A 114,514-nucleotide genomic window follows, 5' to 3' on the forward strand; every position below is an offset into this window, starting at 1 on the left:
GTTTATCCACACTTCATCAAAGGTCGCTTCATAAAGAGAAATGTAAGCCTCAATGGTAAATGCATAGTCGTCCAAAAAACCGTAAATTGTTCGATTATGGTCTGAGGGTTGATGTAAAAGTCTGCCATTTTGGCAACATTTATCTTCGATAAAGTTTGCGATACCTATGGCTAGATCTAGGAATTCTTGATTATTGAAAGTTCTGTAGGCATCAACCAATCCTTTGAGGAATAATGCATTCCATGTGGTCAACTGCTTATGGTCTAATCCTGGACGAATCCTCTTCGACCTGTACAACAATAATTTTGATTTTATGTCTTTTAAATGCTCCTGCCATTCATCTTCCGAATAGCCAGCTTCAGAAATCATGCTTAAGTCGTCTGAATTGACAAAGGGGATATTGATCTGCTCTTCAGTCCAGTTACCGCTCTTTTTGATGTTGAAGAAATTCCTTGCTAATTCTGCATCATCTTCCAAAACATCAAACTCATCATACTCAAAGGTATAGAATTTACCCTCCACTCCTTCAGAGTCAGCATCCAATGCAGAATAAAATCCTCCATTGGGATTCAACATCTCTCTTTTTGCCCATTCGAAAGTTTCTTCAACAACATTCTTATAAAGGATATTTGGACGTTGCTGGTATGCCTCACTGTAAAGGCTCAAGAGTTGACCATTGTCGTAAAGCATTTTTTCGAAGTGCGGTACATGCCATTTGCCATCCACGGAATATCTCGCGAAACCACCACCAATCTGATCGTAAATACCACCATTTGCCATTTTCTCCAAGGTAAAATGGACATGATTCAATACCTCTTGATCATGATTCAGAAAACCGTATTTCAGGAAAAAAATCCAATTATTGGGCAGTGGAAATTTTGGTGCGCGAGTATATCCACCATCTTTAGGGTCAAATTGCTCTTTCCAAGGCTCTACAACTTGTAGAATATCTTCTAGTTTAAATTGTTCTGGAATATCTTGAATGGGAAGTTTCTCGGCCTGTTGGATTCCTTGAGTAAGGCGCTCGGCATAATCTATCGCTACCTCGGGTTTTTCTTCCCACATTTGCGCAATCTGAAGCAGTACCTGCTGCCAATCATGTGGTTTGAAATAAGTGCCTCCATAGATAGGGCGACCATCAGGTAAACAGATGCAATTTAATGGCCATCCACCAGAATTGGTCATCAACTGAACCGCTATCATATAAATCTGATCGATATCAGGACGTTCTTCCCGGTCAACCTTAATAGAAACAAAGAATTTGTTCATTGTCTCTGCGATCGCATCATTCTCAAAACTCTCTCGTTCCATCACATGGCACCAATGACAGGCGGAATAACCTATGCTGACAATGATCAGTTTATTTTCTTCCTTTGCCTTCCTTAACGCCACATCACCCCACGGAAACCAATGAACAGGATTATGTTCATGTTGCTTTAAATAGGGTGAACCCTCTCCTTGTAATTTGTTTGCCATACATTACGAAGGTAAAAAAATATTATTTTAATAAGCCAATTAGGTTCGCAGTACCACCACCCAACATTTCAAAAGTAAGGTCTCCTTCCAATTGTAAGATCGAAACATTGGAAGTCGCTAAATCAATTTCAGAATGACTTAAATAGTTTGTCAAGTTAGAAAGACCGGGATTATGACCAAATACCAAGAGCTTATCAAATTGGTTAGAAACTGTATTGATAACTTTGAGGATATCCGTGAAATGAGCCTCATAAATATCTTTAGTCTGTTGAATGGAATCAATTGGATAACCTAAAATTGAACAAAAAATTTCTGCCGTTTGAATCGCACGGTTAGCTGAAGAAGAAATAACTAAAGTCTTCTCATCAATATGAAGAGATTTCTTGAGCTCATTCGCTATTTTATTAGCTCTATCGATCCCTTTTTGTTGTAAATCCCTGTCAAAATCATCCTTTGTAAAAGTATGCTCCTCTGCTTTAGCGTGCCTGATAAGGTATAGTGTATTCATGATATTATTAGCTTGTGAGGCATACAAGATAAAAATTTAATAATTAATAAATCGTTCTGAAATTGTTAAGAAATAGTATTGTGACAGATGTTTATTAACTTCGTTGAAAATAGTGGTACTGTTTAATAAATAAAATGGATTTTGAAAAAAAAATATCGCTAATAGTAGGATTAAAAAATAATTTAGACTACACTCAGTCATTCTACAAAAGATTACGCGAATTATATAAAGAGGTCGAAGTGGTATTTGTCAGTTATGGTAGTAGTGATGGAACCCATGAGTGGTTGGATAGTTTAAATGATAGGAATTTAAAATATTATTATTCCGAAGAGTCCAAGTCACTTTCTCACACTTATAATAAAGGAGTTGAAATATCTACTTCAAAACTAATTAGTTATCTCCATAATGATATCATTATTGGTAAGGGATTTTTGGAGGAATTGGTGAAATCATGGCAAAAGGATGCTGTGCTCTTCTATTCGCTTGTGGAGCCACCAATTTTTGCAGATGATAAAAGAGATTGGAAAACAAATATTGATTTTGGAAATGATTTGATGAGCTTTGATGAGAAAGGCTTTGATAAGTATGTTGAAGAGGAGGCTCATAAGCAGCAAAATCCTTTTGAAACCAATGATGAAAGTTTCTTTATATGCGTAGAGAGAAAATGGCTAATTGAGATGGGGGGCCTAGATACCTTGTTTTATCCAATGTTTTATGAAGACTCGGACCTTATGGTGCGGTTTTATCTTCAAAATTCAAGGTTTATAGTTGTACCAAAAGCTATTGGTTATCATTTTGTCAGCAAAACTTCTAGGCATTCCAAGGAATTTGAAAAAAGGACAAAAGCTATTGAGGAATTGAGTTTTAAGAACTTTTTCAGAAAATGGAGATGCCATCCCAATGGCTCTTTTAAAAAGGCATATGACCTAGTTGCCGTTGTCGAAAATGCAACTGTCGATGGAATGTTTGAAATTGAACCTTTTTTCGCGAAAGTATATTCTGATCTTGATAAAAAAAGTTATGTGGATAAATATCAAACAACCACAAAAATTGATTTAAGTGAAAGATTGGAATCAAAAAATAAACTCCAGAAACATGATATTATAATCTATTTGGATGAGAGAAAAATGAAAGAGAAGGATTACTTGCGGATAAAAAACTTATCTGATATAATTGCAAGAAATGAAATAAAATCAAAAAAATTCATCAAAAGCCTATTTAAAGATTATACGAAAATTAAGACAGGAAATATTTCTGGAAAAATAAATAATTTTCGATCTTTAGAAAAGAATTTTCCAACAGTTGTTAATCAAAAATAAATTTATTCTAGTGTCTATATTTTCATATTTATTTGGCAAACGTCCTTCAATCACATATGCAATTACGGTTTGTAATGAACGATTGGAAATTAAAAAATTATTAGATTTTTTAATACCAAGAATTAGACAGAAGGATGAAATTGTAGTGTTACAAGATGTAACGAATAGAGATGAGGGTGTTTCCGAAATTCTAAGTGATTATGGAAACAAGATTATTAAGGCAGAGTCAAAATTAAATGGAGATTTTGCCACGTTTAAAAATCAATTAATAACATTGGCAAAGTGTGAATATCTATTTCAGGTAGATGCTGATGAACTGCTTACGGATGAACTGATCAAATCTTTGCCAGGATATTTATCACTAAAGTCAAAATACGATGCCTTTATGGTATCTAGGATTAATACAGTAGCGGGAATTACTAATGATCATCTTCAACAATGGAATTGGGAAATGAATGAAGACGGTTACATCAATTTCCCAGATTGGCAAACGCGAATATTTAAACTCAATACAAAATGTTCTATATCATGGAAAAATAAGGTTCATGAAGTGCTTACAGGTTATAAAAAATTAGGACGTGTAAAAGGTAAAAAATATGAGATGTCTCTGATTCATGATAAAGAAATCAAGAAGCAGGAATCTCAAAATGCTTTTTATGACAATAATTTTTAAAAATTTATTTTATAGAAGAATAGAATTAAAAAGTATTATTTTTATTAATTCCATATTCAGTCCAGATTCTTTTTTCTTCAATTGTATTTTTTAAGATAATGTCATTATTTGCCAGGTTGTCCTTATTATTCTCTTTGTGATATAGATGATAAGCAACAGCAGCAAATTTGAGGAATCTTTTTTTAACACCTTTATTCATCAATCGGAAGGCCATTTCCGAATCTTCCGAACCCCAACCTTGTATACTCTCATTATATCCATTTATGTCGAGAATATCTTGTTTCCAGAATGACATATTGCAACCTCTTAAAATGGCCGGTTGGTTTTTCTTATATCGGTCTGCCAAAAATTTTGAGAGAAACTTTGACCTAACACTATTTAAAATTGACGACAAAGGGAATCTACTTCGATCAACTTTAATGACACCTTTTTGATTTAATAATTCCTTGCTATGCTCTTGGTTAATCCACACACGACTCCCGCATAAAAAACTGTTTTTTTCAACTAAATAAAGGTGGTCGGAAATAAAATGGGAGTCCATTAATATATCTCCATCAATTTGAATTATATACTCTGATGTTGCTACAGCTATTGCTTTGTTTCTAATAACACTTAATCTGAATCCTTTGTCAGGATGCCATACATGGATTAAAGGTACTGGAGATTGTATTTTTAATCTATCGATAAGATTTCTCGTTTCTTCTTCTGAACCATCATCTGCAATAATGATTTCATCAGGCAAACGGTCTTGTTCCCAAACAGTTTGTAAACAACGCTCAAGTGCTTCTGGCCAATTGTAAGTTGATACTAAAACTGTTACAGTTTTAGGCTTTTTGATTTGAATGGCCATACTATTCGCAAAAATGTTTGTCTATTCCTATTTCTGTCCAAGTGATATTATTATTAAGCGTATGTTCCATGATTTCTTTATTTCTTTCTTCTTGAAATGTGTTTTTCTTTTCCGTGTGATAAAGATGGTAAACAATCGCAGCAAATTTAACGATTGACTTTTTAACACCATTATTCATCATCCTTAAAGTAAGGTCTGAATCTTCATGTCCCCATCCTTCATAAGATTCATTATATCCATTTACTGCAAATATATCTTTTTTCCAAAAAGACATATTAGCCCCACGTGCATAATAAATGGGGTAAGAATTTTTATATCTATTCAATAAATAATGAGAAATAATGGGAATTCGAAACCCATTTTCAATTCTTTTATTGCCCCAACCAAAAAGGTTTGGATTTGTATCAAGTTCCTCAATTAATTTTTTTGAATAATCATTACTTAACATGACCCTGCTTCCTTGTAATAAAAAATTTGGACGGGCAGCATTTAAATGATCTTTAATAAAATTTTTATGCAGAAAAACATCTCCATCAATTTGAATTATGTAATCATATTTAGATGTAGCAAATGATTTATTTAAGATGATGGTTTTTCTAAAACCTAAATCTTCCTGCCAAAGATGAACAATTGGAATAGGAAAAGATTTTTGAAGGGTTTCAATTAGATTTTTAGTTTCCAGTGTAGAACCATCATCAGCGATAATAACTTCCGTAGGCAAAACAGTTTGTTCTTCAACACTTTTTAAACATAAGTGGAGAGCGCCTGGCCAGTTATAAGTTGCGATAATTAAGGTGCAATCCATTTTCATCCTATTAATTTAACCAAAAGTTCATCAATTATATATTATATTATTGAATTGCGAAATTATGGTTTTTTAAATTTATTTCAACTATGCAAATTACATGGATTTGAGAAGATTTTTCAATCTTTCCATAATTAAAGGCCATGAATAATGGTTTTGAACATATTCCTTAGCTTTGGATTTGTTTTTCTCAAGAAGGTCAGGATTGGAAAAATATTTATGGACTTTTTGATGGAAATCGTTTTCATTGAAATAGGCTTCTGTTGCGTGTCCACTTTTCTTAGCATGTCCAACTAAAACATCAGATTTACCATTTACTAAAACAGTTTTCCCCAAATTCATTGCTTCTAATAACAGTAAAGACAAACTTTCATTTTTAGATGGGTTTACAATTAGTGTTGCATTTTTTATCAAAGAAATCTTTTCCTCATCAGTGACAAAACCTGTAAACACGATATCAGGATGTTCAATTCTTTCTTGAAATAATCTCCCAGTTAATACCAGTTTTAGGTTACTTGGATGTTTCTTTTTATAACTTATAAACCATGGTATTAGTTTATCCATTTTAGACCCACATACTCTCCCAAAATAATGGATATATTTATCTGGGATTTGAAATTTTTCTTCTAAAAAATCTTTAGATATTTCAGTTTCAAATTCCGTTTCAACGCCCACAGCCAGTATGCTGTTTGGGGATATGTTTTTACCAAAAATACGCTGAGTCAGGTGTTTTTCTTCCTCCGTATTAAAACCAATATGTTTCACTGATGTAAATACATGAGTATGGACAGAACGGAATACATCACCTTCATTATGTACAGTAGGTATAAGTAGGGTTTTGTGTGGTGCTATTCTAGCACCAAATACAGTATGCGGATATACATAAGAAAATAAAATAATAGCTTTATAATCATCTTTATGCTCTTCCAGATATTTTAATAGTTTTACAGAATAAAAACCATGAGTTTGAAGTAATTTTTCTTCATTTTCAATTCCTAAGTCCCACTTTGGAATAATATTGGACAGGGTCTCCAATATGCCCAATCGATATAAATTTCTTCTTATCTTTCTGGAAAATTTTGTTTTTTTGCGCCAATTTTGATGGACATCAGCATTATAAGGCTCACAATCAAATCTTAATATGTTAACTCCATTTAAAGATTCTTTTTCATTTGTGTAATACGGTTCAAATGTGCTATAATTTATAGTTTTACTTGTCAATACATCAACTTCATAATCATCTACTAAACGTTCTGCTAGCATCCTGCAATGGTATTCCGCCCCACCATTTACTTCCTTCCCATACTGACAAACTAAAAAACAAATCTTTTCCATATTTAAAATAGAATTATTAAAATAATACGTATTTTCAACAATAAATCGCTACTCAAAATCTAATTTAGCTTTCACTTTCTCAATCACCATCTCACTAGTTACGAGGTCTATGGCCTCTACTCCATCACACAAGCATGATTTATTTCCATAAACCGAATTTGGTCTATTGGGGTGTTCCACTTGGACACAGTCTTCCATTTTTTGGCCATAGCCAAGGAATCCCGCAAACGGATGTGTTGCGCCCCAGATGGATATGCAAGGAACTCCCATTAAGGATGCCATATGCATTCCTGAGCTGTCCATACTGATCATTAAATCCAGATGTGCAATAATATCAAGCTCTTCACCCAGTTTATATTTCCCAACCACAGAATGAACGTTTGGAAATTTCCTTGCCCATTCTTCAGTGATATCTTTTTCAGCTTGACCACCTCCAAATAAAACCACCTGAGTACCAAGGTCGGACAAATATTTGATTATCTCGGTCATTTTCTCCATAGATAAAACCTTAAATGGATGTTGAGCGAAAGCTGAAATACCTATTTTTTTAGAGTTTGAAGCTAATATAGGCATCATACCTGAAGGAATGAGGCGATGTTGTTTTTCTAAATGATGTTTAAGTTTAACTGGATATCCCAAAGCTCTGAATACATCGGCGTATCGCTCTGTAGTAAGTTTGAGTTGTTTGAATACTTTGTTCTGTTGCCTTGTTAAGGCTTTTTTCTCAGGTCTACCCTTGTCTAGGATTTTCACTTGGTAACCCGCTGTTCTGAAAAGTATATCCAAAAACCTTGACCTTAGGTTATTATGGAGGTCAGCCACTTGTATTGCTCCATACGGTTTCAATTCTTTGAATAATTTCACCAGCCCAGACATGCCTCTATGTTTGTATTTAGGGTCAAATTGGTGAAATTTCAAACGCGGAATCCCATCAAAAAACGCAGAAAATAAAGGGCGCGAAACCATGATAATTTCCGTGTCTGTATGTTGATCTTGAAACTCTCTCAATACCGATGCAACCATGGCTACATCACCCATGGCAGAAAATCTAGTGACCAAGATCCGCTTCATGTAGAGAATTTACTTTTGAGCTCCGTAAAGTACGGGGTTTAAATTAGGGTCGTTGTACATTTTCATCTGTTTGTAGACCTTCATATATTTTTTACCTGTTTCAATATCTGCCAACAACTCGTCAATACTTTGAGATAGATCCTTTCTTTGTTCCAGCAGGATTTGAAGTTTCTCTTGGCAACTTTCAAGATGAGCATTCGAAACATCTGTACGCAAGGTTTCCAAGTTCATGTGGTAGATCTTAAGAGCTAAGATTGATAGCCTGTCAATTGCCCATGCAGGACTTTCAGAATTGATCTTGGCATCAGGTAATGCCACAACATCAGCAAATTTCTGAAGATAATAGCTGTCAATAAACTCAACAGTATCCGTGCGTTCTTGATTTTGGCGGTCGATCCTTCGCTTCCAATAAAGTCCTTCCCGAGGGTCAATATTTGGGTTTCGGATAACATCCTCCATATGCCACTGTGCTGTGTCTATCCAGCATTTAAGGTAAAGTAAATGCTCCAAACTCTCCCGACCATATGGATTGGCAATCGGCTGGTCAATCTTATCATGAACGTGGTAATCTTCAATTACCTTCTGAAAAATATTGTTTGCTATAGCACTGATCATGTACAAATATAGTGAATAGAGGAGATATGAGATAGGTGATAAACGTTTTGTGATAATAAATTTATAAACAAAAGGAATCTATTTTTCTAAAATAGATGATTTATTATCAATGTAGGAAAAATTCCAAACAGCACGACCAAAACAGTTAGCACAACGCCTATTACCAGCATAATGCTGATTTTACTGTCTTCAGAAATAACCGCTTCATCTTCTTTATTTGTCTTCAGAAAAGAATAAAGGGGGATTTTGAAGTAATAGAACAGTGAAATCACTGAAGTCAATGCTCCTACGATCAGTAACCACAGGAAGATCTGATCACCGGCAGATTGGTAGATTTCAAAGATACTGCTGAATACTAATAGTTTCCCTACGAAACCTGCCGTAGGAGGTAAGCCGATCAAGGAAATGCCGACAAGGGAAAAACACGTGAATACGAGCGGTAATTTTTTGCCGAGCCCGGTATATGAACTTATTTGTGTACTTCCCAATTTCTGTTCCAGCACATCAATAAACGCAAAACTAGCAAGATTCATCAGTGTATACACTAGAATATAAAAGAAAAGGATGTCTTGTTGTCCATTGCTGTATCCTATAATCGCCATCATCAGAAATCCAGTGTGCCCAATGGAAGAATAGGCCATCATACGTTTGATATCCGTTTGCCTCAATGCAATTAGGTTTCCTGCAAGCATCGTGACAATGGAAACTATACTGATGAAAAGGAACGTAAGTTCGCTGAAATAAAAGGGGGTACTGATCCAAGCTGTAGCCAACCTTGCCATCAGAATAATGGCAGCAATTTTAGGGACAGTGGAAAGAAATGCTGTAACAGGGGTAGGAGCACCCTCATATACATCTGGCGCCCATAAATGGAAAGGAACAAAACTCAATTTAAATCCAATTCCAGTAAATACAAACAAAATCGCTATGCTGACCATCACCTCAGGTGCTGCGATCAAACCTTGAATATGCCTTGCACTCGCAAAATTAAGGTCGCCGGTAAAACCATAGATCAAAGACAACCCATATAACATAACCGCTGAACATGCAGAACCAAAATAAGGCATATTTCATCGCCGCCTCTGCCTGTTTCTTGTTCTCAGAAAAATAACCAACTAATATATAAGAACAGATGGAAACCATTTCAATCGCAATAAACGCCATCAACCAATGGGTGGTCATTGAAAATAAATTCAGACCAATCCCTGCTGCAAGTAAAATACTATAAAGATCACCTTTTCTTTTCTTGAAATCTCTGTTTGCAAAATGTTGCTGTAAGAATATCGTTGAAACAAATAATCCAAGAGAGATAAAAACCCTAGCGAAAAATGAGGTTTTGTCAACCGTTAACATGCCATAGAACCCATGATTGGTATAATCATGTTGGGTCAATAAAATGATAAATGCAGAAATTATAGTCAGGATTGTAATGAAGAAAGAAGATTGCTTCCAATATTTATCAAAAATAAGAGTACAAGCTATACTCAACAGAAAGCCAATACACAAGGCAAATTCAACCTTGAACAAAGGAATTGACCGAATGATATGGTCTATACTATCTGTTACCTGGAATACAAAATCATTCATCTATCAATCCTCTACAAGTACGTTGTAACCAAATTTAATAAGTTCAGAACAGAGTCATTCAGCACAGCAAAAACCAATGAAGGCATGATGCCCAATAATAGTGCTAAAGCCAAAGTTGGAAATAAAATGATTTGTTCTCGGGTATTCAGATCTGATAATTTATGGGCCCATTCTTCGCCTCCTTTCAATCTTGTCTGACCAAAGAACATACGCTGTAAGGTCCAAAGGAAATATGCTGCACTCATCAATATCCCTAATGATCCAAAAATGGCCATCCAGCGAGGAATTCCAGTATTCATGCTCTCAGCATTGAATGTTCCGATGATAACAAATGCTTCACCAATAAATGCGGAGAATCCTGGCAATCCTAAGGATGCAAAAAAAGCAATGGCAATATAAGCGGTGTATTTGGGCATAATACCAGCCAATCCGCGGAAATTATAAATATACCTATCATGAACGCGGTCATAGATTACACCAACCAAGAAAAATAGGGCAGCTGATAAAAAACCGTGACTCAGCATCTGGAACATAGCGCCTGAAATACCTTCAGCGGTAAGTGAAGCAATTCCCAACAATACAAAACCCATATGCGAAACTGATGAATATGCAATCAGACGCTTTAAATCGGTTTGTGCCAAGGCATTTAATGCTCCATAAATAATAGAAACAACACCAATTAGGCCCAACCACCAATTGGCGTCGGCGGCTGCATCAGGAAAGATTCCCAAACAGATACGGATTACACCATAACCACCAATTTTCAACAGTATCCCTGCAAGAATAATTGATACAGGGGTCGGAGCTTCTACGTGTGCATCAGGTAACCAGGTATGTAAGGGAACAATAGGAATCTTGATGGCGAATGCAATGAAAAGTACTATAAAACCAATCATTCTCGCCGGTATACCCAATATTTCATTGCTATTTCCCAAGAAATCAAAGAATGAACCTTGAACGTAGTTTTCAGGGTTCATCATGTAAAGCATATTGAAGGTATGTGCTCCAGTATTTGGATTTTGAACCGAAAAATAAAGTCCAACAATCACCAATAACATAAATACTGACCCGAATAAAGTATAAATAAAGAACTTGATCGCGGCATATTCTCTTCTGGCACCTCCCCAGATACCTATCAAAAAGTATAGAGGAAGCAACATCACTTCATAGAAAACATAGAACAAGAAGAAATCAAGAGCACAAAATATACCCATGACAGCAGTGTTCAACAGCATCAAAAGCGCAAAATATCCTTTTTTACTTTTCTCCATATTCCATGATGCACCTACAGCCATTAGCATCACAAAAGCACTTAACAATAATAAAGGCAATGAAAACCCATCGACACCAAGGAAATAGTCAATTTCAAGCTTACCAAGGGATCCTAAATCCAACCTTATCCAAGGTAATTGCTCGACATATTGATAGCTTGAAACTTCGTTAAAGTTGCCAGCTATTCCATTGTAATTAGCATACAGATAACCTGCCAACCCAAATTGAACTAAGGTGACAACCAATGCGATATACTTGAAGCTTTGCCCAAACCGGTTGGGAAGAATCAAGATCCCTGCTAAAGCAATCAAAGGAAGAAATATAAGTAAGGATAATGCACCCATCTTATTTTAATATCAAATAAATTATTCCAATTAATAATACCGTGAAGGCAAAACCCAAATAATTCTGGAGCCTTCCATTTTGTACCCATCTCAATAAGTGGCCGATATAATAGGTCGTGCCACCAATTGTATTTACCAATCCATCCACTATGTTGCGGTCAATCCAACTGCTCAATTGAGCGGTTCCTCGAACGACCGAGGCCAACATGTTGACAAACCCATCAATAATATTTCTGTCAAACCAATATAAGCCATTGCTCAAGCTCAAGGTGCTATTGACAAAAGCCTTTTGATAAATCTCGTTTAAATAACCCTGATTCAGGGAAAGTGCGATCCATCCATTCTGAGCATTTAATGGATACTTATTTTTTACATACCACTTCCAGCCTATTGCCCAAGAAATTGCAGATCCAAGAGTCAAGAAAATCGGCAGAATAATATGCAATGAATGAATTTCAGAGAATGAATATTTTACATCAAAACCACTTAAAATAAAAGAATGATGATATGCAAATGGATTCCAAGAAAACACAAAAAATAATAAACAAATTGCTAAAAAAATCATGGGACCAATCATGGTTAGGTTGGCTTCATGAATATTCATTTTCTCAACTTGTAGTCTAAATTCTCCAAAAAAACACTTTGAAAATCAGCCTTCCAATATAGAACGCCGTCAAAATACTCACAATGGTTAAAACGATTGGGATAATAACAAAACCTTGTCCATGATGCAAAGCCCATTCAAACGTGGAAATCAAAATAGCATCTTTTGAAAGGAAACCAGAGGTCAATGGGAAACCAGCTAATGCTAGAGAAGCAATCGACATGAGCATGAATGTCTTTGGCATCCACTTCCTCAATCCTCCCATGTTGTTGATGTCCTGGGGGTCTATGTCTAAATGATTAGCTTCTTTTAGGTGTGCCATTTCATGGATGATTGCACCTGCAGAAAGGAATAGGAGGCATTTAAAGAAAGCATGGGTGGCTAGGTGAAACATCGCAGCATCCCAAGCTCCAACCCCCAACCGCTACAACCATATAACCTAATTGAGAAATAGTGGAAAAAGCCAAAATTCGTTTGATATCTTTTTGGCTGAGAGCAAAATATGCCGATAACAATGCTGTAAGGGTACCTATGATGGTTATAAATAGCAGCACAGTCTCATTGAAAAGAGGAAATACGGTGCTTATTAAGAACACTCCGGCAGCAACCATGGTAGCAGCATGGATTAAAGAGGAAACTGCAGTGGGACCTTCCATAGCATCTGGTAGCCAAACATGCAAGGGAAATTGAGCCGACTTTGCCATTGCACCAACAAAAAAGCAGATGCCAGTAAATGTCATCCAACCTGCAGTTGCCTGAGGTAATGTTGATACCAATCCTTCCTTGCCAAAAAGTTCTACCAAGTTTAAGCTTCCATAAATAGAATAAACTGATGCGATACCCAATAAAAATCCTAAATCACCAATTCTATTGATTATAAAAGCTTTTTTGTTTGCTTGTACAGCTGATTCTTTCGTGAACCAAAATCCAATCAGGAGGTAAGATGCAAAACCAACCAATTCCCAGAAGATATACATCATTAATAGATTGTTGGAAATAGTCAGCCCCAACATCGAAAAACAAAATAAACTCAGGTACATCCAATACCGATGGATACCAGGGTCACCCTTCATATAAGTCCTAGAATAAATATGAACAGGCAATGCGATAACGCAAACAATTAACTGCATTAATACAGTTAGATTGTTTAATAAAACTCCTATCGTAAACGTATGGGTGCCTATGGTAAACCAATTGTAGTCAGCTGAAATAGGAGTAGATTTCCATACCTCAGCAAAGACAAATATTAGACTCAAAATAGTGCTTAAAAGAATCGCAATCAATGAAACATTACCTGATTTGCCTCTTTTTCCAAGGATTGCTTGAATGAGGAAAGCAAGGAAAGGCAGAAGCACAACAAGTATGCTTCCCATTACTGGCGATATGTTAAGCAGCTCACTCATTAGTCTCTTAAATCGGTTATATTATCCGGATTGATTGTTTTGTATTTTCTATAGACATTTAAAATAATGGCGAGACCGACTGCAACTGCTGCTGCTGCCAAAACAATGGCGAAAAGCGCAAATATTTGTCCGCCATAGTTTATTTTATCATATCGGCTGAAAGCTACAAGATTCAAGATTGAAGCATTGATAACAAATTCAATCCCTACCAAAATCATAATGGCGTTTCTCTTCGCTATAATGGCGTAAAGACCAATACAAAATAAACACGCAGATACAATCAGAAAATGGGTAAGCGTGATCATTTACTATCCTCCTTTCGAGATAAATGTGCTGCACCGATCAAAGCTGCCAATAAGAAGATAGATATAACCTCAAATGGCAAGAGATATTGAGTCATAAATTTGATTCCCAATTGATTGATGTTGTTATCAGTAGATTTGATAATTTGACCACTGCGAATATTTTCGTTTATCCAATTTGGACTATTTTCCTGCCATTCAATAATTCCGTAAACCATCACAGCAAGAAATCCTATGCACAGTAATAAAGATTGCCAATTGGGTAAGGAAAGAAACCTTGCTGAGGTATTCTGAAGATCTGCCAATAGTTCTTTGTTGGAAAGCATAAATGCAAAAATCATAAGGATTAATACACCGCCTACATAGACCATGATTTGTGTAATTGCCACGAAATCAGCTAAAGCAAATATAAACAGCCCAGCCATGCCGAATAAAACAACAAAGAATAGAAATAATGCCCGAGCTGTATTTTTGAGACTAACTACCAATAGGGCAGACCCTAAGGTCAAAGCGGCAAAAGCATAAAATATGGCTAACTCCATTATTTTTTCTTTGCTGCCTCCTTTTCAGCTTGAAACTTCGTCCATTCTTCCTTTCGAAGTTTGATTTCTTCAGCGGTCATATCTGCGAAGGAATAGGTTAAGTCGGCAAGATTAGTAGTTACACGATCATATTTATCAGTCATGGTAATACACTCAGTAGGACATACTACAGTACATAGACCACAATACATGCATTTTGCCATGTCAATATCGAACTCTGCAGCATACAGTCTTTTTACTGAGCCATCAGAAGTTTTGCCAATAGCCTCTGGAGATTTAATGGCCTCAATGGTTATACAGTCAACTGGACATGCCTTCGCACATAGATCACAAACAATACAATCATCTATTTCTACGTCCAATTGGTACCTGGCGACTTCAGGGATTGGCATTTTTTCCCTAGGATATTGTACCGTCGTTACCCCAGTTTGTTGGTCAAAATAATTCTCTTTCTTAATATCCAGTGATTGACGCTTTTTGCGGGCACTAAAAAGGTGTCTCACCGTTAATGTAAGTCCTTTAAGGGCAGTCGCCACTCCTTGTATCGTCGTTTTAAGTATCAATTATATCATTATTAGTATTCTCCATAATCCTGAAATGGCCATACAAACAAAAGCCAAAGGAATAAGGATCTTCCAACATAAAGTCATCAGCTGATCAGCACGGAATCGAGGTAATGTCCATCGAATCCAGATTTGAACAGCAACAATAAATAGGGATTTCAACAATGTCCAGAAAATCCCCCAAATAGGACCCGTAGTCCAATCCGCCAATCTTGCCGGACCAATATTAGGCAATGGCGTATTCCATCCTCCCAAGAAGATCACAACACCCAACATCGACACCAAGAACATCATGGCATACTCCGCCAAAAAAATAAAAGCAAACCGAATTCCACCGTATTCAGTGTGGAATCCTCCAATCAATTCACTTTCGGCCTCTGGAATATCAAATGGTGCCCTATTACACTCGGCCAAAGTCGCTATAAAAAATATAGCATAGCTAATCAGTAGATGGGGTGCCTGAAATACATTCCATGTCAATAAGCCACCAATATCATTCACTTTCCAGAATCCCAAGAAGTATATATCTTGGGTTGCCCAAACACCTTGGTTTAAAGCGATATCATTTAAATTGAGGGTTTGGGTAATCATGACAGCTGCTATCAAGGACAAACCTACTGGTAGCTCATAAGATATCATTTGTGCAATGGCGCGGATGGATCCCAATAATGAAAACTTATTGTTTGACCCCCAGCCAGCCATAAGGATACCAATCGCATCTATCGACACGACTGCCATAATGAAAAATAGACCTGTATGTGTATTGGATGGTAATAAATCTGGTCCCCAGGGTACAACGCTATAACCAATGAAAACGGCAACGAATATTATAACCGGTGCGGCAGCAAATAGGATTTTGTCCGCAGCGGATGGAGAAATCAATTCCTTTTGAAGGAGTTTGAGGATATCAGCAAAGGTCTGCAATAAACCATATTTTCCCGTCTCCATGGGACCTAACCTATCCTGAACAAAACCCGCTATCTTACGCTCTGCATACACAGCAAATAGCGTAAAAAGTGCAATAAACAGAAATATTGCTACAGGTGTTAGGATATTAATGATTAAGCTGTCCAATCTGCTTTTTAGATTAATTCTTAATTAGCTACAAACATAAGGAAAATCGTATTAAATAAGCCATATATAATGTCATTTACAAAGGTTTTTTGACTGTTTAATCAAAATTTTTGAAAGTTTATCCCAGTTTTAAATCTTTGCATGGTATTTGTCATATCCATCCAAAATTGACTGATTGGAAAATTATTTTTTAAACCTTTTGGAAAATTTTAGGTATTAATAATAAGAGTTTAAACAATGATATATATGAAAAAATCTATTTTTAGTGCATTGGCAGTTTTAACTATTTTATTTGCTAGCTGCGCTGGAGGGAAAAAAGTTGTAGCAAATCAATCATCTGAGCAATCTGAAATAACAGGTAACAGATGGGTACTAATCGAATTGAATGGGAAAGAAATTACCGGTAAGTTAAATAATAAGGAACCATTTTTAGACTTCATGAACGACGGAACTCGATATGCAGCATCCGGCGGTTGTAATACAATGGGAGGTGAATACCTTTTTGGTGGAAATGGAAAAATCACATTTAAGCCAGGAATGTCTACCATGATGGCTTGTGATGATATGGAAACTGATAAATTGTTGTCAGAAGTGTTCAAAAACACGAATAATTACACCTTGAATGCCGACATCTTATCCTTGAATCAAGGAAAAAAAGCTCCGTTGGCGAAATTCCGTAAAGTAGATGCTCAAAATAATTTGGCAGGAACATGGACCTTGGATTATATCGATGGTGCAGGTACCACATTCGAAGAATTGTACCCAAATAATAAACCAACCATTACCTTCGACCCTAACTCGAATAAAGTAACAGGTAATGGAGGTTGTAATAACTTTAATTCAAGTGCAGAAGTTAATGGTCGTAACATTAAGTTTTCACCTATTGCATCGACAAGAATGGCTTGTCAAGGAAATGGCGAACCTTTATTCTTCCAAACATTGCAAAAAGTAAATGTTCAAAGTGTAAATGGTGACCAGTTAACTCTTATCGTTGGTGATATTGCCGTAATGAGATTTAAAAAGAATAAATAAGAATTCTATTTCGAATATCTAGATAAATGAAAAGCGCCTGAGAATTTTTCTCAGGCGCTTTCTATTTTTTATAGTGTTGGCTTTAGTTAAGGGTTTCTTCAACCCATAAACCATCTGATTTGATGATCTCAATCAGTTCATCCAATGCTTTTGCCGAGGATACATTTCTTTTCACCACTTCTTTCCCTCTATATAAAGTGATTTTATCGGGGCCGGCACCCACATAGCCATAATCTGCATCGGCCATCTCACCGGGACCATTTACGATACAACCCATAATACCAATCTTTAACCCTTTCAGGTGATTGGTCCTGCTACGGATCATCTGTGTAGTTTCTTGAAGGTCAAATAGTGTCCTACCACAACTCGGACAGGAGATGTATTCTGTTTTTGAAATTCTAGATCTTGTCGCTTGTAAAATCCCAAAGGAAACCGACGCAATTTTATCTGTTGGTGTTGCTGGAGAGTCCAACCAGATCCCTGATCCCAAGCCATCAATAAGCAATGCCCCAAAATCCGTGGCTGCATACAATTGGATCTTGGAAATAGGCTCCTCCGGATTCATAATGTCACCAATAGGACCTGAAAACTCAGACGCTGGATAGCTGCGTTTAATGATCACTGGAGCATGAATACCGATCTCTTGAAAATTCGTAAAGAATTGCCTTTGATCTGCCATACCATGCAAATGGTCGGTTTCAAGAATAAAAACAGTAGTCTTATTAATTTGCAAGGCCGCAAAATCTTCCGATTCCAATTGATCGTTGCTCACATAAATCAGGTTCATCGCAGCGTCTTTAGTTTCTGCTGCATTGTATTCCTGCAAAGTGTAGATCGGATGGATATTAGTCTTGTTTTCTAACCCCAACCAAGTTTTATAATTATATAGCTGTTTTAAGTTTCCAGGCATAGAAAAGGAGGGAAGGGAATCACCTAAGAACACAAAATCAACAGATTGGTCCCCCATATGATATTTGTCTAACAGCGCATCATACTTATACCCTACATCAGAAAGAATAAAAGGATCTTTCAGATTTTGATTTGAAATATCAACGATAATTCTTGGAACCAATGATCCTCCAATAAAAGCATTCACCTCATCCGATTCATAAGGACTGGTTGCTCTTTCTGGTGCCAATTGGATAACTTCTCTTTTTGGAGTTTCCAATAAATCCTGGACACGTTTACTGTATCTATTTACTAAGGCTATTGCTACTGGAGCTTCCTTTTCGGGTTCTTCTGTCAAAGAAACACGAACGGTATCTCCAAGCCCGTCTTCCAGTAAAGTTCCTATTCCAACTGCAGATTTTATTCGGCCATCTTCTCCGTCACCTGCTTCAGTAACACCGAGGTGCAATGGGTAATTCATATTTTCTGCAACCATTTTCTCAACCAATAGGCGGTAGGCTTGTACCATCACCTGTGGGTTTGAGGATTTCATGGATACACATAAATTGTAATAATTCAAGTCCTCACAGATACGGATAAATTCCAATGCCGATTCAACCATACCTTCAGGAGTATCTCCATAACGGCTCATGATCCGGTCAGACAAAGAACCATGATTGGTGCCGATCCTCATGGCAGTACCATATTCCTTACAGATATTTACTAATGGGGCGAATTTTTTATAGATACGGTCCAACTCTGCCTGATAGGCAGCGTCAGTATAATCGATTTGGTCAAATTTCTTTTTATCGGCATAATTGCCAGGGTTCACTCTTACTTTTTCAACGATTCGGGCTGCAACCTCAGCAGCATTTGGAGTGAAGTGGATATCTGCTACTAAAGAAACAGTATAGCCTCGAGCTCTAAGTTCCTTCCTAATATTGGCTAGGTTTTCAGCTTCTTTGATACTAGGTGCAGTGATGCGAACATATTCACAACCGGCATCAACCATTTTTATGGTCTGCTCTACTGAACCCATCGTATCCATCGTGTCAACCGTAGTCATACTTTGGATTCGAATAGGGTTGTTGCCTCCCATCGGGATATCCCCAATTTGAACTTCCCGGGTGAAAAACCTAGAATATTCAGTCTTGCTGTTGCAATAGCCCCCCGACAATGTTATCAAATGCTTACTTTCCATATCGATGCAAAGTTAGCTAATTTCACGTTTAATAGCGTAAGATCGATAATGAATTTGCCGCACCCGAAACCTTGATGTCATATTTATTGGCTTCTTGGTCGTAATTTTTGCTCTTGCGGTAGTCATCTTGCACAATATCAACATCCTCGTATTTATTGTTAGAGAATAAAGCGTCTGTTTCTACTTGGCATGCGGCACCCTTCGGTAAGTATAGAAGAACTTTCGAAGCAGCTGTATTCACCTCAATTTCTGAAACGCCAGCATTTGGTTTGGGAAGGTGGATGTCTAAAGAACTTGCACCAGAATTTACTTCAAGTTTCTTGACACGAATATCTTTGAAATCTCCAATAATAGCTGCCGCTCCAACATTAAACTCAAACTCCCAGATCGGTTTTCTGTTTAACTCAACATTGATCAAGCTATTGTTGTACTTGTTGTTTTTCATCTTGCTGTTCAACTCCAGCTTGACATCGCGATCACCTTTACTCTTCAGATTTAAAGAAGCAGTTGATTGGGATGTTTTCGCTGTCATAACATGGCTGGAATCATTGCCTGTCGTAAAATTATATTTTGCCGCTCCACCATTCACTGTGAGTTTTGCCGATTCAATGACCGCTGGCATGGGTTGAGAAACCAATTGAGCAAAAGAACCCGACACTTCATTGTCAGATGATGAAAAATCTATGTTCTCAAGTTTATCGTAAACACTTGCTTTACTGGTAACACCATTATAGAATATTATGCCACATAAAATGATGTTGGTTCCTATAACGATATATTTTCCATAGGTCCGACCCTGCAGTAACATACTTACCCCGATGGAAACCAAAATTAATGGCCATAAATTAATAATGCCGAAAAAATTGAAGTCTATAACTTTCAGATTGTGTAGCAAGAATACAACTCCTGCAAATACCAACCATATCCCTGTTGCAATTTTATTGTTCATTGTTTGTTAGCTTTGTTAACCAAAACTAATACGATAATACAAATTAAATAATGGAAAATAGGCTTGACTTGTCATTTTTTCGGTAAATCAATTAGTTTTGTCGGTGAAAAGATTCATTCAGAATTTGTATCTTGAACGCATCTAAAACAATTTTGTTAAGGATACGTTAGAATTATTGATTAAAAACAAAAATATATAAGAAAACCAACGTATGATATTTTATTATTTTGGTGAATATATCCTGTTGTTGAAGAAGGTTTTTCGAAAACCTGAAAAAATGAAGATCTATCTCAAAGAGATCTTCCACGAAATGACAGAGATTGGAGTTGGGTCGTTGGGCTTAATTGTTATTATTTCTACTTTTATCGGTGCGGTAATGACCATGCAGATTGCCTTTCAGTTGGTTTCGGATTTGATCCCAACTTCTGTAATCGGTCAGATCAATCGTGACTCCAATATCTTGGAGCTCGGGCCAACCATTTCAGGATTGGTATTGATGGGGAAAGTGGGATCCGCTATTTCATCGCAAATCGGTTCCATGCGTGTAACCGAACAAATCGATGCCCTAGAAAATCATGGGTATAAATGCCGCTGGATATTTGATCCTCCCTAAAATCATTGCAGGAGTAATTATGGTACCTGTATTGGTTATTATAGCTATCGGTTGTGCATTGGTGGGTGGTCTTCTCGGTGGAGCATTGTCAGGAGCCGTAACACCAGATGATTATATTGAAGGGATTAGAGGTGGGTTTAATGGGTTCACAATGGTGGTAGCGATGGTAAAAGCAACAGTATTTGGGTTTATTATCACATCAGTTCCAGCATATAAAGGATTTCACGTCCGCGGGGGAGCATTGGAGGTTGGACAGGCAGGCACGAGAGCTGTAGTAATAGGATGTATATCCATATTAGCATGTGATTATCTGATCACAGCATTAATGTTGTAATTAATTTATGATTGAAGTAACAAATATACATAAGTCATTTGGTGACAACCTTGTTCTTGATGGAATTGATGCCATTTTTGAACCGGGCAAAGTAAGTCTTATTATTGGTGGATCCGGTTCTGGGAAAAGTACTTTGCTGAAGTGTATCGTCGGATTGCATCAGCCTGACCAAGGTAAAGTCTTCTTTGACAAACAAGAATTTACAAAAATGGATTTCGAAGAGAAAGTTCCAATTCGTAAAGAAATTGGAATGCTCTTTCAGAACTCCGCACTCTTTGACTCCATGACCGTTGAACAGAACATCGTCTTTACCCTAGATATGTTCACCGAAATGAGCAAAGCGGAAAAGATTGATCGTGCAAATTTCTGTTTTGGAACGTGTAAACTTGGCTGGGAAAAATGATTTATATCCATCTGAGCTTTCAGGGGGTATGAAAAAAAGGGTAGGTATCGCCAGGGCAATCAGTATGAGCCCAAAATATCTATTCTGTGACGAGCCCAATTCAGGCCTTGATCCAGCGACTTCAATTTTGATCGATGAACTCGTGCTCGATTTGACCGAAGAATATAAATGTACAACCGTCGTGGTGACCCATGATATGAACTCCGTAATGGGGATCGGAAATTATATCCTGTTCTTATATAAAGGAAAAAAATACTGGGAAGGGTCAAATCAGGACATGTTGAAGTCTGACAACAAAGAATTAAATGACTTTGTCTTTGCTAGTCCGTTGATGAAAGCCGCTAGGGAAAGCTTAAAGGAAGAAGACAGGTAGAATATTAGTTCCGTTGAATTTTCTATCTTTGCAGAAAAACAAGCATCTTGAACAACAATTCCCAAATACAACTACTAACGCCTCAGCATTGGAAAGATTATGAATTAATCGACTGCGGGGACTTCGAAAAACTTGAACGCTTTGGAGAATTAATCCTAATTCGTCCCGAACCACAAGCTGTATGGCCAAAAGCACTTGGAGATGCGGAGTGGAACAAACGCTATCATATTAAATTCAAAGGCCGTTCGGCAACATCTGGTGATTGGTTGAAAAAAAATCCTAAAACACCAGATAGATGGCATATTCAGTATAAAAACAAAGACGCTGAAATCAAGTTCAGACTGGGACTTACCTCCTTCAAGCACGTAGGTATTTTTCCTGAACAAGCCGTAAACTGGGATTATATTTCTGATTCGGTTAAGTCTTTTAAGAACCCAAAACCGAAGGTCTTAAATCTCTTCGCTTATACTGGTGGTGCATCGCTGATTGCTAAGGCTGCTGGAGCAGATACTACACATGTCGACTCCATCAAACAAGTAGTAACTTGGGCAAATGAAAATCAAGAGCTTTCCGGATTGACAGATATACGTTGGGTAGTAGAAGATGCACTCAAATTCGTAAAGAGAGAATTGAAAAGAGGAAACACCTATAACGGTATTATCCTAGATCCTCCAGCTTATGGGCATGGTCCAAAAGGAGAAAAATGGAAACTGGAAGACCATATCATGGAAATGATGCGCGATGTCGTGCAGTTATTGGATCCTAAAGAACATTTCTTGATTCTTAACACTTATTCTTTGGGTTTCTCATCTGTGATCGTAGAAAACTTAATCAAGACTTCTTTTCCTAAAGTCGAAAACTTAGAGATCGGAGAACTATACCTTCAAGCTACCGCAGGGCCAAAATTACCATTGGGAGTATTCGGGAAATTCAGAAAAATAGCAAAATAATTGCATTAAGATATAAAAGAAAATAGCCATCGAAAGATGGCTATTTTTGTTTTTCATAGGTAGGTCAATATATAAGTATTACACATCTAAGGGCACATCCAAGGATTTAAATCATCATATTTAAAGAATGCTCCTGCTAATTTCCCACACCTCCCTGTACGGGAAACTCATTCTGCAGGAGCCATTCACTATTTAGACCTAAATCTTTCTGTTCACTATCCAAACCGATAGCTACTGTTTTCCATTTATCATTCTCAGAATCGGACTTAATATGATTTCGCTTTTGGCAAACGCACGACACTGCTTAAGCCCGACTATTTTCCTCATCCTCAACACATGCAAATAACAAAACAATCACGATGTAAAAAGTAATATCAATCGGCAGGAAAAATGATGTTGGTCACAATGGTGGTTTCATCCAAACGGGGTTGGTTAGCCGTGGCAGGTGTCCCCACCTGCCACATATCACGCCATACCGCCCCAGCGGGGCGGCACTATTATAGAAAATATCATGTTTAGACGGCCACTAACCCTGTAGGGGTGTCACTATAAATTGCAGAAAAACTAACCACGCTGTGAAAAACAAAACACTAGCACGGCGCCTAAATAGTTTCCCGAGCTAAAGCTCGAGAATGACACGTTCTTTTATTTAAATGGGCGATTTTTGGGAAAATGGAGTTGCGGCGAGCCGCAACTCCATTTTCCCAAAAATCGCCCCCTTTCTAGCGACATGCCTGTCATCCTAATCGCAAGATTAGGAAACTGTTTTTTTTATGATTTAAAAACAATAGTGGTCGGTGCATTCACCAACTACGGCGAACCACATCCAACACAACGCCATCAGCTTGTCATGTTTGTTTAACACGCTTAACTTAATGATATTGCCCGATGTGGTTGGTCAGCCGTGGCAGGTGTCCTCGCTATAATAGTTACACCCCTTCTGGGGTTGAACTGCCGTGGCTGGTGTCCCCACCTGCCACATATCTTTACGCCAAACCGCCTCGGAGGGAAGGAACTATTATAAAAAATGAAATATCAACACATTCCTCCCCTCATCGCAAGATAAGTCCCCGTTTTCTATCTCACATCTCATATCTCACATCCCACATCTCACTTAAACACAATCGTCCTATTTCCGTGTAGCATTACCCTATCTTCTGACAATAGCTGAATAGCTTTGCTGAGGACAGCTTTTTCGATTTCGGTACCTGCGTTTCGCATTTTGGTAACGTCATAGCTATGGTCAATGGATTTTGTGTTTTGGACGATGATAGGACCTTCATCGAGGTCGTCGGTTACAAAATGTGCTGTTGCACCGATGATCTTTACGCCGCGGTCGTGCGCTTGTTTGTATGGGTTTGCACCGATAAATGCTGGCAGAAAGGAATGATGGATATTTATTAATTTACCCTTGAATTTAGATACAAAATCAGGGGATAGAATGCGCATGAATTTTGCCAGGATGATATAATCGCTGGGGTAGGAGGAAACAGTATCCGCCAATTCCTGTTCAAATTCTTGCTTGCTCTTGTTTTCATGGCTGATATAATGGAACGGAAGTCCAAATTTTTCTGTGAACTCCTGCAGGTTGTCATAGTTACCAATTACGGCAACGACCTCTGCCTGCATTGTTTTGAAGAAATGACGAACCAATATATCTGCCAAGCAGTGGTGTTCTTTGGTTACTAGAACGACGAGGCGCTTGTTTTGGTCAGGATTGACCATCACCTGGCTATTTGCTGGCAGCCTGGCGGTCAATGCCTGATGTAAAACCTCTTTATTGTACAATTCACCCGCACAAACCACCCGCACAAAGAATTTATTGTTGGTTTCATCAACAAATTCACGCATGGTGACAATATTTAACTCTTGTTCAGCCAAGACATTGGAAATAATTGCGACGAGTCCTACTGCATCCTGACATTGGATGAGTATTAAGGTTTGAGTGTTCATTATAGGTTAGGTTATGTAAAATATGGGGAGAAAAATAATTCCTCCCCAATAGTATTGTTAAACGGCTTCTTGGACCGCTTCCATAGTTTCTTCTTCTGTCGAAGATTCTTCTTTTGTTTTGACCATGTCGTCTTCGGTGTCCAATTCAACACGTAAATTGTTGACGATATGGACCTGACGATCAGGGGTGTTTTTACCCATATAATATTCTAAGAGCTGCGGTAATTTATTGTCTTTCGAAAGAATTACCGGCTCCAATCTGATGTTCTCGCCAATAAACATCCCGAACTCAGAAGGTGAAATCTCACCCAATCCTTTAAATCGGGTAATCTCGGGCTTGCCCCCTAATTTGTTAATCGCGTTGACACGTTCCTCATCCGAATAGCAGTAGATGGTTTCTTTTTTGTTACGGACCCTAAACAAAGGTGTCTGTAGAATAGATACGTGGCCTGCTTTAACTAGGTCAGGGAAAAATTGCAAGAAGAAAGTCATCATCAACAAACGGATGTGCATACCGTCCACATCGGCATCCGTTGCGATTACAATATTATTGTATCTTAATCCTTCGATTCCGTCCTCAATATTCAGGGCATGCTGCAATAGGTTAAACTCCTCATTTTCATATACGATTTTCTTCGTTAATCCGTATGAATTCAAGGGCTTTCCTTTTAAACTAAAAACAGCCTGTGTATAAACATCACGTGATTTGGTGATCGATCCTGATGCAGAGTCACCCTCTGTGATAAATAAGGTAGTTTCTAGGTTACGCTCATGTTTATCGCTGAAATGAACTTTACAGTCCCTTAACTTTCTGTTATGTAGAGATGCTTTTTTAGCTCTTTCATTGGCTAATTTTTTGATACCTGCGATATCTTTGCGCTCACGCTCAGATTGAAGGATACGTTTTTGCAGAGCATCTGCAGTTGCAGGATTCTTGTGCAGGTAATCATCCAATGCTTTCTTCACAAAATCATTGATAAACGTACGTACCGTTGGACCATCTGGACCAATTGTAGGTGAACCAAGTTTTGTTTTGGTTTGGGATTCGAATACAGGTTCCTGCACCTTTATGGCAATTGCTCCAATAATAGAAGCACGAACATCTGAGGCATCAAATTCCTTTTTATAAAATTCACGGATGGTTTTAACGACCGCTTCTCGGAATGCTGCTTGGTGAGTACCTCCTTGAGTGGTGTGCTGACCGTTGACAAATGAATAGTATTCCTCTCCGTATTGCTGACCGTGGGTCATAGCGATTTCAATATCATCACCTTTCAGATGAATGATAGGGTAGCGCATGCCTTCAGTGTCCACATTGCGCTCCAATAAATCCTTAAGCCCATTTTCAGAAATAAATTTCTGACCGTTAAAGTTTATGGTCAACCCAGAATTCAGGAATACATAATTCCAGATCATGTTCTCCACAAACTCTAGTCTGTATTTATAGTTTTTGAAAATGCTGTCATCAGGGTAGAACGTTACGGAAGTTCCATTACGCTGTGTAGTTTCTTTTTGCTCATCAGAAATCAGTTCACCCTTGCTGAACTGAGCAATCCTAGTGACGCTCTGTCTATAAGATTGAACGGAAAATTGGTTAGACAAGGCATTTACCGCCTTTGTACCAACCCCGTTTAGCCCTACTGATTTTTGGAAAGCTTTGCTGTCGTATTTACCACCTGTATTGATTTTGGAAACAACATCAACTACAGAGCCGATTGGAATACCGCGGCCGTAGTCCCTTACGGTAACCTTGTTTTCATTTACGGTAATGTCGATAATCTTTCCGGCTCCCATGACAAACTCATCGATAGAGTTGTCGACCACCTCTTTCAATAATACATATATCCCATCATCATAGGCCGATCCATCCCCTAACTTACCAATATACATCCCTGGTCTCAATCGGATATGTTCTTTCCAATCGAGGGAACGTATGCTATCTTCGTTATATGCTGTCATAAAATTTTCGATATTCTTTGAACCAACGCAAAAATATAAAAAAGATAATCGACTTTTGCACAACACTTTTGAACATTTATATCACAATCCTCACTTAGAAGGTAGCAATACTTTAAACAATCCTTAAAATTTACCAAAAGGAACCCTAATTCCATCATCCTGTTAATTAAACACTTATCCACATTCCCTGTTAATAAAAACCTGAAAAATCAACAATCTAGGGCTTAGCATGCGATAAAAACGTTCATCGGCTTTCAAACCGCCTAATGTCTTATGTCTAATGTCTTATGTCTTATGTCTAAATTGAAGCCATGGTTGGTGTCCCCACCAACCATTTTTAGCACAGCTAGCGCACCATTCGGCTCTGCTCATCCACAGGAGGTTTTCAATTTCTAATGTCTTATGTCTTATGTCTTATGTCTTGTTGTCTCTTCTTCCTACCTTCTTCCTAATTCGTTCCACTCTCCTTCGTCTCTTGTTCGGACTTTGTTCGGACCTCGTTCGGAGCTGCTTCGGAAAACACCCGAACAAGGTCCGAACGAGGTCCGAATGAAAGAGGACTCAGAGTGGAAGGAGAGTGGAAGGAGAGTGGAACAAGAGTCGAGGCAGAACTGAAAAATGGCCAAAAAAAAGAGGCTTAATTATTTTTTAAGCCTCTAATTTTCTATGTTGCTATATTTTTAGATTCCTCTACCGAAATCATCTTGCACTCTTACGATATCTTCTTCATCGGAAGGGTTTGCGGAGTCTGTATGTTGCCAGATTTCGGCTACGACACCGTACGACCCTAAGCCCACTAAACGATGTCTTTCACCCTGAGATAGGCGGATGGAATCTCCTTCTTTCAGGATCTTTAATTCATGTTCTTCGTCTGTAGGACTGGTAACTACGCCAACTTCACCACGGATCACCCTCCAGATTTCTGCGCGGCGGTGATGATATTGCCATGATAAGCGCTTGTTAGGTCCAACGATCAATACTTTTGGACTCAACTTGCCTGATATTTTAAGGTCTTGAACGTCCATTCCTTCGAAGTATGCATTGGCAAATTCTTGTGCCTGATCTTCATTGATAACAAAGAAACCTCCCCAAGGACGGTTTTGGTCTTCACTCTCGATCTTGAAACCCTTCTCGGTTAATTTTGTTGCTATCTCTTGAAATAATTCGCTTTTATCTATATATGTCATGGTTACTATATTTACTTATGTGAAGATAATATAACTTTTGTATTAATACAAGCGTATAAAAAACACAAACGGATGTTTTACCCTATATTTGCAAAATAACTTTATACTCCATGTCACCATCATTCGATACTCAAAACGATATTTTTGCTAAAGCCGTTGCATTTGTGAATCAAACCCAACAACCGATTTTCCTTACCGGAAAGGCGGGAACAGGGAAGACTACTTTCTTGAAGTTTATCCGTGAGAACAGCTACAAGAAAATGGCGATTACTGCCCCTACAGGTGTGGCAGCAATGAATGCCGGCGGAACAACTCTGCATGCCCTGTTTTGGTTGCCTTTTGGTGTATTTATCGAAGATTACCCGCTGACTTGGGAGGATAAAGACCAGTTCATTTACAATAAACACCGTCTCTTCAGTACCATTAAACTCACAAAAAAACAGAAGGGCGATCCTACAGGAATTAGAACTCCTCGTAATCGATGAGGTATCCATGGTAAGAGCCGATACCCTAGATGCTATCGATGTTATCCTCAAGAGCGTAAGGCGTGATATGAGACCATTTGGTGGCGTCCAGGTGTTGTTTATAGGAGATTTGTACCAATTACCACCTGTTGTACAGGATAGAGAGTGGCAAGTCCTTCGGGATTATTATTCAAGCGCGTTCTTTTTTGATGCCAAAGTATTCAAGCAGCAACCACCCGTACTGATAGAATTACAGAAAATATACAGACAGCAGGACAGTACTTTCATCGATATCCTCAACAAAATCAGAAATAATGAAACAGCGAATGAGGACCTCGAAGCCTTGAACGCGCATTACAAGCCTGATTTCGTTGCTCCGGCAGGCGAACAATACATCACATTGACATCCCATAATCGCTTGGCGGATCAAATCAACCAGGAGAAATTGGAAAGCTTGGATACCAAGCTTCACAGAATAAAATCCATCATCAAGGATGATTTCCAAAATGGCTTATTCCCTGCGGAGGATACTTTAAGCCTTCGTGTAGGAGCGCAAGTCATGTTCATCAAGAATGACGTGGGTGAGGAGCGACGATATTTTAATGGAAAAATAGGGACTGTAAAAGATATACAGATTGATAAGCATAAAATAATTGTTTCCTTTCCGAATGGTGAAGAAGATGTGGAGGTAAAGCGGGAGACATGGGAGAATATACGCTACTCTTACAATAAGGGTGACGACAAGATCGAAGAGGAAGTGCTCGGTACCTTTTCTCAATTTCCGCTGCGGTTGGCATGGGCTATTACCATCCATAAGAGCCAGGGATTGACTTTTGACAAGGCCATTATCGATGCAGGGACTTCTTTTGCTGCTGGGCAAGTGTATGTTGCATTGAGTAGGTTGACTGGGTTAGAGGGGTTGGTTTTAAGGTCAAGAGTGCCATCATATGCAATTAGGACTGATTTCCAAGTGGTTAATTTCATGAAGAATATGTCTGCGATCAGTGAACTTGACCCCATTTTGCAGGAGGCTCAGAAGAGATATCTCGGCCAGATCTTGTTGCAGAGTTTCCGATGGAACAATATGTGCGACGAGCTGGAATCTTTGATCGAAGAACAAGAAGGGAAAAAGATTGAAGGTAAGGAAGAGGCAGTTGAATTCTTGAAAGACCTATTGGCAAAATTAAGGGCGCAAGAAGTTGTGGCCAACAAATTTATCACACAACTCTACAAAATGCTGGCGCAAGCTGAGATCGATTACGAAAAGATCTGTGAAAGATCCAATGCTGCCGTAAGCTGGTTTCTACCGACGTTCAGTAAAGAATGCCTTGAGCCGATGGAGAGGCATATTGAGGAATGGAGGGTAAAGAAGAGAACTAAGAAATATATTTCGACACTAAAGAGCATCTTATTGGATTTCAAGAGAAAGCATGAGCAACTCAAGCATAGCCAAACGATTGCTGAGGCTCTCAATAAATCCTCTGATGAACTGACCGAGGAGTTGTTGCAATGGAACAAGCCAAAGGATGACCTTGTGAAGGAGGTCGAAGAAAAGGAAAAAGACACAAAACAGATATCGCTGGATATGTTTATGGACGGATCTGATATTGAAGAGATTGCGAAAAAGAGAGACATGGTTGTAGGAACGATTTATGGCCATCTGATCAATTTTATTGGAACCGATATTGAGGCTACCGATTTGATGGCTGAAGATGAGCTTCATAAGATTGTGGAGATTATCAATAAAAATCCTGAAGCATCAGCTACCGAGATCAGGACTTTGATGGATATGAAAGTTGATTATCCGCAGATCCGGATTGCTCAAAAATACCTGGAGGTTAAGTAATTGTTACGTTCGTTTATTTTAAAAAGTCATTTGTTTATTCAATGTGTTGGATATTTGAATAATTTTTCAAAAAATGACAGTAAAATTATCAGCCTATCCATATTTAATTATCTTTGTTTTTTAACACTTCTGCCACAGATTGAAAGATAACAAACCAAATAAGAAGGTCAACAAGTGGTTGGTTTTTACCTCCATGCCCATTCAGATGGGGGTTACCATCTATGTTTTTTATTGGCTTGGTACCTGGCTTGACGAAAAATATGCAGTAGGAGGGCAGTGGTGGATGAAGGGTTTGACCATGTTAGGCGTAGTGGTTTCGTTATACCATTTTATTAAACAAGTAAATTATATCAATAAAAATGAATAGATACCTGCTTTTGCTTTTGGTTTTAGTTGCAGTTACTGGAGTATGTTTTGGAAGTCATTATGCGGTTTTGAAATACAATGATCAGGATCATTGGTGGATTGGGTCGGGGTTTAGCTTGGAAGGTATGTATACCTTTGGGGCGATCTCTTCCATGGTCATGGTGATCATATTGTTATTGGTAGACTATGCCATGCCACCGCAGGTAGGATTTGCCTTTTTGGTCGGTATGACACTCAAAGCTGTAGCGAGTTATGTCTTTATCCACGATGGTATAAATTTATTGGAAAATGATTTTATCGAACTGAATTTCTTGGTTGTGTTTTTTGTTTATTTAGTGTATGATGCTTTTGCGGCATATTACATTGTAAATCAACAAGAACTGGAGAAGAAAAACTAAATTTTTAAAAAGTTTAAACAATTCTGAATTTATGCCAAATAAAATTGTATTTTTGCGCAAAATTTGTCATAATTCAACATTATTTTAAAATGGTGAGTCTTAAGAAAGTACTTTTATTATTCGCAGTAATTTTGTTTACTGTAAATCCTTTCCGTTCAGTTGCTGAAGAAGCACAATCTCATGGTGAAACTTCTAGTGCTGAGGAAATTAACGCTCATATTCAGCACCACTTAAAGGATGATTATTACTTTAATTTCTTCACAAACTCGAAAACTGGTAAAAGCTTTGGCTTTCCATTACCGGTGATTTTGATTGACGGTGGGTTGAAGGTATTCTCTTCTGCAGAATTCGACCATGGCAATAAAGTAGTTGAAAAAGATGGTAATTATTACAAATTGTACCACAGCAAAATCTACAAGACAGATGCTGCAGGTACGATTACCTATGATGATAAACACCACCCAACCAATGCAAAACCTTGGGATTTCTCAATCACCAAGAATGTTTTGGGATTAATCCTAGCAGCATTGTTGTTGTTTATTGCATTCACTAGTTTGGCAAAAACTTATAAAAACGGTCCTAACGTTGTTCCTAAAGGGTTGGGTCGTGCATTGGAGCCATTGGTTCTTTATGTACGTGATGAAATGGCTGTTCCTAACATCGGACACCGTTACAAAGAATTTATGCCGTACTTGCTTTCGGTATTCTTCTTAATCTTTCTTTTGAACTTATTGGGATTAACTCCACTAGGGTTAAACGTGACAGGTAATATTTCTGTAACACTATGTTTAGCGCTGTTCACATTTGTTATTACAAATTTCAAAGCAAATAAGGATTACTGGAAACACATTTTTTGGATGCCAGGAGTTCCTGTTCCATTCAAATTTGTTCTTGCACCGATTGAAGTGTTAGGTATGTTTACTAAGCCTTTCTCTTTAATGGTTCGTTTATTTGCGAATATTACGGCAGGTCACACTGTTGTTATGGGTCTAATTGCTGTTGTTTATTTATTGCAACATCAGTTGACAGTGGCGGGATCAGTGAGTGTATCTTTACTTCTAACGTTGTTATTGTTCTTCTTGGAGTTATTGGTAGCATTCTTACAAGCGTTTATCTTTACGATGTTGTCTTCGTTGTTTATCGGGATGGCAGTTGAGGAGCACGCACATCATTAATCGAATTTTTTGTTAAATTTTTATAAATAAATTTCATTATGTACAATTTAATTGGAGCAGGTTTGATCGTTATCGGAGCTGGTTTAGGTTTAGGTAAAATCGGTGGTTCTGCAATGGAAGCTATCGCTCGTCAACCAGAGGCAGCATCTAAAATTCAAACAGCGATGATCATCATCGGCGCTTTATTGGAAGGTTTAGCATTCGGTGCTCTTCTATTAGGTAAATAAGCTAAGCTTATACAAAGAAAATTAGGTATAACTTGCAACGGTTGGTTGCAAGTTATATTTAACAGAAAGCAAAAAATTAAACATTTTAAAATATAAATAACGTAAATAAATGGACGCTTTAATTCATGATTTTTCATTCGGGTTATTTTTCTGGCAGTTGATCATCCTTGTGATCGTAATCTTTTTGTTGGGAAAATTTGCTTGGAAACCGATTGTAAATGCTTTAGAAGAACGCGAAAAAGGTATCACAGATGCTTTGGCTTCTGCTGAGAAAGCTAAATTGGAAATGGCGCGTTTGACGAATGAGAACGAAAACTTGTTGAAACAAGCTCGTGAAGAACGTGACGTAATCTTGAAAGAAGCTAAGCAATTGAAGGATAAGATCGTTGCTGAAGCTAAAGAAGTAGCTCAAGCTGAAGGTGGTAAGATTATCGAACAAGCTAAACGTGAAATCGAAGACCAAAAATTAAAAGCTTTAGCCGAAGTGAAGAACCAAGTTTCTACCTTATCTTTAGACATTGCACGTAAAGTATTAACGAAAGAATTCGAAGACCAAGGTAAACAAGAAGCTCTAGTAGCTGACTTGATGAAAGATGTTAAATTAAACTAATCGGTTAAAGAATTAAAAATTAACGTATGTCAGTTTTCAAAGTAGCTTCAAGATATGCAAAGTCATTAATTGACCTTGCGCAAGAGCACCAAAACCTGGATGCTGTAAAGGCAGACATGAGTGATGTGGTAGCTGTAATCAAATCGAATACAGAACTGCAGGCCGTGCTAAATAATCCGATTATCAAAACGGACAAGAAACTTGCAATTTTGAAGGCTTTATTTCAAGATAAAGTTAAGCCAGAGATATTGGAATTCTTCAATATCATGGTGAGAAAGGGCCGTGCTGAATTAGTTTATGCTACAGCCTTAGAGTTTATCCGTGAGTACAACGAAGTTAAAGGTATTGTCAATGCTGAAGTGATTTCAGCAACCCCATTGTCGGAGGCTAACCTTCAAGCTTTAAAACAAGAAATCGCTTCACAAATCAATGCTGAGGTTATCTTGGCCAACAAAGTTGACAAATCCTTAATCGGAGGCTTTGTAGTGAAAGTTGGAGACAAGCAGATCGATGCAAGTATTCAAGGAAAACTTAACAAATTAGAGAGACATTTCGAAAGCCAAGGAGTTTAGTCCTAAGCTTGAGAACAAGATAAAATAGAATCAAAAACCCCTTATACGAATTACAACAATGATAGAGGTAAGACCAGATGAAGTTTCGGCAATTCTAAGAGAGCAATTGTCAGGCTTTAAGTCAGCAGCCGAGTTAGAAGAAGTGGGTACCGTATTGCAAGTAGGTGACGGTATTGCACGTATTTACGGCTTAACAAAAGTTCAATCAGGAGAGTTGGTTGAGTTTGCGAACGGACTACAAGGTATTGTGATGAACTTAGAAGAAGACAACGTAGGTGTTGTACTTTTAGGTGCATCGGATGAAATTAAAGAAGGTGATACTATCAAACGTACTAACCGTATCGCATCTATTAAAGTAGGTGAAGGTATGTTAGGCCGTGTAGTAAATACTTTAGGACAGCCAATCGATGGTAAAGGACCAATCGCTGGTGAAACTTTCGAAATGCCAATCGAGCGCAAAGCTCCTGGAGTAATCTATCGTCAGCCAGTAACTGAGCCTTTACAGACTGGTATCAAAGCAATCGATGCCATGATTCCTATCGGACGTGGTCAGCGTGAGCTTGTAATTGGTGACCGTCAAACTGGTAAAACTGCCGTTTGTATCGACACCATTATCAACCAAAAAGAATTCTATGATGCTGGACAACCAGTATTCTGTATATATGTAGCTATTGGTCAGAAAAACTCTACTGTTGCGAACATCGTTCGTACTCTTGAAGAGAAAGGTGCTATGCCTTACACAGTGATTGTTTCTGCATCAGCTGCAGACCCTGCACCAATGCAGTTCTATGCGCCAATGGCGGGTGCTGCAATCGGTGAGTACTTCCGTGATACAGGCCGTCCTGCATTGATCGTGTATGATGACTTGTCAAAACAAGCGGTTGCTTACCGTGAGGTGTCATTATTGTTGAAACGTCCTCCAGGCCGTGAAGCATATCCAGGAGACGTATTCTATCTTCACTCTCGTTTATTGGAGCGTGCAGCGAAAATCAACAGTTCTGACGAAATCGCTAAAAACATGAATGACCTTCCTGAATCTTTAAAAGATAAAGTTAAAGGTGGCGGTTCATTAACAGCTCTTCCGATCATTGAAACTCAAGCAGGTGACGTATCGGCATATATCCCTACCAACGTAATCTCGATTACTGATGGTCAGATCTTCTTAGAGTCTAACTTGTTCAACGCAGGTATTCGTCCAGCGATCAACGTAGGTATCTCGGTGTCTCGTGTAGGTGGTAATGCTCAGATTAAATCAATGAAGAAAGTTGCTGGTACCTTGAAATTAGATCAAGCACAGTACCGTGAGCTTGAAGCTTTCGCAAAATTCGGTTCTGACCTAGATGCTGCTACAAAAGCAGTATTGGACAAAGGTATCCGTAACGTACAGATCTTGAAACAAGGTCAATATTCTCCAGTTTCTGTTGAAAAACAAGTTGCTATTATCTACGCAGGTACAAAAGGTTTATTACGTAACGTACCAGTTTGATAAAGTAAAAGACTTCGAAGAAGAATACTTAACTCAACTTGAACAACGTCATCCAGAAGTATTGTCAGCATTAAAAGCTGGTAAATTCTCAGATGAATTAACTGATGTATTAGAAAAAGTAGCTAAAGAATTAGCTTCTAAATATTAATTAGATTTGAGATTTGAGATCTGAGATGTGAGACCGGAGGAAGGCTTAATTACTCCATGCTCATATCTCATATCTCACTTCTAAACCAGACATATGGCAAACTTAAAAGAAGTTAGAAATCGTATTACCTCCGTTACCTCTACGCAACAGATTACCAAAGCAATGAAGATGGTTTCTGCAGCGAAGTTGAAACGTGCAACCAATGCTATTATCCAATTGCGTCCTTACGCGACGAAATTGAGAGAGATATTGGCTCAGGTTTCAGCCTCAGTAGAAGGTAATAACTCGCCTTTCACACAAGATCGTATCCCTACAAAGGTGTTGATCATCGTGGTGACCTCCAACAGAGGATTGGCGGGAGCTTTCAATGCTAATGCCATTAAAACTGCAAACAACTTGATTGCAAATAAATACGCTGATCAATTCGCAAGAGGAGATGTAAGTATTATTGCTATCGGAAAAAGAGGTCAGGATTTCTTCAGTAAACGTGAATTCAACGTTATCGGTAATAACAATGAACTTTTCAATAACCTAGATTTTGAAAAATGTTTCCAAGATTACTGAATATGTAATGGATCAATACAAAGAAGGCAACATCGACCGTGTTGAAGTGGTATACAACCAATTCCGTAATGCAGCAGTTCAAATCTTGACGTCAGAGCAAATCTTACCTCTTTTGCCTGACAACAAAGAAGATGACAACGTTGCAGAATTGGACTATATCATCGAACCTTCGAAAGAGAAGATCATCGAAGAGCTTATCCCGAAAGCAATCAAGATTCAGTTATATAAAGCTGTATTGGACTCACATGCTTCAGAGCATGGAGCTCGTATGACAGCGATGGACAAAGCTACAGAAAACGCAGGTGACTTGTTGCGCCAATTGAAATTGTCGTACAACCAAGCACGTCAAGCAGCTATTACAACAGAATTGACAGAGATCGTTTCTGGTGCTGCAGCGCTTTCAAACGGATAATAAAGAATTATAATTTGTATAGGGAAAGCCGTCACATTGTGACGGCTTTTTTTGTGGGTTTTAGATTGTAGGAGGTGATACACCTCTCTAAATTTTAATATTTAACAAAAGTCCTTATAAGACAATTTATCAACAAGTTTAAGTTGAAAATTCCCATTTTGGGAATTTTTATTATCTTTGGATAAAAAAAAATAGTTGAGAGTTATAGCAAAAAAAATATTGCGAGAGTTTTGGGAAAACCACTCAGATTGCGAACAGCAGTTGAAATCGTGGTATCATGAAGCTAACAAAGGAACTTGGAAAAACTTAAATGAATTAAAAGTTGAATATCCAAGTGCAAGTATTTTAGATGACAACAGAGTTTGTTTTAACATAAAAGGTAATAATTATCGATTAATTGTGAAGATTAATTTTAATTATCAAATGATGTGGATTCGGTTTATTGGAACTCATGCCGAATATGACAAAATAGACGGAGACAAAATTTAGTAGGATGAAATTAAAACCAATAAAAACAGAAAAAGATTATTTTCAAGCTTTAGATAGACTTGAATTAATTTTTGATGCAAAACCCGGAACAAAAGAAGGTGATGAATTGGAAATTTTAGGAATTTTATTAGAAAAGTATGAAGATGAACACTTCCTTATCGAACTTCCAGATCCAATCGAAGCTATAAAATTTAGAATGGAACAACTCAACTATTCCCAAAATGATTTAGCGGAAGTAATTGGCTTGAAAAGTAGAGCAAGTGAAATTTTAAATAAAAAGCGAAAATTAACTTTGGATATGATCCGTAAATTATCTGAAAAATTACACATTCCATCAGAAGTATTAATCCAAACATATTAATAATAAGGATGCCAGTAGACCTAATGAGTGGTATGAGTGGTAAACCGCACGCCGTGGTTGGTGTCCCCACCAACCATCTTCAGTAGTGCTAGCTCAAGTCTTGCGACTTAAATTGGCTTATTAACCCTAAATAATAATGCCATTCCATAGCATTATACGTTACTTTTGAGGCGCAAAAGTAACCAAAAACGCTTGCTCATTTAAGGTGGCTTGTCGTACAATCCCCACGCTCATGAACAAAATGCCTTTTTGCCGAGGATGCCGTTCTAACCAATTATCTCTTTGGAGGAGATAATTGCTTGAAAGCATCCAAGGGCAAGGCCGACGCACAAAGGCATCGGCATTTTATCCATCTTGTCGCCACTGAAAATGAGCGGGATTCGGCTTCGGATAAATGTATGCGTCTACGAAAATCAATTGGTTGTTCAGAAAGTAGGTTGGAATCCCCTCGAGTGCCGTGGTTGGTGTCCCCACCAACCATCAATTAATTCTATGCCAGCGGCATGATACGCCGTAGGCGTTATATGTTTTTTAAATGCCAGAGGCATGCCATATCTATAGAAAATGTATAGCAAACAAAAATTAACGCCATAGGCGTGGCATGTTTGTTAAATCCCCTGCTATTTTGTCCCTTTACATAATTTTGGTTTGTTCAGAAGAATGGATAGTTTTTAAAATTAGCATTAATTTATAGTTACACCCCTACAGGGTTGTATGGTTGGTTATACCGTTTTCTATAATAGTTACACCCCTCTGGGGTTGTATAGTTTCGAGCAATATTTTCTATAATAGTTACACCTACAGGGTGGTATGGTTGGTGGAGACACCAACCATGGCGGCCATGGCGGCTATAGATTGTAGTTCGGACACCAACCATGGCGGAACAAATCCATCTTCCATTTGTTCTTATTATCATAATGGCAAGAATACCCTAAACGATTATAGAATTTGTCTATATTTTTGACTATTATCGTATTTTTGTCAAAATATTAGTTTTTTGCACACACTGACAGGCAAAATTTTAAATTTGTGTACTTAAATAGTGGTCAATCGAGCTATTTATGGGTTAAATCCGTTAACCTCAAGTGTAAATGAAATTTTTGTAGGATATGGCAAAGAAGTTATACGTTTCGAATTCAACTGAATCTTCAAGGATGTTTAAGAATGATTTTTTAGAATCATTGACTAAGGTGCATTGGTCTGTGCCGATTATCTTTTGGATTCCGGTAAAGATTTATTTTATTTGGCGAGCCTTGGTCCCAGGAGAGCTTTCAGTAGGAACTGTAGTTATGTATTATTTCTTTGGACTTGCTTTCTGGACACTGGCTGAATACATTCTCCATCGATGGGTATTCCATTATGAACCATCTTCAAAGTTTGGGAAGCGTGTTCACTTTATTTTTCATGGCGTCCATCATGATTTCCCGAAGGATAGATTACGATTAGTGATGCCTCTGTCAGCAAGTATTCCTATGGCAGCTATTATCTATTTTATTTTTAGTTTATTCTTTTCACCGTATACCTTGGCTGCGTTTTTTTCAGGTTTTCTGTTAGGATATTTGATTTATGATGAGTGCCATTATGCCATGCATCATGCTAACTTCAAATCGGGTCTTTTCAAGAAGATCAAGGACCACCATATGTTGCACCATTATTCAGAACCTGATAGAGGCTTTGGAGTCAGCTCAGCGATCTGGGACATGATATTCGACTCTGGATTTACCAAGAAAAAAGGTGCTGCTGTGAATAAAAATGTAGAAAAGGGCGTTAAATCTGAAAACACGATCAAAGAGGAACAATTAAATTAACGACTATAAAAAAAGCGGGTTCAGAATTTCTGAACCCGCTTTTCTTTAAGTATCATTTATTACCAACGTATCAGTGCTGATCCCCAAGTAAATCCAGCGCCAAAAGCAGCAAGACATACCAGGTCACCATCTTTTATTTTTCCTTCTTCCCAAGCTTCACAAAGGGCGATTGGAACTGATGCGGCTGTTGTATTGCCGTATTTTTGGATGTTATTAAAAACTTTATCATCAATTAATCCCAATGTTTTCTGTACAAACTGTGAAATTCTCAGGTTTGCCTGATGTGGAATTAACATATCAATATCTGTAGTTTTAAGGTTGTTTTTATTGAGGGCTTCACCTATTACTTCTGGGAATTTTACCACAGCTTTTTTGAATACTGCCTGACCATCCATGTATGGGAATGCAGAACCATCGTCCAACATTTCTTTGGTCATCAGCATCTCTCCTAATTCGACATCTGGCCATTTGGGCATATTTTCGCCTAGGTAATAGCCTGCTGATGCTCCAGGGAAGTACATGGCCAGCTTTTCAGCTTCTGAGCCATCAGAATGTAGGTGCGTACTCAAGATTCCTTTACCTTCCTCGTTTGTTGGTTGAAGGACTACAGCACCGGCACCATCACCAAAGATAACAGAAACAGCGCGACCACGTGTTGAAAAATCCAACGCAAATGAATGCTTCTCCGAACCTACCACCAAGATGTTTTTATACATTCCAGTTTTGATGAATTGGTCTGCGATTGACAAGGCATAAATAAATCCCGAGCATTGATTTCTGACATCCAATGCACCGACTTCTTTCATGCCCATTTCGCGTTGCAGCAATACCCCACAGCCAGGGAAGTAATAGTCTGGAGATAGGGTTGCAAAGATGACAAAATCAATTTCTTGAGCTGTTGTATTTGCTCTTTCGATTGCTATTTTCGAAGCTTCCACTGCCATGCTAGTCGTTGTTTCTCCGATTCTATTGGCGTATCTGCGTTCTTTTATTCCTGTTCGTTCTTGGATCCATTCATCACTCGTCTCCATAAAACGAGTCAGGTCATTATTGGTATATACGTTCTTGGGGACATAATAGCCCAAACCCGCAATTTTTGATTGAAACATAGGTCTAACTTTAATAAACAATTCAGCTAAAATACTGATTTATTTGAAAAATAAGCTATTTTTGCTCTATGAGCGTTGAAGTTGAACAAGAAACATTTACCCTGGAAGAAATCCTTGCTGTTGCCAAGGAATCTAACAAGTTGATTTTGTGGAATGATGATTTCAATACTTTCGATCATGTCATCGAATGCTTGATCGAATACCTTCAGTATACCGAAATGGAAGCCTCCAGAATCGCTTGGACGGTACATACCAAAGGAAAATGCATAATCCTCGAGGGGTCTCTGACCGAAGTTGAGGTTTACCGCAAAATCCTCAAAGCCGAAGGATTAACTGTCTCCGTAGAGTAAAATAACTCGTAATAATACAGTTACGTTAAGATTACTTAAGCATTTTATCTGCATTTTTGGGAATAAAATCACAAAGAAAGAAACCCGTAATGCTACTTAAGAAAGCCCTAAGCTGTTTAATTTTATTATTCCCACTAATTTTATTTGCACAGAAAGTCAACATCAAAGGCCGTATTTTGGAACAAGACAGTGTATCACCAGCCATTGGAGCTAGTGTCAGTCTTTTGTCCACTGTAAACAACGCCTATATCCGCGGTCAACAAACCGGAAACAATGGTGTTTTTGATATCCAAGAAGTTGACCCCGGTACCTATAACCTACAGGTTACCTACATAGGTTTCAAAACCTATACCCGCAATAATTTTGTTGTCGCTCCTGGTAAGGATATTGACCTTGGTACTATTCCCCTCGCCGAAGAGGGCGAATTGATTTCTGAAGTCGTGGTTCAAGGGAAATTACCCGACCTGCAGATCGGCATTGACAAGAAAACATTCGATGTATCTCAAAGCATGGTCAGTGTCGGAGGATCAGCTCAGGATCTTTTGGGAAATGTTCCGACTTTACAAGTAGAATCAGATGGAAGTATCAGTCTTCGTGGTTCAAGTAGTGTAAGATTTTTGGTAGATGGTAAAGAATCCGCTATGGCAGGGTCTGACATCAATGCATTCCTACAATCACTTCCTGCAGACGCAATTTCTAAAGTTGAAATTATCACTAATCCTTCCTCAAAATATGATGCTGAAGGACAATCAGGAATTATTAATATTATCCTTAAGAAAAATGCTCGTTTAGGTCTTAATGGATCAGTAAATGCATCGGGTGGATCATATGAAAATGCAAACGCAGGGATAACCCTTAATTACCGAGATGGGAAGATGAACTATTTCGGAAACTATAATTTTAGTAGAAGAAATAGTTTGGGCGATGGGTTTTCTGACAATGTAGATTATATCAATGGTGTGATTACTGACTTAAGTCCAAGGACCCTTAGTAATGAAGAGAGCAAAAGATTGGGTTATAACAATACCATCCGTCTAGGTGCTGATTACTACATGAATGAAAAGACCTCATTAAGCCTCACAACAAATTTGAGTTTAAGGGACAATGAGCGCGGTAATGATATTAATTATAGCTACTGGAATGTACCAGGGCTAGGTTCTAGCAGTTTCCGTAATTCCTTACAACATGAAGATGATTTAGGGATTGATGCACAGTTGGATTTCAAGAGGACATTAAAGCGTGAAGGTGAAGAAATCTCAGCCAATGTATCATTTGGTTATGATACTGAGGATGGCGTTAATGATTTTCATCAAACCTTTGCAAATGGAAATGCAGATCTTAAACGTGTGAACAACACTTCCGAATCAGGGAAAAATTGGAACATGCAATTGGATTATGTATTGCCATTAGGGGAGAACCATAAATTTGAAGCTGGATACCGTAGTATCTTAAGATATTCTGATGAAAGCCAATATTCAGAAGAATTGGATTCGTTGACTCAGCAATTTTTGCCTGACTATAGAATTACCAATGATTTTGATATGGCAAGTACAGTTCATGCCCTATATGCAAATTATCAAAGACAATTAACAAAGAAATTAGGAGTTCAGTTGGGTTTAAGGGCTGAACAAGCAAACTTGAATACCAATATTTATTCCCATGATTTAGAAAACCCTTCCATTATTAAGAATGATAAAGGAGAGCTGGATTACTTTAGATTGTACCCGAGTGTGTTCTTGAGTTATTCAGTAGGGGAAGGTCAAGGTGACAAGGTTCAATTGAGCTACTCACGCAGGGTACAACGCCCTAGAGGTTGGCAGGTAAATCCGTTCATTGATGTTTCCGATGTTCAAAACTACCGCCAAGGTAATCCCAACTTGTTGCCGGAAGATATTCACGCAACAGAGTTGAGCTTCTCGAAATTCTACGAAAAATGGAACTTTATATCATCGGTATTTTATCGTCGCGTAAATGACCAAACCCAACCCGTGATTTATGATGAGGATCTAATTTCTGATATCGTAGGTGACAGAACCAACGTTACTTATATGAAATGGGAAAATGCTTCTGACCTAGATGCGATGGGTTTCGAATTGATTACAAAAGTGAATCTTACCAATTGGTGGGATGTTACAGGTAATGCCAATTTATCTCATATTACTTTTCATCCGAAAGATGGCTTGGGATTAGTAGGTCGTGAATCTTTTAACTGGAATGCTAACCTGACCACCAACGTTAAATTTACACCTACATTTTCTGCTCAGGTAAGGGGAGATTATCGGAGTGGAATGAAAACCATGCAAGGGGAAATGAATCCAATGAAAGGTGTGGATGTAGCGCTGAAAAAAGACTTGTTTAAAAATAAAGCCAGTTTAATGTTGAATGTTAGGGATGCTTTCAATACCCGTAAGTTCTCGATGCACAACTATCTTCCAAACAGAGAAACACAATTTTCGCACCGTTGGATGAGAAGAATGATTACGCTTTCATTTACTTATAGATTCGGTCTTCAAAATTTCGGAAGGAAAGATAATGAACAGAATGGTCAGGATATGGAAGATATGGGCGGTCAACAATTTTAATGCTTGGTTTTACAAATAGAATAATTAAATTAGACTTTCACTTAATCAACTTTATACTATGAAAAGAAACTTTATGTATGTATTAGTAGGTGCAATTGGGTTGACTGTTGCTTCGTGTGCAACCAAGAATGCTACTGCAACCAAAGGAGCAGATACTCCTGCCTATGAAGTACTTGATTTGCCTAAAGTATCGCTAAAAGACTTTAAAAAGAACTCCGCTGGAGCCTACGTATTATTTGATGGATCTTCCTTAAATGGCTGGAGAGGTTATGGTAAAGACCATGTACCTAGCAAATGGGGTATTGATAACGGAACTTTAAAATTCTCTAAAGCTCCTGCAGGTGTACAAAACCCAGAAGGCGGGGATTTAATCTTTGCTCATGACTTCAAAAACTTTGAACTGGAGTTTGAATGGAAAATTTCGCAAGGGGGTAACTCAGGGACTTTCTTCTTAGCGAAGGAAATCAAAGGCCAACCGATTTATATTTCAAGTCCAGAGTTTCAATTACTGGACAACGAGAACCATCCTGATGCCAAAATGGGCGTTGATGGCAACCGTAAATCATCTTCATTATACGATATGATTCCTGCGAAACCACAGAATGCATTTCCAGCTGGAGAATGGAACAGAGCAAAAATCGTAGTGAACAAAGGTAAGGTTACACATTACCAAAATGACGAAAAGGTAGTGGAATATGAATTGTGGACTCCAGAATGGACCCAATTGTTGGAAGCTAGTAAATTCAGCAAGGAAAAATGGCCTTTAGCATTTGAATTGTTGAACAACGTAGGTGGTAAATCGAAATCAGGTGTTATCGGATTCCAGGATCATGGCGACGATGTATGGTTGAGAAACATCACTGTAAAAGAATTATAATGTTTAAGTTATTTAAATATTGGAAAGAGAGCCTATTGGGCTCTCTTTTTTGTGTGCTAAGTATTTGTGGTTTTGCACAAGAGAAAAAATGGCACAATATCCTTCAAGAAAACGCTCTTGAAGGGCGGGTGAGTGCCATTAAAGCCGAGGATGGTTATGCACGATTGCCATTATCACTAAAAAATGAAGTTAGAGAGCCAGTCTGGAATTTAGGGCAAGATGCTGCGGGAGTGTATGTAGATTTTAAAACGAATGCATCCAGCATCGTTGTGAAATACAAAGTGAATGGAGGGTTGAATATGCCTCACATGCCATCTACTGGGGTTTCTGGATTGGATTTGTATGCAAAGTCATCAAATAGCAATCAATGGAACTGGATAACGGGGAATTATAGTTTTAAGGATACCATTAGTTATACATTTCAGAACTATGTAACTGAGCCGAACTCGACCTATCGACTTTATCTTCCATTGTACAATTCAGTAGAATGGATGGAATTGGGAATTGGTGAAAACGATCAGCTCGAATTTTTACATCAGAAGACAAGGCCTATTATTGTATATGGGACTTCTATTGCACAGGGTGCTTGCGCAAGTAGACCGGGCTTGGGCTGGACAAATTGGATGGGTAGAAATTTTGATGAAGAAGTTGTTAATCTAGCTTTCTCTGGGAATGGTAGACTAGAACAGCCCATTTTAGACCTAATTAAAAAAGAAGATGCGTCTGTATTTATTTTGGACTGTGTGCCAAATCTTGGCATTACAGCAGAAAGGACCGAAGAAAAGTTGATTGGATTGATTGTAAATGCAGTCAAAACAATCAGGTCAGAACATCCCAATACGCCTATAGTTATTGCAGCACATAGTTCTAGCCAGGTTCCTGGTGTATTAAATAAGAAGAATACCGATGGCTATAACTTGAGCTCTGCAATTGCGGAAAAAACTGTGAAGGAATTGCAGAATAATGGGGATAAGAATCTTTACTGGCTGACTTCGAAAGAAATCGGATTGGATAATAGTTCAACAGTTGATTATGCACATCCAAACGATTTGGGCATGGAGAAAATCGCTGCTGCTTACACGAAATTATTGCAGAAAATAATAAAGTAACAATCATTGCAGCAGGGATTAAAAAATCTGCTGCAATTCTTTAAGATCTTTAATCATATGGTTTATATCCTGGGGTTTTTCAACTTCCAAAGGATTAAAGAATATTGCTTCTAGACCTGCGTTCTGAGCGCCGCGTACATCCGCATCTAAATTGTCACCAATCATAACAGCTTCTTCTTTAATTGCATTCCCATTCTTGAGAGCATGTTCGAAAATCCTACGATCAGGTTTGTTAATTCCTACGATTTCTGAAATAACGATGGTATCGAAATAAGGAGCGAGTTTACTATGTTCCAATTTTTTTTCACAGGCTTCTTTAAAGCCATTTGAAATCAAATGTAAGGTATATCTGTCTTGCAGGTAACCTAGGGTTTCATGGGCATTTGGGAATAGATTAGTTTTGGTAGGGCAGATCTCTAGATATTCCTCTTCAAAAGCAACAGGAAACAGTTCCGGGTTAACACCCAATTGCGTAAATGTATCAGCGAACCTTAGTTTTCTTAAGGTTGGTTTGTCTATTTTACCATGATGGTATAAGTCCCACAGTCTATGATTGTTGATTGTATATGTAGCGATGAAGGTCTCGGAGGTGGGGGAGTTGAAGATATGATCAAAAGAATATCTGAAATACAATTCATGCAAAGTTTCTTCAGCATTCCTGTCAAAATCCCATATGGTATGGTCTAAATCGAAAAATATATGCTTTTTATCTTGGAACATGTGCAAATATAAGGTCTAATGTTTCCTTAATCAACAAGGATTCTAAGTTTACTGTCATAAAGTTGGGCTTACTTCCTAATAAGGACGTATTTAAGTACATTTGCGCAGGAAACATAGTGTATGAAGAAAGCTTTATTTCTATTTTATTTTCTTATATTTTATGCAATTACACAATTGCTATGGTGGGGTTATATTCTTGTAAAATTTGAACCTGACCGCAAAGGTATGATTATAGGGGAAGGTCTTATTTTCATGCTGATTTTTGTTTGGGGGGCTTTAAAGCTTAAAAAGCAAGTAAAAAGAGAGCATGAAATTAACCAGCAACAACAAAACTTTCTGTTGGCGATTACCCATGAATTGAAATCTCCATTGGCATCTGTGAAGTTGTATATCCAAACCATTTTGAAAAGGGACCTAGATAGGGAACAGCAAAAGGTTTTTTTGGCGAATTCACTAAAGGATATTGAGCGCTTGGATGATTTGGTTGAAAACGTATTGTTAACGACGAAATTGGAGAATAGAGCTTATCAATTGCCGAAGGAGGCTTTTAATATGACGGTTTTGGTTGAAGAGATTATTGACCGTCTTCAGAAAAATGCTTGCAAATCGCAGATTATAAAATATGATTTGGAGCCCAATATTGAACTCAAAGCGGATAAATTTGCGATCACCAACGTCATCACGAACTTGGTTGAGAACGCTGTCAAATATTCACCTCCCTGTGCCACTGTCTTTGTGAAGTTGCAGCAACAGGCTGGAAACCTTCTTTTTTCTGTGACAGACCATGGAGAAGGAATACCTGATGAAGAAAAAAAACTTATATTTAATAAGTTTTATCGAGTAGGCAGTGAAGCAACCCGTAAAACCAAAGGGACTGGTTTGGGGTTATATATTGTTAAAACAGTGTTACAAAAACACAATGCCACCATTCGGGTGAAAAACAACAACCCAACGGGTAGCATTTTTGAAGTTATTTTTGAAAATTATGCAAACTAAACAACGTATACTATTAGTTGAAGACGAAGAGCATCTTTTGGAAGCTATCAAATTAAACTTGGAGCTTGAAGGATACCGTGTTACTACCGCGACAGATGGTAAGAAAGCATTAAAAATATTTAAGGAAGAGCGTTTCAATCTGATTATCCTAGATGTGATGATCCCAGAAATCGATGGCTTTCAAGTAGCAGAAACGATCAGGCTTCAGAATTCTGAAGTCCCTATTATGTTTTTGACTGCCAAAAACAGCTCTGAAGACCGTATTACGGGTTTGAAAAAAGGTGCTGATGATTATTTGGTTAAACCATTCAACCTTGAAGAGCTGATCTTACGTGTTAGCAATTTGATCCGCAGAGGAATGAAAGGTGAGGATTTGAAAGAACTGAATTCCTATACCATTGGGGATAAGACCATTTATTTCAATTCATTTGAACTGCATCATGCTGATGGTACCATTACTTCTTTGACCAAAAAAGAAACGATGTTGTTAAAGTTATTGATTGAGCGCAGAAATGAAGCAGTATCTCGTGAACAAATCCTAGAGACGGTTTGGAATTACGATGTGTATCCTTCAACACGTACCATTGATAATTTTATCCTGACTTTCAGGAAATATTTTGAACCTGATCAAAAACATCCAATTTATTTCCATTCCATCCGTGGGGTAGGATATAAGTTTACTGATAATTCGAACTAAACTTACAGATGACTAATCAAGCTCGAAAAATAGTAATCGCAATTGCGATTGCATTTCTATTGTATGCTATCTACGCTAAGCATTACAATATTGCTGTCTATATTTTCGGCGGTATTACCTACCTAGTTTGGAGTTATCTGAAAGAAGGTACGGTTTATTTAGCGACACAAGCTTTCCATAAGCAAGATTACGAGAAAACGAAGAAACTTTTGGCGGAGATCAAGAACCCTGATAAACTAAGAAAGGGAAGGCGTAACTTCTATGAATTTATGATGGGTAATATCGCTTTGAAGGAGGATAGGATTGAGGAGGCTGAATATCATTTTCAATTAGCTTCAAGATTGCCATGGCGCAAGGACAATGAAAAAGGTATGGTTTTGATCAACCTTGCCAATATCAACCTGAGGAAACACGATTATGAACGTGTGCAAGCCTATTTAGATGTTGCGACCAAACTTCGGTTGACAGCGCGGCAGCAATCAATTATTGAGAAAATACAAAACGAAGTAAATAAGCATAAATAGTGGACAAAAATTTAAAAAACGATCTATTGATTCGTGCTGCGTTATCGCAGCCTACGGAGAGACCTCCAGTGTGGATGATGCGTCAAGCAGGAAGATTCATGAAAGAATATTGGGAAATCAAGAACAAATATTCCTTTCTAGAGATGTGCAAAACTCCTGAGATTGCTGCAGATGTTACCATGCTGCCAATAGACCTCTTGGGTGTTGATGCAGCTATTCTATTTTCGGATATCCTTGTTACGGCGGAAGCGATGGGTGGAGACCTATCTTTCGAGCAAGGTGTTGGGCCAAGATTTTCCAATCCGATCAGGACAGCAAAAGATGCTGAATACTTAAATGTAGATTGTTTGGACAAATTGCAATATGTAGGTGATGCTATCCGTGTGATCCAAAATCGTCTAGATGGATTCGTTCCTTTGATTGGATTCGCAGGTGCCCCTTTCACCATTTTGAGCTATTTAGTAGAAGGTGGTTCTTCAAAAGACTTCAAATTGACGAAGACTTTTATGAACAATCAGCCCGAATTGGCACACAGCATTTTACAAAAAATTGCAGATGTGACGGTAGACTATCTGAACATGCAAATTGAGGCTGGAGTGAATGCTTTACAATTATTCGATAGTTGGGCACTGGCTCTATCATGGAATGATTATCAGGAATTCTCCCATAAATACAATAAATACATCATATCTAAACTGAATAGAAAAGATGTCCCAATCATTTCATTCAGTAAAGGAAGTTCTGTGTTTGCTCCGATTATGGCAGATGCAAATCCAGATGTAGTATCCGTGGATTGGAATGCAGACCTATTGAACATCAAAAAAGCCTTACCTCATAATATGGCAGTTCAAGGAAACTTAGATCCATTTGTATTATATGCAGATAAGCCTGTTATCAAGAAAAAGATTTTAGAATTATTCGAGCGTATGCGTGGTGAGAATGGCTTTATCTTTAACCTTGGCCATGGTATTATGCCGGATATGCCTTTTGACAACGTTAAGTACGCTATTGACGTTATCAAAGAATTTAGATATTAATATTATAAACATAGAAAAGGAGCCTCCACATTGTGAAGGCTCCTTTTCTATGATATCATTACGTTAGCATGGCGTTAATTGAGGATATAATTTCTATTTTTGGTTATTAATAAGATTTATGCTTTACTTATACGCGAAAGCGATACATATCATTTTTGTTATTTGTTGGATGGCAGGTTTGTTTTATATGCCTAGATTATTCGTTTATCATACCGAGGCAAAACAAAAGACTGATATTGAATACCAAGTATTGCACAAACAGTTTGTGGTCATGGAGAACAGGCTGTGGTGGGTTATCACAACTCCAGCGATGTACCTTACAATAGCATCAGCCCTGGTGATGTTATATGTAAACCCAGCATTGTTGACTGCAGGATGGATGCAAGTTAAGTTATGTTTCGTTGCTGCACTTGTTCTCTATCATTTCAAATCCCAGCAAATCATGCATCAGTTAAGAGATGAAAAATCAACATGGACATCCACTCAATTAAGGATGTGGAATGAGGTGTCTACCATTATCTTATTTGCTATTGTATTTTTGGTCATCTTGAAATCCGCTTTTGGATGGATTTTTGGCGTAGTGGGAATTGTAGGATTAGGAATTGTACTCATGATACTTGTTAAGCTCTATAAAAAATACCGGAAGGCCAAGGGTGAGCAAGTAGATTAATCAATATATTATGAAGAAATTACTTTGGATTTTATGTGCTTTTATTTTTCCATTAGCTCTTAATGCACAAGAACACGACTGGGCTTTTGGACTTTTTGGTGATCTAAAATTAGATGATGCCGCTTATGATGCTAGTTTCGGGGTACAAGGTAAATATGACTTCAGCAACCATCAGTCTGTTCAAGCTCAAATCCACGGGAGGGGTGATCTTTTGGCTGTAGGTGCCGATTATTTGGTGAATATCTTTGATAAGGAAAAATCGAATTTCAATATTTTTCTAGGAGCAGGCCTTGGTCAAGAATTCTTTACCTATGACTATTCAGTGGAAGGACCTGATGACCAACCTATCCGTAGGAAAGAAAATTTTACGAAAGCTAATGGTCAGGTAGGATTGAGCTATTACTTTCCAACCGTAGACCTATCCTTATACACTGCTTATAAACTGAAGTATCAATTTAAGGATGGGATCACCGAGCCTAACTATGTCATGCTAGGTTTAAGATATCATATCTGGTAATGTTTTGGAGGTTAGATTCCTCCAAAACAGATATATTTTACTTCTATATATTCGTCTAAACCGTATTTAGATCCTTCTCTTCCGAGTCCTGATTGCTTAACTCCTCCAAAAGGAGCGGAGGCATTTGAAATCAGTCCAGTATTTACGCCAACCATTCCAGCTTCTAATTGTTCAGAAACCCTGAAACATTGATTTACATTCTCACTGAAGAAATATGATGCCAAGCCAAAAGGAGTGTCATTAGCTAATTTAATAGCTTCATCTTCAGTTTTAAATTTAAACAATGCACATATAGGTCCAAAAGTTTCTTCTGTTGAAATCACGCTATCCTTTGGCATATCGATCAATACGGTAGGTTCATAGAATAGGCCCTTTATTGGTTTGCCACCTGTTGCTACTTTTGCTCCTTTGTCAATGGCATCTTGGACATGTTCTTCAACCTTTTTCAAGCCTTCAGAATTGATCAATGGGCCAACTTGTGTTCCTTTTTTAAGACCATCTCCAACAGCTAAGGCCTTAACGGCTTCCGTTAATTTCGTGCTGAATTCCTTGTAGACTTCTTCTTGAACATAAAATCTGTTGATGGACACACAGGTTTGTCCTGTATTTCTGAATTTTCCTGAAACAGCACCTTTTACTGCCTTATCGATATCTGCGTTATTAAACACAATGAATGGAGCATTTCCACCAAGCTCTAATGATATACGCTTGATAGTTGAAGCGGCTTGTTCCATTAACGTGCGCCCTACGGAAGTAGATCCTGTGAATGATATTTTTCTGATTTTTTCATTGGTTGCCAATTCCTTCCCAATTCCTTTGCTATCCTTAGAGGTAATAACATTGAATACCCCTTTAGGGATCCTGCTTTATCGGCTAACTTAGCTAAAGCAATTGCTGAGAATGGAGTTTGTGAAGCTGGTTTTAATACTACTGTACAACCTGCTGCCAATGCTGGTCCTACTTTGCGTGTTATCATAGCCAATGGAAAATTCCAAGGGGTAATGGCTGCCACCACACCAACACCTTGTTTAATGGTTTGCATCCGGGTATTGCCTGCCAAAGAGGGGATAGTTTCTCCATAAGCTCTTTTTCCCTCTTCTGCAAACCAGTCAATAAATGAATTGGCATAGTCTACCTCTGTCAATGATTCTTGGAGAGGTTTACCACTCTCTAAGGTCATAATTTTCAGCAAGTTCTTGTTTGTGTTCGTTGATTAAATTATAAAGATTCCTGAGCATCTTGGATCGTTCGCCTACAGGGGTTGATTTCCAGACTTCCCAAGATTTATGGGCTGTATCGATGAATTTCTGACAATCCTTAACAGTTAAGTCTGGCAATGAACCCACGGGTTTTAACGTGGATGGATTGATGACCTCAAATGTTTTTTTGGAACTGATAAACGCTCCGTTTAGATATGCTTTTTCAATTAATAGGGAATTCTTCATAGTCTATTTTTTTATCGAACAATTGGTTTAAAGAAATGTTTATTCTAAAGTAGAACCATGGGGTTCAAAAACAAAATGGAGGTATAAAACCTCCATTTCAATATTATTAAAGATTATTTAGGGAATGTCCCATTTTATCTCTTTTTGTTTTCAAGTAACCTTCATTATATTTATTTGGAACGATTTCGATAGGCACATTGTCTACCACTTCCAAGCCGTATCCAATTAATCCAGCACGTTTTGTTGGGTTGTTTGACATCAATTTCATTTTGTCACGCCCATATATCTCAATATTTGTGCTCCGACACCGTAATCACGTAAATCAGGTTTAAATCCTAATTGAAGATTTGCATCGACAGTATCTACACCATTTTCTTGAAGCTTATAGGCCATGTAGCTTATTCACTAATCCTATCCCTCTACCTTCTTGATTCATGTATACAATAATACCTTTACCTTCTTTTTGGATCATTTCCATAGATTTATGAAGTTGCGGTCCACAGTCACAACGGCAAGAACCAAAAATATCACCTGTCACACAAGAGCTGTGCACTCTCACCAAGATAGGTTCATCTTCATTCCATTCACCTTTGTAGAGTGCCAAATGTTGTTCGCCAGTATTCTTTTGAGTGAAGGCTTTCATTTTGAAATCTCCCCATTCCGTTGGCATTTCAACACTTACTTCTTCTTTAATTAGGGTATCATGTTTCAGGCGGTACTCAATTAAATCCTCAATGGATACTATTTTCAAGTCGAAACGTTCAGCTACTTTGATTAAGTCTGGTAAGCGTGCCATTTCACCATCATCCTTTAAGATTTCAACAAGTACACCTGCGGGTTCAAATCCTGCCAAACGAGCTAAGTCTACAGATGCTTCTGTGTGACCTGTTCTTCGCAATACGCCCCCGTCTTTAGCTATCAAAGGGAAAATATGACCTGGACGACCTAATTCCTCCGGTCTGATATTTGGATCAATTAATGCTTTAATGGTTTTTGAACGGTCTGAAGCAGATATTCCTGTGGTACAGCCATATCCTTGAAGATCCACAGAAACAGTAAAATTAGTTTCATACACCGCAGTATTGGTATTTACCATCAATCCTAGGTTTAACTCCTTACAACGCTCCTCAGTTAAAGGTGCACAAACAAGGCCTCTACCATGGGTAGCCATGAAATTTATGATTTCTGGAGTAGCATTACGTGCTGCAGTGACAAAATCCCCCTCATTCTCACGGTCCTCATCGTCGACAACAATAATGACCTTTCCTGCTTTAATGTCCTCGATTGCTTCTTCAATCGTATTTAATTGGATTTTCATTTGCTTTTAATATTGTTACAAAGGTAGGGCTTATTAACCATTATTTTATAAGTATGTTGTCATAAATCTTGCCTCTACACTAAATACATACAGGGGAAAACTTATTTAAATTGGTTTGACAAATCATTTGTTGTTTAAACAATCATTTCACTAAAATTAGAATATTCTCTTATAAAATCAAAATCTGAAAAGAATTAAGATGAATGTTGAATCCTGAACTCTTGTGGTTTAATATGATAGTGATCAAAATAAACCTTAGAGAAATGATGAGAATACTTAAAACCTGTCAAGAAAGCAATTTCCTTAATTTCTAAATCAGAATTTAATAAGAGATATTTTGCACGTTTTAATTTTTGCTTTCTAATATAACTGAATACAGTATCATCAAATAAATCCTTGAACGCATTTTTCAATTTATATTCATTGATTCCGAATTTTCGGGTCAAAGTTTTTAAATGTAATTCTTCATGAAAATGCTCATCCAGGTAACTTTTTATATTTAACATAATTTCAATGTCATTCTGCGACCATTTCACAGCGTTTAGCTGATTGTTTGCGCCGGCAAAAACAGTAATGATCAACTCTAGAGCTTTTGTCCTTATAAACTGTTTGGCAAATTCAGATTGATATCGATGATTCAGCAACTCATCGATTAATTTTTTTTGATGTTCATTAATCACTGATGCCTCACGGTAAAAGGTGTAATTCTTTAACAAAAAATGCTCTCGTAAATGCTTTTCAGAATAACCTTGAGTTTTAAGTAATTCAAATAAATAATCTTCCTCAATATGAATTCCAAGACTTTTCTAGAGCTGTTATACGCAATATATCCATTGGTCTTAGGGATATTGATAAATTGGTAATGGTTTCCTGGAATAACAATAGATTTATTGTTGACACTTTCAAAATTAGAGTTTCCTTCTATTTCAAACTGTACTTTGATCATTGGAAACTGGTGGTTCACTCTTAAGAGAAAGGGTTGATGTAGCTTCCACTCTTGAAAACTGACGGTTACCATGTCATCATGATACTTCATTAATTTGCCTTCAAAAAGTTCGTTATTAATTAATTTGAGCTCAAATCCATGGGTAAGTTGTTGATGATCAGAGGAATCTAAAAGTTCATGTAAATGATCTTTGCCATAGAGTTCTTTTAGTGTCACTGTCTTCATTTTATCCTTTATATGTTGTCTTATATCCCTTAAATGTTATCACTGGAATTTCAAATGTAATACTTTTGCCTCATTATTTATATTTAATCTAAATAAGTTTTATATATGTTTGGAAATTTTACTCAACAATTTTTAAAGGTTACATTAACGATTTCTATCTTAATCTTAATTCCAATTGTTTTATTAGCCCAACAGACGGGCATCATCCAAGGTGAGGTTTATACCATTGATGGTAAACCATTATCCTATGCTTCCATCCGCTTAAAGGATACACGTTATAATACAGCCGTAGATGAAACGGGACATTATACATTAACTGCTCCTGTTGGCAAATATGTTCTACAAGTAACTTATGCAAATTATACGGTCGAAGAAGTTCCTGTAACCATTCAATCTGGACAAACTTTGCAAGTGGACCGTATAACGGTACAGTCCAATTCTACGCAATTAAGAGAAGTCATTGTATCGGATATCCAAAGGAATAAATACGCAAGGAAAGAAACTCAGGATATCGCGAGAATGCCCTTGGCAAATCTAGAAAATCCACAAGCATATAGTGTCATTACAAAAGAGTTGATCATGGAAACGGCGGCAACAGATTATGTTTCTGCTTTAGGTCAAGTTCCTTCAGCTGTAGTTTCCAATGGTGTTAACGACAGTGGGAATGGCATATTATTGCGTGGTTTTTCGACTTTTAATTCAGGAATGGTTAGGAATGGCCTTCCGGTGAACACGAGAGCTGTATCTGAAATATTCAACTTAGAGAAGGTTGAAGTATTAAAGGGTCCTTCTGCAACACTTTTTGGTGCTCAAGTAACTTCATACGGTGGTGTGGTTAATAACGTTACCAAGAAACCATTCGAATCCTTCAGGGGAGAGGTAAGTTACATTACCGGAAGTTTTGGTATGAACAGGTTGACCGCAGATGTTAATGCGCCGTTAAATAAAGACAGGACAGCATTGGGACGTTTCAACGTCATGGGAATGACCAATGATGGTTTTCAAAATGAAGGTAAGAGCAAGGCTTTTGGATTTGCGACCAGCTTATTGTTTAAAGCTGGAGCAAAGACCAATGTAAGGTTTGATGCTGATCTGTACAATTCTACAAAACCATTGGTAGCCTATTTACGAAATACAAATAAATTAACCATGTCAAATATGAAGGAATGGGATCTACCTTATGATCGATCCCTTACTTCAAATGATATCGCCACCAATAGGACCAACATTAACATTGGTGCCGAGATTGAGCACCAGATTTCAGAAAATTGGACTTCAAGAACTTCTTATTTGTACAATAACGCAGGAGACAAGGGTTCTGTATTTATGGTTCCCATGATTGTTGATGACAACAGAATTGAGCGTCGGTACAGAATATTTGATGATTACAGTCTGAATTTTTCCGTAATTCAGCAAAATTTCAATGGTTCTTATAAAGTAGGATCAGTAGAAAATAAGGTATTATTGGGGCTTGATGCGACATTCTATACCAATAAAAACCTATATATGGTTCCATTCTTCGCTATCTATGACACGGTTTCTGTGAAGGATCAGGTTTGGAAACCATTGACTCGTTCTGAGGTTGATCTTTCCAGAGGTGATAGGAGTTTTGGTGATGGTATTGATGATAGCAAGTACAATGTATCTAGTGCTTATCTTTCTAATGTTACAAATATCTCGGATCGATTTTTCGTAATGCTGAGTGCTAGGGTTAATAGATTCCAACAAGGTACCATTAAATCTTATAGTCCGGGGCAGCCTGAAATAAAAGACGAGAATGGTAAGGTAGAGCAAAGAGCAACACCAGAATCTTATACCGAGACTGAAGGCTATACTCAAGTCAATGTTTCTCCCAAAATCGGACTAGTATATCAACCTATAAAAGACAAGGTTTCGATTTTTGCGAATTACATGAACAGTTTCACGAACATTGCTGCATCCAGAGGTATTGCCAATATTAATGATGATCCTGAACAAGCGGATATTATCAAGTGGAAACCAGAGCAAGCAAACCAAATTGAGGCCGGTGCAAAATTCGAGCTGATGGATGGTCTTATCAATGCTACGGTTAGTTATTACAACATTAAGGTCACCAATAGGCTGATGGAAGTAACCACTGGGGTTAACATTCAGGACGGAGAGCAGAAAAGTGAGGGATTTGAAGTAGACCTCATTGCAAACCCTGTAAGAGGTTGGAATATTATTGCAGGCTATGGATACAATGATAATAAATATGTGAAGAGTGAAGAAGGTATCCTTGGGAAAACACCGGCATGGACTCCAAAACATGTAGCTAATTTATGGACATCATACAAATTCTTGGACAATGGAGTGAAAGGGTTGGGATTTGGAGCCGGATTTAATTATGTAGACAAAGTATTGATGAATATTGCAGATGATTTCTATATCCCATCTTACGCAGTAATTAATGGTACTGTATTTTATGACCAGCCCAAATACCGTATAGGTGTAAAATTAAACAACATTGCTAATATAAAATATTGGGATATGTATGGCAAACCGCAAAGGCCATTCGAATTCTTAGCTAATTTATCATTCAAGTTCTAATTTGATTTTTCTAATGCCCAACTACTGCGAGGAGAAATTCTTGCGGTAGTTTATTTCTAATCACCTATCAAGACATGCAAAATTTCGAACTGAAAACAAAACCTAAGCCAGTCAGCAGTGCTGCACCTCCTAAAAAGAAGGGTAAAAATTGGTTTACCCGATTAAACGCTTGGTTACACCTGTGGCCATCCATAGTTTCTGGATTGATTGTAGTCTTTGTATGTCTTACAGGGACTATTATCGTTTATTGCGATGAAATATTGGAACTTTCAGCTGGTGATGCCAAGTATGTGGAATTGGGAGGTCCTAAAGCTACTGCGGATCAAATGATGGAATCTGTCCAGAAATTTAATCCTAACCTTGAAATCTCTCAATTGGTTTTTTTCAATGATCCTAAGAGATCGGTTAGGGCTAGAGCTTTCAATGAGGAAACCAAAAAATTAAATCTTATCTATATCAATCCCTATACAGCTGAAGTTTTGAAAGTCGATTATACCATACATTTCTTCTTTGTAACTGCGCATCTTCATTCCAATCTATTGGCGCATGCATTTGGAGGATGGGTTGTTTTAATTTCTACCGTAATCTTTCTGATTAGCTGCATTACAGGATTGATCTTGTGGTGGCCGAAAAGATGGACGAAGAAGGCAAAACAGGATAGTTTCACGATCAAATGGAAAGCGAAGTTCAAAAGATTGAATTACGACCTTCACAATGTTTATGGATTTTATTCGCTGTTGTTGTGTTTTATTCTAAGTGCTACAGGCATCATTATCTTTTTTCATGGCTCCTTAGGCACGGCTATTATCACGTCATTTGGCGGGTCTGATGAGCATCTGGAGGCTGCATTGCCTGCAGAGGATAAATCAAAGACTTCCTTGGATCTTGCTCAATTTGCTTACCAAGCCTTGGAAAAAAATCCAGATAAGAAGAATGCATCCATTTGGCTTTATAGTCTCGATAATGTTGGTGCATATACCTTTCAGATGGGGGTATCAGGTTTAAAAAGCACGGAAAACCTAGGTATGGAAGTCTATGATAAATATAACGGTCAACATATTGAGGTTGAAAGGCCATTTGTCCTACATGAAAAGGTAGAGAACTATGTTTGGCAATTGCATATGGGCCAATGGTGGGGACAATTCGGGAAATTATCAACGTTCTTGGCGGGGGTGATTGCCACTTCATTGCCAATTACAGGATTCTTAATCTGGTGGGGCAGAAGAAAGAAAAAAAAGAAAGTATCTAGAGCTTAACATCTTTATCTATGAAAACAATAAGCCATTCCATTAAATATAATCTATATATATGCTATTACGTCTTAAACTATGTGCTTTATTGTTGTTGTTTTCAACGGTCCTTTTTGGACAAAGCAAAATTGAAGGAATTATCCATAACGAAGAAAATTCTGCCGTCAGTCAGGCTACCATTATATTGAAAAACCCTTTATCAGGAGATGAAAAATCAGTCAGTTCTAAAGATGATGGAAGTTTCTCTCTGGAAATCAAACCTGGAAGGTATGATCTGAAAATAACTTTATTGGGTTATTCCGAATTTCAGAAGAAGGATTTGGATATTCCCAATAATGGTTTGAAATTGGGAATTTTACAATTAACAGCAATTTTTCAGAACATTGAGGAAATTCAGGTAACAGGTGAGCGCAAGCTTATTGAGAGGAAATCGGACCGTATGGTTATCAATATTGAGAATAGCGTTTTGTCTGAAGGTATGACGGCTCTCGAAATACTCCAACGAGCACCTGCTGTTAAAGTGGATGATGATGGGAATATCAGTATGCGCGGGAAGTCAGATGTTGCAGTGATGATCAATGGAAAATTATCCTATCTATCACCAAAAGATTTGGCTACCCTCTTAAAGGGCACTCAGTCATCTTCCATAAAAAGCATTGAACTGATTACAAATCCATCGGCGAAATATGATGCTCAAGGTATGGGCGGAATGATTAATATCGTGATGAAAAACGGGAAAAAGGCAGGCTATAACCTTTCTGTGAACAGTTTTGCTGGTGCCGGCAGAAAAGAAAGATATGGTGCGGGGTTCAATTTTAATAGCCAAATCAATAAATGGAATTTTAGTGCCGGTTATGATAGGGGGTATCGTGGGGAAAGGGAATATCGAAACTTTGACCGTTTCTTTGAGAAAAATCCCAATGATAGCCAAGCCAGGAAATCAATGCAATATTCTCAGACGGACGAACCTCTGGAAACTAACAATGCAAAAGTTGGAATTGATTTTCAAGCCTCTGAAAAACTTTCTATGGGATTAGCTTGGTCAGGCAGCTTCGGAACTTATAAGAATTTCAATAACGGCTATAATAATATACTGTTTCTCAATGATGAAATGATATCGAATTCACTGACTGATAACAGCAATGTGAGCAAATGGAACAACCATACTGTTATGGCAAATATTCAACATTCGATGGGAAAGAAGGAGCACCTTCTATCTGCTGATTTTGAATATATGAACGCAGATTATAAAGCCGATCAGGAGTTGAAGTCAGATTTTCAGAAGACAGCCTACCAGCCTAGTTTCTTTTCTCACAGAAAAAATAAAACACCATCATCCACTAAGCTTTATGTTGGTAAGTTAGACTATTTGCATCATCTAGGTGAACATCAGAATCTAGAGGTAGGTTGGAAAAGTAGTTTTGTTAAAGCAGATAATAATGCTATCAATGATACATTAAGAAACGGGCAATGGGTAAATGACAAAAGTACCAGCAATCATTTCTTATATGAGGAGAAAATTCATGCTGCCTATGCCAACTATCTTTTGGAGGCCAATGATTGGAATATCACTGCTGGACTGCGATTTGAGGCGACCAATGCTTTAGGCAACCAATTGACCAATGCAGTTGTTAATGAGAGGAATTATAGCCATCTTTTTCCAAGTGCTTCTGTGAGCAGGAAAATCAACGATATGCACAGTTTGCAGGTCTCCTATAGCAGAAGGATCAATAGGCCGGATTATGAAAACCTTAATCCATTCCGTTATTATGTTGATGCCTTTGTGTTTTTTGAGGGGAATCCCTTGTTGCAACCTGAACTTGCCAACTCATTTGAACTGAATTATTCATTTGGCAGAAACCTTCATGCCTCTTTCTATTATACCGATGTGAAAGATGTAATGACCAGTGTCCTCACTCAATTGCCGGAACAAAATGTTACGATCAGGTCGATTGCAAATATTGAAAGTTTTAGAAATAAGGGTTTAAATATAAATCACACTTATTCTCCTGTTAGTTTCTGGACGACGATTAATAATGGAAACGTGTTTGAAAATCATTATTTCGGATCTTTCAATAACGAGAAAATCGATAACCGGGAGTGGTCTTATTCCTTGCAGAGCACCCATGTTTTTAAATTTCCGAAAAGCTGGTCTTTTGAACTGAATGGGCAATATAATTCACCCCAGACTGATGGTGTATTTCGTCAGAAAGGGAGGGGGTTTGTTTCTGCTGGAGTGATGAAATCGGTTTGGAATGATAAACTATCCTTAAAGCTTGCTGCCAATGATATATTCAAAACTATGAACTATCAAGCAGAGTCTCATATTGGAGGTGTAAGAATGCATCAAAAATTCAACTTGGATTCTAGGACCATATTGTTTTCAGCGACATTGAAAATAGGGAAAGAGATGAGCAAAAAGGGAAGGCAAAAGAGTGCTAGCGATGAGCAGAGCAGGGTTCGTGGAGGAAATTAATTTGAAGTATATAGTTAACATGAAAATGGGCTTCGATTTTGAAGCCCATTTCTTTTATTTTACAAGATTTTATGCAGGAGAACTTTTGTTCTCTTTGATTTCTTTTTTCTTATTGAAGAATCCGATTATTTTGTTCCATATTGCCTGCGCCTTGATCTTATATTGATCGGCATCAAATAATGCGGAATCGGAGGTAGATTTATAAGTCAGGAATATTGCCAATGGCGTCAGTACAATGATGGCCATCCACATACCCCACATAGGTGTAAGACTGGCATCTTTTGCTGCCTTTTCGGACACTGTAGCTATGACGTGGTAGATTAAGAAAAATATAATCGCCATAACAACGGGTAATCCCAAACCTCCTTTGCGGATAATTGCACCCAATGGTGCTCCAATGCCAAACAGTAATAGACAGGATACTGCGAGTGTGAATTTTCGGTGCCACTCAATGTCGTAACGGATATCCTTTTCAGCATACGGGCTGAACTCTGCCTCGCGGTTTACGGCCATATCTTTGATCTGCCGTGCTTGGCTCAATCCATTGTTGATTGCCATCCGCATCTGACCATTTTTCTCTAGATCGGGCAATCCTACCTTTGCCTTGGTCTGACCTGGATTGCCATTCCTGAAATAATCAGAATAATAATTGACATATCGCTTGGCTTCGGTAGAATTAATGCGTTCCAGGCTGTCGATCTGAATCCTGTTGGAATCCGAGTACATCCTGAGTTGTTTCAAGTTCAACATCTGATGATGGGACCTAAACAGTTCCTGGTCGGTCCTGTTCATGGCAAAACTGCCCATGTCAAATTTGGTGGTAGTCTCTTTAAACCTGAATCGGGTGAACTGTTGTCTAGGATCGTATCGTTTTGCGTTCTCAGACCTTGAGTCTTCGTATCTTACTCCATCCTTTAATTCCAAAACCATATAGTTATTATCCGCTGAATTCTGGATGTACCCCTCTTTAGCGAAAGTTACGTTAGTTGCAGTACCACCAGAAGGATGCTCATAGATCATCAGGTCATGCAGAGTTGTACCATCTTCACTCTTTCCTTTCGCACGGATGGAATAGCCAGGGATGGTATTGTTGAAAACGCCAGGTTTAATAAAGAAATCGGCTTTTTTCTTTCTTACATCATATAGCAAGGATCCCATTTTCAAGTTTACCACCGGTAGGATATAATCCGAAAAGAGAAAAGAACCTGCACTGAACAGCCCCACCACAATAAACAACGGAGTCATTGCCTTACGTAAGGAAACTCCGGCAGCCTTAATAGCGACAAGCTCATAACTCTCACCCAAGTTTCCGAAGGTCATGATGGAAGACAAGAGCATGGATAATGGCAATGCCATCGATAGCTGGACAGCACATTGATAACTCAACAGTTCCAGAATCACATACCATTGAAACCCTTTACCAATGAGATCATCAATGTATTTGAATAAAAACAACATCAACAATACAAACATGACAATAAAGAAAGTCACCAAGAAGGGCTTTATAAATGCTTGTAATATGAGTAAGTTTACTTTTTTCATGTTAACTAATCTGACCAATTTTCACGCTTGAAGACTCAATTGTATGGTCCTGATGCAAATATACGCTTTTTGTATTCTGAAAAATGTTAGAAAATCGTTAAACGTTTCCTTGATCTTTCCAGTGATATCTTGAAATACAAAGAGCCCCTAAACATAGTCTAGGGGCTCAGCGATTAAAATCTTTTTTATGCTCCAATAACTCTTTGTAGGTACCCAATAGAGTTATTCCAGATTAGTTTTCTGTCGTCCAGATTGTCTTCTTTTACATAATCCGTTACGCTTAGCGCTACATCATTTGTCAATTCATCTTGGATAATTTCAATTTCAAAGAAATAGGGGTTCATCATCCAGCCACTTGAACTTGACACTTTTGTTTTCTTTTGTTGCAATCAGCTTTGCACGGTGAGACTCGTTGTCCCAAATAAATTCATAAATACCATCGTGATAATTCACATCATCTGCAAACCATTGAGCAAGTTCATTTGGCTCCTGGAGGTAAGGAAAGAGAATTCTAGGTGAAGAATTTAATACATATTCTAAATTTAATTTAATCTTTTCTGCCATATGATATTTATAAGTAGATCTATTTTATTCTTGTTAGTAATCGCTTAGCATAATTTCATGCTACTTTTTGTAATAATAATCATTTAATCCAATATTCAAAAAAATCTAATTAAAATCTTTATTCACAAAAACGGCATTATTAACAGTTTTAGGGCGTTGGTAAGTTTGTGAGGTAATGAAAAATAGGGTTATTATTCCATATGCTATCTTTTTGACTATAAATTGGTTGTGAATTTTCGGGTTTGTTTGGATGAATTATCCTCTAAAATTGTGTAAAATATTCTTTGATAATTATTCCTATTTGCTATCTTTGCATACCGAAAAACGGCGGGGTAGCTCAGATGGTTAGAGCGCAGGATTCATAACCCTGAGGTCGGCAGTTCGATCCTGCTCCCCGCTACCAAAGTTGCGAAAGAGGTAAAATCCAGTCCTAATTCTGGTATACCTCTTTTTTTATTGCTTATAATTTGCTGAAAATAAGCTATATACGAAAAGAACTTATTTATTCGTGGGGTTCGACATTCATCTGTTTTCTTGCTATACGTTATACCCTTGGGGAAGAGCAAAAACTGTATGCGCTTCTTGGTGTTGTAGTCTGCTGAAACCCACTTTAAAGGCAATTCAAGGGCGATTTTGATAGCGAAACCCACGCTTTCATCGAGGTTCGACACTTGTTTAGAGAGTCTCATGAGATTCTTCTCGATTTCAGCTTTTTCTTCATTGTACTTGTCCCGGTACTTGTGGTACAGTTCACCGCCAATTTCTTCTTCGATATATCGTTCTTCCAGCCTATCTATCTTCTTTAAAATGTCCGAGTGTTGATTCTGTAGATTTCGGTATTCGTCCTGATCACCAGCGGTCAATTGATTGAATGTAGCGACAGCCTGCTTAGTGATCGCTTTAATCATGTCCTTGGCTTTATCTACCTTAAACGTGTGTAGTAGCTGCTCGAATAGATTATTAAGGGCATTTGCACTCTTATTGTTATTACAGGCTTTCGTGTTACATTTGTAATAATATAGATTCTTCCGCTTTACAATATAGCCACGCATCGGCTTTCCGCAATGATCGCACATTAGAAAACGTTTCAATGGTATTTCAGCGTTTTCCTCATTGATTCTGTAACCTTGTGCGTTTTCTTTTAGCAGTCCGTTGACCTTAAGGAAGACTTCTTTGGATACCATCTGCTCTTGGTTGCCATTTACAACTTCTCCCTCAAGCATGTTGTGCACCATCTTACCGCAGTAGAAAGGATTGCGAAAAATCTTGGACAGGTGCTGATGACAAACTTTTAGTCCTTTTTCCTTAAGTCTTACCCTTATCTCTTCAATTGATAGATTATCGAATGCCTTCCAGTAGAATGCTTGTCGGATGAGTCTGCCTTTTTCGTTAATTATAATCTTTCTTTTGCCGTTCTTACGGACGGCATCGAAACCCATAGGTGGTTTGGTTGGCCAATCCCCATCTAAAAGCGTATCTCTAATCCCGTCCATGCATTTTTGCCTGCGTAGCTTGTTGTCGAATTCTCCAAATAAAAAGAGCATCTTCTGCTGCATCTGTCCCGAGGCACTGGATGTATCAATGGGTTGTGTTACAGATACGATCTCGATGCCGAGACGACGTAGTTCGTTGGTGAGCCAAATGGAATTGTCATTCCGTGAAAACCGTTCAAGGCTGTACACAAGAATATATGATATCTTCCCTTTGAACCTTTTTACGAAGGAGATCATAGCCGTAAACTGCTTCCGCTCGTCGGTTTCGGCGCTCTCATATGTTCCTCCGAATGTAGCGGCGATGTTATATCGCATTCTTTCGGCATAGAGCGTACAGGCTTTTAATTGGGTAGCAAGGCTTAAATTGTCCGCCTGCTGTTGACTGCTCACCCGAGTATAAATCACGCAGTCCTTATTGGTTTTCATTGCCTTAGGTTCTTTTTTTCCTTTGGCAAATGTGTCGAAAAATAATGTATCTGACATAAACTTATTACTTAAAATGTCGGTGTTAAACAATACTCTAATATACTAAAAATCAGTATCATTACCTTGTTTTTCCTTATCTTTTTTGTAATAATTGAACGCAATATCGACAAACGTTTTTATGGTATCAATCGCTTCTTCTGCTTGTTCGTCCGTAAAATGAGCAAACATCGGAAGCGACTTTAGTTCTTCTGCAGTTAGGTCGTGTTTTCTCGTTATATCTTCTTTGTCAACATATTTCATAGGATGGAATTAGTGGTAAGGACGACGGGCATATCACCATCAGAAAGGGAACTAATAACCTCATTTATTTGATATGCAGGTGATTATTGTTTATATTTGAGGTATAGAGAATTAATTTTAAGGCTATGAAGACATTTATTCATTTGTGCATTACCAGTTTCATAGGTACTGGTGCCTTTCTTGCAGCTCTGTCAATGTCAAATCCTTATCCGGCTTATGCCGTTGGGTTTGGGGTATGGATTCTGTTTTTTTGGAGTTTGTCAAAACGCTCTCGTGCAGCTTCCCGTCGTAGAGAGACAGATCGGATGTTTGACGCTTGGTTGCGTTCACAACAACGTGGAAGATAATAGTGAAACTGAGGAATGAGGTCGTTTTTGCTACCGTATTTTTATTTTCAGAAAGTTTTCATTAATGCCAGAGGATGGCATTTTTCTTTTTGCCAGTAGGAATCTATCTTCTGTGGCCATGAGAGTTAGTTAAATTGTCTCTTTTTTGTTCCAGTATATGCTGAAGCATTGCGATATCGATTCCGTAAATCGGTTCTTCTAATGTTACTCCAATTTCTTCAGCTCTTTCAAAATCATCTTTATCAAGTCGTACGTCTTCCAATTTCCCATGTTCATAGTTTGCCTCACCAAAAATTTTCCTCCCGAACTCTCTATAATGATGCATGAACCCAACCTGATAGTGGTCAGCAATCTCTACAAGGACTTCCGTATTGGGAAATGAATGTGTCTCATAATAAATTGCTGAACCTTCCACGCTGATGTTAATGAAATGACCTTCATCTGCTGGAATAAATGGAGGCAGCTGTCCAAAGCGGGTTTCTTTTTCAAATAAAGCCATTGCTTGGAATATCCAATTTATTTCATCGATTTTCTGGCTTTCGCCGATGAACTGTACTATATTATTGCACCAGTTAGCCATACGTTTATGATTTGATATAGTTAATTATTTGGTGGGGTTGCCCAGGTGTTGAGTGGAAGAATGAATTATAGGAGCATTTTTCTTTTTGCAAGTTGGATTCTATCTTCTGTTGCCATAAGAATTATTTAGCTGATCCTTTTTCATTTCCAACATTATTTCCAAAATCTCAGCTTCACTGTCGTAGTAAAATCCCTCAAACATATATGCCTGCTCTTCCAGATCATAGTTGAATTGTTCGAAATCTTCTATATCCAACCTCACATCGGTCAGCGTACCATATTCATATTTTGCCTCTCCGAAAAGCGCATGTCCAAAATCGTAGTATTCAAGTAAGAACCCAGCTCGGAACCGATCAGCTATTTTTACAAGAACTTCAATATTCGGTTCTGATTTTGTCTCGTAATAGAAGCACCCTTTTGAAAAATCAATTTCAAACAGGTAACCTTCACCATCGTCATTTATAAATGGAGGGATCTGACCGAGTCCGCTTTCCTTTTCTAAAGCGGACATGGCTTGGAATAACCATCCTATTTCTTTGAGCATTTGGGGTTCAGCGTTAAATCTTACCGAATTGTTGCAGCGGTTTTCCATAATTAAATAAGTTAAAGAGTTGAATGGGGTGATTTTGAATTGGATTGTTTCTCTTTTGCCTAAAACTTAGCTACCTTTTATAACCTTTGGAGTTGTCCAATTGATCTTTTTTCCGCTCCAATAAATCCTCAAGAAGTTCTTCTTCACTTTCGTAAGATGTTCCCATAAATGTGAACAAACCCTGTTCGTCTGTTTCAAATAGTTCAAAGTCTTCTTCCTCGAGTCGGACGTCTTTCAACACCCCTTGCTCATAGTTCGCTTCCCCAAAGATGTCAAATCCGCGTTCCGAATATTCATGTGTAAAGTCAACCTGATAGAAGTCGGCAATCTGCACAAGAATGTCTGTATTAGGCACCCATTTGGTTTCATAATATATTGTTCCGTCTTCGGTATAGATATCATGGCAATATCCCTCTGCGGATTGTATAAAAAAAGGTAGCTGACCTTCGCGTGTTTCTTTTTCCCGAAGCGCCATTTCGTTGAATAGTTGTTCAATTTCTTCAAGTTTATTGGAATCTCCATTAAAAAATACTGTGTTGGTACACCAATTCGCCATAGTTTGATAAGTTAAGTTCACTTTTTAGCGACCTGACCGTCCGATGGACATCGGTCTTTCGATAGACAATATGTTGATTTGGGAAGCGCTGAAAACGACATATTCCACTTCATCATCGCCTAAACTTGAAATAATACCATCGTAACCAGCCTCGATCATAAGTTCATGCGCATCCTCACTGTGAAGGCAGTCGTACATCTCGCCAATCTCCCCGAGGCTGATCTCATCGTAGATGTTCTGTAGTGCTATAGCGCTGTCAAGCTTTTCTCCGGTCAGGATTTCCCAAATGATAGATGCCTGGTCTTTCTCATCAAAAATCGAATGTAACCTAAGATCTATGGGGTTGTGTACGGAAAGGTTTACGGTGAAGATAGTGTCGCCGAACAGGAGTGCATTTTCTTTTTTGTCGGCAAAGAAAAAGCCGTGAACAGTATTATCCCACGCAGTATTACTGCCTCTGTAGGAATCCTCGAACCTGTCGAAGTATGCTTCCGTTCCATGATAGAATACAGCATCTGGGTCAATTGCTAAGTGCTTATTCATAAATTAATAGTTTTGTTAGGTTTTTTAGCGATTGGAATGCCCCAATAGACATAGGTCTTTCAATGGAGTATATCAATCTGTGCCAGCGTTGCTTTACCCCCAAAAGTTATCTTCAATTATTTTCAATTGTTCGCCTATAGGATAATTGGCAACCAGCACTTCAGTCTTGGTCTTTTGGTCACCTCCCTTTGCATTGACAGAAACCTTGCTATTGCCAGACCATTTCTGCCAGCCATGTTTATTGGTGTATCTTTCGAGCAACGGAGAGGGATAGGAAGAAAGCAGAAATTTGCCCTGTATCCTGCTAAGAAGATCGAGCAGTTTTTCGTAGTCTTCCTCACTATAGCCATCGTAATGTCCGCAGTCGCTGTTAAAATATGGAGGGTCACAATAGAAAAAGCTTTCCGGAGTATCCCTACTTTCTATTACATAGAGGGCATCGGCACATTCCAGCTGGCATCGCTGCAAACGGATAGCCAGCATTCTGGTAAAGCCATCCTTTTTGGTATTGATCTTTTTTGGAGGTGGTATTACCTGTTATGTCATATCCCCAATTACTATCAATCATACCGCTGAACCCCTGTGTACTTAATATCCACACGGCCCAGGCACGTTTGACATCATTGAACATATCGGGATTGTTGTAAACTACCGATGCCTTTCGGTGCAGATCCCTGCTGTGCAAACTGACACGGATTTCTTTTTCCAGACTTATAAAATCCTCTTTGGTCACCTTGTAGAAATTTATAAGTTCTCCATTTGTGTCGTTGATGACCTCTACTGCGGAGGGTTTCTTGGCAAAGAAAATTGCTGCACCACCCACAAAGGGTTCGCAATAGAGGTTGTGACGGGGTATCAGGGATACGATACGGGCGGCGAGCTTTTGCTTGCCGCCATAATAACTGATGGGTGTTCGTAACCTTAATTTGCTCATGGATAAAAAATTGTTTAATGGGTCATAAAATGTCATTGATGGTAAAGTCAACCGGCGATCCCTCTACGATCAAGGTGACACGGCACTTGAGTTCCGGTTTACCCATGCTGTGGACGAGAAAGCGCTTGCCGTTAAGGTGATAGTATGGAGAGCCGGATTCGAGGTTTAGGGTGGCAGCGCCAGATGCCCGAATCCGGTCAATGCGTTGGAATAGTTTTTTCATGCGAAATGGTTTGATGTTGGTTTGTTCTCAGTTATAGGATGTTCCTGCGCGTCGGATGAGGCGTAGTCTTAAAGTGCACAGGTATGGCTTTAGTGGACGAGCGTGCGCTTTATGTCTACGCGCGCGTGCCCGAAGGTTTGCGGACGTCCAGTCGCTGATACGCACCCGGCGATAGCGTGGTGCGCAGCGACAAAGACGAGCCGCAGTCCTACCGGGCAAGGGGAAGTATCTGGCCTAACGGCTTCTTTTCGTTTCCGTAGAGGAGTCAGTCGTTTCCCATGGCCTGCATATGGCATTGTCAGAGATCCCATTGTTGGTTTCCATCAGTCTGTCTATCCTAAAGGATTGTTTTTTGAGCAGGCATGCTATCACGCCGAGATCTCGCAGGTCAAAAGTACGATGGTAGAGCAGCTCACCGACCAACAGCTCAGCGTTATGGAAGTCATCCTCGCTCGACAAATTGTTGATCACATTGCGGATTCTCTCAGCTGCCTCCGACACAGGTTCATGCTGTAAGCAAGTGTAGGAAACCGATTCGGTGGGTTTACCTGCGATTTGGTATATCAGCGTGTAACTGACATCAAATCGTTCGGCGATAGCATTGAGATCTCGGATCGGTGGTGTCCATGGTGATTTGAACTTGACCTTATCCTTGAGGACAGCGGTGTCCAAAAAAAGGAGGTGCCTTGTCGCCGAATACACGGAAGTGATCCATAACCTTCTTGATATTATCACCTTTGAACATAACTTCGTTTGAGCAATAATCCATGACTACCTCCCGCGTTTGTTACCTGTTTCTTGCTCCGGTTCTTGTACCCAAGGTTGTTCGGGCTGTGCCGCCTGTGACGTTGCCCTGTCCTGTGCTGGAGATTGTTGACTTTCTACGGCTTTTGCTCTGGCTTTTTCCGGGAATATGACCTCATCGCGTATCTCGATCATATTTTTGTCGTAGACATTAAGTCTCTTTATCTGGGGGTTGGCAGCGATGGCTACTGGGACGGTTTTCTTTCCGATGACCATTTCACCATGGTAGTAGTTACCATTTTGCAGGGTGATGATTGCTTCCTTTAACTTTTCCGGTGTGTCGAGTCCCTTAAGTGGATATTTTCCGAGTGTCTCGACAAGGTCAAAGCCATATTCCGGCCGGAATGTACGAAGTGGATGATTGCCATAGGCATCGGTGATATCGAGGCTGAGTTTGAACCATATAGGGGTCTTCTCTGACGGCACACCCTGTTGCTGATTTTCTTCTCTACTGCGCGGATAGACCTCTTTTTTAAAGGAAAGCCCGGAGAGCAATTTGTGTGCCTGCAACGCAGTAACGCGGTGATCCCTTGCCAGATCAAAGTTCTGTGACCGTGGAGCAGTGCTTTTTGCCTGTGTCAGCATAACGTCGTAGTTGTTCAGAAAATACATGTCGCTGTCCTTGGAGCGGTTGAAATTGAACCAAAAGGAAAGGTGATCCGTTTTTGGTGCGTTGATGTCCGTGGTATCGAGTGGCCTGCGCTGGCTGGTGATGCCGAGGTTGAATTTGGGTATCTCGCGCCTGATAGCGGTCTCGAGAACGTCATTCAGTTTTGTGCCAAAGCCGAGTCCCTCAAGCGTTTTCTTCAGGTACTCCAGGTTGTTCTCATTCATGATAATTTGATTTTAAGATTAGAAAAATTGTTATAGTAGGTTCAGAATAGCCTCATTTGTCCACGTGTTGGGGGATTGTAGCCATTGTCAAGAGCGAGGTGCTCTCCAATAGCGGTAACCAGCTCTTCGATTGTTTTGTAATCTGTTTCTTCGAGCGCCTTCGTATGGAAAAAATGAGATCGGTATCCGGTTTCGCTGATGACATAAGATTCTGCCCGGTACTCGATGTGACTGATCAAGGGGTCTTTTTGATTTTCCCGCTTTTCAGGCCAATAGAATTTATAGTCGACCTGTACAGGGAAACCAAAAACATCAATTTCGAGGGAGATATTCTGCTTAAAATGTTCCGGTATCATTTTTTATCAATTAGCTTCATAAAGCCCTTTTTCGGTGGGCTAACATTGTCGTAAAGGAGATATGGGCGTGTGGCTTGATCGTGCGAAACGCGGAACGAAATCCACTGAGCATACGGAAACGGTGCAGGGAGAATTCAGGTTCGGGAATGCTGAATTCCTTATCCCGGTAGTGGATGTTTACCATATCCTTGGCATAATCAAAATTGGCATCCCGGCCCGTAAGCCAGAGAGCGACTTTGCAATCCAGCACTTTTCCGCATAAATCATCATCGAAAACGCCTATTGTCCTTGCATTGGGCAATTGATTTTTCAGTTCCTGTACTTGCCCGGAGGTTGGTTGAAACCCTATAGCACTGAATGCACAGCTGCCCGGCCTTTGTAACCATATGGGCTGGAAATAGCAGAAACAGAGCGCATCCAGGGCGGAGTAGAATAACAGGTGCTGTCTGACCATAACCGGTTGAAGAAGCCCGGCGATACCCTTCTGCGGTAAAAATGACCATGATCCTTGCACTGTTTTTTCCAGCCACGGGGTAAAGAAATCCAGTACTTTCTGATCGATACTTCCACTTTCATGCATAATGTTTACCGGGAGTAGCCTTTCCTAGACACCTGTTGTTCCTGTTCATTTTCCTGTTGGTAGATGGGTGCCTGCCTTGTGCGCTGTGCCTGTTGCATGTCCAGCAGTGCTCTCTGGTAACCCTCCGTGTACGCATCTTTCTGCGCACTTTTGTTACCGAAGAGGTTTCGCAGACCACGGAGCAGTAAATAGGAAATTCCTCCATCGAGAATCAGCGAATACATGAGAGCCTCCCTGTTGGAAGTGACTCCACTCCGGCTACTGGCACGACGTTGAAGGCGTGTGCCATCGGTGAGCTGCACAACATCGCCGTTACGATACTGTTCTTTCTGAAGTTCAGAAAGAGTTTCGCCATTGATTTTTGATGGCACCCGTACCTTTTGGGGATCTGATGAGATGAATTCCCGAGTCTCCGGATCGTACTCAATAAGCCATGTTTTTTTCTTTCCGTCCCCTCCCTGATAAGTTTTCAGGACATGGGTTAGCGTTCCCTGTTCAAGTTGGTCTGCTTCTACATCCAAAAGCATCGGGTGTTTCTTGACATCGCGGTAGATAGGATGAAGCTGTAACGACATATGTCCATTGGCATCACGTTGAAGTGATAGTTTGGCATCCATTTTTTGGATATGGATACCGTCGCCATGTATGTCACGCAGCGTAATTAGATCTGTCCTATGCCCTGCAAGAAGGGCATCGATGTCTTCTTCAGAAAGGTCAGGTTTGCCATTTTTCATCAGACCGAGTTTCCGTAGATCTCCAATAGGGATATCACTTTCTCTAAATTGATTTTCCATAAAAATTTGATTAATGTTCGTTTTCGATATGTTGCAAAATTCTGCGCAGGAACTTCCACGGGTCGATGTAGATACCGTTGCTGCGGATACTGAAGTGCAGGTGTTCCCCTGTCGTCCGCCCGGATTTACCCGTAATGCCCACGGGATAACCTGCGGCGATAGCTTGTCCATTCTTTACCGTTACCCGTGACAGGTGTCCGTAGACGCTGTGCACAAAGCCATGGTCAATACATACGTAGTTACCAAGGTTTCTGTGATAACCTGTGGATTCGACCGTTCCCTCCATGATGCTACGGACGATCCCTGCCCGGGTGGCAAGGTCGATTCCATTATGAAAGTCCCGCTTTCCGGTAATTGGATGCTTGCGCCACCCAAACTTTGAAGTCATTCTATATTCAGTCAAAGGCATGATTACATTCAATGTTGGTAGTTCGGGCAGAGGTTTGATACTGTCCAATGTCAAAGGAGAGGTCTCCGGTATATCTGGGTGCGGAATGGATATCTCCGGTGGATAAAGCGCGATATGTTTGGGCTGTACCTGCTGGGCTAAGACGATCTGGCATATGAGTAGCAATATTGAGGCAGTGAATGCAGTCCGTCTGACCATAGTCAACGCCCGACTCCTTTCCCCGGTGTTTGATCTGGAGTCCGCTCTATTATGTCCCGTAAGGTTTCTGTAGCTATATCAAGGGCTTTTTTTACTCCTTACAACCATGGCCAGCGCGTCGAATTGTTCTGCCTGTACACCAGATTCACCCATTAAGATCAGTCGAAAAAGAATTTTAGTATCCCTAAAATTCAAGTTTTTGGTGTTTGCATCGTGGATTATATCACCGTATGGTTTCATTGTCCTCAGTGCGTTTGCGGGATATAGTTCAGTCCATCGGTTTTCAAATTCGACTTCAATAACATCTTCTTCAAGGTTTATATCTGTGACGATCCCGATCTGTGCAAGTCCGTGTGTGAAATAGGTGTGCAATGAGGGATCAACCATGACGATTTTCCCTTTTAGATCTTCCATATTCTTAAGTATTTAAGTTAAAATCATTTTGTGAATCCCGGACGCATGGAACCTTTGCCATGCGGTGCAGGTTTCGGTGGCGTTGCAGGCTTGAACTGTGATACGACTTTCTTTACCTCGTCGTTGATTCGGAAGAAATTCTGTAGTAGTATTTCCTCCTTACGGTCTCCGAAATCGTAAAAAGTAGGAAGTTCAGGATAGGCTTCTTCCTCTTGGCGGATTGCATCAAGATCAAGGTCAATGCGGCAGTTGACTGCCGTAGTTTCGAATTTTCCGGTATATTCTTCAACGGCGTCGTTAGCCAGCAAACCAACCATTTCCCCCGCTTTCAATGAGGCAATCTTGCCTGCCGGAATAAGTGGTTCAAGTTTCTCACTAAGAGAAAGTGATGTTTTTGTCCGGTCGATGGAAAGGCTTTCGCCCATCTGTTTTACTTTTCCAAAAAGGCGTTCCATCCATTCGAGCCCGTCCTTATCACGGATAGATCCGCTGAGGATATTTCCTACAATCGAGGTAATCGTATCTGCCGTTTCCTTGCCGTATTGTTGCCTGAACATGGTCAATCCCTGCACCCCCAAGATGGCCGAAACTCTATTACTTCTCGCCTGGGAAATGATGTCCTGAACTTTGTACAGGTATAAAGTTGGAGCCTCATCCACCACCAAACCCACCGGAATATTGCCCCTTGTGTTGATCAGTTTGGTAATCCTGTTGATGACTACGGAATAGGATGCGGAGTTGGTGCTCTGCGTATTCGGATTGCTCGCCAATATCAGTATAGATGGTGCCTTGGGGTTACTGATCTTGAGGTCAAAATCATCTCCTGAGAATACCCAAAAGGTTTCCTTAGTGGCCAGGCGACTAATAAATATCTTGAGCGTTCCTACCTGTCCCTCAAGCTGATCAAATGCGCGAGCCTTGTATGCTGTCATGAAGGGCGAGAGAAGGGAATGAAGCTCCTTGTTGCTAAATAACACCGTAAAGATCTCCTCGTAAGAACGGTTAAGGAAAGCCAGTACATGAGGAAAACTGGAATATCTGCCTCCCTCGTGTTTGCTAAAAAAGTAAATACAGGCCGCCAAAAAGTTGACCGCTGATTGCGTGAAAAACTGGTCGCTCCCGGACGCCTTGTCGCCTTTTTTCATCGCCTCCACCAACGCTTCCGCCGTTTCAGAAGCTTCAGCTAAGGTCTGCAAGTAATCACTTCGCCAAGGGTTGATGCGTCTACTTTTCTCCGGCTCGTTCAGGTTGATGACATGAAAACCATAACCCTTGCATTTTCCCTTTTGCTTTGCAAGAAGATAATGGTAATAGGTAACCTGTCCAAGATCCGGAAACTTGAAGTCGAATACACAGAGTGTCCATTCCAATGCTACCAGTTGGCGAATGATCGGCATAAAAATCGAAAAGCTCTTACCCGATCCAGGGGTACCGATCACGAGCACCCCCTAAATAAATTCTCCAGCACGATGAATCCCTTGCGCACCTTTTTCTTAAAATAAAATAACATAGGGATATTAACAGCGTAAGGTGTGACCTTGGGTTTGGTGGGCTGCATGAAGGATTCTTCTTCTACGTTCCATTTATCCTTACCAAGCCCAGAGCTGATAATCTTGGACACATTGTCCATGGCGATGTGGAGCAGAAGAGCGCCTGCAATGCTACAAACAATATACCCCAGATCGTACCAGCTTGTGTAAGGCAATGGCCAGTTTGCCTGTTTGCCATAAAACCAGAGGCTTGCCGGAAGCAACAGTAATCCTGCTGTGAGCGGATAGGCTATGGCATTTTTTGGATTGAGGGTCTTTCTGCTTTCGGCTGAGCGTACCGATGGACACAAGGCATATTAAGAGCAACGTAAACAGCTTACTGTTGAATGGGTAATGGTAGATTACAATCCGAGCCATACGCTCAAGGAAGTGCGAAAATCCATAACGCTCGCTGAGCGGACTGGTTACGATCTTTTCGGCATAGATGAACATTAGGATATCGATCCCTACGGCGAGATAAATGCAGAATTGCAGGAAAACGGTGCATCGCCTGCTGTTCTTTAGTTTCCTCCATAGTAATTTGATTTTGAATATTGGAAGAGGGTTTCCCTCTCTTCCATGGATAGGGGGGTTAGAATTGCGGCAATCTGTTATCGGCCTCTGCCAGGACTTTGCTCAAAGTCGAATCTGTCTGTCCGAAACTCGATCCAATCTTCGACGCTGAATATGATAGCCTTAGAAATATTTTCATGTGTCATTGCCCAATCAAGCGCCTCCTGCTGGTGTTCCGGTTTTCCGGTTGAATGAAGCTGATACAATTCTAAAATATCGACGACTTCTGAAGCCTGCATATCGAATATTTTCAATATCAGCACGTAACTTATCCACTACGAGTTCCGGGGGAATGAGCATTAATAGGGCATCGGTACTATAAAGGCCTATTGCATCATTTTTGAACCGAACATAAGCAGCACGGCCTTCATCGACGATATGGGTAATTGTCCCCAAGTGTCCTTGCTTATTTGCGGGATCTTGGTCAGCTCAGGATGTACCATCACCTGTACGCCAACTAAGTCTTTCATATTATTTCTGATTTAGGATAGCTGGAAGAGAAGGTTTCTTCCATTCTATAGGTTTGAGGAGTTAAAAAATTTTGTGAGGGTTTCCCCTCTCTACCATGGATAGGAGATTTAGAATTTAGGGATCTGTTATCGGCCTCTGCCCGGACTTTGCTCAAAGTGGAATCTTTCTTTCAGAAACTCGATCCAGTCTTTAACGCTGAATATTATAGCTTTGGAAATTTTATCATGTGACATTGCCCAATTAAGCGCCTCCCGCTGAGCTCCCGGTCTCCCGGATGTGTGGTGTAGATACATTTCTAAAATATCGGCGACATCCGTGACATCCATATCGGATATATCTATATCGGCACGTAACTTATCTACTGCGAGTTCCGGGGGAATGAGCATCAACAGGGCATCGGTGCTGTAAAGGTCAATTGCATCATTGTTGAACTGGACATAAGCAGCGCGGCCTTCATCCACCAGATATGTGATCGTTCCCATGTGCCCTTGCATATTTGCCGGGTCTTGGATCAGGTCAGGATGTACCATGACCTGTAAGCCAAGTAAGTCTTTCATATTATCTGATTTAGGATAACTGGAAGAGAAGGTCTCTTCCATTCTATAAATTGAAGGATTAAATATTTTCTGAGGGTCTCTACCTACCCCTTCCGGGGTTTTGTTGCTGATCGAGTCTGTCTATTTGAAAATCGATCCAGTCCTGCACCGTGAATACAATTGCCTCGGATATTACCGGACTTGCCACAGCCAACCTGAGCGCAGTTTCCTGCTTTTCTGGTATTCCAGACTCATTGAGCATGCAAATCCTAAAAATGTCCAGAACTTCCGAAGCATCCAGATCCATTGCAACTATATCGTTTGGCAAGTCTCCCAATGCGACTTCGGTAGGCATCAACATAAGCAGAGCATCGTTGTTATAGACACCAAGGTACTCATGGCCAAAGTTGACATAAGATGCACAGTCTTCGTTAAGGGTGCGGCTGATCGTCCCCACGCTTCCTTGCATATTTATCGGGTCTTGGGTCAGTTTGGGGTGTACCATGACCGTTGTGCCAACTAATTCTTCCATATGTAATTTGTACAAGAGTTAATAATGAGATTAAAAGGTATCGGCGTTGAGTATGTCCTTGTACCGTATTTTCAGTGTAACTGTCCTTCCGGAAATCTGCTTTTCGGAGAGTTCTACGTTCAGCACTTTATTTGCCGGAAAGGTTGCTTTTTTCAAAACGTAGATGTTCCGGTAGTTCTTTTTGAACGAGGTGTTCGGATACAGTTGCCATATGGGCTTGATCTCTATAGACTGCACGTTAGTGGCCTTGGTGATTTTCCTATCCTCTATTTTAAAGCGCATCTCATCGATGTCATAGGACAGATTGGTGGTGTTCCTGTAGGTGATATCGAGCAGTACAAGGTCGCCTATGGTATAGACTCCGCCAAGTTCTGCACGAATGCCATAGTTCTCTGTCTTTCGGACAGGTGTTACCTTTCGCTGGGCCAGCATGGACAATGCGTGCCTTCGGAGTTCGGGCGTAGTGGGATCAATGGGACTATCCAGAGGGCGTGTGTGTGAGGGTAAAATATTGAAACTCGTCACGACACTATTTTCAGAAGCTGACTGGAAAAACCATAGCTGATATTGAGCGATGAAGCTTTCTCCGATCACTGTCACTATTCCCAAACTACCGGAGCCAGTAGTCAGTTCTCCATGAGCAGAGTCCGGGAGCAGCTTTAGCCGTAAGACGTTCGCCTCGGGAAGATCACCCACCACGGCATGGGTGGATATGTCTACATAGCGAATGGGTTCAGGTGAGATAATATGCAGGGAGGTACTGCTGTCCATAAGGATATCGGGCAATTCATTGCGGGAGGTACTGGCCTTTTCCTGTGCACAGAGTCCGAGTCCCGTAAGCAATAGGAAAAGGGAAACAAAGAGTATTTTGTTCATGATAAGTGTTGTTTTTAATAGTCTTTTTGGTTATTTCTAAGCTGATCGGGATCGATGAGGTACACAAGGGTATTGTACTTGATCTTAGCCTTGTTCTGGCGGATCATTTTGCTCACGGCCGTGCTGGTCGATTGGAACATTTTCTGTACCATGCTCATCACCAGCTGGCTGTTGTTCTCAGCCGCCTGCTGCAGGGTGACTCCCTGACTGGCATTGCCGCCCAGATCACGGGTAAATTCCCGGAACGCCGATGCAGGTACATATAATCCGGGCAGTCCGTCGTGGTCATAGATGGACAGCCTGACCGGGAGGATATGTTGTCCGTTCATAATGGAGGTAACGGTCAGGTTGACACGCTGTCCCGAAAATCCAGATATTTCGGCATAAATGTAGGTTCCCTTTTTGATGAGGAAGCGTCCGGCCATCATGTCTTCGAGCAGACGGATGCGAAGACGTGATCCGGCGTAACCTTTGATATCCTGATCCACAATGGCGGTAATGAAGGTTTCCTCATGCTGTGGAGTGACGGTATTGAACACCGCTGCTGTACTGGTAGCCTTTGTGACAGAAAGCTTGGTGTGCTCCTGACTTTCCTTTTGCGCGAGTTCGGCCTGTCTGAGCCGCTCCTGCTCTGCCCGGTACTCGGGATCGTTAGCCTTGCCCATGCTATCCACCAGTTCCATCTGGCGTCGAAAAAGTTCCATGGGATCAGGTTGTGGTTCCAGAGCTTTCGCTGGGGCAGCGGTTACTGCCGTGGGCTGGTTCATTTTGGAAAGGGCTTCTGCCAATGCCCTGTCGTGCGGATCATCGGTGCCTCCGCTGCGTACCTGCGATACGGCGTCGGGAAATCCTGTTCCGGAACCTGAAGAGCCATAACGGTTCTTCATCGCCCGGTCTATGGAGTCGAGCATTTGTCGCTCACGTTCATTATATAACGTAACAGGTGCTTCGGTGTTGGTCTGTTCCTCCTGTATCGTTCCGACGGCGGTGTAACCGTCGGCCTGTCGATACTGATTACGATAAGCATCCAGCTTGTCTGCCAATGCCTGGTCGCGTACCTGATCCGATACACCTGCCAGACCGGTCTGTAAGGAATCCTCGCCTGCCTGTGGAGCTGTATCCTTGCCAAAGCTACTCTTGTAGACATAGAAGAAGATACAAAGGAAAGGCAACAGGATGAGCGGTATAACGTACCGCGGTTTTCTGAAATCTATTTTCATGGTTTGTTGTTTTGGGTGGATGGTTTGGCGTACTGTAACTCATCAAAGCGTTTGAGCGCGCTTATCAGCAGAACACTGTCTGCGGCATTGAGGCTGTCCTTTTCAATGATGGACTGGATTACCTGTTGAATTTCGGACACCTCGCGCAGTGCATCATAGGTCTGGATTGCACCTGAGATTCCGATGTCCGCACCGATTGCCGGTGCTTTGGGGAATACAGGAATACCTTCCGGTTCCTTCACCCGCATAACGGTAAAGGCAAGGGTACCCGATAACAGGATACAGACCACCATCCCGGCAAAAATGGGAAATGGATAACGGTGCAGCAGCTTCCGGAAATAGGTTTGTGCCCTGTGGAAGTAACGTTGTATTCGGACAACGGTATCGCTCTGGCTGTTAGAATGAATTTTTCTGGACATTTTGTAGGTCTTTGTTTTCAAGTGTCTTCCAACGGGTAATCAGTATCGCATGGGGGTTGTTGTCCGAGCGCATCTCCAAGTCGCTGAGATAACCTTCGGTCACCAGCGAGCGGACGATAGCCGAACTGCGGCGGTCGATCTTCTGCGTTCCATGATAGCGGAAGTATTTTCGCTGCATGTCGATGTGGATGCTGTCGGTGCGGATGGTCAGTACGGCACTGGAGGAGAGGATGGAATTAAAAAATCCTTTTTCCTTTAGATTGTTATACTGTAATGCCCCGCTCTCGTCGATCAGGTACATGGCCTGCTTCATCTGGTATTCCATGAAACGGTCGTCAGGAGTGAGTGAGAAAAATAGGGTGTGGAAGCGCCCGACATGGGATCGGTATTCCGCTTCCCGGTTCATCTGTATGTCGGTCTGTTTTGCAGGGATCGGTACATTTGCCGCATCCATGACGTAGATGCTCCTTCGGGCATCGGCTACCTGCCGGTAGGCAAAGAACGAAACGCCGAGCACCATAATGACCGCCGCAATGAGGCAGCCTGCCGAGAGGAACGTTGCAAGGCGTATCTTGGATTCTATATTTTTAATGATCATATCTGAATGTTATTTTCCTTTGGTGAATGCTTTTGCGATCATGCGCGACATATTTGATGCACCCCTGCCCATGGTAGAAGCCGCTGATGAGATTCCTGATGTGGAGATGATCCAGGTACTTATGCTGGGCACGGTGAGCATGGTCAATGCCCCGATCACGTAGGTACATATGACGATACCAAATGACAATAGTCCGTTACTGGCAAATACGGTCAGCTTCTCCAGATCCGGTCCTGCTGTTCCCACCAGTGCCTGATACCGGGTGATCTCCGCTTCCATGGCGTAGTGCTGGAAAAGCGATGAGATATACATGACCAGATAGGCAATACCGGAATAGAGGTTGACCGATACAAACCGTGCTATCCACGTACTGAAGGAGTCACGGAAGGCAGGGAGGACGCTGGCCGCAACGGAAAACGGGCCGAGTATGATTAAAACAGTCGAGAAGATAATCTGCACGATAAAGATGATATACACACAGATGCGCAGCAGCCATATGGCGAGTGTTTCGAATACGGAAGTTACCAGTAGTTGAAAACCGATCTGCATACGGTTACGCATCTCAACGATAGGATTCCACACCTCGGCGAAGCCTTCCTTGACACTGGACTTGACGGACTCCCAAGCCTTACCGTACCATGTATCTGCTTCGGTCTTCGCTGTCTCGGTCTCGGCCTGCACGGTGAGCAGCTGATCGGAAAGATCAACCATCAGTTTTGCCCGTTGCAAGCGAAGGTTGTTGATCTCGGTCTGGCTGCCATCGAACATGGCCTCGGTCTTACTTGCCACGATGTCTGTTGGATAGGCGACAACGCGCGTGAATGTAGGCCACCAGAGGATGACCAGAACAAGTCCGAATGGACGCAATAAAGGCATAACCTCCAGTTTCTTGTCCAGCGACATCATCTCATAAGCCTTAATGGCAAAAAAAGACAAGCATAAAAATGGCGCAGAGCGCCTGTGCGTCGGCAATGAAGGCATCGTAGTGTGTCCAGATGGTATTTTTCATCTGTTTTAGAAAATGCATCATGCCTTCTTCATACGTGCCGTTTCCCTGTAGGAAGTTGACTTTGTCCCGGAAGTATTCGGGGACATCTACGGGCTGCCCCTGCATGGAGAAGCTACCGAAAAAAAAGTTAGTCAGGTTCATATGCAAGGTTTTAGAGTTTGGATTTGCTGAGTATATCGTCGGCAATCTGACGGTCGGTCTTACCCGTTGGAACAGCAATGGAGGGGTCTGAAACCTTCGCCTTTTCGTTTGCCTTGGTCAGTGACAGGTACAGTTTTGCCCGGTTCTTCTTGGCTTCCCAAAGTGTCGACAGCTCACGGTATTCTGTAAGCATCCGATGATAGGCCATGATGCGCGATCCACGGTCGAGGTTGGTGGTTCTGGCGGCATCGAGCCGCTCGGCAAGTGCCCTGCTTTCTTCGAGGTACCATTCCTTTACACCTGTACGCGTCAGGTAGTCCCGAACTTCTGCTTCTGCTCCGTCCATAGGGTCTACGTTCTGTCCATCGATCAGGGGACTGAACTCATGGCGGTAGTAGAGCTGCCATAGCGGATCTGCCACAGAGGCAACTCCGGCATAGTTAACCATTTCGGAAAGTGCGGTATTACGCAGCGTATCCGCATGTAGCTTATAGGCTTCTTCGGTATTCTTCATAGCGGCGACCATCAGCAACCGCTGTGTCTGCGGCCCAGCGGCACTGAGCGGACGGAGGTCGGTCTTGGGATAGTTGGGGTGCCACGCCCAGGTAAGCCAATATTGGTAATTGAGCCCGAGGAAGCCTTTGGTGGGCGTGAACTTCTTTCTGTCCCATTGCTTGAACACCATGCGTTCCTGCTGGTGTACGATGTGCTTATCGGTCTGCCTTTTTACGTTCTGTGCCTTGCTTTCTGTTATGGATAGCAATAGCAAACCCAGCCAGATGATCAGGGGTATCTTCATGTCGATTGAATTAGAATTGATGGTTTAAAGGGATTGAAATCTGCTCTTGCAGATCTCAGTCTTTCAGGAGATTGAATTTGTATATGATATCGTCTACCAGACGCTTGTCGCGGTTGATGAAATCCCGATAGGGATTCAGGGTACGGAAGATGCCATTGAATTTAGCCCAATACATGGATCGGTGCATACTGAACGCCAGCGCACGCATCACCCGGAGTTCGAGGACAATCTTGCGCAGAAGGGCTTCGCGCTTTTCATAATCCATCAGCACATTTTGCCCCTCTTTGATAACAAAATCGGATACCTCACTGACCAGATTTACTCCGCGGTTCTTCATCTGCCTGGCTACGTTCTCGGCAAAGAGCAGCAGGTGCGGTGCCCCTTTCGCCGTTTCCACCATGAGATTGCATTCACGGATGATGTCAGCACTGATCTGACCGATCTGGCGGACAGTAAGCCCACTGCGCAGGGCGCGGTCTACCTGCGTGAGCGAGCGATGGATCATATCCTGCACCATGACCACCGAACTGACGTTCAGGTTGATGTCATCCAGCCGGTTCTTAATGGTATTCAGATAGCTGTTGTGCGTAACTTCGGCAGCAGATCGGACAGCGGCATTCTCCCCTACAATGGCCAGATGCTTGGCATCGTAGACGATGGTCACATAACTCTGTGCATGGGTCTGTAGCCCCGTTAGCATTCCGCAGAGCAGCAATATTGTACATAGAATTTTCCTGTTCATTGCCTGATCTGCTTTAGTTTCGAAAGGATGTTCTCTACCAGTTGCCTGTCCCGGTTGACGAATTCTGAAAATGGGTTCATCGATTCCAGTACGCGCTTGCGGCTGGTGTAATACATATTTGCTGCCAGTCCCCGCGACGTTCCGGCTATACGCCGGAGTTCGGTCAGCACGTGGCCAAAGAGTAATTTTCGGTCACTTGACTTCATCTGGTTGATGTCGCCGATACTGATGGCAAGTGCATAGAGGTACTGACTGAGTATGTAAGCTCTGTCTGCCAGATCAGCTTCCGTTCTATAAGCAAGCGCAATGAGCAGGGGATCATTTCCGGCCAGACGGATGATGGTTTCCTGTTGGCGCACAATGTCACTGATAATAGGTGCTGCCTGTAACCCGATCTGTGTGGCATCTATAGCCAGTCCCAGCGTGTTGAAGCGGCTTTGTAACCTGCGGTACTTTTCCTTAAGATCCGACATTTTGGATCGGTTCACTTCTTCATTTGCTGTGGTCAATGCCTGCCTGTTGCGAGCGGTGTTCTGGCGCTGGTTCTCGTCCTTGCTATGCTGAACCAACTGATGCAGCAGCTCGACGTTCAGTTGCGCATGTGCAAAGGGGACGATGGTCAGCACCAATAGCCCTAAAAGGATTATCGTTCTCATTGTTTCAGGTATTTGGCGTTACGGATAATATCGTCGGCGATGCGCTTGTCAAGGTTTATAAAGCCTGCATAGGGATTCAGTGAATTTAGAATTCCGCGCTGCTTTGCCCAATACATAGATCGGTACATGCCATAGGCTACTCCGCGCAAAATTGTCATCTCTGTGACGATACGGTTGAGCAATTTGGCACGCTCACCCGAATCCATGAGGTTTTGCCCTCCACCACGTGTGACGAAACTGGTGACCTCTGCGGCAAGTGCGGTAGCTCGGCTCTTAAACTCCCGGGCACCTTCTTCTGCAAAGAGTAGCAGCACGGGATTGCTACCGGCAAGATCCATCGCCTTGTTCACGTCTCGCACGATATCTGTACTGATCTCACTGATGTGCTTAATGGCCAATAGGTTCCGGACAACGGCTGAGACCTCACTGAGCCCCTTGTAGATTTTGTCCTGTAGGTCATTGACAATGACCAGCTGTCCGGTCACAGCCAACTGTCCGCGCTGGATCAGCGTAAGGTTATTGTTGGTGGTATTGAGCTGTCCATTGATTACGCCGGCATGGACACCGGTTGCTGCGGCCACCGCGGGGTCGATGTATATCTGGGCATGGAGCCGTGTTCCCAGCAGCAAGGCTATGAATAAAAATAGTGTTCGCATGGTTAAGTCTGCTAAGGATGAATGATGTTATTGTGCCGGTGCAGGCAAAGGTTCCCCTACTTGGTTGACCTTGGCAACGAAACTACCGAGTCCAAGTCCGCTGGTTTCCATGTCGGCGACGAATGCGTTGAGTGCTTTCGGATAGGAACCATATACGCGGACGTAAATCTGCACCGCATTCTTCTCCGGTTTTTTCAGTCGTGTAGGTGAGATACTGGAAGATCGAGACCTCTACGCCATAGACTTCCCCGGTCGTGCCGCGACGGATATAGACTTCCTTGAACCTACCTCTTCCGTCTTTGTTTTCCAGCTGGTTTATCGTGAATATCTTGCGGCGCTCGGTATCGGTAATGGAAAGGAGTTTGGCAATGGCATCGTAATTCTCCTGAAATTTACTCTGGTCAAGCAGGCAGATGGTATCTGAATTGGCAAGGATACTATCCTTTACGATGGGATTGCCAAGGATATCGCCGAGTTCCTGTGTTACCACGATGACCTCACCCCAAAACTTTCTGACGGTTTTATATAAATAAAGGATATAACCCGCCATGAGCGGACTCGCAATGGCTTTCCATGCTTCCTCAATGATGAGGGCTTTACGCCTGTCTTTGCGGTGCCGCATCTTTTGCAGGAAGACATCCATAATCGATAATGTGACAATGGGAAACAGAGTGCGATTTCCCTTAATATTGTCAATTTCAAACACTATAAAGGGCGCGCTGAACAGGGATTGGTCTGTCGCTTCGTTCAGAAGTGTCCCGAATTCCTGACCGGTGTGGAATTTGCTGAGTACATAGCGGTACTCGTCCAGATCGAAGGGCACCTTTTCCGTTTCCCTTATCTCGCGTATCTTTTCTACCGAATAAGCGTAGAAGGTATCGAAGTTGAGCTTCTCGGGGCGCCCTGGATTTTGAGGGCCTGGATCGAGCCAGAAAAATTCATAGTAGTAGGACGAGATAACGTTGGATATCACGGTATCCTCGATCTGGGTCAATTGTCCTTTGGCACCTTTCCACAGCAAGGCGACGAGCGTCTTCAGGAAGTCCTTTTTCTCAAGATTAAATTCCTTTTTTTGATAGGGCAAAGGGATTCATCGAGATGGGTTTGTCCTCGGTATAGGTTATGTACTTTCCTCCGTAATAACTACATAGTCCTTGGTAACTATCTCCCGTGTCGACGATGACCACGTCCATGTTATAAAGGCAGTACTGCTCAACCGAGCGCATTCATAAAAAAAGATTTTCCAGATCCCGACGGGCCAAGTGCAAATTTCGACCGATTGTTCAACCGGCCGGTGGTCAGATCTGCCGGGTCAATGCCAACGGGAATGCCCTGACGGTCTGTGAAGCGGATCAGAAAGTCGGATTTTTCATCGGTCTGCATCGATTCCTTAAAAAGCAGACAGATGGCTGCATCCGATGTGGTCAGGAACCAGTCGTACTTTTTCAGTTCAATCCCGTTGCCGGGTAATGCTGCCCGGAACAGTTCCAGCTGTTATAGGCATTGCGTGATGGGATGATGCCCTGCTGAAATAGCGCGGCCTCGATGAAGTTGGCGGCTTTGCCTATTTTATCGGTCTGTGCACATAGGACAATATTGAAGTGTGCGTTGACGAGCAACTGGTTTTCGCGTGCTACGTCTACCAAGAGCTGGTCAATGTCCTCTACGCAGATGTGGTTGGCCGGATCGGGTACGCCCGAATGGCGCTTGCGCTTTAATTCAAGCTTGCTCAGAGTGAGCTGCTGACCGGGGATTTCGATAAGCTGGTTATAGACGATGCAGCGGTAATCGGGGACATGATGCAGGAAGGATAGGTTATCTACTGGAAAATTCCGCAGGTTCCGGCCGTCCTGCTTGTGCGTGTAGGTGCCGACAGTTTCGGGCAAGTCGATGGTATCGGTGTTGATCAGGCTGATGCTCCGCACTGCCCGGTCGCCCATACCTAATTGCCTTTCGCCTGCCATTACATTCTCCAGAGCGATATGTGGGGAGGTAAAATCCATTCCCAGCATGCGGGATACATAATGGTGGATCTCCCGTTCGTTGAGTCTCTGCGGTTGCATCCCGGCTCCCGATAGGAGATCGTGCACCTTATCGATGTTCTGCCTGAAATCGAGGAGCATCCGAGGGTCATAAACATAGAAGGCTCCCTTTTTGACCTGTCTGGTGATGGTCAGGTAGGTTTCGATCTGGGTATACTCGCGGCCATGGAAATGTTCATTGTATTTCTGTTGCAGGAACTCGGTTGTCGTACCGCCCTGATAGATGTTACGGGAGAACACGTCCTGCTTTTGGATGATGTGACCTTCTCCGAGGATCTTGATCAGGTTGAGCAGCAGGCTATGGTAGGTGTTGTAGGGTTCGGGGTCTGCCCGTATTGCATGACCGGATTGCGTATGTGGAATATAACGGAGAAATCCCCTCTTTCACCATAGAGAAGGGCTTCGCCGTTATCCTCATCAATGCCGGTGTAGGGCATTTTAAATGCTGTCTTTCGATGGGTTTGCATAGGTGTTCTTTAGGTGTACGGGATGGATGGTTATGCCTTTATTACGGGTTTTCTCGTGCAGGCCGTTCTTCTGGCGCTGGAAGGTCAGGAAAAGTCCGGCGGCGATCAGGGCAATGGTAACGGTGCCGCCCAGGTACATATTAGTGAGTGCACCCAGCAGGCCGCCACCGACCAGTCCCAATAAGAGGGAGCCGATACCCCAACCGATGAATTTTCCTTTGAACCCCCGGTACACAAGAGGCCGCTGGAGCCCCTTGTATATGGAGTATCTGCGGATCATTAGACGCCGAAGAAGGCTTTGATAACCACCGAAACAAGTACCAAGAACAGGCAGGAACCCAGCCAGCCCATCAATTCTTTATTGATATCCTGATCTCCCGAGTTCCATTTGATGTACACGCGCACACCTCCCACGATCCCGACTACCGCGCCAATGGCCAGCGTGAGTGTTGCCACGGGATCTACATAACTGGTCAGAGAGGAAGTTGCTGCATTGATACCGGTTGTGCCGCCGCCGGTCTGCGCAAGAAGGTTCTGGGCTGCCATCATTATGATTGCAGTAGAAGCGAACAGTTTTTTTGTCTTTACTGTCATAGAAAAGAAGAATTAAAAGGGTTAAAAAATGGATTAATGAATCCCGTAGAGGGCTTTAAGGAAGGCACCGACAAGAGTCAGAAAGAGACAGGAAAAAAACCAGCCCATAACCTGTGCGTCGATGTGTTGATGTTTGCCGGACTGCCAGTTGGTATATATCCGCAGTCCGCCAACGATTCCGCTGATGGCTCCGATAACCAGTACCAGATCCGAGAGACTGAAATACCAGCGGTTCATCTCCCCGGATACTTTGTAGAATTCGGAGATGCCCGGTTGGGCATCTACCAGTAGTGGCAGGGTACAGAAAAGGACGGCTTGTACCGTCCTTGTTAGCAATCTGTTTTTGCTCATTGTGTTTAATATGGGATGGCACGTGTATGTTCGATCAGGTCACCTTTTGCCAGACTGAACAGCTGTTTCAACCCAACAGCCCCGGTGGCATGGATAATCGCGGAAGCGATGTTCTGTTGACCGTTTTTTCCCACAGGAGGCTGTGGTACTTCCCGTGGTTCAGGTTCAGGTGGGACGACGGGTTCGGGTTCCTCTTGATAGTCGATGAGCTGCGGCTCGGTGTGTTCTTCAAAAAAAAGGATTTCATCATTGTCTTGGGAGGCTGGTGGCTTGCGGGTAATCAGCAAATCGAACAATAGGTTGAGTCCGTAATAGGCGGCATAGGCCAATGTGAGGGTAAGCAGAAAAGTTGTCCAGTTCATAGTTCTGTTTTTTTAAGGGTTTCTTGGATGTGAGCAGCCAGCCAGGGATGCTGCCCGAGGTATTGATGGAGGCTGTACACAATGAAGCGGTTCATGTCGATGCCCTTTGCGAGCTTGATTCTTTTTAGCAGGTTCATCGTCCTGCTGTCCACGCGGATGAGACTTTTTTCCTTGCCTTCCAACTGGAAGGATTCCAGTGCCTGAAAAAACGCTTGTGCTTCAGTCTCATTGGAAGCCGTTTTTGGCGGTTTCTTTCGTTTTTCCACCGGAGGTGGTTTGGCAACCTGTTTTTGTTCCTTTGGTTGTGGGTTTTCTGTTTCGCCGTTTCGGAGCTTTTCCCGTAATTGGTCGGCGAGTGATTTTATTTCGTTCATTTCTTATGCTCCTTTGCCAGATGGGTCGTGTAGATGATGTCCAGTACAGGCAGTACCACGGGCAGGACGATGGCTGGTGTGTGGATCGTGTCCACACGTTGGAAGTCTATCCGATCAGCAATCCCGGGGGTTACCGTTCCGAAGTTTGTCATCACCTTATCTACTTCTATACGCGTATTATAGCGCACGGTGGTCTTGATCCGGTTAGGTATGAATACGATGGGTGCTCGGTTGTTGATTTTCCCGGCAACCATTGCAAACAGCAGCGTAGAATCCACCGAGAATTCGTCGTAGTTGAACGGGCAGAGGATGAGGTCTCCCGATAGGATGACAGGGATCAGGCCGTCGTCGTCCATCTTTCCGGGTAGGTCGATCAGCACAATTTCATCGGGATTTTTGGTGAGTACTTTTAAGAGCATCGGAAAATGGGCAAGGTCTGCCGGAATGACCTCATAGGGATCCTCATTTTCCAATACCCTGGCTTTTTCATATTTGGCTGATACGGACTGCTGGTAGTCCATATCCAGCACGGTCACTTTCCGGCCGTGTTTGGCAGTGAGGTAGTTGGCAAGCAACAGCGTGAGCGTGCTCTTTCCTGCGCCTCCTTTCTGGTTTCCTATCAATATGACCATAATGTGGTTTTTGGGTTAACGGGTATTTGTTCGCGCCTTGCGCTTGCGTCGGCGGTTTCGTCCAAGAATGGCTTCGTCGTCGATATCGTCTGAGATGTTGATGTCTATCGAAGGCAGTTGGAAATCCACTTCAGAAGAATAGATCTCAGGCTGTGTCGTGGTGCTTTCCCATTGAGGTTCTGGAAAATCCTCCGAAGATGGTTCCTCGGTAATCTCATCACTTCCGGGTAGCTCAGGTTCCTGATATTCAGTTTTTATCGAAGCATGTAGTTTTTCCTTCTGGTCAGAAACCTGCGGTTTTATGGTTTCATCTGACTGTATCTTTTGCTCCTGAGATTGTTGTATCGGCGCGATGAATTCTGCCAGAGGCATAATCTCTCCACCTTTATATACACCCTTACCGGAGTGGTCGATCAGCGTATAACCGTAGGGTGGCTTATCACCTTTGCTGTGGAAGAGTACTTGCAATCCGAACTTTTCCTGAAGGAAAGTGGCCAGTGCAGAAGTGTATCCCGTTTCCGTACGATAAAGTGATGGATCGTGGATAGTCCTGTATTTTTCGATGATGGCACGGATCTGCCTGATTCTGCCGGCATCCTTTTCACGCGACTTGATATTGGCATCGATTTTACCGAGGTCAAGTCGTGCCAGCTCACGGCCATATTTGCTAATAGCATACTGGTTGTCCTTAAGTGCCAGCGTATAACCGCGCGCTTCAAGGATCATCATGAACTGTGTCCGTGTGGAAACACTGTAGGTCAAAGCCTTTCCCAGATGCGCGGCCACGGCCTGTTTTTCGTCTTCACCGGTTATCCTGTTCAGCACTCGATAAGCACGCAGTTTCTCGTAGCTGTCTGAAATCTTTTTACCGTCCTTTCCCACGCGCGTAGACACCAAATGGATGTGGTTGTTGGCAGTATCCTTGTGAAAGATGAGCAGGTATGGCTGCTCACCATAGCCCATACCCTGCATCCATTGCTGGGCAATATCGGTGAGTTCTTCCTTGCTGTGTGATTTTCCCTTGCCTGATATGACGACGTGGAATTGCGGATATTTCGTTCGTGTGCTCCGGGAGGATACTGCTTCCAGATAGTTGATGTAATCCTGTGGACGTAGCTGTTCCAATCCCTGAAGCATGCCGAAGTTCTTCACCAGCATGAGTTCTCCACGATCTTTCTCCACTTTTTCGGTATTGTAGCTAACACCTTTAAAGGTGGCGGACTTCTTGAGTATCTTCACGATCATGGTTTAATGTCAGGTGCTTTTCATGGCACGCAGGATCTGGCGCAGGGTCTTTTCCAGTTCCTGTTGGATGCGGATGTAAGCGGTAAACAGCTTATTGAATTCGATTATTACTTCGGGGGTTAGGTTTCCTTGCTTGTTCAGTATGTTGGCATGTCTTGCCAGCTGGTTGATGTTGTTGCCAGCCCTGCCCATCTCTGCGCCGATGGCATCCAGCGTGCCGAGCAGTTCTTTTATGTTAATTGTTACGGTACTGCCACCATGCAGGACTCGCTTGCGGATCAATTCCATGCGGTTCAGTCCTGTCGCTTTTTGGATTTCGAGCAGGGCTTCGAATTCTTCATCGGTCAGTTTGGCCTTGATGATCCGGATTCGCTTTCCGGTCAACATGGGCGGTCTGCCGATCTTTTTTGGAGTCTTTGTCATGGGTTTAAATGGGTCTTTAGCCGCCCTTTAGGAAAAAAACCAAGTTGCGAAGGTTTTTTCCCCTTTGCCAGGCATCCCCCTCAAGGGGTGCCACAGGGCAAAGGCAAGTTGGTTTTTGGGGTACCCAAAAACACAACTTGCAGCTGGCAAAACAAACCTTGTTTTGGCGGCTGTCCGACGTTTCCGTGGGGTAGCTGTGGCTGCGGGGAAACGTCGGGCGGTGGGTAGTGTGTAGGGATTTGCCTGTCATGGGATGGTCTTCGCTATTGGTTTGGTGGGCTAAATACTTTGCTGACTAATTGTTCAGGTAGTTAAATAAGATGCTGGCCTATCGGCTAATGGATTTGTCGGCACCCTCAATAAGCATTAGGCTGGCTAATCGTTTAATTGCTTAGTTGCTTTGTCATATAGTTATTTATTCCGCCTATGGATTAGTGGACTAAACAGCCTATTAACAAAGTGCCTTAGTAATAGGCTGCTTTCCTTATCCATTGCTTAGTCCGCAAATCAGCCTATTGCCTAATTATGCTATCGGCTTAACAGCCCATTAGCGTATTACATAAACGTTATGTTATCTATAAGGTAGGCTTTTTTACAGGTTCAGCTTCTGGATTATCTTCCGGGAGGCTGTTATTGTCATCTGATGAGACAGCATATTTTTTCATTATGTTAGCGAGTTCGGATCGGGTCTCCTCGAGTATTTTCCTCACAGCTTTTAAGGCATCGCTTCTGCCTTTATTATAGCCTTTCTCCCAAGTAGGATAGTCCTTGTAACTGTATAGCGGATTGAAAGGGTCGTGGCAACCGGTCACGATTTTAAATAATGTTTGGTAGAGGTACTTTGTGGCGAAGTAGAGGACTATTAAAAATAGGGCTACATCCCAAGTAATAATAATTTCCATGATGGTGTGTTTTAAAGATATTTGTTAAGAATGGATTAGATAATTTAGGGCGATTACCGCTGGTAAGATGGTCTGATCTCGTCCGAGGGTAATCGTCTTGCCAAGGGAGGCGGCACCGCAGACGTGCCATCAACATTTCGTTGTAGTCATTATAGCCTTTGTAAACTTCTGATCGGTCAGTGGCATGGGGTAATTTCTGCTGGAAATTAGCAAGTGCGGTAGAGCCAGCTTTATCGCGATCAAAATACAGATCAATCTCTTGATAACCTGCTGCACGGTCTACTGCTATCTCCAGCAGGTTAACTGAATTAAGAACGATGATGCTGTCGGTAGAGTGTGGATTATCGCGAAGCCAGCTAAGGTAATCCATGTATCCTTCGAAAACTGATAACTTATCCGGATTTCCTGCAATAAAGCTGATCGACTTACGCCCGAGACAGGCCTTAAAATCCGTCTGCCCGATTTTGTTGCGCAGTTCCCATGATCCGTGTTCGTTCTGCCAGCCTGCGGAGAAGAATTTCTTCCCCTCGTTCGGGCCACTGTTAAAGCTATAATACACTTCCTTCATCCTGCCACGGGCTTGCTCCAAAATGCCCCGGCTTTGCAGGTATTGCACAATGGCAGGATGATTGCCGATTTCCTTCACCACGTTTATGGTGTAACGGGGCTCCTCCGGTGGTGCTGTCCGTTGACGTTTCACCTTTTCACTGGTGTCTGCCTGTTCTGATAAGGATATGGCCATGACGTCACTTATCTTTTGGATGACCTCATAGAAAGTGGCAGGATACCAATAGGACATTGCCAGATCGATGATGTTACCTCCTTTGATCCCGGACTGATTTGCTCCTCCGTGGTCAAACCATATCCCTATGCCATCATTGACGGCCAGTGAAGGTGTATTTTCTTCTCGGAGCATGCTCCTGTAAAACAGCTCTCCACCGGAGCGGTGGGCAGGGTGATGGCCAAGCCGTGCAAGAAAATCCACGATGGATGCCTCGCGGATTCCATCGATGTTTATGAGTTTTGACATAAGCGGTGGTTGACGGCTAAAAAGAAAATACGGTTGTCTGCGGCACTTCACGGGTAAACTGTTCAATTGCCGACTGGTAGCCCTCCCGGGATTCATCGACATAGAGCATCACCTTTTCGAATCGCTGGGCGCGTTTGATGGATGCCGGAAGAAAGTTGGGGTAATTCAGTACCATGACCGAGGCGTAAGACAGATATTTATCATTACGCTTCTTCATGTAGTCGGTATATTCCGGAAAGATGGCAAGTACCGTCTCGCTTCGTGAAAGCATAGTCATTCCTTTTGCGCCGATACAATTTTGAAAATGTTTTGCACGCACTTCCCACCCGTGATTCTCATTTTGCCATCCGGCAGCACAGAAATCTTTACGCTTGCCTTTTTGGTCAATAACAAAATAGTGGACTTCTTGAACATTCAGATCGGCGATTTCCCACAATCCGGTTTTCCTTCAGAAAATCGGTAATTTCGTTTGTCTGCCCGAGTGGTCTTACCTGATCGATTTGGTAATGGGGCAGCTTCAGCGGTTTGCGCTTCCGTCTGGCTCTGTTTTCAGGCGAACCAGTACTTTCGATTCTTGTCATGATTTCGAGGAGTTTTTGTTCGATTTGTTCTGTGGACAATTCTGGCCAATAGGTCTGGGCGAAATCTATAACACTGCCGCCTTTGCCAAGCGATCTGTCGAACCAACTGTTCAGGCTGTTATTGACCGTAAGAACAACACGGTTGTTTGATCGGCTTGTGAAAACTGCTGCATATTGGGTTTCTTCATCTGTCACGGAAGCAGGTTCATGCCCAAGCTCGCTGAGTAGAGCAATGAGGGATAAGTCATCATTAAATGATGGAATTTCTTTTTTTTTTGGATGTCATATAAGGAAGTTTTAAGGTGTTAGGTTTACAGGTGCCGCATGGCGTGCCGGGAAGTACTTACGGCTTCGATTTCCATGCGGTCTATCCGCCAGTTTTTGGAATGGATATTTTTCTTTATGGGGGTTATCAGCCCAAGGCCTATCCAATGTTTTTACGTTCTTTTTTCCGTAGCGCCTGAAAGCCCTGGATTTTTTGAGGTAGGGTTTGACATAGCCTGATCCGGTCAGAACCGATTTTGCTCCCCATTTCTGCCGCATAGGAAAGGAGTGCCTGCAATTGCAGTGGGGTTAAAAGTATGTTCATTGTTTTTTTGATGGTTTATGGGGAAAGGTTAAAGAGGACAGATCCCTTGTTGGAACCGACAACGGGCAACGAACCCGGAATGATCCGCTCTTGCCGGTTATGTTAGGTTTCGGGACTACCCACGTCAATCCGTACGGATCGGGCTTTCGCCTGCCAATGCGTTGTCGGTATGTTGGTGCTCACCGTTGTCCGGCTTAACCTCACCTTCGCAAAATTTCTCACTTCTAAGGAGATAATGCTTCATCCCTCGATGTCAAAGAGCGTCCGAGCACTGCCCTCGCGGCAAATGCGTAACCTGTCTGTTGAGGACAGGCGATGATCCGGTTGCTCAAAACCACAGGGGTTTTGGGCTGGGATCGGTCAAGAAAAATTGGGGAAGTTTGGGTAGGTTGGCTGAGGGTTTATCTCCTGCCATACTTCATGTTCCCCGATGGGTTTTTCATCCCATTCAGGGTACAAAGCACGAAAACAGGGCAACGCAAAAACAGTGTAAGGGGGGTGAAAGAAACGTTTCACCCCTACACTAAAATGTGGGTTTAAATACTATTAAATGACGTTTTTGGGGAATTTAAAGATAGTGGAATTTATCGGAGGGATTCCGAATCCATTAAGAAAGAGAGGGAAATATCCAGACCTTTACATATGGCATGTAGTGTACTTAGGCTGGCATCGGTCTGGCCATTCGATATAGGAAAGTTGGCGGTAGTCAATACCGGAAGTTCGGCCAGTTTCTCCATGGTCAGTTTCCTTTCTGACCTCAGATCTCTGACCCGTCTGCCGAGTGCCTTAATTAAATCGTCGTTGCGGATGTTCTTCACACAACGAAGTTGCGAGATAATTGCCCGCCATGTTATGAAGTGTACTTCATATTTAGAATTTGGTTTGTTAAATTTGTGGTGAAACGGATATTTATTTTTAATTTTCACATAATAATTTAGATTGACAAATGACATCCTCAAATATATCCCTGACCAAATTGCAGACAGATGTAGAATTTATCCAGCGTGCCAGACGTATGGGATTGGAAACGCTGGGAGACATTATGGGATATTAAACTTCCGGATTTGCGAAAGAAAAAGGATTTTAGTTACATGTGGTATGCCTCACTATTGGAAATGTTGGAAGAACGGGGGGCTGCTCGAAGAGTTTCAGCGGAGACAGCTATAAGTTCGTGTGGGTTGGTGTTCTAACCATGGCCTTAAATTCAGGTTAATATCCCGATTAGTCATAGTATAATATGACATTTCGTACTTAAAAGGCATATTATACCATGACGTTTATAAGAAACAGGCCTTTTATTTCTTTGGTAGTTCGGCAATCGTTTTGCCCTTTAGGCTTTCTTCTACCAGATATCCGATAAATTTTGCAAAGGGTTCAATGTTTTGTTCGACGCTGGCCTGTTCGAGTGCTTTCATATAATCATCCCGTCTTTTCACGGGGATCACTGTCCATTTATATCCACCCGATGCAAGCATAGCGTTCATTAGAAAACGCGCCATTCTTCCGTTGCCATCCATATAAGGGTGAATGAATACAAATATGAAATGCCCCAAAACAGCCTTAACAGATGCCTCCGTTTCTTCTTCCAACAATTCAAACAACACCGGCATCACATCTCGCATGGCGTCTACATTCAGGGGAACGTGTTTGGAGTTGCTGATATAAACCTGATTGTTACGGTATCCAGCCAGATCAGCAGCTTTCAACAAACCAGCTGTCACGCTCGGATCGAAAAGTTGTCGATACCATTTGGAGTGATCGATATCTACCTGCCTTCCAGCATTTGCGCCGTCCAATATCGCCGCAATACTTTCCTTTACAGACTGGAATGCCTGATAGTAGCCCCTCGCTGCCATTGCGTCGCGCTGTTTGCGATCCTCCTCACTCTCTTTGGTATCCCATTTTCCCGAACTTACTTTCTCAATCATCTCGGGCGTTACACGGTAGCGCTCTATGGATAGGGAATGGTAGGCGTCAGTGACGTAGATATCGTCAATCTCCTTTAGAAAAGCTTCCTTACTTTCTGGTAGCCCTGGCGAAGCAGGGAAGTTCAGTATGATCACTTCTCGCATCTGCTCCCACATCAGACGGATACGGGTGGCGTATGGGGATCGCTCGCGGGCAGGTAATTTCAGATCGATTTTACTTTCGAATGGATCTTCTTCGCGGATATCATAATCCGCTTGCTTAAAGGTGTCTACGATCTGATCGGCAACTCGTTCTCTGTTGATGTTCCTGAAGGCTCCGGCCAGTCGTCCTGCCAGCGTAGTATGACCATTTTCGAGTAGTACGGGTAGAAGTTCGGAGGCATCCCTTATTAATGACAACGCAGTGCGGGCATCTATTGCATTTCTCGTATAGATGGTCGCAGCGCTATAAATGAGAGCAGACTGTAGATTGTACATTCGTATCCCATTATCGGTCACCACGAGGTGATCCGCGGACGGTAGTTCTCCCCGTAGATTGAAAAGAGATGTATTGTGCGGCAATGCAGTTGGATGGTTATTTCCGTGGGGGAGAACGGATAAGTAACTGCTGCGGTACAGACTGGTTACCGGCATGGAGCAATAAGGACTGATCGGCAGAGAGACACCAGTCGTTCCCGTATCTATGCTTTAGGAATACCGCGATAAAGTCCCAATACGAACTATACCAGTCTGTGGTTTCGCCATCCTTAGCTTCCGGATCGGTCGCGATATACCAGCCCTTGGCGACTTCCCGGATAAATCCATTCTTGGTCAGGATTTCACGGTACTTACGATTGGGTAGATCATCTGTATGGATACCTATTGTTCCTTTTTCCTGCAATTGCTGTAGAAACTTTAAGGCTTCTACAAATCTTTCTCTTGGTGTTGCCATATCGTTATTCGTTTATCAAACACTGCTGTGCTCTTGTTATTAAACGTTGCTGTGGCAAATTTAGTAAATATTGTCGTGATTTTTTTATTAAATTTTGTTGTTGTCTTTTTATTAAACCGTGCAATATCGGCGATTATACAAAAGAAAAGCCGAACCTCATGTTCGGCTTTCGGTTTTATAAATTCTTTTCAAAAGTTACACTTGATGAATTGAGAGGCTAATTGTCAACTTCAATACTATCATATTCCTCGTTGAAAAATTCAGAAAAAGAGTACTTAATAGCATTTAAAGCTCTTACCAATACTCGTAATGTTAAATTAAATTTTCCTGTTTCAATTTTTCCATATTGAGACCTGTCTAAGTCATGGTCATAGGCAAAAGCTTCATGACTTGTATACCCAAGGTCTTTTCTGATTTGTCGAAATCTTATCCCAATTTTCTTTTTTTCGATTTCCAAATCTATTTCATTATAGTCATTACTTGTCGCCATGGAATAAAGTACCAAAAAAGAATTTTTAGATACCACTAAATAAAATTCCACTAAATACTATGAGTTTTAATATTTTTATTTTATGTTTGTTATGAGTAAATTTTTTTGTTGGAATTTGATATAAAGAGAATTAAAATAAGAAAAAATAAATTGAGACCATAACGAACTCTCGTAGCAAGATCTGGCGGTTTTAGCAATACGGGATGTGAGTAATGCGTCAATTTATCCTATCTTTAGAAAATATTATTTTCTTGGGTAGGATTGACGCTTGCTTTATCTATGTATTGCTCCACGGTTTTACGACCGTTGGCACTGAAAGTTGACCCAAGACGATGAGTAAAGGTTCCGCCAGAACCTATGCTACAAAGATAAGCCGGCAGTCAATCCACTTTTTGACTTAGTGCTTTGGAGTTCGTTTTAAAAGACGAACTTATGAGCGGAGCAGTCAAAAGGAAAAAGCATCAGAACGTAGACTATTTAATAATGGTTTACTCTGGTGCTTTGTTGTTTTTTCAACCTGACAAACTATTCTTACTTAACCTTATTTGCCCACCAGAATAACGTCGCCCTTTTTTACATAGGATTAATCAATCAGCATTATGAACCATTCAATTCTGAAAAATGACGTTATTATACGCCGTGGCCGTGCTTTGGCCCAAACTAAAGCAAATATTTAAGCCTGCCACTCATGGGCATTTTGCACTGGGAGTGTCCGGTAATCACCTTTTTATAATTTTTTGTTTCATGTTGTTTGGTACCGGGGCAGCCCGGTCGCAGTCTCCCGTTCGGGGGACTGCAAACAACAGTATTACGCCCCTCAATATCGGCGACCCGATACCCGACGCCCTTTGGAATACCCCATTGCAGGTCGTAAACCACCCCGAGGGAAAAGAAACCATCACGCTCAGCGAATACAAGGACAAGTTAATCATCCTGGACTTTTGGGCAACGTGGTGCGGTACTTGTGTAGCTTCTCTACCAAGACTTCACGAATTGGAAAAGGAGTTTAAGGACGATGTTATTATTTTGCCCGTAACAGACCAAAAAGCCAATGATATAACGGCATTCCTAAAAAAGAACACGGTACTTTCTCCACTAAATATATTTTCAGTTACTAATGACAATACTTACAAATTCCATTTTCCTTATACCATGTTGCCCCATGAAGTATGGATAAGTAAATCCGGCGAAATACAAGCCATTACACATTCATCCGATGTAACAAAGGAAAACATTACATTGGCATTGAAAGGTGAGGCAAACAGCATTGCACAAAAAAAAGACAACCTAACATACGATGACACACTTCCATTACTACTTAACAATAATGGTGCTGATGCTGATTTCTTCGTCAACAGGAGTATTATTACACCGCTTATAAAAGGCATACCTACGCTCAATTCTCAATCAAAAGTGAACGATAAAGATAGCACCTTTAGAGTATTATCTACCAATGCTTCCGTTCGCCGTATGTACACCCTTGCCTTTAAAGAGTTGCGAACAATGCCGCTTAACCGGACAAAGCTGGAATTACAAGAACCGTTTTCGGTTTCACAGAAAAGGTTTTTAAAAGATTTGTATTGCTACGAATGGATCGCACAAATATCGGCATTGAAGTACTTTCCACAAAAGATAAAAGCTGACCTCAATTATCACTTTGGCATAAATGGGCGAATGGAAAAACGTAATACAAAATGCTATGCCATTCAGATTATAGGGAAAACGACCATAATCCCTAATAAACCCGAAGATGGCTTACAATACCTTTCAGCTTGGGTAAACAATACAAATAAAGATATTCAGCATATCCCATTGATAAATGATTTTACCGACCAAAAAATAGCCATTCCAAAAATCCCACCTAAAATTGAGGACATTGAAGCTATTAACAGGCAACTTAAACCATTCGGCATAACCATCGTGGAAGAAGAAAGAGTGCTGGATTTTTTTGTTATTTCTGAACTATAAACCAAACTTCTCAATGAAAAGAACAATTACTTTTTTACTCATACTATTTTCAGTGACCAATACCATCGCCCAAAGCATATCCAACATACGGGGCAAGGTAGTCAATAATGAAAATGGTCAGCCCGTAACGGGCGCAACGGTCAAGCTGTTAAACCGTAGTCAGAATAACACGGTACAAACCGATGAAAACGGCGATTTTGAATTTACAAACAAAGCATTTCCTTTAGCGGTTAGCGTTAGTTATGTTGGGCTGATAGACACGACCTTTGTCCTTACCACTGCCCCGCAAAACCCATTGACGGTGCGCCTAAATCCGGCAAGCAATACATTAAGTGAAGTAGTGGTTTCTACGGGTATCCAAAAAATACCCAAAGAAAGAGCCACAGGCTCATTTGACCACATCAACAACGAACTGTTCAATCGTCAAATCTCTACCGATGTATTGAGCCGATTGGATGGCATAGCCAGTTCGGTGATGTTCGATAACAGACAGCTTGGAGATACAAGAGAAATAAGCATCCGGGGTTTAAGCACTATATTTTCTGATAGGCAACCGCTAATTATATTGAACAACTTTCCCTATGAGGGAGATATTAATAGTATCAATCCAAACGATGTGGAAGATATTACCATCCTAAAGGATGCTACGGCAGCTTCTATATGGGGGGTAAGAGCCGGAAACGGTGTAATCGTTATTACCACCAAGAAAGCCAAGCGTAACCAACCGCCTACTATATCTTTTAACAGCAACATGACCTTTATCCAAAAACCGGATATGATGCAGTTGCCTTACATATCATCTAAGGATTACATCGAGGTCGAAAAAATGTTATTCGGCAATAACTTCTATGATGCCAATGAACAATTAGGCTATGTCCCTTTATCCCCCGCTGTGGAATTGATGTACAAAAATAAGCAAGGGTTACTAAGCGATGACGCATTGCAACAAAGTCTTAACGAATTGGTACAGTACGATATTCGCCGGGAGTTGAACAAATACGTTTACAGGAAAGGGCTAAACCAACAATATTCCCTGAACGTAAGCGGGCAGAACGAAAATGTAAGCTATTATCTTTCCGGTGGCTATGATGACAATACCAGCACCACAGATGGGGGCTATCAAAGGTATAATTTGCGTTCTGATAATACATTCAGACTTTCCAAAAAATTGAGTTTGGATGCAGCATTGTTTTTTACGCATACCTCAAACGATTCAGGAAGACCTACCAGTTTTTCTTCGATACCCTATGCCCGAATTGCGGATGAAAATGGAAACGCCTTGCCAATTGAACGATACTATCGGTCAAACTATATTCAAGAAACACAGGAACAAGGCTTGTTAAATTGGGAGTACCGCCCGTTGGATGAAATAAACCTTGTCAATAATAGGCAGAAGACAAACAGCCTTATACTGAATACAGGATTGAACTATGACATTGGAAAAGGGCTAAATGCAGAAATCAAATACCAATATGAAAATGCGCAAGGAACAGGTAAAAATATACGGAGCATGGCATCGTATTATACCCGTAATATGATTAATAGCTATACGCAGGTCGGTACAGATGGTGAGTTGTCTCGTGCTATACCATTGGGCGACATCCTTAATGAAACAGTAAACGGCTTCACGTCGCAATCGCTCCGTTTGCAACTGAATTATTCCAAAACTTGGAATAAGCACCAGCTAACAGGTCTTGCTGGAGCAGAGGCTCGTCAGGCAACCACCACCCTAACACAGTCTACACAATATGGTTATAATCCTGATATTTTGACGACTGTCGCAGTTAATTACGATACTGATTATACCTTGTACAGTCCCATAGGGGGAATTGCAAAAATTCCAAATCCATATTTTACATCCGAAGCCAACGATAGGTTTATATCCTTTTTTACCAATTGGGCTTATACGTTTGACAACCGCTATAATCTTAACATTAGTGCAAGACAAGATGGCTCAAATCTGTTTGGTGTAAGGAGCAATCAACGGTTTACCCCACTTTGGTCTGTGGGCGGTAGCTGGCATCTGACGAATGAACGGTTTATCAATATCGCATGGCTTGACCTGTTGAAGCTAAGGACGACTTTCGGTTATAGCGGTAACCTCAATCGCAATGTTTCGGCTCTGCCCACAATGCGTTATTACAATGGTGGAAATTTAATAAATACGCCTTATGGTGTATTAGTCAATCCACCGAACGAAAATCTTCGTTGGGAAAAGAACGGGCAGTTCAATGTGGGGCTTGATTTTGCTGTTTTAAAACAGCGGCTAAGCGGTACGGTCGAATACTATCATAAGAAAAATACCGACCTCATCGGCTATATGCCTATCGACCAAACAACGGGAGCGGTAAACCCCGTTTCAAGCAGAGGCTTTAGCTATCTTGGAAATTCAGCTTCTATGACCGGAAACGGAATAGATATACAATTACACAGTGTCAATATCCGTAAAGCCTTTGAATGGCGGACGGATTTGCTGTACAGTACCGTAAAGACTAAAATAACGGAATATCTTGCCGAGACAAGAGACCTCAACAATTATCTTAATAGTGGATTGGTTATTTCACCCATCATTGGAAAACCCGCCTATTCCATTTTTGCCTTACGGTGGGCTGGTCTTGACCCCGAAACAGGCGACCCTATGGGCTACCTGCATGGCGAAGTAAGCAAAGATTACGCAGCAATCCGTAACGAAACCACACCCGAAGAACTCATTTACTACGGTTCCGCCACGCCTACACATTTTGGTGCTTTACGAAATACATTTTCATGGAAAGGGTTAAGTCTATCATTCAATATAAGCTATAAATTAGGGTTCTATTTCAGGAGAAACAGTGTATTCTATAATGCAATATTTAATGGTACAGGTTCGCATTCGGATTTCAATTTGAGATGGCAAAAGCCCGGTGATGAAGCCATTACCCAAGTACCGTCAATGGTCTATCCGAATGATGCCAATCGGGATGGTTATTTTTACCCACGTGCCGAAGTATTGATTTCAAAGGGAGACAATATACGCTTACAGGACATCAACCTTAGCTATCAAATTAAATCACTGGAAAACAAGTGGAAATTGAACCGATTGGAGGTGTTGATGTATGCCACCAATTTAGGCACGATATGGAAAGCAGATAAACATAACGTTGATCCCGAATTTGGAGATTTATCACCGTTAAGGACTATTTCATTTGGTTTAAGAGCAGGCTTTTAAAAATTTAGAAACTATGACACGCTATATAATAATATTACTGATTGCAACAATCACATTTTCAGGATGCGAAAAATATTTGGACGTTAAACCGGATAAATCACTCGTTGTACCGACCACGGTTGCAGACCTAAGAGCGTTATTGTACAACACATCGAGGATGAATAGCTGGTATCCAACAATTCAGGATGGTGCTACGGATAATCAATTTGTACAAACAGAAAATCTGAACAATATAACCTCATTAACTGCAAAAAACATCTATATATGGAAAGATGACGTATTTAATGATGATGAAACCAACGAATGGTCGATGCTGTATGCAGCAATATACTCGTGCAATCTGATTTTGGAGCAGTTGGAAAAAATCGACCCTGTTCCGGCAGAAAAAAACCAAATAGAGGGAGAAGCATTGTTTTTCCGTTCTTTTGCATTTTATAATGTTGCGCAATTATGGGCAAAACCTTATGATAAAAATACCTCGCGAACAGACTTAGGTATACCCCTGCGGTTAAAAGCTGATATTGGTGAGAAATCTGTACGTTCATCGGTTGAAGAAACCTATTCAAAAATTATCAATGACCTGAACAGGGCTGCTACACTTCTATCCGTCAATAGCCCTTATAAAACGACACCAACCAAGCAAGCCGTTTATGGACTATTAGCCCGTATCTATTTATCAATGGAAGATTATGAGAAAGCATTGTCTTACGCAGACACTTGTTTAAGCTATTCAGATGCCTTACTTGATTATAACACATTAACGATGGGTTCGGCAACTTCATTTCCAATACCCCGATATAATGTAGAGGTGATTTTTCATGCTAACGATTTTGGACGACAAGTTATGAACGTGACCCGTGGTAGAATTGACAACGAACTATATAATACCTATGAAGCAAATGATATTAGAAAAACAGCATTCTTTAGGAGCAGAGCAGGCTACTATTCTTTTAGGGGAAATTACGATGGTAATTCTGGAAGTTGGTTTGCAGGAATTTCAACCAACGAAATCTATCTGATAAAAGCTGAATGTGAAGCAAGAGCAGGAAATATTACCACCGCCTTACAGACTATAAACGAACTATTAAAAAATCGCTATAATAGCACGTTTATTCCTTTCAGTTCGGATAATAGTGAAACTGTATTGAGGTTTATTTTAGATGAGCGAAGAAAGGAATTAATATGGCGGGGTTTGCGATGGTCTGATTTGAGAAGATTGAACAAAGACAGCCGTTTTGCAAAAACGATAACGAGAGATATTGATGGAACGATATATACATTAGAGCCTAACAGCCTTAAATATGTTCTACCGATACCCAATAGTGTGATACTTAATAACGGTATGCAGCAAAACGAGCGTTAACAAGGGTCAGCCTTGTTAACACTCGTTCAAATGGTTTACTGAAAGGCTATTGCTCCTTTCTCTCTCTGTCATCAATAACAGTACCTAAATTGGGATGTTCTTCACCACCAATCATCACAGGTTGAGCCTTAACCGCACAGATTTCATCATTTCCTTCGGGACACGCTGGCGGATTTAAGCCATCACTTGGAGTAAGCACATAGTTTTGAGGATTGGATGTGTCCCCATCTCCCGTTTCATCCGTGTACTCAAACCACTTTTCTCCTGCGAAACTGAAATTTTTCACTACCGTAAAGGACATCGTTACTGCTGCAATTGCCAATGCCACCACAGCAAATAGGTTCATTTTTAATTTTTTCATCGCATTAAAATTTTGATGTTAAAGAATACTTTTTTATATGTCTTTTGGCAGACGAGCCCTCGATAGCTTCGCCTCCGGCGTTGCTACCTCGCAATTTGTACTATAAATAAAGCCCCCAACCACTTAGAAAAAGGAATAAAAGATTGAAGAAAAAATGTTGCATCCAAGTCATGCCACTTATCACCGATCCGCACCCGCAAGGCAATTTTTCCCATGCACCCATAAGAGCCACGGCGATATAAGCTGTAAAAGCAGCCATTAATACAGTGGATAGTATTAAACCTACTTTGCGATATTTTTCCATGATCAACGCCAGCACTATTATTAACTCCAATACCGGGAGTGTGTAAATAAGGATGTACCCTAAACTATCTGAAAAAGGTTGACGGAGGATACCGCTTTTAAATGCAGTAAAGTCAGATATTTTGTCGATGCTTACAGGTGTCCAAAGGAGCAGCAAAAGAATGATAACGATATTGAATGTTATCCGTTTTCTTTTGAGTTGGTTTTGATATGTAGCTGTTGTTTCCATTGTCTTTGTATCTTAGTGATGGTTATCACCATCCTTTGATACAAAGTTCACCAAAGCGGTAAGCGTGAGAAAGAAAAAATCGGTAAAAATTGAGCAAATGTGTGCTAAAAATTTACCGATTTTTTCAATTTATGAGAAAAAAGATTAATAAAAAGCAAAGATAAGCAAAACGGTTAAAACCGTTGCTATACAGTACTTTATAAAACAGTAGTCTTAGTTTGGAACGCTGTGTCGGATTGGTTTTGGACGTGAAAATACAAAGTTAGGTTACTAATTCGTTACCGATTACAAAAGGTAACTAAAGTACTTAATCGGTTATATTTCAGCTTTTTGCACTTCTTTTTATATTTCCTTGTAACTCAATGTAATTTAATTTTAAACATTAAACATTTAAGTTATGGAGCAGACAAAAAAAATCGACGTTCAAACTTCTTTTCTATCTGAAAAAGAACGAACTGAAAAAGAACGGTAATGCCCCCATTATGGCACGTATTACTATTGATGGAATAGCTAAAACTTTGGGAACAAAGTTAGAAATCAATCCTAATAATTGGGATTTAAAACACGGAAGAGTTCAGGGTAAAAGTGTCATCGCTTTGAATATCAACCAAAAACTGGATAACATTCGTGGGCGCATTGACAAGATTTATGAAGATATGCAGAAACGTGAGGGCTTTGCAACGGCACAAAAAGTAAAATTATCGTTTTTGGGTGTTGGTGTAATGGACGATGCAATACTTAAAGTATTCAACGATCAAAATATCGAATTTAAAAAACTGGTTGATAAAGGAGAACGCTCACAAAGCACCTACAACAAGTATATCACGGTTTACAATCATCTTAGCACGTTTATAAAAGAACGCTACCATCGTGATGATATGTCTTTTCGAGAATTGACTTGCGATTTTATCCGTGAATTGGATTTTTACCTTCGATACGATTTGCAGTCTTCCCATAACACGATTTGGGTTTACACAATGCCTGTTTTAAGTTTGGTGGAGCTGGCTATTAAAAAAGGTTTGATACGTGATAATCCTTTTGAGGATTATGAAATCAGTATGGAAGAAACCGATCGAGGTTATATTCTGAAAGAGGATGTAGAAAAGTTGATGAAGTGTGTACCACCACACCCACGATACGAATTGGTAAAAGATCTATTTATTTTCAGTTGTTTTACCGGACTTGCTTATGCGGATATTAAAAAACTAACCAGAAACAATATCCAGTCTTTCTTTGACGGTCATCAATGGATTATCAGCAGAAGAAAGAAATCAGATATTGCTTCCAATGTTCGGTTGTACGTCTTCAAACTAAATTAGACACATTAGGATGGAACCTTATTATTAAATGCCTTTCCGATGTAAAAGGATATGTATTGAAAAGAGGGTTTAAGAATATAGATGAAGAAATCCATTTTTTCAAGTATCAAAAACCAGTTATCGTTTCAAAGCTCATCTACTATAATGCCATCTATAAAATAGAAACGAGAAGACCTTATGGAAATAAGCGCATCAAGAAATATTTTGCCAAAGAACTGAAGAAGCTAAAGAGGTTCTTTGATAATAACATTGATTTTTACAAGTATTACCGCAGCAATAATTCTTTTGTTGACGAGAAATTTTTTGTGCGAGGGAAACACGATATACGGTTATGGTTGGACACTTTTTATTTTGAAGCAGACCACCGCTTTTCTACTTCGCACGACTATAAGGTAGCCAAGATAATTGCCAATGACCTGATACAAGTTTATTTGGAAGACAGGCTGAATAACATCAATGTGAAAAAGAGTTCGGACAATTCATTGAAATGGACAGCAAGCAAAACAGCACTTACAGAACTCATATATGCACTGTATTCCCACGGTGTATTTAACGGTGGGAATACAGACATAAAATTAATTGCTAAAGGATTTGAAGATGCTTTTAATATTGAATTAGGCGATTTTTACCATACGTTTATGGAACTGAAAGCCCGTAAGATAAACCGAACGAAATTCCTTGACAGCCTGTGTGAAGCACTGATAAAGAAAATGGACGAACAGGACGAAAAGTAAATGACCATTACAATACGCCACGAGGCAGATGAACACCTTTCGTCCGTATAATATTTTCCGAATTATCTGGGGCTTCTTTCTGTTTTTCAGCTTGTTCGTTAGGTTCTTCTTTCGTTTCCGGTGTAATGGACAACTGTATCTTTCGTTCAACGGAAGCCAATTCAGTTTTAAGTTCGCTCAATCGGCTTTCCTTAGACCACGTACCGTTAACCACTTCCTGAAGTATAGGCAGGTCTTTCTGTATTTCAGCGATTTTTTCCTGTTCCTGTTTTACAAAGCCCAGCAGCTTTTCCAAAGCCCTCAAAAAATTCATTGCGGCAGTTTCGGGGTCTTTTGCCATCAGACCGTTATTGTAGGTGTATTTGATATTTCCCTCGCCCTGCACCAAAAACGGTTTACACGAATATCCACGCCGTCTTTTGTGACATTTCGGTCTTTACCAACAAGTAAAAACCGTAAAGGCTTCCGGTTCGTTATAAAGCTTATTCTTTTTGTCATGGCTATTCAGGTTAAGCTTTTTTTATGAAATTGGAAACTTAAGTTACTTATTTGCAATACCATCAGTTTATCTGTTTCCGTACAGATTCATTTTTTATTCTTTTAAGAAGATATTTGTTAATTGTCATTAATAATAATTTCAGAAGCCATTTCTCCAACATATACGACGGGCGCCATAGTATGTCCGCGATTTACAGCCGGAATGATTGATGCATCAGCAACCCTTAATCCCTGAATACCTCTCACTTTCAGAGAAGAGTCTACAACGGCTAAAGAATCATTTTCTACGTCACCCATCCGAGCTGTTCCCACCGGATGAAAAACTGTGCTGGCTTCGTTTCTAATCAAAGATTCAATAATTTCATCCGTAGCATCCAGTGCCGGATGTGCCAAATATGTGTACGGTTCCAACGATTCTGTTTTTGTAATTTTCTGTGTATATCGAACTCCCTTTATGAATCGTTCCATATCACTTGAGTCTGAAAAATATCTTGGATTGATTAAAGGAGCATCATATGGGTTAGTTGATGCTAATAGTAATTGTCCTCTACTTTTTGGTTGAAGTAGTATTACTGTGACAGAATATCCACTCTGTGCCTGGATGTCTTCAATATTTGCAAACTCTTTTTCTGTCCCATCTGCGCCGTGGGTATATGTAAAAATTAATTCGAAATCAGCACCTGTTTTTGTCCCGTCACTTGATACAAAACCTGATGCAACACCTGGATAATAAGACGAAGGTCCAGTTTTATTTTTATACCATTGGTCAATTGCTTCATCACTGAGTGGATTAAAAATAGAATCCTCTATATTTTTTTCTGAAACAAATTTTAATGTAAACATCAAATGGTCATTCAAGTTTTCACCAACGCCCGGTACGTTTGCAATCACAGGGATTCCAAACTTTTCAAGTTCTTCACGAGGTCCAACTCCAGATAGCTTCAATAGTTTAGGAGTATTAAAAGTGCCTGCTGAAAGAATGATTTCCTTACTGGCATACATGTTCTGAATCTGACCATCAATCTCTACTTCCACACCTATAGCTTTTGTTCCTTCAAACAAAACTTTCCGAACAAAGGCATGAGTAATTATTGTCAGGTTTTCACGCGCTCTTACATCTTCTGTGAGATAACTATCTGCAGGGGTACGCCTGGTATTGTTCTCGTAAATTTTCTGCATTATATCAATTGAATATGGATTTTCTCCTGCATAATCACCTATTTCTCCAAAACCGGCTTCTTTGAATCCATTCAATAAAGTATGAACAAAAGGAGTAGGATAGCTGGAATCAGTAAGTTTTACCTTGCCTTTATCTCCATGATATTTACTTGGTCCAAGATTTGTTTGTTCTATTTTTTGAAACATTTCCAAAGCTTTACTGAAATTCCATCCTTTGGCACCTTGAGCCTCCCAACTATCATAATCTTCTTTGGTTCCGCGCACCCATACACCAACATTTATTGCAGACGAACCTCCTACAACTTTTCCTGAAGGGGAATAAATGGAACGATTATTTAAACCGGTTTGCTCTACTGAAGAATAGGTCCAGTCATAATCCGTTCCTAACACTTTAAAGAAAGCTCCGGGTATTCTGGAAAGCTCGTTCGTATTCTCTCCACCGGCTTCCAGTAGTAAAACATTTATATGTTCCTTTTCAGTCAGACGAGAAGCAATCACAGGACCAGCGGTTCCTGCACCTACTATTATAAAATCAAACTTTTTCATAAAATTTATAGTAATTGTATACTATCGTAAAATTAGCTAATTTTGCTTTATATTTGTATGTAGTTAACCAAAGGTAAGTAGTTACTTTTTGGTAAGTAGGATTGTATTATGAACAAAAAAGAAAAAACACATAAGGACTGCGAATTGGGACTTCGTTCTATTCAGGATGCCTTGTATGTCATTAACGGAAGATGGAAAATACTGGTGCTTTTCTCCATATTGCACGGAAACAAGCGTTTTAATGAAATAGAACGTAGTCTTCTTAAAATTAATGGAAAGACTTTGGCTAAGGAGCTGAGAGACCTGGAACAAAATGGGCTGATTACCCGCACTGTATATGACGCCCGACCGGTTATTATAGAATACAATGTAACTGATTATGCCAACACCCTGATACCCGTTTTTGACGTGCTAATGGATTGGGGAACCAATCATCGGAAGAAAATTATCGGAAATTAGTAATTTAGACAAGCTCTGTAATCCGGTACATACAACGTTGCCCGCCGGAAACAATGTGTTGTACTCTCTCAACTTCAAATTTACTGCCTATAAGTTGTTTGAAGTTTTTAAGTTCACTACGGCAAAAGCCCTGACATTCGGTAGCGGCCGCACATATAGGACAATGGTTTTCTATTAAAAAGTATTCGCCGCATTTTTCTTTTTTCCATTCTGCCATATAACCCTCTTTGGAGCGAATCTGGCTCAAACGCTCCAGTCGTTCTTCAATAGTTTGGGCACTTTTTATTTCTTTTTCATAACGCCCGTAAACTTGATTTTCCCTTTCACTTATCAGTAGATCTAACGCATTGTCGCCTAACAGTTTTTTTACGGACTGCAACAACTCTACCGTGATTTGGGCGTGTGTGTCGGGAAATTTTGATAAACCTTTTACACTCAACGAGTAATAGGCAAGAGGTCTGCCTACGCCCTCACTTTTGAAGTTGGTTTTTACTAAGTCGTCCTCTGCCAATTTCAATAAATGCAAACGAACGCCCTCTTTGGTAATGCCTAATTCAGTTGCCAAAACCGCTACGGAAATTTCGCCCCGCATTTTCAAAATCATCAATATTCTATCTGCCGCAGATTTTTTCATTTCTCAATAAAAAGGTTGTTTTATTATTCCAGTACAAAGGTATAAAAAAATACTTAGCGGCTATTTTTCATGCTATTTTCATATTACAAGATGGATGGTTACTTCAAGGATAGTTAATAAAAAAAGCAATAACTTGTTTTATTAACTATCCCGCTTTACCTTTGTCGCAGAATTTAATAACAATAAAAAGAAAAAGTAACCATTCTATTTATATCATCCATAAAATTTTGATAATAATGACAATCAAGAGAAAATATGATAAATTGTTCATTGGGGGCGAATGGATTGCTTCCGAAGGAAACAACGTGTTAGAGCTGCATAGCCAACACGACCAATCTGTAACGGGAAGCATTGTATTGGCAACGCAGGCTGATATTGACAAAGCGGTTGCGATGGCAAAGAAAGCCTTTGACAGTGGCGTTTGGACAAACAAAAGCGTACAGGAAAGAATTGATTTGCTGAAAATCTTTGACGAACTGCACATCAGCCATGCCAAAGAGCTTGCCGAACTAGTAACTTCCGAAAACGGTATTCCTATTTTCCATACACTTGGATTGCAGGGCTACTTAACCTATCAGACACAGGCTTTCATCCACGCTGCCGAAAATTTTGGCTGGGAAGTAAAACAGAGCGAAACGCCAAACGGTGGGGCTACATTGGTACGCAGGGAAGCCGTAGGCGTAGTAGCGGCAGTTATTCCGTGGAACGTACCGCAACAAGCCTCATTGGTAAAAATCGTTCCCGCATTGCTGGCAGGTTGTACGGTGATTTTAAAACCTACACCCGAAACCACCCTGAACGCTTACGCATTGGGCGAACTCTTTAACGAAGCAGGTTTGCCAAAAGGCGTATTAAGCATTCTGCCTGCCGACAGGGAAGTAAGCCAATACCTAGTAAGCCATCCCGATATTGATAAGATTGCCTTTACAGGTTCTACCAAAGCGGGGCAAACAATCGCTTCCATTGCAGGCAGCCAGATGAAAAGGGTTAGCTTGGAATTGGGCGGAAAATCCGCAGCCATTGTACTGGAAGATGCCGACCCTAAAATTGTTGCAGAGGGCATTAAGTACAAAACATTTTTGAGCAACGGACAGGTTTGTATTGGACTCACTCGCATACTTGTTCCCGAAACACGCTACAAAGAAATTACAGAAGCATTAGCTGAAATGGTCGGCGGTTTGAAAGTAGGCGACCCTACCAAAGAAGATACCTATGTAGGGCCATTGTTCAACGAAGTGCAATTCAACAAAGTGCAAGGTTACATTCAATCCGGCATTGATGAAGGCGCAAAAGTATTAACAGGCGGAGTGGGCAAATCCAAAGGTAAAGAGTTTGAAAAAGGCTTTTATGTAAAACCTACGTTATTTGTAAATGCAAACAACAATATGAAGATAGCAAGGGAAGAAATTTTCGGGCCTGTTATTGCAGCTATTCCCTATAAAACGCTTGACGAAGCCATAGAAACTGCCAACGACACCGACTACGGCTTGAGCGGTGGCGTGTTCACTGCCGACCCCGAAAAAGGAATTGAAGTGGCACGGAAAATCAAGACAGGCACGATAGGCATTAACCTTGCAGCACCCGGTTTTAATGACCCCTTTGGCGGTTACAAACAAAGCGGTATAGGACGTGAATTTGGAGTTTATGGCCTCAATTCATTTACAGAGTTAAAAGCACTTGCTTACTAAGGTAAAGACATATATTCCCCATAGTTAGCGCTATAGGCTATTGTTAAATTCTTTACCAGTTTGTACAGCAAACCGCATTAACCGGAACAGGCTTAATGCTTTTGAATCCTTGAAATATTATTTCACAAACAAAAAATACAATTATTATGAGCTACACATTGCCTGAGTTACCTTACGCCTACGATGCGTTAGAACCTCATTTCGACAAGGAAACGATGACTATTCATCACACACGCCACCACCAAGCCTATGTAGATAATCTGAATAAGGCTATTGGCGAAAAAGGATTGGAAGAAGAAACATTGGAAGATGTTTTAAAAACAATCAGCAAGTATAGTCCGGCTATACGCAATAATGGAGGTGGACATTATAACCATACTTTGTTTTGGGAAACGTTGTCCCCGACACCTAAAACCGAACCTGAAGGGAAATTGGCGGAAGAAATAAAAACCGTTTTCGGAGGTCTTGATGAATTGAAAGCACAAATAAAACAAGCAGGATTAGGGCAATTTGGTTCGGGCTGGGCGTGGTTGTTTGTGAAGTATAACGGCACAATCGGTATTGCGGCTACAGCTAACCAGGATAATCCTTTAATGGACACAAACATAACTAATCAGGGCTATCCCATTTTGGGCGTGGATGTTTGGGAACACGCTTATTACCTGAAATACCAAAACAAACGAGCCGACTATTTAGATGCTTTCTGGTCTGTATTGGATTGGAGTTCAGTTGAGAAAAAATATGCGGAAGCTCTTGCAAAGGTTAAGTAATTTCTTTCATTCTTATCTAAGTTCGGCTTTTCCTTATTGATATGGAAAAGTCGAAACTTCAGAAACAAACAGCAAATACGTATTAGTATATAATGAGAATAACATTCCTTATAACCCTCGTTTCAATTTTTATAGCAATGGATGTAGTTAATGCACAAGATATACACCCGCCACCCGTACAAAATCCTCCCGTAATAGTGGAAGGGATGTTCAGCGATAAAGGTTTACTTTTTCAAGCCGTCGTGCAGAAAAAATTTGTAAGTGCCCCTAAATTCGGCTTTTTGGCTGTAAGTGAAGCTATTGGACAATGGGATGACAAAGAACAAGATGGATACCAGGCACAGGGAAATATAACTTATGAATTGACCAAGGGGTTCAGCCTGATGGGTGGATTTCATATGTCATCTGAAATCAGCATAAGGCCCGCTTTGGGAGCGTTGTACGTATATTCCAAGGAAGATTTTTTCATTATGTTGAATCCTCGTTATTATATAGATGATATCGGGAATATAGAAGGTTTCATGATGGGCGAATACAAACCTAAAATATCCGATAAATGGCGGTTTTATTCGAGGGTACAAGGTGTTTATTGCTTTACTGCAGATGGTGGTGCTCACAATATAAGCTATGCCAGGGCAAGAGTGGGTTTAGGCTATAAGGAATTTGCATTCGGAGTGGCAGGAAACTTTGAATTTTACGGACCCAAAAAAATTAACGAAAACAGCTTTGGAGTTTTCATTAATGTAGCACTTTTTTAAAATGGAAAACGGCAATTTTATAAATAAAGTCGAAGCATCGGGAATTGTTGCTCTTGATTTGATAGACTATAAAACCGAATTGGAAATCATCGAGTTTGACATAAAAACTTTGCTTTTTATGGAAATGATTGTCAAAGAAAAAGAGTTTCGGGCTTCCTTATCCGATATTGATTTATCAATGTATAAAGAAAAAGCCGTGGCATTTGTGTGTTCTGTCGATGCTATTATTCCCCCTTGGGTGTATATGGTTTTGGCAGATGTGTTTCACGGTAATGCCGCTTATTTTGATTTCAAAGATGCGGCTGGCGTGGCATTGGATTTATGGAAGAAAAATCTAACCGAAGCCGACTTGTCAACCTACCAAGATAAAAAAATAGTAGTGAGGGCAAGACCTGATATTCCCCCGGCACTCTACATTATGGCTACCGCTCTGCTCAAACCATTGGTAAAAACGCTGATGTACGGGGAAATCGGATTGCCAAAAGTGATTTACAAAAAACAAGTATAATAATGAAAGTATTGATATTTAACGGTGCATTGGAAAGACGGGAAAACTCTACTTCTGAACGCCTGTCCCAGCACCTCATCAAACAGCTTAATGAACTCGGGTCGGAAGCTAATGTGTTTAACATTGCAGATGGCGGCATACCCCTGTTTGATGTTACGCTGAGAAACACTCCCCATTCGGTAGAATTGATGAACATCCTATTTCGTGAAGCAGATGTACACATTTGGCTTACACCGCTGTATCACGGCAGTATGACAGGCGTAATGAAAAACTGCCTGGATTGGTTGGAGTACAGTTCCAAACTCCCCGCCCCTTATCTGACAGGAAAAGTAATTGGCCTGGTATGTTGGGCTGACGGTGTGCAGGCAATGCAGGGCATTAACGCAATGGACGCGGTGGCTAAAGCATTAAGGGCCTGGACGGTTCCTTTGAGTGTGCCGATACAGCGCAGCGAATTGTTTGATGAAAACGGAAACATCAATGCAAAATACCAGGAACGCTTTGAAAAGTTATTACAACTTATGGCGCAAGCCCCTGTGAATACCGAAAAAAATTAAAAACTCAAAAATCTTAGTTATGGCAAAAATACTCATTGCAGGCGGAACAGGGCTGATTGGTCAAGCACTTTCTAAATTATTGAAAGAAGAAGGATTTGAAGTGGCTGTGCTGTCACGCAGTCCTCAAGAAAATCAGTTTTACTGGAATCCCGAACAAAACGAAATTGAAAAAGCGGCATTTGAAAACACAGAAATCATCATCAACCTTGCGGGCGAAAGCGTTTCCAAAACGTGGACAAAAGAGTACAAAGAACGTATCCTGAACAGCCGTGTGGACACGGTAGCGCTGCTCCTTGAAAAAGCAAAGCAATATAATTGCAAACCGAAAGCCTTTATTTCCTCATCGGCGGCGGGTATTTATGGTGCGGTAACTTCCGATAAGATTTTTAAGGAAAGTGATGCGGCAGGGGATGGTTTCCTGGCGGAAGTCTGTAAAGTGTGGGAAGAAAAAATCTTCTCATTTGAAAAGCTTGGAACCCGTGTTGTAGCATTGCGGATTACAACCGTATTGTCAAAGAACGGCGGTGCGCTGTCGGGAATGCTGCCCAGGACAGAACAGGGTGTTAGCACACAGGCAGGCAACGGTAAACATTACGTGTCGTGGATACATATTGACGATATGTGCCGGATGTTCCTATTTGCGGTTCAAAATTCCGTTAGCGGAGCTTTTAATGCCGTTTCGCCCGAATACGTAACCAATGAAACGTTCGCAAAGACAC

The 114,514-nt window shown here is 40.6% G+C and carries 124 protein-coding genes, 1 tRNA gene and 7 pseudogenes (2 of these 132 only partly in view); 45 read left to right on the forward strand and 87 right to left on the reverse strand.

The annotated features are described in order from the left end of the window. Positions 1-1,476, reverse strand: partial view of a thioredoxin domain-containing protein gene (locus FGL31_RS03825; protein WP_138089750.1) — the 5' portion only. 534 nt of this gene lie to the left of the window's left edge; only the first 1,476 of its 2,010 coding nucleotides appear in the window; its start codon is at positions 1,474-1,476; its stop codon lies off the left edge, out of view. A gap of 22 nt (positions 1,477-1,498) precedes the next feature. Continuing rightward, on the reverse strand, positions 1,499-1,984 hold the full coding sequence (locus tag FGL31_RS03830; RefSeq protein WP_138089751.1) for a SixA phosphatase family protein: 486 nt from the start codon (positions 1,982-1,984) through the stop codon (positions 1,499-1,501). 134 nt (positions 1,985-2,118) lie between these two features. On the opposite strand from FGL31_RS03830, the gene FGL31_RS03835 reads away from it, so the two are divergent. Further along, a complete protein-coding gene (locus FGL31_RS03835) occupies positions 2,119-3,303 on the forward strand; it encodes a glycosyltransferase family 2 protein (RefSeq protein ID WP_138089752.1) in 1,185 nt (394 codons plus the stop codon). Next, on the forward strand, positions 3,287-3,976 hold the full coding sequence (locus FGL31_RS03840; RefSeq protein WP_171017536.1) for a glycosyltransferase: 690 nt from the start codon (positions 3,287-3,289) through the stop codon (positions 3,974-3,976). The genes FGL31_RS03835 and FGL31_RS03840 overlap by 17 nt, the downstream gene beginning before the upstream one ends. Before the next feature lie 25 nt (positions 3,977-4,001). On the opposite strand, the gene FGL31_RS03845 is transcribed toward FGL31_RS03840, so the two are convergent. The 15 genes from FGL31_RS03845 to nuoH all read right to left on the reverse strand — a co-directional run bounded on the left by FGL31_RS03845 (position 4,002) and on the right by nuoH (position 16,343). Continuing rightward, on the reverse strand, positions 4,002-4,826 hold the full coding sequence (locus FGL31_RS03845) for a glycosyltransferase family 2 protein (protein ID WP_138089754.1): 825 nt from the start codon (positions 4,824-4,826) through the stop codon (positions 4,002-4,004). 1 nt (position 4,827) lies between these two features. Beyond that, positions 4,828-5,637: a glycosyltransferase family 2 protein gene (locus FGL31_RS03850; protein ID WP_138089755.1), complete on the reverse strand. Its 810-nt coding sequence runs from the start codon at positions 5,635-5,637 to the stop codon at positions 4,828-4,830. Positions 5,638-5,727: 90 nt separating this feature from the next. After that, positions 5,728-6,966, reverse strand: coding sequence for a glycosyltransferase (locus FGL31_RS03855; protein ID WP_138089756.1), 1,239 nt, complete (start codon positions 6,964-6,966; stop codon positions 5,728-5,730). A 48-nt stretch (positions 6,967-7,014) separates the two neighbouring features. Beyond that, positions 7,015-8,037, reverse strand: coding sequence for a glycosyltransferase family 9 protein (locus FGL31_RS03860; protein ID WP_138089757.1), 1,023 nt, complete (start codon positions 8,035-8,037; stop codon positions 7,015-7,017). Positions 8,038-8,046: 9 nt separating this feature from the next. Beyond that, on the reverse strand, positions 8,047-8,652 hold the full coding sequence (locus FGL31_RS03865; RefSeq protein WP_138089758.1) for a DUF4254 domain-containing protein: 606 nt from the start codon (positions 8,650-8,652) through the stop codon (positions 8,047-8,049). 86 nt (positions 8,653-8,738) lie between these two features. Then, positions 8,739-9,686, reverse strand: a complete 948-nt coding sequence (locus tag FGL31_RS03870) for an NADH-quinone oxidoreductase subunit N (RefSeq protein ID WP_262709034.1) — start codon at positions 9,684-9,686, stop codon at positions 8,739-8,741. Then, complete coding sequence (locus tag FGL31_RS27460; RefSeq protein WP_262709035.1) at positions 9,640-10,239, reverse strand: proton-conducting transporter transmembrane domain-containing protein; 600 nt, start codon at positions 10,237-10,239, stop codon at positions 9,640-9,642. Before FGL31_RS27460 ends, FGL31_RS03870 begins: the two co-directional genes overlap by 47 nt. Before the next feature lie 11 nt (positions 10,240-10,250). After that, the gene (locus tag FGL31_RS03875) at positions 10,251-11,855 is read right to left on the reverse strand and encodes a complex I subunit 4 family protein (protein WP_138089759.1); all 1,605 of its coding nucleotides are present in this window, start codon (positions 11,853-11,855) and stop codon (positions 10,251-10,253) included. Between the two features lies 1 nt (position 11,856). Next, positions 11,857-12,459 (reverse strand): NuoL/Nad5 family protein, encoded by a 603-nt coding sequence (locus FGL31_RS24480; protein WP_232046249.1) that lies wholly within the window; start codon positions 12,457-12,459, stop codon positions 11,857-11,859. A gap of 16 nt (positions 12,460-12,475) precedes the next feature. Further along, entirely contained in the window at positions 12,476-12,853 is a 378-nt protein-coding gene (locus FGL31_RS27465) for a proton-conducting transporter transmembrane domain-containing protein (RefSeq protein WP_262709036.1), read from the reverse strand. After that, the gene (locus FGL31_RS03880) at positions 12,822-13,832 is read right to left on the reverse strand and encodes an NADH-quinone oxidoreductase subunit 5 family protein (RefSeq protein ID WP_262709037.1); all 1,011 of its coding nucleotides are present in this window, start codon (positions 13,830-13,832) and stop codon (positions 12,822-12,824) included. Before FGL31_RS03880 ends, FGL31_RS27465 begins: the two co-directional genes overlap by 32 nt. Before the next feature lie 29 nt (positions 13,833-13,861). After that, positions 13,862-14,167 carry an NADH-quinone oxidoreductase subunit NuoK gene (gene nuoK, locus FGL31_RS03885; RefSeq protein ID WP_138089760.1) on the reverse strand — a complete coding sequence of 102 codons (306 nt, stop codon included), beginning with the start codon at positions 14,165-14,167 and terminating at the stop codon, positions 13,862-13,864. Beyond that, the gene (locus tag FGL31_RS03890; RefSeq protein ID WP_138089761.1) at positions 14,164-14,706 is read right to left on the reverse strand and encodes an NADH-quinone oxidoreductase subunit J family protein; all 543 of its coding nucleotides are present in this window, start codon (positions 14,704-14,706) and stop codon (positions 14,164-14,166) included. Before FGL31_RS03890 ends, nuoK begins: the two co-directional genes overlap by 4 nt. Next, positions 14,706-15,266 carry a 4Fe-4S binding protein gene (locus tag FGL31_RS03895; protein WP_138094652.1) on the reverse strand — a complete coding sequence of 187 codons (561 nt, stop codon included), beginning with the start codon at positions 15,264-15,266 and terminating at the stop codon, positions 14,706-14,708. Before FGL31_RS03895 ends, FGL31_RS03890 begins: the two co-directional genes overlap by 1 nt. A gap of 3 nt (positions 15,267-15,269) precedes the next feature. Beyond that, complete coding sequence (nuoH, locus tag FGL31_RS03900; RefSeq protein ID WP_138089762.1) at positions 15,270-16,343, reverse strand: NADH-quinone oxidoreductase subunit NuoH; 1,074 nt, start codon at positions 16,341-16,343, stop codon at positions 15,270-15,272. A 246-nt stretch (positions 16,344-16,589) separates the two neighbouring features. Here nuoH and FGL31_RS03905 point away from each other — a divergent pair, with 246 nt between their 5' ends. Then, on the forward strand, positions 16,590-17,375 hold the full coding sequence (locus FGL31_RS03905) for an META domain-containing protein (protein WP_138089763.1): 786 nt from the start codon (positions 16,590-16,592) through the stop codon (positions 17,373-17,375). Between the two features lie 82 nt (positions 17,376-17,457). Here FGL31_RS03905 and ispG read toward each other — a convergent pair whose 3' ends face one another. Both ispG and FGL31_RS03915 read right to left on the reverse strand, forming a co-directional pair. Next, on the reverse strand, positions 17,458-19,464 hold the full coding sequence (gene ispG / locus FGL31_RS03910) for a (E)-4-hydroxy-3-methylbut-2-enyl-diphosphate synthase (RefSeq protein ID WP_138089764.1): 2,007 nt from the start codon (positions 19,462-19,464) through the stop codon (positions 17,458-17,460). 28 nt (positions 19,465-19,492) lie between these two features. Next, positions 19,493-20,413 carry a toast rack family protein gene (locus FGL31_RS03915; protein WP_138089765.1) on the reverse strand — a complete coding sequence of 307 codons (921 nt, stop codon included), beginning with the start codon at positions 20,411-20,413 and terminating at the stop codon, positions 19,493-19,495. A gap of 211 nt (positions 20,414-20,624) precedes the next feature. Here FGL31_RS03915 and FGL31_RS03920 point away from each other — a divergent pair. From FGL31_RS03920 to FGL31_RS03930, 3 genes and pseudogenes are all read left to right on the forward strand, one after another. After that, positions 20,625-21,360, forward strand: a pseudogene (locus tag FGL31_RS03920) (MlaE family ABC transporter permease). A 7-nt stretch (positions 21,361-21,367) separates the two neighbouring features. After that, positions 21,368-22,136 (forward strand): annotated as a pseudogene (locus tag FGL31_RS03925) (ABC transporter ATP-binding protein). A gap of 47 nt (positions 22,137-22,183) precedes the next feature. Then, positions 22,184-23,086 carry a class I SAM-dependent methyltransferase gene (locus FGL31_RS03930; RefSeq protein WP_373604706.1) on the forward strand — a complete coding sequence of 301 codons (903 nt, stop codon included), beginning with the start codon at positions 22,184-22,186 and terminating at the stop codon, positions 23,084-23,086. Between the two features lie 1,110 nt (positions 23,087-24,196). On the opposite strand, the gene purU is transcribed toward FGL31_RS03930, so the two are convergent. From purU to FGL31_RS03945, 3 genes are all read right to left on the reverse strand, one after another. Next, a complete protein-coding gene (purU, locus tag FGL31_RS03935) occupies positions 24,197-25,039 on the reverse strand; it encodes a formyltetrahydrofolate deformylase (RefSeq protein WP_138089766.1) in 843 nt (280 codons plus the stop codon). Between the two features lie 57 nt (positions 25,040-25,096). Next, entirely contained in the window at positions 25,097-26,998 is a 1,902-nt protein-coding gene (locus FGL31_RS03940) for a DNA topoisomerase IV subunit B (RefSeq protein ID WP_099369511.1), read from the reverse strand. Positions 26,999-27,678: 680 nt separating this feature from the next. Beyond that, positions 27,679-28,185, reverse strand: a complete 507-nt coding sequence (locus tag FGL31_RS03945) for a cupin domain-containing protein (RefSeq protein WP_099369512.1) — start codon at positions 28,183-28,185, stop codon at positions 27,679-27,681. Positions 28,186-28,295: 110 nt separating this feature from the next. On the opposite strand from FGL31_RS03945, the gene FGL31_RS27470 reads away from it, so the two are divergent. The 13 genes and pseudogenes from FGL31_RS27470 to FGL31_RS04005 all read left to right on the forward strand — a co-directional run bounded on the left by FGL31_RS27470 (position 28,296) and on the right by FGL31_RS04005 (position 39,111). Further along, complete coding sequence (locus tag FGL31_RS27470) at positions 28,296-28,670, forward strand: DEAD/DEAH box helicase family protein (RefSeq protein ID WP_197734086.1); 375 nt, start codon at positions 28,296-28,298, stop codon at positions 28,668-28,670. Continuing rightward, positions 28,636-30,495, forward strand: coding sequence for a helix-turn-helix domain-containing protein (locus FGL31_RS27475; RefSeq protein WP_262709226.1), 1,860 nt, complete (start codon positions 28,636-28,638; stop codon positions 30,493-30,495). Before FGL31_RS27470 ends, FGL31_RS27475 begins: the two co-directional genes overlap by 35 nt. A gap of 139 nt (positions 30,496-30,634) precedes the next feature. Then, entirely contained in the window at positions 30,635-30,862 is a 228-nt protein-coding gene (locus tag FGL31_RS03955; protein ID WP_232046251.1) for an AtpZ/AtpI family protein, read from the forward strand. Then, a complete protein-coding gene (locus FGL31_RS03960) occupies positions 30,855-31,259 on the forward strand; it encodes a hypothetical protein (protein WP_099369514.1) in 405 nt (134 codons plus the stop codon). The genes FGL31_RS03955 and FGL31_RS03960 overlap by 8 nt, the downstream gene beginning before the upstream one ends. A gap of 89 nt (positions 31,260-31,348) precedes the next feature. Beyond that, positions 31,349-32,434, forward strand: coding sequence for a F0F1 ATP synthase subunit A (atpB, locus tag FGL31_RS03965; RefSeq protein ID WP_099369515.1), 1,086 nt, complete (start codon positions 31,349-31,351; stop codon positions 32,432-32,434). A gap of 38 nt (positions 32,435-32,472) precedes the next feature. Beyond that, the gene (atpE, locus tag FGL31_RS03970; protein WP_021188666.1) at positions 32,473-32,661 is read left to right on the forward strand and encodes an ATP synthase F0 subunit C; all 189 of its coding nucleotides are present in this window, start codon (positions 32,473-32,475) and stop codon (positions 32,659-32,661) included. A gap of 109 nt (positions 32,662-32,770) precedes the next feature. Further along, positions 32,771-33,271 carry a F0F1 ATP synthase subunit B gene (locus FGL31_RS03975; protein ID WP_099369516.1) on the forward strand — a complete coding sequence of 167 codons (501 nt, stop codon included), beginning with the start codon at positions 32,771-32,773 and terminating at the stop codon, positions 33,269-33,271. Between the two features lie 26 nt (positions 33,272-33,297). Beyond that, positions 33,298-33,843, forward strand: coding sequence for an ATP synthase F1 subunit delta (gene atpH / locus FGL31_RS03980; RefSeq protein WP_099369517.1), 546 nt, complete (start codon positions 33,298-33,300; stop codon positions 33,841-33,843). A 58-nt stretch (positions 33,844-33,901) separates the two neighbouring features. Continuing rightward, positions 33,902-35,477 (forward strand): annotated as a pseudogene (gene atpA, locus FGL31_RS03985) (F0F1 ATP synthase subunit alpha). Between the two features lie 93 nt (positions 35,478-35,570). After that, positions 35,571-36,453: pseudogene (atpG, locus tag FGL31_RS03990) on the forward strand (ATP synthase F1 subunit gamma). Between the two features lie 195 nt (positions 36,454-36,648). Continuing rightward, positions 36,649-36,942, forward strand: a complete 294-nt coding sequence (locus FGL31_RS03995; RefSeq protein WP_099369520.1) for a type II toxin-antitoxin system HigB family toxin — start codon at positions 36,649-36,651, stop codon at positions 36,940-36,942. 4 nt (positions 36,943-36,946) lie between these two features. After that, positions 36,947-37,303 carry a helix-turn-helix domain-containing protein gene (locus FGL31_RS04000; protein ID WP_099369521.1) on the forward strand — a complete coding sequence of 119 codons (357 nt, stop codon included), beginning with the start codon at positions 36,947-36,949 and terminating at the stop codon, positions 37,301-37,303. 1,109 nt (positions 37,304-38,412) lie between these two features. Next, positions 38,413-39,111 carry a sterol desaturase family protein gene (locus tag FGL31_RS04005; protein ID WP_232046252.1) on the forward strand — a complete coding sequence of 233 codons (699 nt, stop codon included), beginning with the start codon at positions 38,413-38,415 and terminating at the stop codon, positions 39,109-39,111. A gap of 59 nt (positions 39,112-39,170) precedes the next feature. Here FGL31_RS04005 and FGL31_RS04010 read toward each other — a convergent pair whose 3' ends face one another. Beyond that, a complete protein-coding gene (locus tag FGL31_RS04010; RefSeq protein ID WP_138089767.1) occupies positions 39,171-40,220 on the reverse strand; it encodes a 3-oxoacyl-ACP synthase III family protein in 1,050 nt (349 codons plus the stop codon). Positions 40,221-40,288: 68 nt separating this feature from the next. On the opposite strand from FGL31_RS04010, the gene FGL31_RS04015 reads away from it, so the two are divergent. The 4 genes from FGL31_RS04015 (at position 40,289) to FGL31_RS04030 (ending at position 45,138) form a co-directional block, all read left to right on the forward strand. Further along, positions 40,289-40,570 carry an ATP-dependent Clp protease adaptor ClpS gene (locus tag FGL31_RS04015; protein ID WP_099369524.1) on the forward strand — a complete coding sequence of 94 codons (282 nt, stop codon included), beginning with the start codon at positions 40,289-40,291 and terminating at the stop codon, positions 40,568-40,570. Between the two features lie 89 nt (positions 40,571-40,659). After that, positions 40,660-43,152 (forward strand): TonB-dependent receptor, encoded by a 2,493-nt coding sequence (locus FGL31_RS04020; RefSeq protein WP_138089768.1) that lies wholly within the window; start codon positions 40,660-40,662, stop codon positions 43,150-43,152. 58 nt (positions 43,153-43,210) lie between these two features. Next, on the forward strand, positions 43,211-44,029 hold the full coding sequence (locus tag FGL31_RS04025) for a 3-keto-disaccharide hydrolase (RefSeq protein ID WP_099369526.1): 819 nt from the start codon (positions 43,211-43,213) through the stop codon (positions 44,027-44,029). After that, complete coding sequence (locus FGL31_RS04030; protein WP_171017538.1) at positions 44,029-45,138, forward strand: SGNH/GDSL hydrolase family protein; 1,110 nt, start codon at positions 44,029-44,031, stop codon at positions 45,136-45,138. Before FGL31_RS04025 ends, FGL31_RS04030 begins: the two co-directional genes overlap by 1 nt. Before the next feature lie 18 nt (positions 45,139-45,156). Here the strand turns inward: FGL31_RS04030 and FGL31_RS04035 are convergent, their stop codons facing one another. Next, the gene (locus tag FGL31_RS04035) at positions 45,157-45,858 is read right to left on the reverse strand and encodes a YjjG family noncanonical pyrimidine nucleotidase (protein ID WP_138089770.1); all 702 of its coding nucleotides are present in this window, start codon (positions 45,856-45,858) and stop codon (positions 45,157-45,159) included. A 120-nt stretch (positions 45,859-45,978) separates the two neighbouring features. Here FGL31_RS04035 and FGL31_RS04040 point away from each other — a divergent pair, with 120 nt between their 5' ends. From FGL31_RS04040 to FGL31_RS04065, 6 genes are all read left to right on the forward strand, one after another. Continuing rightward, positions 45,979-46,854, forward strand: a complete 876-nt coding sequence (locus FGL31_RS04040) for a sensor histidine kinase (RefSeq protein WP_099369529.1) — start codon at positions 45,979-45,981, stop codon at positions 46,852-46,854. Beyond that, a complete protein-coding gene (locus FGL31_RS04045) occupies positions 46,844-47,551 on the forward strand; it encodes a response regulator transcription factor (protein WP_099369530.1) in 708 nt (235 codons plus the stop codon). Before FGL31_RS04040 ends, FGL31_RS04045 begins: the two co-directional genes overlap by 11 nt. A gap of 8 nt (positions 47,552-47,559) precedes the next feature. Further along, positions 47,560-48,075 carry a hypothetical protein gene (locus FGL31_RS04050; protein WP_099369531.1) on the forward strand — a complete coding sequence of 172 codons (516 nt, stop codon included), beginning with the start codon at positions 47,560-47,562 and terminating at the stop codon, positions 48,073-48,075. Continuing rightward, the gene (gene hemE / locus FGL31_RS04055; protein ID WP_138089771.1) at positions 48,075-49,112 is read left to right on the forward strand and encodes a uroporphyrinogen decarboxylase; all 1,038 of its coding nucleotides are present in this window, start codon (positions 48,075-48,077) and stop codon (positions 49,110-49,112) included. The genes FGL31_RS04050 and hemE overlap by 1 nt, the downstream gene beginning before the upstream one ends. 118 nt (positions 49,113-49,230) lie before the next feature. Then, a complete protein-coding gene (hemJ, locus tag FGL31_RS04060) occupies positions 49,231-49,782 on the forward strand; it encodes a protoporphyrinogen oxidase HemJ (protein WP_138089772.1) in 552 nt (183 codons plus the stop codon). A gap of 10 nt (positions 49,783-49,792) precedes the next feature. Next, a complete protein-coding gene (locus tag FGL31_RS04065; RefSeq protein ID WP_099369534.1) occupies positions 49,793-50,299 on the forward strand; it encodes an outer membrane beta-barrel protein in 507 nt (168 codons plus the stop codon). Between the two features lie 11 nt (positions 50,300-50,310). Here FGL31_RS04065 and FGL31_RS28745 read toward each other — a convergent pair. The 5 genes and pseudogenes from FGL31_RS28745 to FGL31_RS04085 form a co-directional block, all read right to left on the reverse strand. Then, positions 50,311-51,479 (reverse strand): annotated as a pseudogene (locus FGL31_RS28745) (NAD-dependent succinate-semialdehyde dehydrogenase). Then, complete coding sequence (locus FGL31_RS28755) at positions 51,460-51,744, reverse strand: aldehyde dehydrogenase family protein (RefSeq protein ID WP_317130956.1); 285 nt, start codon at positions 51,742-51,744, stop codon at positions 51,460-51,462. Before FGL31_RS28755 ends, FGL31_RS28745 begins: the two are co-directional and overlap by 20 nt. A 106-nt stretch (positions 51,745-51,850) precedes the next feature. Next, positions 51,851-53,062: pseudogene (locus tag FGL31_RS04075) on the reverse strand (bifunctional 3,4-dihydroxy-2-butanone-4-phosphate synthase/GTP cyclohydrolase II). A gap of 194 nt (positions 53,063-53,256) precedes the next feature. Further along, the gene (locus FGL31_RS04080; RefSeq protein ID WP_138089773.1) at positions 53,257-53,778 is read right to left on the reverse strand and encodes a helix-turn-helix domain-containing protein; all 522 of its coding nucleotides are present in this window, start codon (positions 53,776-53,778) and stop codon (positions 53,257-53,259) included. Further along, a complete protein-coding gene (locus FGL31_RS04085; protein WP_138089774.1) occupies positions 53,772-54,233 on the reverse strand; it encodes a hypothetical protein in 462 nt (153 codons plus the stop codon). The genes FGL31_RS04080 and FGL31_RS04085 overlap by 7 nt, the downstream gene beginning before the upstream one ends. Positions 54,234-54,338: 105 nt before the next feature. On the opposite strand from FGL31_RS04085, the gene FGL31_RS04090 reads away from it, so the two are divergent. The 3 genes from FGL31_RS04090 to FGL31_RS04100 all read left to right on the forward strand — a co-directional run bounded on the left by FGL31_RS04090 (position 54,339) and on the right by FGL31_RS04100 (position 60,527). After that, positions 54,339-56,801 (forward strand): TonB-dependent siderophore receptor, encoded by a 2,463-nt coding sequence (locus tag FGL31_RS04090; protein ID WP_138089775.1) that lies wholly within the window; start codon positions 54,339-54,341, stop codon positions 56,799-56,801. Between the two features lie 74 nt (positions 56,802-56,875). Continuing rightward, positions 56,876-58,057, forward strand: a complete 1,182-nt coding sequence (locus FGL31_RS04095) for a PepSY-associated TM helix domain-containing protein (RefSeq protein WP_138089776.1) — start codon at positions 56,876-56,878, stop codon at positions 58,055-58,057. Positions 58,058-58,109: 52 nt separating this feature from the next. Then, positions 58,110-60,527 carry an outer membrane beta-barrel family protein gene (locus tag FGL31_RS04100; protein ID WP_138089777.1) on the forward strand — a complete coding sequence of 806 codons (2,418 nt, stop codon included), beginning with the start codon at positions 58,110-58,112 and terminating at the stop codon, positions 60,525-60,527. Between the two features lie 69 nt (positions 60,528-60,596). Here the strand turns inward: FGL31_RS04100 and FGL31_RS04105 are convergent, their stop codons facing one another. The 3 genes from FGL31_RS04105 to FGL31_RS28765 all read right to left on the reverse strand — a co-directional run bounded on the left by FGL31_RS04105 (position 60,597) and on the right by FGL31_RS28765 (position 62,633). Further along, positions 60,597-62,069, reverse strand: a complete 1,473-nt coding sequence (locus FGL31_RS04105) for an LptF/LptG family permease (protein ID WP_138089778.1) — start codon at positions 62,067-62,069, stop codon at positions 60,597-60,599. Between the two features lie 185 nt (positions 62,070-62,254). Continuing rightward, a complete protein-coding gene (locus FGL31_RS28760; RefSeq protein WP_317130957.1) occupies positions 62,255-62,416 on the reverse strand; it encodes an START-like domain-containing protein in 162 nt (53 codons plus the stop codon). Continuing rightward, complete coding sequence (locus tag FGL31_RS28765) at positions 62,394-62,633, reverse strand: START-like domain-containing protein (RefSeq protein ID WP_317130958.1); 240 nt, start codon at positions 62,631-62,633, stop codon at positions 62,394-62,396. Before FGL31_RS28765 ends, FGL31_RS28760 begins: the two co-directional genes overlap by 23 nt. 326 nt (positions 62,634-62,959) lie before the next feature. Here FGL31_RS28765 and FGL31_RS04115 point away from each other — a divergent pair. Further along, positions 62,960-63,036, forward strand: a tRNA-Met gene (locus tag FGL31_RS04115). On the opposite strand, the gene FGL31_RS29595 is transcribed toward FGL31_RS04115, so the two are convergent. The 50 genes and pseudogenes from FGL31_RS29595 to FGL31_RS04330 all read right to left on the reverse strand — a co-directional run bounded on the left by FGL31_RS29595 (position 62,993) and on the right by FGL31_RS04330 (position 96,764). Next, a complete protein-coding gene (locus FGL31_RS29595; protein WP_394366176.1) occupies positions 62,993-64,609 on the reverse strand; it encodes a recombinase family protein in 1,617 nt (538 codons plus the stop codon). The genes FGL31_RS04115 and FGL31_RS29595 overlap by 44 nt on opposite strands. A gap of 45 nt (positions 64,610-64,654) precedes the next feature. Next, positions 64,655-64,852 (reverse strand): hypothetical protein, encoded by a 198-nt coding sequence (locus FGL31_RS04125; RefSeq protein WP_138089779.1) that lies wholly within the window; start codon positions 64,850-64,852, stop codon positions 64,655-64,657. Between the two features lie 450 nt (positions 64,853-65,302). Next, positions 65,303-65,779, reverse strand: a complete 477-nt coding sequence (locus FGL31_RS04130; RefSeq protein ID WP_138089780.1) for a DUF1281 family ferredoxin-like fold protein — start codon at positions 65,777-65,779, stop codon at positions 65,303-65,305. A gap of 99 nt (positions 65,780-65,878) precedes the next feature. Further along, a complete protein-coding gene (locus FGL31_RS04135) occupies positions 65,879-66,370 on the reverse strand; it encodes a DUF1281 family ferredoxin-like fold protein (RefSeq protein ID WP_138089781.1) in 492 nt (163 codons plus the stop codon). Positions 66,371-66,440: 70 nt separating this feature from the next. Continuing rightward, a complete protein-coding gene (locus FGL31_RS04140; protein ID WP_138089782.1) occupies positions 66,441-66,926 on the reverse strand; it encodes a DUF1281 family ferredoxin-like fold protein in 486 nt (161 codons plus the stop codon). Positions 66,927-66,950: 24 nt separating this feature from the next. Beyond that, complete coding sequence (locus FGL31_RS04145; RefSeq protein WP_138089783.1) at positions 66,951-67,469, reverse strand: ADP-ribosyltransferase-containing protein; 519 nt, start codon at positions 67,467-67,469, stop codon at positions 66,951-66,953. Between the two features lie 93 nt (positions 67,470-67,562). Continuing rightward, positions 67,563-67,937: a DNA adenine methylase gene (locus FGL31_RS27480; RefSeq protein WP_197734088.1), complete on the reverse strand. Its 375-nt coding sequence runs from the start codon at positions 67,935-67,937 to the stop codon at positions 67,563-67,565. Continuing rightward, positions 67,885-68,403, reverse strand: coding sequence for a DNA adenine methylase (locus FGL31_RS27485; protein WP_197734089.1), 519 nt, complete (start codon positions 68,401-68,403; stop codon positions 67,885-67,887). The genes FGL31_RS27480 and FGL31_RS27485 overlap by 53 nt, the downstream gene beginning before the upstream one ends. A 22-nt stretch (positions 68,404-68,425) precedes the next feature. After that, positions 68,426-68,626 carry a hypothetical protein gene (locus tag FGL31_RS04155; RefSeq protein WP_138089784.1) on the reverse strand — a complete coding sequence of 67 codons (201 nt, stop codon included), beginning with the start codon at positions 68,624-68,626 and terminating at the stop codon, positions 68,426-68,428. A gap of 234 nt (positions 68,627-68,860) precedes the next feature. Continuing rightward, positions 68,861-69,085, reverse strand: a complete 225-nt coding sequence (locus tag FGL31_RS04160) for a hypothetical protein (RefSeq protein WP_138089785.1) — start codon at positions 69,083-69,085, stop codon at positions 68,861-68,863. A 312-nt stretch (positions 69,086-69,397) separates the two neighbouring features. Continuing rightward, positions 69,398-70,264: a hypothetical protein gene (locus tag FGL31_RS04165; RefSeq protein ID WP_138089786.1), complete on the reverse strand. Its 867-nt coding sequence runs from the start codon at positions 70,262-70,264 to the stop codon at positions 69,398-69,400. A 41-nt stretch (positions 70,265-70,305) separates the two neighbouring features. Then, complete coding sequence (locus tag FGL31_RS04170; protein WP_138089787.1) at positions 70,306-70,620, reverse strand: hypothetical protein; 315 nt, start codon at positions 70,618-70,620, stop codon at positions 70,306-70,308. A 16-nt stretch (positions 70,621-70,636) separates the two neighbouring features. Then, positions 70,637-71,200 carry a hypothetical protein gene (locus tag FGL31_RS04175; protein WP_138089788.1) on the reverse strand — a complete coding sequence of 188 codons (564 nt, stop codon included), beginning with the start codon at positions 71,198-71,200 and terminating at the stop codon, positions 70,637-70,639. Positions 71,201-71,205: 5 nt separating this feature from the next. Then, entirely contained in the window at positions 71,206-71,994 is a 789-nt protein-coding gene (locus FGL31_RS04180) for a DUF4099 domain-containing protein (RefSeq protein WP_171017539.1), read from the reverse strand. A 10-nt stretch (positions 71,995-72,004) separates the two neighbouring features. Further along, complete coding sequence (locus tag FGL31_RS04185; RefSeq protein WP_171017540.1) at positions 72,005-72,451, reverse strand: M23 family metallopeptidase; 447 nt, start codon at positions 72,449-72,451, stop codon at positions 72,005-72,007. Positions 72,452-72,679: 228 nt separating this feature from the next. Beyond that, a complete protein-coding gene (locus tag FGL31_RS04190) occupies positions 72,680-73,015 on the reverse strand; it encodes a hypothetical protein (RefSeq protein WP_138089791.1) in 336 nt (111 codons plus the stop codon). A 23-nt stretch (positions 73,016-73,038) separates the two neighbouring features. Next, complete coding sequence (locus FGL31_RS04195; RefSeq protein WP_232046253.1) at positions 73,039-74,412, reverse strand: type IV secretory system conjugative DNA transfer family protein; 1,374 nt, start codon at positions 74,410-74,412, stop codon at positions 73,039-73,041. A gap of 38 nt (positions 74,413-74,450) precedes the next feature. Then, on the reverse strand, positions 74,451-74,855 hold the full coding sequence (locus FGL31_RS24500; protein ID WP_232046254.1) for a hypothetical protein: 405 nt from the start codon (positions 74,853-74,855) through the stop codon (positions 74,451-74,453). A gap of 415 nt (positions 74,856-75,270) precedes the next feature. Further along, on the reverse strand, positions 75,271-75,513 hold the full coding sequence (locus tag FGL31_RS04200) for a hypothetical protein (RefSeq protein WP_138089792.1): 243 nt from the start codon (positions 75,511-75,513) through the stop codon (positions 75,271-75,273). A gap of 200 nt (positions 75,514-75,713) precedes the next feature. Further along, positions 75,714-76,187 (reverse strand): hypothetical protein, encoded by a 474-nt coding sequence (locus tag FGL31_RS04205; RefSeq protein ID WP_138089793.1) that lies wholly within the window; start codon positions 76,185-76,187, stop codon positions 75,714-75,716. A gap of 37 nt (positions 76,188-76,224) precedes the next feature. Continuing rightward, the gene (locus tag FGL31_RS04210; protein ID WP_138089794.1) at positions 76,225-76,656 is read right to left on the reverse strand and encodes a hypothetical protein; all 432 of its coding nucleotides are present in this window, start codon (positions 76,654-76,656) and stop codon (positions 76,225-76,227) included. A 30-nt stretch (positions 76,657-76,686) separates the two neighbouring features. After that, positions 76,687-77,532, reverse strand: a complete 846-nt coding sequence (gene traN, locus FGL31_RS04215) for a conjugative transposon protein TraN (RefSeq protein ID WP_138089795.1) — start codon at positions 77,530-77,532, stop codon at positions 76,687-76,689. A gap of 14 nt (positions 77,533-77,546) precedes the next feature. After that, entirely contained in the window at positions 77,547-78,752 is a 1,206-nt protein-coding gene (gene traM, locus FGL31_RS04220; RefSeq protein ID WP_138089796.1) for a conjugative transposon protein TraM, read from the reverse strand. Then, a complete protein-coding gene (locus tag FGL31_RS04225) occupies positions 78,749-79,171 on the reverse strand; it encodes a hypothetical protein (RefSeq protein ID WP_138089797.1) in 423 nt (140 codons plus the stop codon). Before FGL31_RS04225 ends, traM begins: the two co-directional genes overlap by 4 nt. After that, entirely contained in the window at positions 79,149-79,769 is a 621-nt protein-coding gene (gene traK / locus FGL31_RS04230; protein ID WP_138089798.1) for a conjugative transposon protein TraK, read from the reverse strand. The genes FGL31_RS04225 and traK overlap by 23 nt, the downstream gene beginning before the upstream one ends. 9 nt (positions 79,770-79,778) lie before the next feature. Then, positions 79,779-80,705 (reverse strand): TraJ family protein, encoded by a 927-nt coding sequence (locus FGL31_RS04235; RefSeq protein ID WP_232046255.1) that lies wholly within the window; start codon positions 80,703-80,705, stop codon positions 79,779-79,781. Next, positions 80,686-80,919, reverse strand: coding sequence for a hypothetical protein (locus FGL31_RS24505; protein ID WP_232046256.1), 234 nt, complete (start codon positions 80,917-80,919; stop codon positions 80,686-80,688). The genes FGL31_RS04235 and FGL31_RS24505 overlap by 20 nt, the downstream gene beginning before the upstream one ends. Before the next feature lie 10 nt (positions 80,920-80,929). After that, positions 80,930-81,718 (reverse strand): hypothetical protein, encoded by a 789-nt coding sequence (locus FGL31_RS04240; protein WP_138089799.1) that lies wholly within the window; start codon positions 81,716-81,718, stop codon positions 80,930-80,932. Positions 81,719-81,773: 55 nt separating this feature from the next. Then, the gene (locus tag FGL31_RS04245) at positions 81,774-82,460 is read right to left on the reverse strand and encodes a hypothetical protein (RefSeq protein WP_138089800.1); all 687 of its coding nucleotides are present in this window, start codon (positions 82,458-82,460) and stop codon (positions 81,774-81,776) included. Next, the gene (locus FGL31_RS04250) at positions 82,457-83,116 is read right to left on the reverse strand and encodes a hypothetical protein (protein ID WP_138089801.1); all 660 of its coding nucleotides are present in this window, start codon (positions 83,114-83,116) and stop codon (positions 82,457-82,459) included. Before FGL31_RS04250 ends, FGL31_RS04245 begins: the two co-directional genes overlap by 4 nt. Next, positions 83,113-83,772 carry a hypothetical protein gene (locus FGL31_RS04255; RefSeq protein WP_138089802.1) on the reverse strand — a complete coding sequence of 220 codons (660 nt, stop codon included), beginning with the start codon at positions 83,770-83,772 and terminating at the stop codon, positions 83,113-83,115. Before FGL31_RS04255 ends, FGL31_RS04250 begins: the two co-directional genes overlap by 4 nt. An 82-nt stretch (positions 83,773-83,854) precedes the next feature. Further along, positions 83,855-84,998 (reverse strand): annotated as a pseudogene (locus FGL31_RS24510) (TraG family conjugative transposon ATPase). Then, positions 84,985-85,155 (reverse strand): TraG/VirB4 family ATPase, encoded by a 171-nt coding sequence (locus FGL31_RS27495; RefSeq protein WP_262709038.1) that lies wholly within the window; start codon positions 85,153-85,155, stop codon positions 84,985-84,987. The pseudogene FGL31_RS24510 and the gene FGL31_RS27495 overlap by 14 nt, the downstream one beginning before the upstream one ends. A gap of 62 nt (positions 85,156-85,217) precedes the next feature. Then, entirely contained in the window at positions 85,218-86,054 is an 837-nt protein-coding gene (locus FGL31_RS24520; RefSeq protein WP_232046258.1) for a hypothetical protein, read from the reverse strand. Between the two features lie 198 nt (positions 86,055-86,252). Continuing rightward, the gene (locus tag FGL31_RS04265; protein ID WP_138089803.1) at positions 86,253-86,561 is read right to left on the reverse strand and encodes a DUF4133 domain-containing protein; all 309 of its coding nucleotides are present in this window, start codon (positions 86,559-86,561) and stop codon (positions 86,253-86,255) included. Further along, the gene (locus FGL31_RS04270; RefSeq protein ID WP_138089804.1) at positions 86,561-86,875 is read right to left on the reverse strand and encodes a DUF4134 domain-containing protein; all 315 of its coding nucleotides are present in this window, start codon (positions 86,873-86,875) and stop codon (positions 86,561-86,563) included. The genes FGL31_RS04265 and FGL31_RS04270 overlap by 1 nt, the downstream gene beginning before the upstream one ends. A 33-nt stretch (positions 86,876-86,908) precedes the next feature. Beyond that, positions 86,909-87,226, reverse strand: a complete 318-nt coding sequence (locus FGL31_RS04275; protein ID WP_138089805.1) for a DUF4134 family protein — start codon at positions 87,224-87,226, stop codon at positions 86,909-86,911. A 5-nt stretch (positions 87,227-87,231) separates the two neighbouring features. After that, positions 87,232-87,588: a hypothetical protein gene (locus FGL31_RS04280; protein ID WP_138089806.1), complete on the reverse strand. Its 357-nt coding sequence runs from the start codon at positions 87,586-87,588 to the stop codon at positions 87,232-87,234. Continuing rightward, positions 87,585-87,962, reverse strand: coding sequence for a hypothetical protein (locus FGL31_RS04285; RefSeq protein ID WP_138089807.1), 378 nt, complete (start codon positions 87,960-87,962; stop codon positions 87,585-87,587). The genes FGL31_RS04280 and FGL31_RS04285 overlap by 4 nt, the downstream gene beginning before the upstream one ends. Continuing rightward, entirely contained in the window at positions 87,959-88,594 is a 636-nt protein-coding gene (locus FGL31_RS04290) for a ParA family protein (RefSeq protein ID WP_138089808.1), read from the reverse strand. The genes FGL31_RS04285 and FGL31_RS04290 overlap by 4 nt, the downstream gene beginning before the upstream one ends. A gap of 15 nt (positions 88,595-88,609) precedes the next feature. Continuing rightward, a complete protein-coding gene (locus FGL31_RS04295) occupies positions 88,610-89,839 on the reverse strand; it encodes a relaxase/mobilization nuclease domain-containing protein (RefSeq protein WP_138089809.1) in 1,230 nt (409 codons plus the stop codon). A 9-nt stretch (positions 89,840-89,848) separates the two neighbouring features. Beyond that, positions 89,849-90,262 (reverse strand): plasmid mobilization protein, encoded by a 414-nt coding sequence (locus tag FGL31_RS04300; protein WP_138089810.1) that lies wholly within the window; start codon positions 90,260-90,262, stop codon positions 89,849-89,851. A 575-nt stretch (positions 90,263-90,837) separates the two neighbouring features. After that, positions 90,838-91,074: a hypothetical protein gene (locus FGL31_RS04305; protein ID WP_171017542.1), complete on the reverse strand. Its 237-nt coding sequence runs from the start codon at positions 91,072-91,074 to the stop codon at positions 90,838-90,840. A gap of 4 nt (positions 91,075-91,078) precedes the next feature. Next, positions 91,079-92,194 carry a DUF8464 domain-containing protein gene (locus FGL31_RS04310; RefSeq protein WP_171017543.1) on the reverse strand — a complete coding sequence of 372 codons (1,116 nt, stop codon included), beginning with the start codon at positions 92,192-92,194 and terminating at the stop codon, positions 91,079-91,081. 16 nt (positions 92,195-92,210) lie between these two features. Next, positions 92,211-92,630, reverse strand: coding sequence for a DUF8464 domain-containing protein (locus FGL31_RS04315; RefSeq protein WP_138089813.1), 420 nt, complete (start codon positions 92,628-92,630; stop codon positions 92,211-92,213). Then, positions 92,578-92,970 carry a hypothetical protein gene (locus tag FGL31_RS22515; RefSeq protein ID WP_171017544.1) on the reverse strand — a complete coding sequence of 131 codons (393 nt, stop codon included), beginning with the start codon at positions 92,968-92,970 and terminating at the stop codon, positions 92,578-92,580. The genes FGL31_RS04315 and FGL31_RS22515 overlap by 53 nt, the downstream gene beginning before the upstream one ends. Positions 92,971-93,072: 102 nt before the next feature. Beyond that, entirely contained in the window at positions 93,073-93,318 is a 246-nt protein-coding gene (locus FGL31_RS04320) for a hypothetical protein (RefSeq protein ID WP_138089814.1), read from the reverse strand. A gap of 1,341 nt (positions 93,319-94,659) precedes the next feature. Next, positions 94,660-95,769 (reverse strand): Fic family protein, encoded by a 1,110-nt coding sequence (locus FGL31_RS04325; protein WP_232046259.1) that lies wholly within the window; start codon positions 95,767-95,769, stop codon positions 94,660-94,662. A gap of 97 nt (positions 95,770-95,866) precedes the next feature. Further along, positions 95,867-96,223 carry a hypothetical protein gene (locus FGL31_RS24525; RefSeq protein WP_232046260.1) on the reverse strand — a complete coding sequence of 119 codons (357 nt, stop codon included), beginning with the start codon at positions 96,221-96,223 and terminating at the stop codon, positions 95,867-95,869. A gap of 217 nt (positions 96,224-96,440) precedes the next feature. Continuing rightward, entirely contained in the window at positions 96,441-96,764 is a 324-nt protein-coding gene (locus tag FGL31_RS04330) for a helix-turn-helix domain-containing protein (protein ID WP_138089815.1), read from the reverse strand. A gap of 693 nt (positions 96,765-97,457) precedes the next feature. Here FGL31_RS04330 and FGL31_RS04335 point away from each other — a divergent pair. From FGL31_RS04335 to FGL31_RS04345, 3 genes are read left to right on the forward strand one after another with little or no spacing between them, the layout of a single operon-like run. Further along, positions 97,458-98,681 carry a TlpA family protein disulfide reductase gene (locus FGL31_RS04335; RefSeq protein ID WP_232046261.1) on the forward strand — a complete coding sequence of 408 codons (1,224 nt, stop codon included), beginning with the start codon at positions 97,458-97,460 and terminating at the stop codon, positions 98,679-98,681. Between the two features lie 13 nt (positions 98,682-98,694). After that, complete coding sequence (locus FGL31_RS04340; protein ID WP_138089817.1) at positions 98,695-101,889, forward strand: SusC/RagA family TonB-linked outer membrane protein; 3,195 nt, start codon at positions 98,695-98,697, stop codon at positions 101,887-101,889. Positions 101,890-101,902: 13 nt separating this feature from the next. Continuing rightward, a complete protein-coding gene (locus tag FGL31_RS04345; protein ID WP_138089818.1) occupies positions 101,903-103,252 on the forward strand; it encodes a RagB/SusD family nutrient uptake outer membrane protein in 1,350 nt (449 codons plus the stop codon). A 46-nt stretch (positions 103,253-103,298) separates the two neighbouring features. Here the strand turns inward: FGL31_RS04345 and FGL31_RS04350 are convergent, their stop codons facing one another. After that, positions 103,299-103,613, reverse strand: coding sequence for a peptide ABC transporter substrate-binding protein (locus tag FGL31_RS04350; RefSeq protein WP_138089819.1), 315 nt, complete (start codon positions 103,611-103,613; stop codon positions 103,299-103,301). Between the two features lie 100 nt (positions 103,614-103,713). Continuing rightward, the gene (locus FGL31_RS04355; protein ID WP_232046262.1) at positions 103,714-104,145 is read right to left on the reverse strand and encodes a MauE/DoxX family redox-associated membrane protein; all 432 of its coding nucleotides are present in this window, start codon (positions 104,143-104,145) and stop codon (positions 103,714-103,716) included. 440 nt (positions 104,146-104,585) lie between these two features. On the opposite strand from FGL31_RS04355, the gene FGL31_RS04360 reads away from it, so the two are divergent. Together FGL31_RS04360 and FGL31_RS04365 are read left to right on the forward strand one after the other, a co-directional pair. Beyond that, positions 104,586-105,464: a site-specific integrase gene (locus tag FGL31_RS04360; protein ID WP_262709228.1), complete on the forward strand. Its 879-nt coding sequence runs from the start codon at positions 104,586-104,588 to the stop codon at positions 105,462-105,464. Between the two features lie 56 nt (positions 105,465-105,520). Further along, positions 105,521-106,198, forward strand: coding sequence for an RteC domain-containing protein (locus FGL31_RS04365; RefSeq protein WP_446677060.1), 678 nt, complete (start codon positions 105,521-105,523; stop codon positions 106,196-106,198). Positions 106,199-106,205: 7 nt separating this feature from the next. Here FGL31_RS04365 and FGL31_RS04370 read toward each other — a convergent pair whose 3' ends face one another. Beyond that, positions 106,206-106,583 (reverse strand): hypothetical protein, encoded by a 378-nt coding sequence (locus tag FGL31_RS04370; protein ID WP_138089820.1) that lies wholly within the window; start codon positions 106,581-106,583, stop codon positions 106,206-106,208. A gap of 230 nt (positions 106,584-106,813) precedes the next feature. After that, positions 106,814-108,421 carry a GMC family oxidoreductase gene (locus FGL31_RS04375; protein WP_138089821.1) on the reverse strand — a complete coding sequence of 536 codons (1,608 nt, stop codon included), beginning with the start codon at positions 108,419-108,421 and terminating at the stop codon, positions 106,814-106,816. A 108-nt stretch (positions 108,422-108,529) separates the two neighbouring features. Here FGL31_RS04375 and FGL31_RS04380 point away from each other — a divergent pair, with 108 nt between their 5' ends. Beyond that, positions 108,530-108,880: a winged helix-turn-helix transcriptional regulator gene (locus tag FGL31_RS04380; RefSeq protein ID WP_138089822.1), complete on the forward strand. Its 351-nt coding sequence runs from the start codon at positions 108,530-108,532 to the stop codon at positions 108,878-108,880. A gap of 4 nt (positions 108,881-108,884) precedes the next feature. Here the strand turns inward: FGL31_RS04380 and FGL31_RS04385 are convergent, their stop codons facing one another. Continuing rightward, entirely contained in the window at positions 108,885-109,514 is a 630-nt protein-coding gene (locus tag FGL31_RS04385; RefSeq protein ID WP_138089823.1) for a helix-turn-helix transcriptional regulator, read from the reverse strand. Positions 109,515-109,750: 236 nt separating this feature from the next. On the opposite strand from FGL31_RS04385, the gene FGL31_RS04390 reads away from it, so the two are divergent. From FGL31_RS04390 to FGL31_RS04415, 6 genes are all read left to right on the forward strand, one after another. Continuing rightward, positions 109,751-111,202 carry an aldehyde dehydrogenase gene (locus FGL31_RS04390; RefSeq protein ID WP_138089824.1) on the forward strand — a complete coding sequence of 484 codons (1,452 nt, stop codon included), beginning with the start codon at positions 109,751-109,753 and terminating at the stop codon, positions 111,200-111,202. Between the two features lie 146 nt (positions 111,203-111,348). Then, positions 111,349-111,972 (forward strand): superoxide dismutase, encoded by a 624-nt coding sequence (locus FGL31_RS04395; RefSeq protein WP_138089825.1) that lies wholly within the window; start codon positions 111,349-111,351, stop codon positions 111,970-111,972. 137 nt (positions 111,973-112,109) lie between these two features. Next, positions 112,110-112,730 (forward strand): hypothetical protein, encoded by a 621-nt coding sequence (locus FGL31_RS04400; protein WP_138089826.1) that lies wholly within the window; start codon positions 112,110-112,112, stop codon positions 112,728-112,730. A gap of 1 nt (position 112,731) precedes the next feature. Further along, positions 112,732-113,238: a DUF2480 family protein gene (locus FGL31_RS04405; RefSeq protein ID WP_138089827.1), complete on the forward strand. Its 507-nt coding sequence runs from the start codon at positions 112,732-112,734 to the stop codon at positions 113,236-113,238. Between the two features lie 2 nt (positions 113,239-113,240). Continuing rightward, entirely contained in the window at positions 113,241-113,795 is a 555-nt protein-coding gene (locus FGL31_RS04410) for an NADPH-dependent FMN reductase (protein WP_138089828.1), read from the forward strand. Positions 113,796-113,814: 19 nt separating this feature from the next. Further along, positions 113,815-114,514, forward strand: partial view of a TIGR01777 family oxidoreductase gene (locus tag FGL31_RS04415; RefSeq protein WP_138089829.1) — the 5' portion only. Its footprint extends 200 nt past the window's final position; only the first 700 of its 900 coding nucleotides appear in the window; it begins with the start codon at positions 113,815-113,817; its stop codon lies beyond the right edge, outside the window.

The organism is Sphingobacterium daejeonense, assembly GCF_901472535.1.
Lineage (GTDB): Bacteria > Bacteroidota > Bacteroidia > Sphingobacteriales > Sphingobacteriaceae > Sphingobacterium > Sphingobacterium daejeonense.

What these genes read in the sequence shown, in the direction of transcription:
- FGL31_RS03830 (WP_138089751.1), bottom strand. Translation starts at nt 1,984, where the DNA reads ATGAATACACTATACCTTATCAGGCACGCTAAAGCAGAGGAGCATACT.
- FGL31_RS03835 (WP_138089752.1), top strand. Translation starts at nt 2,119, where the DNA reads ATGGATTTTGAAAAAAAAATATCGCTAATAGTAGGATTAAAAAATAAT.
- FGL31_RS03845 (WP_138089754.1), bottom strand. Translation starts at nt 4,826, where the DNA reads ATGGCCATTCAAATCAAAAAGCCTAAAACTGTAACAGTTTTAGTATCA.
- FGL31_RS03850 (WP_138089755.1), bottom strand. Translation starts at nt 5,637, where the DNA reads ATGAAAATGGATTGCACCTTAATTATCGCAACTTATAACTGGCCAGGC.
- FGL31_RS03855 (WP_138089756.1), bottom strand. Translation starts at nt 6,966, where the DNA reads ATGGAAAAGATTTGTTTTTTAGTTTGTCAGTATGGGAAGGAAGTAAAT.
- FGL31_RS03860 (WP_138089757.1), bottom strand. Translation starts at nt 8,037, where the DNA reads ATGAAGCGGATCTTGGTCACTAGATTTTCTGCCATGGGTGATGTAGCC.
- FGL31_RS03865 (WP_138089758.1), bottom strand. Translation starts at nt 8,652, where the DNA reads ATGATCAGTGCTATAGCAAACAATATTTTTCAGAAGGTAATTGAAGAT.
- FGL31_RS03870 (WP_262709034.1), bottom strand. Translation starts at nt 9,686, where the DNA reads ATGTTATATGGGTTGTCTTTGATCTATGGTTTTACCGGCGACCTTAAT.
- FGL31_RS27460 (WP_262709035.1), bottom strand. Translation starts at nt 10,239, where the DNA reads ATGAATGATTTTGTATTCCAGGTAACAGATAGTATAGACCATATCATT.
- FGL31_RS03875 (WP_138089759.1), bottom strand. Translation starts at nt 11,855, where the DNA reads ATGGGTGCATTATCCTTACTTATATTTCTTCCTTTGATTGCTTTAGCA.
- FGL31_RS24480 (WP_232046249.1), bottom strand. Translation starts at nt 12,459, where the DNA reads ATGAATATTCATGAAGCCAACCTAACCATGATTGGTCCCATGATTTTT.
- FGL31_RS27465 (WP_262709036.1), bottom strand. Translation starts at nt 12,853, where the DNA reads ATGTTTCACCTAGCCACCCATGCTTTCTTTAAATGCCTCCTATTCCTT.
- FGL31_RS03880 (WP_262709037.1), bottom strand. Translation starts at nt 13,832, where the DNA reads ATGGGAAGCATACTTGTTGTGCTTCTGCCTTTCCTTGCTTTCCTCATT.
- nuoK (WP_138089760.1), bottom strand. Translation starts at nt 14,167, where the DNA reads ATGATCACGCTTACCCATTTTCTGATTGTATCTGCGTGTTTATTTTGT.
- FGL31_RS03890 (WP_138089761.1), bottom strand. Translation starts at nt 14,706, where the DNA reads ATGGAGTTAGCCATATTTTATGCTTTTGCCGCTTTGACCTTAGGGTCT.
- FGL31_RS03905 (WP_138089763.1), top strand. Translation starts at nt 16,590, where the DNA reads ATGAAAAAATCTATTTTTAGTGCATTGGCAGTTTTAACTATTTTATTT.
- ispG (WP_138089764.1), bottom strand. Translation starts at nt 19,464, where the DNA reads ATGGAAAGTAAGCATTTGATAACATTGTCGGGGGGCTATTGCAACAGC.
- FGL31_RS03915 (WP_138089765.1), bottom strand. Translation starts at nt 20,413, where the DNA reads ATGAACAATAAAATTGCAACAGGGATATGGTTGGTATTTGCAGGAGTT.
- purU (WP_138089766.1), bottom strand. Translation starts at nt 25,039, where the DNA reads ATGAACACTCAAACCTTAATACTCATCCAATGTCAGGATGCAGTAGGA.
- FGL31_RS03940 (WP_099369511.1), bottom strand. Translation starts at nt 26,998, where the DNA reads ATGACAGCATATAACGAAGATAGCATACGTTCCCTCGATTGGAAAGAA.
- FGL31_RS03945 (WP_099369512.1), bottom strand. Translation starts at nt 28,185, where the DNA reads ATGACATATATAGATAAAAGCGAATTATTTCAAGAGATAGCAACAAAA.
- FGL31_RS27470 (WP_197734086.1), top strand. Translation starts at nt 28,296, where the DNA reads ATGTCACCATCATTCGATACTCAAAACGATATTTTTGCTAAAGCCGTT.
- FGL31_RS03960 (WP_099369514.1), top strand. Translation starts at nt 30,855, where the DNA reads ATGAATAGATACCTGCTTTTGCTTTTGGTTTTAGTTGCAGTTACTGGA.
- atpB (WP_099369515.1), top strand. Translation starts at nt 31,349, where the DNA reads ATGGTGAGTCTTAAGAAAGTACTTTTATTATTCGCAGTAATTTTGTTT.
- atpE (WP_021188666.1), top strand. Translation starts at nt 32,473, where the DNA reads ATGTACAATTTAATTGGAGCAGGTTTGATCGTTATCGGAGCTGGTTTA.
- FGL31_RS03975 (WP_099369516.1), top strand. Translation starts at nt 32,771, where the DNA reads ATGGACGCTTTAATTCATGATTTTTCATTCGGGTTATTTTTCTGGCAG.
- atpH (WP_099369517.1), top strand. Translation starts at nt 33,298, where the DNA reads ATGTCAGTTTTCAAAGTAGCTTCAAGATATGCAAAGTCATTAATTGAC.
- FGL31_RS04000 (WP_099369521.1), top strand. Translation starts at nt 36,947, where the DNA reads ATGAAATTAAAACCAATAAAAACAGAAAAAGATTATTTTCAAGCTTTA.
- FGL31_RS04005 (WP_232046252.1), top strand. Translation starts at nt 38,413, where the DNA reads ATGGCAAAGAAGTTATACGTTTCGAATTCAACTGAATCTTCAAGGATG.
- FGL31_RS04010 (WP_138089767.1), bottom strand. Translation starts at nt 40,220, where the DNA reads ATGTTTCAATCAAAAATTGCGGGTTTGGGCTATTATGTCCCCAAGAAC.
- FGL31_RS04015 (WP_099369524.1), top strand. Translation starts at nt 40,289, where the DNA reads ATGAGCGTTGAAGTTGAACAAGAAACATTTACCCTGGAAGAAATCCTT.
- FGL31_RS04020 (WP_138089768.1), top strand. Translation starts at nt 40,660, where the DNA reads ATGCTACTTAAGAAAGCCCTAAGCTGTTTAATTTTATTATTCCCACTA.
- FGL31_RS04025 (WP_099369526.1), top strand. Translation starts at nt 43,211, where the DNA reads ATGAAAAGAAACTTTATGTATGTATTAGTAGGTGCAATTGGGTTGACT.
- FGL31_RS04030 (WP_171017538.1), top strand. Translation starts at nt 44,029, where the DNA reads ATGTTTAAGTTATTTAAATATTGGAAAGAGAGCCTATTGGGCTCTCTT.
- FGL31_RS04035 (WP_138089770.1), bottom strand. Translation starts at nt 45,858, where the DNA reads ATGTTCCAAGATAAAAAGCATATATTTTTCGATTTAGACCATACCATA.
- FGL31_RS04040 (WP_099369529.1), top strand. Translation starts at nt 45,979, where the DNA reads ATGAAGAAAGCTTTATTTCTATTTTATTTTCTTATATTTTATGCAATT.
- FGL31_RS04045 (WP_099369530.1), top strand. Translation starts at nt 46,844, where the DNA reads ATGCAAACTAAACAACGTATACTATTAGTTGAAGACGAAGAGCATCTT.
- FGL31_RS04050 (WP_099369531.1), top strand. Translation starts at nt 47,560, where the DNA reads ATGACTAATCAAGCTCGAAAAATAGTAATCGCAATTGCGATTGCATTT.
- hemJ (WP_138089772.1), top strand. Translation starts at nt 49,231, where the DNA reads ATGCTTTACTTATACGCGAAAGCGATACATATCATTTTTGTTATTTGT.
- FGL31_RS04065 (WP_099369534.1), top strand. Translation starts at nt 49,793, where the DNA reads ATGAAGAAATTACTTTGGATTTTATGTGCTTTTATTTTTCCATTAGCT.
- FGL31_RS28755 (WP_317130956.1), bottom strand. Translation starts at nt 51,744, where the DNA reads ATGAAGAATTCCCTATTAATTGAAAAAGCATATCTAAACGGAGCGTTT.
- FGL31_RS04085 (WP_138089774.1), bottom strand. Translation starts at nt 54,233, where the DNA reads ATGAAGACAGTGACACTAAAAGAACTCTATGGCAAAGATCATTTACAT.
- FGL31_RS04090 (WP_138089775.1), top strand. Translation starts at nt 54,339, where the DNA reads ATGTTTGGAAATTTTACTCAACAATTTTTAAAGGTTACATTAACGATT.
- FGL31_RS04095 (WP_138089776.1), top strand. Translation starts at nt 56,876, where the DNA reads ATGCAAAATTTCGAACTGAAAACAAAACCTAAGCCAGTCAGCAGTGCT.
- FGL31_RS04100 (WP_138089777.1), top strand. Translation starts at nt 58,110, where the DNA reads ATGCTATTACGTCTTAAACTATGTGCTTTATTGTTGTTGTTTTCAACG.
- FGL31_RS04105 (WP_138089778.1), bottom strand. Translation starts at nt 62,069, where the DNA reads ATGAAAAAAGTAAACTTACTCATATTACAAGCATTTATAAAGCCCTTC.
- FGL31_RS28760 (WP_317130957.1), bottom strand. Translation starts at nt 62,416, where the DNA reads ATGATGAACCCCTATTTCTTTGAAATTGAAATTATCCAAGATGAATTG.
- FGL31_RS28765 (WP_317130958.1), bottom strand. Translation starts at nt 62,633, where the DNA reads ATGGCAGAAAAGATTAAATTAAATTTAGAATATGTATTAAATTCTTCA.
- FGL31_RS29595 (WP_394366176.1), bottom strand. Translation starts at nt 64,609, where the DNA reads ATGTCAGATACATTATTTTTCGACACATTTGCCAAAGGAAAAAAAGAA.
- FGL31_RS04125 (WP_138089779.1), bottom strand. Translation starts at nt 64,852, where the DNA reads ATGAAATATGTTGACAAAGAAGATATAACGAGAAAACACGACCTAACT.
- FGL31_RS04130 (WP_138089780.1), bottom strand. Translation starts at nt 65,779, where the DNA reads ATGGCTAACTGGTGCAATAATATAGTACAGTTCATCGGCGAAAGCCAG.
- FGL31_RS04135 (WP_138089781.1), bottom strand. Translation starts at nt 66,370, where the DNA reads ATGGAAAACCGCTGCAACAATTCGGTAAGATTTAACGCTGAACCCCAA.
- FGL31_RS04140 (WP_138089782.1), bottom strand. Translation starts at nt 66,926, where the DNA reads ATGGCGAATTGGTGTACCAACACAGTATTTTTTAATGGAGATTCCAAT.
- FGL31_RS04145 (WP_138089783.1), bottom strand. Translation starts at nt 67,469, where the DNA reads ATGAATAAGCACTTAGCAATTGACCCAGATGCTGTATTCTATCATGGA.
- FGL31_RS27485 (WP_197734089.1), bottom strand. Translation starts at nt 68,403, where the DNA reads ATGAGCAAATTAAGGTTACGAACACCCATCAGTTATTATGGCGGCAAG.
- FGL31_RS04155 (WP_138089784.1), bottom strand. Translation starts at nt 68,626, where the DNA reads ATGAAAAAACTATTCCAACGCATTGACCGGATTCGGGCATCTGGCGCT.
- FGL31_RS04165 (WP_138089786.1), bottom strand. Translation starts at nt 70,264, where the DNA reads ATGAATGAGAACAACCTGGAGTACCTGAAGAAAACGCTTGAGGGACTC.
- FGL31_RS04170 (WP_138089787.1), bottom strand. Translation starts at nt 70,620, where the DNA reads ATGATACCGGAACATTTTAAGCAGAATATCTCCCTCGAAATTGATGTT.
- FGL31_RS04175 (WP_138089788.1), bottom strand. Translation starts at nt 71,200, where the DNA reads ATGCATGAAAGTGGAAGTATCGATCAGAAAGTACTGGATTTCTTTACC.
- FGL31_RS04180 (WP_171017539.1), bottom strand. Translation starts at nt 71,994, where the DNA reads ATGGAAAATCAATTTAGAGAAAGTGATATCCCTATTGGAGATCTACGG.
- FGL31_RS04190 (WP_138089791.1), bottom strand. Translation starts at nt 73,015, where the DNA reads ATGGAAGATCTAAAAGGGAAAATCGTCATGGTTGATCCCTCATTGCAC.
- FGL31_RS04195 (WP_232046253.1), bottom strand. Translation starts at nt 74,412, where the DNA reads ATGCCGATCATTCGCCAACTGGTAGCATTGGAATGGACACTCTGTGTA.
- FGL31_RS04205 (WP_138089793.1), bottom strand. Translation starts at nt 76,187, where the DNA reads ATGGAAGAGACCTTCTCTTCCAGTTATCCTAAATCAGATAATATGAAA.
- FGL31_RS04210 (WP_138089794.1), bottom strand. Translation starts at nt 76,656, where the DNA reads ATGGAAGAATTAGTTGGCACAACGGTCATGGTACACCCCAAACTGACC.
- traN (WP_138089795.1), bottom strand. Translation starts at nt 77,532, where the DNA reads ATGAACAAAATACTCTTTGTTTCCCTTTTCCTATTGCTTACGGGACTC.
- traM (WP_138089796.1), bottom strand. Translation starts at nt 78,752, where the DNA reads ATGAAAATAGATTTCAGAAAACCGCGGTACGTTATACCGCTCATCCTG.
- FGL31_RS04225 (WP_138089797.1), bottom strand. Translation starts at nt 79,171, where the DNA reads ATGTCCAGAAAAATTCATTCTAACAGCCAGAGCGATACCGTTGTCCGA.
- traK (WP_138089798.1), bottom strand. Translation starts at nt 79,769, where the DNA reads ATGATCATTAAAAATATAGAATCCAAGATACGCCTTGCAACGTTCCTC.
- FGL31_RS24505 (WP_232046256.1), bottom strand. Translation starts at nt 80,919, where the DNA reads ATGAACCTGACTAACTTTTTTTTCGGTAGCTTCTCCATGCAGGGGCAG.
- FGL31_RS04240 (WP_138089799.1), bottom strand. Translation starts at nt 81,718, where the DNA reads ATGAAGATACCCCTGATCATCTGGCTGGGTTTGCTATTGCTATCCATA.
- FGL31_RS04245 (WP_138089800.1), bottom strand. Translation starts at nt 82,460, where the DNA reads ATGAACAGGAAAATTCTATGTACAATATTGCTGCTCTGCGGAATGCTA.
- FGL31_RS04250 (WP_138089801.1), bottom strand. Translation starts at nt 83,116, where the DNA reads ATGAGAACGATAATCCTTTTAGGGCTATTGGTGCTGACCATCGTCCCC.
- FGL31_RS04255 (WP_138089802.1), bottom strand. Translation starts at nt 83,772, where the DNA reads ATGCGAACACTATTTTTATTCATAGCCTTGCTGCTGGGAACACGGCTC.
- FGL31_RS27495 (WP_262709038.1), bottom strand. Translation starts at nt 85,155, where the DNA reads ATGCAGACCGATGAAAAATCCGACTTTCTGATCCGCTTCACAGACCGT.
- FGL31_RS04265 (WP_138089803.1), bottom strand. Translation starts at nt 86,561, where the DNA reads ATGATCCGCAGATACTCCATATACAAGGGGCTCCAGCGGCCTCTTGTG.
- FGL31_RS04270 (WP_138089804.1), bottom strand. Translation starts at nt 86,875, where the DNA reads ATGACAGTAAAGACAAAAAAACTGTTCGCTTCTACTGCAATCATAATG.
- FGL31_RS04275 (WP_138089805.1), bottom strand. Translation starts at nt 87,226, where the DNA reads ATGAGCAAAAACAGATTGCTAACAAGGACGGTACAAGCCGTCCTTTTC.
- FGL31_RS04280 (WP_138089806.1), bottom strand. Translation starts at nt 87,588, where the DNA reads ATGAACTGGACAACTTTTCTGCTTACCCTCACATTGGCCTATGCCGCC.
- FGL31_RS04285 (WP_138089807.1), bottom strand. Translation starts at nt 87,962, where the DNA reads ATGAACGAAATAAAATCACTCGCCGACCAATTACGGGAAAAGCTCCGA.
- FGL31_RS04290 (WP_138089808.1), bottom strand. Translation starts at nt 88,594, where the DNA reads ATGGTCATATTGATAGGAAACCAGAAAGGAGGCGCAGGAAAGAGCACG.
- FGL31_RS04295 (WP_138089809.1), bottom strand. Translation starts at nt 89,839, where the DNA reads ATGATCGTGAAGATACTCAAGAAGTCCGCCACCTTTAAAGGTGTTAGC.
- FGL31_RS04300 (WP_138089810.1), bottom strand. Translation starts at nt 90,262, where the DNA reads ATGACAAAGACTCCAAAAAAGATCGGCAGACCGCCCATGTTGACCGGA.
- FGL31_RS04310 (WP_171017543.1), bottom strand. Translation starts at nt 92,194, where the DNA reads ATGTCAAAACTCATAAACATCGATGGAATCCGCGAGGCATCCATCGTG.
- FGL31_RS04320 (WP_138089814.1), bottom strand. Translation starts at nt 93,318, where the DNA reads ATGCGGCAGAAATGGGGAGCAAAATCGGTTCTGACCGGATCAGGCTAT.
- FGL31_RS04325 (WP_232046259.1), bottom strand. Translation starts at nt 95,769, where the DNA reads ATGTACAATCTACAGTCTGCTCTCATTTATAGCGCTGCGACCATCTAT.
- FGL31_RS24525 (WP_232046260.1), bottom strand. Translation starts at nt 96,223, where the DNA reads ATGGCAACACCAAGAGAAAGATTTGTAGAAGCCTTAAAGTTTCTACAG.
- FGL31_RS04335 (WP_232046261.1), top strand. Translation starts at nt 97,458, where the DNA reads ATGTTGTTTGGTACCGGGGCAGCCCGGTCGCAGTCTCCCGTTCGGGGG.
- FGL31_RS04340 (WP_138089817.1), top strand. Translation starts at nt 98,695, where the DNA reads ATGAAAAGAACAATTACTTTTTTACTCATACTATTTTCAGTGACCAAT.
- FGL31_RS04345 (WP_138089818.1), top strand. Translation starts at nt 101,903, where the DNA reads ATGACACGCTATATAATAATATTACTGATTGCAACAATCACATTTTCA.
- FGL31_RS04350 (WP_138089819.1), bottom strand. Translation starts at nt 103,613, where the DNA reads ATGAAAAAATTAAAAATGAACCTATTTGCTGTGGTGGCATTGGCAATT.
- FGL31_RS04355 (WP_232046262.1), bottom strand. Translation starts at nt 104,145, where the DNA reads ATGGAAACAACAGCTACATATCAAAACCAACTCAAAAGAAAACGGATA.
- FGL31_RS04375 (WP_138089821.1), bottom strand. Translation starts at nt 108,421, where the DNA reads ATGAAAAAGTTTGATTTTATAATAGTAGGTGCAGGAACCGCTGGTCCT.
- FGL31_RS04380 (WP_138089822.1), top strand. Translation starts at nt 108,530, where the DNA reads ATGAACAAAAAAGAAAAAACACATAAGGACTGCGAATTGGGACTTCGT.
- FGL31_RS04385 (WP_138089823.1), bottom strand. Translation starts at nt 109,514, where the DNA reads ATGAAAAAATCTGCGGCAGATAGAATATTGATGATTTTGAAAATGCGG.
- FGL31_RS04390 (WP_138089824.1), top strand. Translation starts at nt 109,751, where the DNA reads ATGACAATCAAGAGAAAATATGATAAATTGTTCATTGGGGGCGAATGG.
- FGL31_RS04395 (WP_138089825.1), top strand. Translation starts at nt 111,349, where the DNA reads ATGAGCTACACATTGCCTGAGTTACCTTACGCCTACGATGCGTTAGAA.
- FGL31_RS04400 (WP_138089826.1), top strand. Translation starts at nt 112,110, where the DNA reads ATGGATGTAGTTAATGCACAAGATATACACCCGCCACCCGTACAAAAT.
- FGL31_RS04405 (WP_138089827.1), top strand. Translation starts at nt 112,732, where the DNA reads ATGGAAAACGGCAATTTTATAAATAAAGTCGAAGCATCGGGAATTGTT.
- FGL31_RS04410 (WP_138089828.1), top strand. Translation starts at nt 113,241, where the DNA reads ATGAAAGTATTGATATTTAACGGTGCATTGGAAAGACGGGAAAACTCT.